Genomic DNA, 115,343 nt, shown 5'->3' with positions numbered 1-115,343 from the left:
TGGGCGCGGTTTTCGGCGGCGCAGGCGGCCTTGGCGTCGGCTTCGACGCGGGCGATCGCTTCCTGGATCGCCTTCATTTCCATCGCGGCGCGCGGAGTCGAGGTAGCTGCGGTCGGTTCGTCCGGATCATGCAGCGACACCATAGGGAGCAGTTTGACGTTGTCGCTGTCTTGTTTGGCCAGTTGTGCTTGCATGAGGGTTCTCGCTAGACGATATGTCCCGGCACCAACCGGGACTTCTGAGTTCTCATTATCAAGTAGCAGGCAAGCAAGCCGAACCGCAAGAAGAGGCGGAAAAACCCGCCATTTCCTTGGATGCGGCACATTCCAACGGCGTTGACGATCAGACTTACCCCTTGGAACGGCGCAGCCATTCGTCCAGGCCGATGCCACCGAGACGCGCCTCGCCCATCGGCACCAGCGAATATTGCTCGACGCGGCCGCCAAAATAACGGGCTTCGGGATCGGCCACCACCACCCGCGCATCGCCCACCGCTTTCAGATAGCGGGCAATGTATTCGTTGAACGGAGCGCGTTCCGGGCCGGCGATCTCGACGATGCCGCTGCGCGGCGCGGCCTGCGCGACATCCGCCACGATGGCCGCCACGTCGTCCGCCGCAATAGGCTGGAACAGGCCCGATGCCAGACGCACCGTATCGCCGTCCGCGGCCGCCGCGGCGATCCCGTTGAGGAATTCCATGAACTGGGTCGAGCGGATGATGGTGTAGGGGATGCCGGACGCGGCGATCAGTTTCTCCTGCGCAACCTTGGCCAGGAAGTAGCCGTTGTCCGGCATACGGTCGGTGCCGGCAATCGACAGCGCGACGTGATGCCGCACGCCCGCTTCGGCCTCGGCCGCCAGCAGGTTGCGGCTGGCGGTCTGGAAGAATTCCAGCACGGCTTGCGGCTCCCAGGATGGCGCGTTGGCAAGGTCGATCACGACCTGCGCGCCGGCCATGGCTTGCGCCAGGCCCTCGCCGGTGATGCTGTTGACACCGCTCGAGGGCGAGCCGGCGACCACCTCATGGCCGGCCTGGCGCAGAATGGATACAGTTTTCGAGCCGATCAGGCCGGTACCACCGATAACGACGATCTTCATGATGTGCCTTTCAATAGATTAACAATGCGCTCTAAGGGTCTTCCTGCCTATAAGACGGGACAGGCGGAAGACTTGTGACAGGCAAATCAGATTATTTTCATCGCGGCGGTATTTACACCGGCCGCAGCGGCGGTTCGTCCATCAGCGAAATCTGCTCTTTCAGCTCCAGGATACGGTCCTGCCAGTAGCGCTGGGTGTTAAACCACGGGAAGGCGATCGGGAAGGCAGGATCGTCCCAGCGGCGCGCCAGCCAGGCCGAATAATGGATCAGCCGCAAAGTGCGCAGCGCCTCGACCAGGTGCAGCTGGCGCGGGTTGAATTCGCAGAAATCCTCGTAGCCGGCCAGGATGTCGCTCATCTGGCGCGTCTGCTCGGCCCGCTCACCGGACAGCATCATCCACAGGTCCTGGATCGCCGGCCCCATGCGGCTGTCGTCGAAATCGACGAAATGCGGGCCGGCGTCGGTCCACAGCACGTTGCCGCCGTGGCAATCACCGTGCAGGCGCAGCTGCGGCAGTTCGCCGGCGCGCTCGTAGCTGCGGCGCACGCCGTCGAGCGCCTGTTGCGACACGCTGGCGTAAGCTTCCTTCAAATCGGCCGGAATGAACTGGTTGGCCTGCAGGTACTCGCAAGGCTCGGTGCCGAAGGTGGCGATGTCGATCGCAGGCCGCTGCAGGTAAGGCTTGATCGCGCCGACCGCGTGGATGCGCGCGATGAAGCGGCCGGTCCACTCCAGCACCGACGGATCGCTGAGCTCGGGCGCGCGGCCGCCGTGGCGGGCGAACACGGCAAACCGGAAGCCGTTGAAGTGGTGCAGCGTGGCCCGGTCCGGCCCCAGCGCCAGCGCCGGCACCACCGGGATCTCGCGCGCGGCCAGTTCCTCGGTGAAGCCGTGCTCCTCCAGGATGGCCGCGTCGCTCCAGCGCCCCGGACGGTAAAACTTGACCACCAGCGGCTTGTCGTCCTCGATGCCGACCTGGTAAACCCGGTTTTCATAGCTGTTCAGCGCCAGCAGCCGGCCGTCGCCGCGCAGGCCGATGCTGTCCAGCGCGTCGAGCACGCATTCCGGATTGAGGGCCGAATACGGATGCGGCGCCTGCTCCTGCGGGGCGTCGTGGGCGGCGGCCAGCTGGTCCAGCATGCCGGCGGCCAGCGCCGCCGCACGGGCATCGGCCGCTTCGTCGTCAGCGTCTTCGTCTAAATGATCTTGGTTCATCCCCGCATTGTACGGGGCGCGGCGTGTATACTGTCGGCTTCAATCCAAGAAAAGAGCAAGCCATGCAACTCGACCAGCCACTGAGCGAAAAAGAATTCGACGAATTAGACAATTTCCTGCTGTCCGAACGCAGCCCGGAAGATGCGATGACGATGGACATGCTGCACGGTTACCTGACCGCCATCGCCATCGGCCCGGAAACTATCATGCCGGCCGAATGGCTGAAACGCGTCTGGGGCCAGGAAGACACCGATATTCCGAAGTTCAAGAATGAAAAGGAAGAGGAACGCATCCTCCAACTGATCATGCGCTTCATGAACGAAGTGCTGGTGACGTTTGAAGTGGCGCCGAAGGAATTTGAACCGCTGTTCGTCGAGCACGAGCACGAAGGCCAGACCCTGATCGACGCCGAAGCGTGGTGCTGGGGCTTCTGGGAAGGCATGGAGCTGCGTCCCGGCTCGTGGGACGAGATCTGGGAATCGGACGTGCAGGAGCTGATGAAGCCGATCTACCTGCTGGGCGCCGACGAGATCGAGGAAGAAGAACTGCCGCTGGTCGAAGATCCGGTCAAGGCGCACAAGCTGGCGCAGGAGCTGGAGGCCAACCTGCCGTCCATCTACAAGTTCTGGGTGCCGCGCCGCAAGGCCGCCGTCACCACGATCAAGCGCGACGAGCCGAAAGTCGGCCGCAACGACGACTGCCCTTGCGGCAGCGGCAAGAAGTACAAGAAGTGCCACGGCGCCGATACGGCCGAATAAGCCGATGACGCTGTGCGGCGCGGTGCGGTCTTTGCTGCAATTGTTGCTGCCAGCGCTGCTGCTGGCGGCGACGTCCGCGTCCGCCGCCCAGCCGGCAGCGGAACTGGTCACCGACCGCACCACGCCCGCCAAACAGGCCGCCGACGCGGCCTTGCTGAAGTCCCTGGACCGCGACGCGTTCTACAACGGCAGCTACGCCGGCCCGACCGGCGCCCTCTCCTATCGCCTGCTGTCGCCGGCCAACGCCCAGCCGGGCCGGCGCTACCCGCTGGTCATCGTGCTGCACGGTTCAGGCGCCGTCGGCACCGACAACACCAGCCAGCTGGGCCAGTTGGCCATGTCCTGGGCCGCGCCGGCGATGCGCAAGCGTTTCCCGGCCTACGTCCTGGTGCCGCAATTCGCCGAGCGCAGCGCCAACTACGCGCCGTCCTCCGCCGACGGCTTGCTGGCCGCCCAGCCCGGCCCTCGCCTGCCCACACTGCTCGCCGTGGTGGAAAACCTGATGCCGCAATACGCCATCGATGCCGACCGCGTCTACGTCACCGGCTTCTCGATGGGCGCGTCCGCCGCCACCCAGGCGATGCTGCAAAACCCCGCCATGTTTGCCGCCGGCGTCGCTTTCTCCGGCATCCCGCCCGAGCGCAGCGCCGCCGCCCGCTTGAGCGGCATGCCGCTGCTGATCGTGCACGGCAACGCCGACGCCGAAAATCCCATCGAGCCCGACCGCGCCATGTTCGCCGCCCTGCGGCGCCAGCCCGGCGCCGCCCGCATCCGCTTCCTCGAATACCAGGGCATGGAACACCAGGTTCCCGCCGACATGCTGCTCTCCCCCGTCTGGCGCGACTGGCTGTTCGCCCAGCGCCGTCCGCGCTGACAATCGCATTGACAATATTTGTCAGCGGCATGCCTGACAATTTTTGTCCGGCGCCGGCAATTTTTGTCGCTACTCTCCCAAAATCAAGCACTTAGCCTGTGGCACGATTGTTGCCAGATGGCACATGTCGTCTAAAAATAAAACAGGAGAGATGCATGTCATTCTTACCAACACGCGCATGGCCCGCCGCCTGCCTGCTGACGCTGAGCGGTTCGGTCTGGGCCGCCACGGCCACGGTGGAAAGCACCGCCAGGGGTGCGGTGGCGCTGGGCAGTAAAGTATGGTTCCTCGGCAAAGTCGATGGCCAGGGCGTCTACATGAACTTCGCCGTCAATGGCGTCCCTGGCGGCAATGCCACCTACGGCAGGCTTAACTCGCAAAACGGCGAGTACGTGGCGCCGTCGGTGCTGCCGGCCAATGTGACCATCACCATCACCGGCACCACCACCAAGGATGCCAAGGTCGGCGCCAACCTGTCCGCCAGCACCACGCTGACCTTGAAGGCAGCGACCGCGCCGGCGCCGGCTCCCTCCCCAACGCCGAGCCCGGAACCCAGGCCTGCGCCGACACCAAGCCCGGCGCCTGCGCCAACGCCTGTACCTGCGCCGGCGCCGGTTCCGCCGCCCATCGGCCAGCAACCGGCGCCGGACGCCGCGCGCATCAGCGCCGTGCGCCTGCTGGAGCAAGCCACCTTCGGCGCCACGCCGGCCGACGTCGCCGCGATCAAGGCCAACGGCCAGGCCGCCTGGCTCAAGCAGCAGTTCGCCGCGCCGGCCAGCGCCATCCCTGTCACCACGGACATGAAGCTGCTGCAAAACACCTGGTACAAGAACATGGCGACCGGCCCCGACCAGCTGCGCCAGCGCATGATCTTCGCGCTATCGCAGCTGTTCGTCGTCTCCGCCGACAAGAACCCGTACGCCAACGAAATCCAGCCGTGGCTGACGACGATCTCCAACAACGCCTTCGGCAATTTCAACACGCTGCTGCGCGAGATGACGCTGAATCCGTCGATGGGCAAGTACCTCGACCTCGGCAACAGCATCACGCCGGCGCCGAACGAAAACTATGCCCGTGAAGTGATGCAGCTGTTCACCCTCGGCCCCGTGCTGCTGAACCAGGACGGCAGCGTGCAGACCGATCGCAACGGCGACCCGATCCCGACCTATGACCAGGCCCGCATCAGCGACTTCGCGCGCGCCCTGAGCGGCTGGACCTATCCCGGCAGCAGCGCCACCGGCATCAACTGGGAAAATTTCACCGGCCCGCTGCAGCCGCGCGACAAGTTCCACGACAAAGGCAGCAAGACCTTGCTGCTGGGCGCCGTCCTTCCTTCCGGCCAGACCGCCGTGCAGGACATGGATGGCGTGATGCAGAACCTGTTCCAGCATCCGAACCTGCCGCCGTTCATCGCCACGCGCCTGATCCGCGCCTTCGTCACCAGCAACCCAAGCCCGGCCTACATCACCCGCGTGGCCGACGTGTTCGCCTACGGCAGCGCCGGACGCGGCGACCTGCAGGCGACGCTGACCGCCGTGCTGACCGATCCCGAAGCGCGCCAGGACGTACCGGCCACCGTACAAGGCCACCTGAAAGATCCGATGCTGCAATCGATCGGCCTGTTCCGCACTCTGGGCGCGACGATCACCGATCCGGGCAACCTGTTCTGGGACTACTTCCTGCTCGGCCAGAAGATCACCGCCGCGCCGAGCGTGTTCAACTTCTACTCGCCGATGACGCGCCTGCCCGGCTCGCCGCAATACTACGGCCCCGAGTTCCAGCTGTACGCGCCGAGCCTGGCCGTGGCGCGCGCCAACTTCCTCTACAAGTTCATCTCCGGCGAATACAAGGGCATGGTCAACGTCGACATCGCGCCGTTCGTCGCCGTGGCCGGCGACGCCACCGCGCTGATCAACCTGGTCGACTCGACCTTGCTGGCGGGCCGCATGTCGGCCACGGCGCGCACCGCCATCGGCGGCGCCGTCAACGCCTCGGCCGACACGCGCCAGCGCGCCATCACCGCGCTCTACCTCGCCGCCATCAGCGCCGAATTCGCCGTAGCCCAATAAAAGAAGAGAGGAACAACATGAGCAAGCACTCCACCTCCCGCCGCCGCTTCCTCGGCACCGGCGCACAAACCGGCGCGCTGGGCGCGCTGTCCGCGATGGGCCTGATGGGCATCGCCGCGCCGGCCCGCGCCGCCGTCACCGACTACAAGGCGCTGGTCTGCCTGTATCTGTTCGGCGGCAACGACGGCAACAACATGATCGTGCCGCTCGACAGCACCCGCTACGCGCAATACAACGCGATACGCGGCAGTCACGGCCTGGCGCTGTCGACCGCCGCCAAGACGCTGCTGGCGCCACGCAGCGCAACCTTGCAGGCCACGGCCAATCCGGTCACGCAGGCATTCGGCTTCCACTACGGCATGCCGGAACTGGACGCGCTGTACGGCCAGGGCCAGGTCGCCGCCATCCTCAACGTCGGCAGCCTGCGCCAGCCGCTGAGCAAGGCGCAGTACCTGGCTGGCACCGCCGTGCCGTCGCAGCTGTTCTCGCATCCCGACCAGACCATCCAGAACCAGGCCGGCACGCCGTCCTCCGCCGCCACCGGCTGGGGCGGACGGCTGGTGGACGTGCTGGGCACCGGCGGCCACCTGGACGCGATCTCGGTCGGCGCCGGCGGCCTGTTTGTCGAAGGCGCCAGCACCCACGGCAATCTGCTGCCGGGCAACGGGCAACTGGACCTGGCCGGCATGAACTTCTGGCCGCAGAAGGAAGCCGACGCGCGCCGCGCCGCGCTGGTGCAGATCCTGTCGGCGCAACATCCCAACCTGATCGCCGACGCCGCCAACAAGGCGCTGCTGAACGGCATGGACCTGGTGACCAACCTGAAGGCCGCCAATACCGGCGCGCCGCTGGCGACCGTGTTCCCCGGCACCTCGCTCGGGCAGCAGCTGAAGACGGTGGCGCAGCTGATACGCATCCGCGCGCCGCAAGGGCCGGGACGGCAGGTGTACTTCGTCTCGCAAGGCGGCTTCGACACGCACGGCGGCCAGGCCTACCAGCAGTTCGACATGCTGCGCCAGGTGTCGCAGGCGCTGGCCGCGTTCCAGCTGGCGCTGGCGGAGATCCGCGCCGAGCAGCAGGTGACCAGTTTCACGATGTCCGAATTCGGCCGCACCCTGCAGCCGAACAGCGGCGGCACCGACCATGCATGGGGCAATCACCACCTGGTGGTCGGGGCGGCGGTCAAGGGCGGCGTCTACGGCCAGTTCCCCGACTTCACGCTGGGCGGCAAGGACGACGCCACCGGGCGCGGCGCGTGGATACCGCAGTTCTCCAACCAACAATACGGCGCCACCCTGGGCCGCTGGTTCGGTGCCGATGCGGACATGCTGGAAACCCAGGTCTTCAAGAACGAACTGGGCAACTTCGGACTGAAGGACCTCGGCTTCATGGGATAGGCGACGAAAAAACCGCCGGACTCGGCCGGCGTTGTCGCAGCTGCGATTTCAATTACAGCTTGATGAAATGCTCGCGGTAGTATTTCAGCTCATCGATCGATTCGATGATGTCGGCCATCGCCGTATGCTTCTGGTGCTTCTTGAAGCCGCCGACGATTTCCGGCTTCCAGCGCTTGCACAGTTCCTTGAGCGTGGAGACGTCGATGTTCCGGTAGTGGAAATAGGCTTCCAGCTTCGGCATGTAGCGCACCATGAAGCGGCGGTCCTGGCCGATGGTGTTGCCGCACATCGGCGCTTTGCCCTTTGGCACCCACAGCTTCATGAACTTGATCAGCTCCTCTTCCGCCTCGGCCTCGGTCACCGTCGACGCCTTGACGCGGTCGACCAGGCCCGAGCGGCCGTGCGTGCCCTTGTTCCAGGCGTCCATCTTGTCCAGCGTCTCGTCGCTCTGGTGGATCGCGAACACCGGGCCCTCGGCCAGCACGTTCAGGTGCATGTCGGTGACCACCACGGCCACCTCGATGATGCGGTCGGTGTCCGGCTCCAGGCCGGTCATCTCCATGTCCACCCACACCAGGTTGAACTCATTCTGGCGCGGGGCGGTCGCCGCCGGTGCGGAACCTTCAGGCAAATCAGTAGCTTGTGACATAATTCTCTCTTGGCTCGGGTGGAGCCCATTGTTTATCCGAATCCGCCATTTTCTCACAGGCATAGAATGTATTCACTCGCGTTTTCGATTTTGTTTGTTTCTTTCATCATTTTGACGCTGATCGTGCGCTTCTGGCTCGCCTCGCGCCATATCCGCCATGTGCTGGCGCACCGCAGCGCCGTGCCGGCCGAATTCGCCGAGCGCATCCCCCTGGCCGCCCACCAGAAGGCCGCCGACTACACCGTGGCCCGCACCAAGTTCGGCCTGGTCACGCTGCTGGTCAATACCGTGGTCCTGATCGGATTCACGCTGCTGGGCGGCCTGCAGTGGCTGTCGCTGGAGATTTTCAAGCTGACCGGCGCCGGCATGGTCTACCAGCTGGCCCTGCTGGCCGCGTTTGCCGCCATCTCCGGCGCCATCGACCTGCCATTCGACTATTACAAGCAGTTCGGCCTCGAGCAGCGTTTCGGTTTTAACAAGATGAGCAAGGGCCTGTTCTTCGGCGACATGGTCAAGGGCATGCTGCTGGGCGCCGCCATCGGCCTGCCGCTGGTGTGGGTGATGCTGACCCTGATGGAAAAATCGGGCAACCTGTGGTGGCTGTACGCCTGGCTGGTGTGGAGCGGCTTCCAGCTGCTGATGATGGTGCTGTTCCCGACCGTGATCGCGCCGCTGTTCAACAAGTTCACGCCGCTGGAAGACCAGTCGCTGAAAACCCGCATAGAAGGCTTGATGGCGCGCGTCGGCTTCGCCTCCAAGGGCTTGTTCGTCATGGACGGCTCCAAGCGCAGCGCCCACGGCAACGCCTACTTCTCCGGCTTCGGCGCCAACAAGCGCATCGTGTTCTTCGATACCCTGCTGTCGCGCCTGCAGCCGCAGGAAATCGAGGCGGTGCTGGCGCACGAGCTGGGCCACTTCAAGCTCAAGCACATCATCAAGCGCATCGCCATGATGTTCGCGCTGTCGCTGGGCTTCCTGGCGCTGCTGGGCTACCTGAAGAACCAGCTGTGGTTCTACACCGGCCTGGGCGTCGACCCGCTGCTACTGCCCGGCCAGGGCAACGACGCCATGGTGCTGCTGCTGTTCATGCTGACCCTGCCGGTGTTCACCTTCCTGTTCGGCCCGCTGACCTCGATCAGCTCGCGCAAGCACGAATTCGAGGCCGACGCCTTCGCCGCCCAGCACACCGACGCGCGCGACCTGGTGTCGGCGCTGGTCAAGATGTACGAGGACAACGCCTCGACCCTGACGCCGGACCCGCTGCACTCGGCCTTCTACGATACGCACCCGCCGGCGAGCGTGCGCATCCGTCACCTGCACGCGGCGGCAGCATGAGTACGCCCATCGCCACCGCCGCCGACCTGCTGAACCGCAACTGCCGTCCGGCCAGGGACGCGCTGGACGCCGCCGAAGCCGCGCGCCTGCTGGCGCTGGTGCCGGGCTGGTCGCTGGAGGATGGCAAGCTGGTCCGCACCTTCGGCTTCAACAACTACTATCGCACCATGGCCTTCGTCAACGCGCTGGCTTACCTGAGCCACGCCGAAGACCATCACCCGGAAATGACCGTGACCTATAAAACCTGCGTCGTCCGCTACGACACCCATTCGGTCAACAAAGGCCAGGGCGGGCTGTCGGACAACGACTTCATCTGCGCCGCCAAGGCCGGCGTGCTGTTCCATTCGGCGGCGGTGAAGGCATGAGCAAGCCCCAGCAGCTGACCGCCACCATCATCGCCGCCCACGGCCGCCATTACCTGGCCGAGGCCGACGGCGTCAAACTGCAGTGCGTCACGCGCGGCAAGAAGACCAACGTCGCCGTCGGCGACCTGGTGCACGTCACCCTGACCTCGGCCGACCAGGGCGTGATCGACAAGATCGCCGAACGCAAGACGCTGCTGTACCGCTCGGACCAGTACAAGTCCAAGCTGCTGGCGGCCAACCTGACGCAGCTGTTCATCGTCGTCGCCACCGAACCCGGCTTCGCCGACGACCTGGTGTCGCGCTCGCTGGTGGCGGCCGAGGCGGCCGGCATCACCGCGCGCCTGATCCTCAACAAGACCGACGTCACCGCGTCGCTGGAACGCACCCGCGAGCGCCTGCAGCCGTACGCCTCGCTGGGCTACCCGGTGCACGAGGTGTCGGCCAAGGCGCGGCCGGACGAGGCGCTGGCCATCCTCGGGCCGCTGCTGGCAGGCCAGTCGTCGATCCTGATCGGCCAGTCGGGCATGGGCAAGTCCTCGCTGATCAACCTGCTGGTGCCGGACGCCGACATCGCCGTGCGCGAGATCTCCGCCGCGCTCGACACCGGCAAGCACACCACCACCTTCACCCGGCTGTACCAGTTGCCGGAGCTGGGGCCCGGCTCGTCGATCATCGACTCGCCCGGCTTCCAGGAATTCGGCCTCTACCATTTGAGCGAGGGCATGCTGGAGCGCGCCTTCGTCGATTTCGAGCCCTACCTCGGCCATTGCAAGTACTACAACTGCCGCCACCTGATCGAGCCGCAATGCGCGATCCTGGCGGCCGTGGCCGAGGGCAAAATCGCTAAAATGCGGCATACGCTGTACGGCCAGCTGCTGCACGAATCGTCCCAGACCCTATTTTAAAAAAAACAATTGTCATAGCCTAAGCGCAATCTGCATTTGCAGACTATAATTCCTCAAGGCAATTTCCGCCCAAGGATTACCGATGGACATGTTTGCTGTCGACGACGAAGTAGCGCAATGGGAAGCGGCCCTGCTGCCCTTGCGCGGCCCGGCGCGGCTGCCGCTGCTGGTGCCGCTGGCCTGGCACCTGCGCCAGCGCGACACCGGCCGCGCCGTCGAACTGGCCAGCGAAGGCCTGCAGCTGCTGCCGGCCACCGCGCTGGGGCCCGACGAGATGCAACTGATCGCCGCGCGGCTGCAACTGGTCCACGGCGAGGCGCGCTGGCTGGCCGGCGAGCTGGACGCCGCCGCCTGCATCGTCGAACAGGCTTACCAACAACTGTGCTCGCTGGGCGACCACCAGGGCTGCGCCGACGCCCACTGGCTGCGCGCCTGGATCGCCATCGACCGCGGCGAGCACCGCCGCGGCGAGGATGAACTGGAACTGATGGCCTCGGCCGCCGGCCAGGTCGGCGACGACCAGCGCATCGCCGTGGCCGACGCCGCCAACGCCCGCTGGGCGGTGCTGCACGACCTGCCCGCCGCCGAGCGCCGCTGGGGCCAGCGCTTCGCCGCCGATCCGCAGTCGCACCACCCCGCCGTCTCGGCCTGGATCTACGACTACCACGGCCTGGCCGCCAGCCAGCACAGCGACTACGGCGGCGCCGCGCGCTACTACATCCATTGCTATGAAACGGCGCTCGAGACCGGCCAGCTGCGCGTGGCCATCACCGCCGCCATCAACATCGGCCTGAATTTCACCATCCTCAACGACCACCACTCGGCGCTGGAATGGATGCAAAGCGCGCTGGACCTGGCGCGCCCGACCGGCTGGCCGCGCAGCATCGGCGCCTGCCTGATGCACACGGCCGACACCATGCGCCGCCTGGGCCGCCTCGACGCCACCGAGGAACTGCTGCAAGAAGCGCTGCAGATCCTGACGCCGCTGTCGGGCGCGCGCAGCTACGCCAACGCGCTGTCCTACCTGGGCGACCTGGCGCTGGACAAGAACGACTACGGCGCCGCGCTGGACGCCTTCCGCCGCATGGAGCAGCGCGCCGACGCGCTGCAGCAGGCCGACTTCCAGTCGATCGCGCGGCGCGGCCAGGCCCACGCGCTGTGCTATCTGGAGCGGCCGCAGGAAGCGCTGCAGATGGCCCACCACGCCGTCGAGCTGGCGGCCGGGCAGTCCAACCTGGTCAACCACGTGGCGGCGCTGCGCGTGCTGTCCGAGATCCACCGCCGCCATCCGCTGCCGCCGCCGGCCGGCATGACCGAGCAAAACGCCACGCTGCACTACCTGCACCAGGCGCTGGAAGTGGCCTCCGGCATCAACGGCTACACGCTGCCCGGCGACCTGCACGACGCGCTGGGACGCGAGTACGCGCAGGCCGGCGACTACGCCAAGGCTTACCAGTCGGCGCAGGCCGCCGCCGCCGCGCGCGAAAAGATCCACAGCCAGGAAGCCACCAACCGCGCCATCGCCATGCAGGTGCACCACCAGACCGAGCACGCGCGCGCCGAGGGCATGCACCACCGCGAGCTGGCCGCGTCCGAGGCGCACCGCGCGGAAATCCTGCAGCAGACCAGCGCCACGCTGGAGCGCCTGTCGGCGATCGGCCAGGAGATCACCATCCACCTCGACGCCGGCGCCGTGTTCCAGGCGCTGAACCGCCACGTGCAGGCGCTGCTGGCGGCCGACACCTTCGCCATCTACCTGTGCGACGCCGGCGGCGACACCGTCAGCCGCGCCTTCGGCATCGAGAACGGCCGCGCGCTGCCGGCCAACACCATCGCCGTCGACAACCCGCGCGCCAACTCGGCCCGCTGCCTGCGCGAACGGCGCGAGATCTATGTCAAGGAGGCCGGGCCGGACGACATCTTCCTGGCGCCGGGCAGCCAGCTGATGGTCAGCGCGCTGTATGTGCCGCTGCTGGTGGGCGAACGGGCGCTGGGCGTGATGACGGTGCAGGCCAGGCACGCGCGCGCCTACGGCGAGCGCGAACGGCTGATCTTCCGCACGCTGTGCGCCTACGGCGCCATCGCGCTCGACAACGCCGACGCCTACCGCCAGCTGCAGGACGCGCAAACCCAGCTGGTGTCGCAGGAAAAGCTGGCGGCGCTGGGATCGCTGATGGCCGGCGTGGCGCACGAACTGAATACGCCGATCGGCAACAGCCTGCTGATCGCCAGCACGCTGGCGCAGAAAACCGAGGAGCTGGAGGCGCAGGTCAACGGCCCCGGGCTGCGCCGCTCGGAACTGGCCGGCTACCTGGCCGACGCCCGCAAGGCGCACGAGCTGGTGATGCGCGGCCTGACCAGCGCGGCCGACCTGGTCAACAGCTTCAAGCAGGTGGCCGTCGACCGCACCACCGAGCAGCGCCGCGTGTTCCAGCTGCAGCAGGTGTCGCACGAAGTGATCGCGACGATGATGAACCGCGTGCGCGCCGCCAACCACCGCATCGAGATCGACGTGCCGGAGCTGATCTCGATGGACAGCTATCCCGGCCCGTTCGGCCAGGTGATCGCCAATTTCATCAACAACGCGCTGCTGCACGCGTTCGGGCGCGACCGCAGCGGCACCATGTGGCTGCGCGCGGCCCTGCCGGCCGACAACCGCGTGGTCGTCACCTTCGGCGACAACGGCGGCGGCATCGCGCCCGAGCACATGTCGCGCATCTTCGATCCCTTCTTCACCACCAAGCTCGGTCAGGGCGGCAGCGGGCTGGGACTGTCGATCAGCTACAACATTGTCACTTCGCTACTGGGCGGCCATATCAGCGTCCACAGCTCGCGCGACGGCACCGTCTTTACCCTCGATCTCCCTCTGACGGCGCCCGAGCACCAGATCGCGGCGGCCACGCAGATCTACAACTGAGCACGACAACCTGTCTAGACAGCATAAACCACGGCAATTAGCCCTATCCACCGAATTGCCTTTATAATTGTTCGGCTAAGCCGGCCAGGCACCTCGCCCCAGGCCCGCTCACCTGTCAGTTGTCACTATGTCTATTCAAAAACCGATCAAGCATTACCTGCAGTTTTCCGACTTCACGCTGGCCGAATACGAGTACGTCATCGAACGCGCGCACCTGATCAAGCGAAAATTCAAGAACTACGAGATCTATCACCCGCTGATCGACCGCACGCTGGTCATGGTGTTCGAGAAGAACTCGACCCGCACCCGCCTGTCGTTCGAGGCCGGCATGCACCAGCTGGGCGGCGCGGCGATCTACCTGAACACGCGCGATTCGCAGCTGGGCCGCGGCGAGCCGGTGGAAGACGCCGGCCAGGTGATGAGCCGCATGTGCGACATCATCATGGTGCGCACCTTCGGCCAGGACATCATCGAGCGTTTCGCCGCCAATTCGCGCGTGCCGGTGATTAACGGCCTGACCAACGAACACCATCCATGCCAGGTGTTCGCCGACATCTTCACCTACTACGAGCACCGCGGCCCGATCACCGGCAAGACCGTGGCCTGGGTCGGCGACGCCAACAACATGCTGTATTCGTGGCTGCAGGCGGCCGAGGTGTTCGGCTTCCACGTCAACGTGTCGACGCCGAAGGGCTACGACATGGACATGTCGCTGGTCTCGACCGACCGCTACACCTTCTTCGAGAACCCGTCCGACGCCTGCGAGGGCGCGCACCTGGTCAACACCGACGTCTGGACCAGCATGGGCTACGAAGAGGAAAACGCCGCGCGCCTGAAGGCTTTCGACGGCTGGATCGTCGACAGCGCCAAGATGTCGCGCGCCGCGCCGGACGCGCTGTTCATGCACTGCCTGCCGGCGCACCGCGGCGAGGAAGTCTCGGCCGACGTCATCGACGGCCCGCAGTCGGTGGTCTGGGATGAAGCGGAAAACCGTTTGCACATCCAGAAGGCCCTGCTCGAATACCTGCTGATCGGCCGCATAGAAAACAACTAACCAAGCAACATACACCACCAATTGGAACTAGCATGAGCGATATTAAAAAAGTAGTCCTCGCCTACTCGGGCGGCCTCGATACCTCCGTCATCCTCAAATGGCTGCAGGATAACTACCAGTGCGAGATCGTCACCTTCACCGCCGACCTGGGCCAGGGCGAAGAGCTGGAACCGGCGCGCGCCAAGGCGATCAAGTTCGGCATCAAGCCCGAGAACATCTACATCGACGACGTGCGCGAGGAATTCGTGCGCGACTTCGTGTTCCCCATGTTCCGCGCCAACACCGTGTACGAAGGCGAATACCTGCTGGGCACCTCGATCGCGCGTCCGCTGATCGCCAAGCGCCTGATCGAGATCGCCAACGAGACCGGCGCCGACGCCATCTCGCACGGCGCCACCGGCAAGGGCAACGACCAGGTGCGCTTCGAACTGGGCGCGTACGCGCTCAAGCCGGGCGTGAAAATCATCGCCCCGTGGCGCGAATGGGATCTGCTGTCGCGCGAAAAACTGCTGAAGTACGCGGAAGACGCCGGCATCGAAATCGACATGAAGCACAAGAACGGCGGCGCACCGTACTCGATGGACGCCAACCTGCTGCACATCTCCTTCGAAGGCCGGCACCTGGAAAACCCGAGCGCCGAAGCCGAGGAAACCATGTGGCGCTGGAGCGTCAGCCCCGAGGCGGCGCCGGACCAGGCCGAGTACCTGGACATCGAATACGAAAAAGGCGACATCGTCGCGCTGAACGGCGTGCGCATGTCGCCGGCCACCGTGCTGACCGAACTCAATCGCCTGGGCGGCAAGCATGGCATCGGCCGCCTCGACCTGGTCGAGAACCGCTACGTCGGCATGAAGTCGCGCGGCTGCTACGAAACCCCTGGCGGCACCATCATGCTGAAGGCGCACCGCGCCATCGAATCGATCACGCTGGACCGCGAAGTGGCCCACCTGAAGGACGACCTGATGCCGCGCTACGCGTCGATGATCTACAACGGCTACTGGTGGGCGCCGGAGCGCGTCGCGATCCAGACCCTGATCGACCACACCCAGGCCACCGTCAACGGCTGGGTGCGCGTCAAGCTGTACAAGGGTAACGTGATCGTCGTCTCGCGCGATTCGAAGACCGACTCCCTGTTTGATATGAACATCGCCACCTTCGACGAGGACGGCGGCGCCTACAACCAGGCCGACGCCGGCGGCTTCATCAAGCTGAACGCGCTGCGCATGCGCATCGCCGCCAACGCGCGCCTGAAGCGCGGCCAGTAAGCCATATCAGGCATGACCAGCAAGGCCGCTCGATGAGCGGCCTTTTTTTTGTCCTCCACTGCGGGCGACAAAATGATACATTGCTCCCACAGTCTGATCGGAGTGGAGCGCATATGCTGGAAAACCTGAGTATCAAGACAAAACTCGCTATCGGTTTCGGCGCCATCGTCGCCATCATCCTGGTTCTGTTGACTGTCGCCTATGTCAATTTCAGCAAGCTGTCCGATGCCAGCCAATGGGACAAGCACACGCTGGAAGTGCTGCGCGAGGCGGACCGCAGTTCGATCGCTGTGCTGGAACTGCAGTCGGCGGAACGCGGCTATCTGCTCAGCGGCGACGACAAGCTGCTCGCGGCCAGCGCCGACGCCGAAGCAGACCTGGCAAGCCGTCTCGCCAAGCTGCAGGCACTCACCTCGGACAATCCGGCGCAGCAGGAACGCCTGCTCAAGTTGCAGGCACTGGTCAAGGACTGGCTCACGCAGGTCTACCACCCGCTGATCGAGAAGCGCCGGGCGCTGGGCCAAAGCGCCGGTGCGGCCGACCAGTTGGGACACGGCGCCGAACTGCGCTCCGGCTCCCGCAGCATGGCCGCCATCCGCGCCCTGATCGACGAAGCCACCGCCGAGGAAAACCGCCTGCTCGAGCTGCGTGCGCGCACCTCGTCGGCACTGCAGCACACCATGACGCTGGTACTCGGCATCGGCGGCGTGGTGTGCGTGGCGCTGGCGGTGCTGATCGGACTGGCCCTGCTGCGCGCCATCATGTACCCGGTGGGCAGCCTGATGGAAGCCGTCGGCAAGATCGCCGCAGGCCAGCAGGACGCCCGCGCGGCCGTCGTGTCGGGCGACGAGCTGGGCCAGGTGACGATGGAATTCAACCGCATGGCGCAGGCGATCCAGGACAGCCAGGCCAACGAACTGGCGGCCACCAACCTGCTCAAGTCCAAGGTCGACTCGCTGCTGGCCGTGGTCTCGAAGGCGGCCGCCGGCGACCTGACCGGCAGGATCGAGGTGGCCGGCAGCGACGCCATCGGCCAGCTGGCCCATGGCCTGGACCGCATGTTCGAGAACCTGCGCGCGCTGCTCAACAATGTGCAGAAGGCCGGCATCTCGGTCACCACCTCGGCCACCGAAATCGCCGCCTCGGCCAAGCAGCAGGAGGCCACCGGCATCGAGCAGGCGCAGACCAGCGTCGAGATCCTCAGCACCACCAAGGAAATCTCCGCCAACACGGCGCAGCTGCTCAAGACCATGGAGGACGCCACCGCCGTCGCCGACTACACCACCAGCGCCACCGCCGACGCCCAGAACAACCTCAAGCGCATGGACAGCACCATGCAGCACATGGTCTCGGCCACCGACTCGATCAACGCCAAGCTGGCCGCCTTGTCGGAGAAGGCCTCCAACATCAACAGCGTGCTGATCACCATCACCAAGGTAGCCGACCAGACCAACATCCTCTCGCTCAACGCCGCCATCGAGGCCGAGAAGGCCGGCGAGGCCGGACGCGGCTTCTCGGTGGTGGCCACCGAGATCCGCCGCCTGGCCGACCAGACCTCGGTGTCCACCTGGGACATCGAGCAGATGCTCAAGGAGATGCAGTCGGCGGTGTCGGCCAGCGTGATGGGCATGGACAAATTCTCCGAGGAGATACGCCGCAGCGTCGGCGAGGTGCGCCAGGTGACGGACCAGTTGTCCGGCGTAATGGACCAGGTGCAGAAACTGGCGCCGCAGTTCGACGCCGTGCTGCAGGGGATGCAGTCGCAGGCGGTGGGCGCGCAGCAGATTTCGGAAACCATGATACAGCTCAACGACGCCACCCAGCAGACCGTCGAGTCGCTCAAGGCCACCAGCGAGGCGGTGCACCAGCTGCAGTACGCTGCGGGCAATTTGCAAACCAGTGTCGCCAACTTTGCCGTGGCCGCCTGAGCGTGGGACAATGTTATGTGAACCGTGCCGCGTGAACCGCGGCCACTGGAGAAAAAAATGTTTAAAGACCTGAGCATCAAGAAGAGGCTGTACCTGAGTTTTGGCGCCATCCTGGCCATCATCCTGGTGCTGCTGTCGATCGCCTACAACCGGTTCAACAGCCTGTCCGACGCCAATGCCTGGGACAGGCACACGATGGATGTGCTGCAGTCCATCGACACCCTGCGCAACGACCTGCTGCAAGTACAGGTGGAGGCGCGCGGTTATTACCTGACCGGCGCGCCCGAGCGCTTTACCCGCACCCACAAGGAATTGGCGGACCTGCCCGGCTCCCTCCAGCAGCTGCAAAAACTGGCCTCCGACAACCCGGAACAGGTCGCCCGCTTCAAGAAGCTGGAAAGCATGATCGACGTATGGGCCAAGGACGTCATCGAATCGCAGCTGAAAATACGCCAGGACCTGGGGGACAAGCCCGGCGCCGCCGACGCCATGGGTCATACCGGATCGCTGGCCACCGGAAACACGGCCATCACCGATATCTACAAACTCATGACCGATGCGACCGACGACGAACGCCGGTTGCTGGCCCGGCGCACGGAGGCGTCCGCCCAATTGCAGGAAACCATGCGCCTGCTGCTGTCGGCCGGCGGCCTGGCATGTATCGTGTTGTCGGCGGTGGTGGCGTGGCTGCTGGCACGGTCGCTGCTGACGCCATTGAACAACCTGACCCACGCCGTCGGCCGCATCGCCAGCGGCGTGCAGTCGGCGCGCGCGACCGTACTGTCGGCCGATGAGCTGGGCCAGGTGACGACGGAATTCAACCGCATGGCGCAGGCGATCCAGGACAGCCAGGCCAACGAACTGGCGGCCACCAACCTGCTCAAGTCCAAGGTCGACTCGCTGCTGGCCGTGGTTTCGAAGGCGGCCGCCGGCGACCTGACCGGCAGGATCGAGGTGGCCGGCAGCGACGCCATCGGCCAGCTGGCCCATGGCCTGGACCGCATGTTCGAGAACCTGCGCGCGCTGCTCAACAATGTGCAGAAGGCCGGCATCTCGGTCACCACCTCGGCCACCGAAATCGCCGCCTCGGCCAAGCAGCAGGAGGCCACCGGCATCGAGCAGGCGCAGACCAGCGTCGAGATCCTCAGCACCACCAAGGAAATCTCCGCCAACACGGCGCAGCTGCTCAAGACCATGGAAGACGCCACCGCCGTCGCCGACTACACCACCAGCGCCACCGCCGACGCCCAGAACAACCTCAAGCGCATGGACAGCACCATGCAGCACATGGTCTCGGCCACCGACTCGATCAACGCCAAGCTGGCCGCCTTGTCGGAGAAGGCCTCCAACATCAACAGCGTGCTGATCACCATCACCAAGGTGGCCGACCAGACCAACATCCTCTCGCTCAACGCCGCCATCGAGGCCGAGAAGGCCGGCGAGGCCGGACGCGGCTTCTCGGTGGTGGCCACCGAGATCCGACGCCTGGCCGACCAGACCTCGGTGTCCACCTGGGACATCGAGCAGATGCTCAAGGAGATGCAGTCGGCGGTGTCGGCCAGCGTGATGGGCATGGACAAATTCTCCGAGGAGATACGCCGCAGCGTCGGCGAGGTGCGCCAGGTGACGGACCAGTTGTCCGGCGTGATGGACCAGGTGCAGAAACTGGCGCCGCAGTTCGACGCCGTGCTGCAGGGGATGCAGTCGCAGGCGGTGGGCGCGCAGCAGATTTCGGAAACCATGATACAGCTCAACGACGCCACCCAGCAGACCGTCGAGTCGCTCAAGGCCACCAGCGAGGCGGTGCACCAGCTGCAGTACGCGGCGGGCGGTTTGCAGACCAGCGTCGCCAACTTCGCCGTCGCGGCCTAGGCGGGCGGACGATGAAGCTGCTGATCTTCCACATCGGCGCCGACCGCTATGGCCTGCGCCTGCGCGATGTGGTGCGCGTCGTGCCGCAGCTGGAACTCAAGCATCTGCCGCTGGCGCCGGACGCCGTCGCGGGCCTGATGGATTTTCACGGCCAGTCGGTGCCGGTGATCGATCTGTGCCGCGCCAGCGGGCTGCCGGCGGCGGCCGATCATTTCGACACCCGCATCATCGTGGTGAACTATCGCCCGCCGGAAGCGCCGCAGGACAGCAGCCACCTGCTCGGCTTGCGCGCCGAGCGCGTGCTGGGCGTGCAGGACGTGGACGAGGCGCAGCTGGCCAGCAGCGGCGTGCAGGCGGCGCCCTTCCTCGGCCAAGTCGCCAGCGATGGGCGCGGCATGCTGCAGCTGGTCGAACTTGAACAACTGCTGCCGGCGTCGCTGCGCGCGCTGCTGTTCCAGCCATGACACCCGTCCAGGCCATGCTGCACGGCGCCACCGGCTTGAGCGTATCGAAGTCGGCGGCCGAACGCGCCATCCGCAGCCGCATGGAGCTGCTGGCCGCGGCCAACGAGGACGACTACCTGGAGCGGATGACGCCGGAGGAGCTGACGGCGCTGGTCGAGCTGGTGGTGGTGCCGGAATCATGGTTTTACCGCGATCCGCAGGCCTTCCAGGCGACCGCTGAATTCGTCCGCGCGCGATTGGACGCCGACGCCGGCCGCACGGTGCGCATCCTGTCCGTTCCCTGCGCCGGCGGCGAGGAACCGTACACGCTGGCGATTGTGCTGAGCGACGCAGGTATCCCGCACGGCAGCTACTTCATCGACGCGCTGGACATCAGCCCTGCCTGCGTGGCGCGCGCCACCGACGGCGTCTACGGACGCAATGCCTTCCGCAGCCAGGACCTGGGCTTCCGTGACCACCACTTCACCGGCATCGGCGACGAGGAGTACCGGATCTCCGCCGCCATCCGCAGGCAGGTGCGCTTCAGGCAGGGCAACCTGCTGGACTTCGATGTGAGCGCGCGGCGCGGCTATTACGACGTGATCTTTTGCCGCAATCTGCTGATCTACTTCGACAAGCCGACCACCAGGGCCGCGATCGCCCAGCTGGAAGCCCTGCTGACGGATGGCGGCGTGCTGTTTGCCGGCTACGCCGAGGTACCCTCGTTCTGCCAGTTCGGCTTCATGCCGCTGCAGTATCCGCAGGCATTCGGCCTGAAGAAAGAGGCGCTGCCGTCCGCACCGGCCGCAAGAGCCGCCGCCAGGCAGGCGGCCGGCGCCGCGCCGATGCGGGCTCCGCGCACGCCGCCGCCGACGACGGCCCGGCGCAGCGTCGCCCGGCCGCAGCCGGTACCGGTCCAGGCCACCTTGCCGGCGCCGGCAATCGCCATCGACCTGCTGGCCGAAGCGCGCAAGCTGGCGGACCTGGGCCAGCTGAAGCAAGCCGAAACCAGATGCCGCGACCATCTGGCGCAGGTGCCGGATTCCGCCGAAGCGTATTTCATCCTCGGCCTGGTGAACGAATTGACGAACAGGCACCAGCTCGCGGAAGACTACTGGAAGCGCTGCATCTATCTGCAACCGGATCACTACGAGGCGCTGTGCCACCTGGCCCTGCTGGCCGACAGCAACAACGACCCGGCCACCGCAACCGCGCTGAAGGCGCGCGCCGCGCGCATCTACAAACGCCAGCAGGCATCGTAAAGGCGCCCACTCATGACGACTACACTCCCTCCCATCGCCGTCGCCGACATCGACGACTGCTGGAACCGCATCGGCGTGGTCGGCGACCAAAGCTGCGAAAAGCTCAAGCAGTTCGTCCACTGCCGCAATTGCGATGTGTATGCGGCGGCGGCCCAGCGCAACCTGCAGCGCACCGTCGGCGAGGACTACAGGAAGGACTGGGCCGCGCACTTCCGCCAGGCCGCCACCGACACCGAGCTGCTCGACGCCTCCTGCCTGGTATTCCGCATCGGCCGCGAATGGCTGTCGCTGCCCACCACGATGTTCGTCTCGGTGGCGCCGACGGCCAAGCCGCACCGCCTGCCGCACCGCGCGGCGCGCGGGCTGGGGGGCATCGTCAATGTCGGCGGCACGCTGTATCCGTGCATGTCGCTGGCGGCGCTGCTGGACATCGACGAAACCCAGGGCGAGGCGGCCACCAACCGGCATACCTTTGCCCGCCTGCTGCTGACGCAATGGGAGAACCAGGCCTATGCGCTGCCGGTGGCCGACCTGCACGGCATCCTGCGCTACGCCTCCGGCACGGTGCACGCGCCGGCCGCCACCATCAACAAAGGGCTGTCGCGCTTCCTGACGGGCGTGATAGCGCACGAGGACATGCACATCGGCGTGCTCGATGCGGCGCTGATCGGCTACCAACTTGCGAGAACACTGCGATGAGCCAGGATAACGACAACCAGGGCGGAGGAGACCTGAGCCAGTTCTCCATGCTGGACCTGTTCCGCATGGAGGCGGACAGCCAGACCCAGATCCTGACGGAAGGCCTGCTGGCCATGGAGCGCATCAAGGGCGACGCCAGCGCCGTCGAATCGATGATGCGCGCGGCGCACTCGATCAAGGGCGCCGCCGCCATCGTCGGCCTGGAAGTGGTGGTGCAGCTGGCGCACGGCATGGAGGACGCCTTCATCGCCGCCCAGCATGGCAAGCTGGCGCTGACGCCGAATCGGGTGGACGTGCTGCTTGCCGGCGTCGACCTGATCCTGCAGGCGTCGCGCCTGCAGGACAGCGGCGTCGAGGCCTGGCTGGCAGCCAACGGCGGCCAGATCACGCGTACGCTCGACTCCATCGCCACCATCGCTTTCCTGCCGGAGCCGGTCAGCCAGCAGGCGGAAACGGAGCCGCCGCCGCGGACAGCCATCCCCACGCCCGTGCCCGACGATGCGCCGGCGACCGCCTCGCGCCTGCCCGCCATGAAGCATGCGCAGAACTTCGACAAGCTGCTGTCGCTGGCCAGCGAATCGCGCATCAACGCGCACCAGATGCATCCCTTCATCCAGGATATGCAGCGCTTCAAGCGCAGCCAGAGCAGCCTGTTCTCGCTGATCGAGCAGCTGCACGAGGCGATCTCCAACGGCAGCGACGCCAGTTTGAAAGAGAAATCCCTGCTGGCGCTGCAGAAGAGCCATCCGCTCAAGCAGTTCGTGCTGGAGCACATCGCCGACATCGAAGCCTACGAGCGCCGCCTGCTGGCCGTCTCGCAAGGCATGGTGGATGAAGTGCTGACGCTGCGCATGCGCCCCTTCCGCGACGGCGTGCAGGCCTTCCCGCGCATGGTGCGCGACCTCGCCCGCGGCATGGGCAAGGACGTGCGGCTACGGATCGTCGGCGAGGATACGCTGGTCGACCGCGACATCCTGGCCAGGATCGAAAGTCCGCTCAACCACATGCTGCGCAACGCCGTCGATCACGGCATGGAGCCGCCGTCCGAGCGCCTGGCCGCCGGCAAGCCGGAGAGCGGCACCATCGTGCTCGAAGCGAAACACCGCGCCGGCATGCTCAGCATCGAAATCAGCGACGACGGCCGCGGCGTGGACCTGGAAAAAATCCGCCTCCGCGTGGTCGAGCGCAAGATGGCCAGCCCGCAGATGGCGGCCTCGCTGTCGCCGGCCGAGCTGCTAGAGTTCCTGTTCCTGCCCGCCTTCAGCCTGAAGGAAAGCACCACCGAGATTTCCGGGCGCGGCGTCGGCCTGGACATCGTGCATGAAACCATACGCGCGCAAAACGGCACGGTGCGCATCGAATCCGAGCTGGGCGCGGGCTTCCGCGCCTACATCACGCTGCCGTTGACGCAATCGATCGTGCGCGCGCTGGTGACCGACGTCAAGGGCGAGGCCTACGCCGTACCCATCGTGCAGGTGGAACGCGTGATCAAGGTGCCGCAGTCGGCCATCCACACGCTGGAAAACAAGCAGTTCTTCGATTTCAACGGCGAGCATCTCGGCCTGGTGTCGGCCGCGCAGGTGCTGGAACTGGGCGAGACCGGCGCCATCAGCGACGAGCTGTCGGTGGTGGTGGTCGGCAGCGGCGCGCGTCGCTACGCGCTGGTGGTGGACGCCATACGCGGCGAGCAAAGCCTGGCGGTGCAGGCCATCGATCCGATCTTCGGCAAGATGCGCGACATCTCGTCGGCCGCCCTGCTCGACGACGGCGAGCCGGTGCTGATCCTGGACGTGCCGGACCTGCTGCTGTCGATCGACAAGCTGCTGCACGAAGGCGGGCTGCACCAGCTGGCCAAGTCCGACCAGGCCGAGCGCCGTAAGACCAAGCGCATCCTGGTGGTCGACGATTCGCTCACGGTGCGCGAGATGGAGCGCAAGCTGCTGCTCGGCCGGGGCTTCCTGGTCGATATCGCCATCGACGGCATCGACGGCTGGAACGTGGTGCGCAGCGGCGACTACGACCTGGTGATCACCGACGTCGACATGCCGCGCATGGACGGCATCGAGCTGGTCACACTGATCAAAAAGGACATTCACCTGCATAAACTGCCAGTCATGATAGTCTCTTACAAAGATCGACCGGAAGACCGCGCCCGCGGGCTGTCGGCCGGCGCCGACTATTACCTGACCAAGGGCAGTTTCCACGACGAGACGCTGCTCGACGCCGTCAACGATTTGATTGGGGACGCCCACAGATGAAGATCGCCATCGCCAACGATGTCGCCATGGCAGCCGAAGCGCTGCGGCGCGTGGTCGCCAGCACCGCCGAGCACCAGGTGCTGTGGATCGCCCGTACCGGCGTGGAAGCGGTGCGCATGTGCGCCGAGAACCGCCCGGACCTGATCCTGATGGACCTGAACATGCCGGAGATGGACGGCGTCGAGGCGACCCGCGTGATCATGGAGCAAAGCCCGTGCGCCATCCTGGTGGTGACCGGCCGGCCGCAGGACAACGTCAACCAGGTGTTCCGCGCGCTGGGCGCCGGCGCGCTGGACGTGACGGCCACGCCGGTGCTGCAAGGCCAGCCTGGCGGCGACATCGAACTGCTGGCCAAGATCCGCACCATGGACAAGCTGATACGGCACAGCGGCGGCAACCAGGCGATGCTGCCGAAAACGGCGGCCGCCAACGGCAGCGGCAATGGCGTCGTGCTCGATGCGCCGGGCGGTCCGGAGCGCGTCACGTCGCTGCTGGCGATCGGCGCGTCCACCGGCGGCCCGGTGGCGGTGTCCAAGATGCTGGCCGGCTGGAAGCCGCCGCGCGGCTGCGCCGTGGTGGTGGTGCAGCATATCGACCGCCATTTCGCCGACAACTTCGCCCGCTGGCTGGGCGAGCAGCTGGAAATGCCGGTGCGCGCCGCAGAGGAAGGCGACGAGCTGGTGGCCGGCACCGTCCTGATCGCCAAGAGCAACGACCACTTAACGCTGGATCAAAACCATCGCTTGCGTTACGATGCCAACCCGAAGGACTATGCCTACCGTCCCTCGGTCGACGTGTTTTTCCACTGTGTGGCGCAGCACTGGAAGGGCGAGGCGGTCGGCGTGCTGTTGACCGGCATGGGCCGTGACGGCGCAGAGGGCCTGCTGGCCATGCGCCGCGCCGGCCACGCCACCATCGCCCAGGACCAGGCCAGCAGCGCCGTCTACGGCATGCCGCGCGCCGCCGCCGAGCTGGAAGCGGCGCAGATGATTTTACCGCTGGCGAAGATCGGGCCGGTCTTGCGCGGCACCCTAGGCGGACGTTCCTGAACCCAGAACGCCCGCCCGATTTGCACGTCCTGCGCCAGAACGCCCGGGTTCATATTCAAAGAGAACACAGATGTCCGAAGCACTTGTAATCGCAGCCGATCCAGAACAGTCGCTGACTATTTTCAAAGTCCGCGTGCTGCTGGTGGACGATCAGCTGATCATCGTCGAGGCGGTGCGCCGCATGCTGAGCGATCAATCCGATATCGAGTTCCATTACGTGACCGACGCCACGCTGGCCTTGTCGACCGCGCTGCAGCTGCAGCCGACGGTGATCCTGCAGGACCTGGTGATGCCGTCGATCGACGGCTTCGGCGTGATCAAGCTGTATCGCGAGGAGGAGGCGCTGCGCCATGTGCCGGTGATCGTGCTGTCGGCCAAGGAGGACCCGAAACTGAAGGCGCACAGCTTCGCCACCGGCGCCAACGACTACATGGTCAAGCTGCCGGACAAGCTGGAACTGCTGGCGCGCATCCGCTACCACTCGGGCGCCCACATCAGCCGTTTGCAGCGCGACCAGGCCTTCCGCTTCCTGCGCGAGAGCCAGAAGCAGCTGGCCGACGCCAACATCGAACTGCAAAAGCTGGCCGCGCTCGACGGCCTGACCGGCATCGCCAACCGCCGCCGCTTCGACGACACCATGCGCATCGAATGGCAGCGCGGACAGCGCGACCAGAAGCCCTTGACGCTGCTGATGTGCGACGTCGACTTTTTCAAGCTGTACAACGACAGCTTCGGCCACCTGGCGGGCGATTTGTGCCTGAAAAAGGTGGCTGCCGTATTGACCGAACATTTAAAGCGCCCGGCCGACCTGGCCGCGCGCTACGGCGGCGAGGAATTCGCCATTATCCTGCCGGAGACACCACTGACCGGGGCACTGATCGTGGCCGAGTCATGCCGCCGCCACCTGGAACAGCTAGCCATCGAAAACCCGCAAGCGGACACCGAGTTCTCCACCGTCACCATGTCGATCGGCGTGGCCAGCGTGGTGCCGTCGGCGTCCTCCAGTTTCGAGGAGCTGATCCAGCAAGCCGACCAGGCGTTGTATGCCGCCAAGCGCGGCGGCCGTAACCGCGTGGTGAACGCGGCCGACATGCCTGGCATCCCCCCATCGAACCAAGGAAAAACAGCAGCATGAGTGCTCAATTTGATCAAGTCAGCGTCGTCAAGAAATCGAACATCTACTTCGACGGTAAATGCGTCTCGCACAATGTGATCTTCGCGGACGGCAGCAAGAAAAGCGTCGGCGTAATCTTCCCGTCCAGCCTGACCTTCAACACCGGCGCGCCGGAAAAGATGGAAATCATCGGCGGCATGTGCAAGGTGCGCCAGGCCGGCGCCAGCGACTGGCAGACCTACGCGGCCGGCCAGCAATTCGACGTGCCCGGCAATTCGAGCTTCGACATCGAGACCGTCGAGACAGTCGATTACGTCTGCCACTTCGGCTAAAAAACGGCGGGGTCAGTTCCGGCAATCTGCCACGCGTGGCAGATTGCCGGAACTGACCCCGCCGTTTCTGACCTCGATTCTTAGATAAACACCGGCTCCGGTTCCAGCAGCACGCCATAGCGCGCCTGCACGTCGGCCTGGATCGCCTTGGCCAGCGCCACAACGTCGGCGCCGCTCGCACCGCCGTTATTCACCAGCACCAGCGCCTGCTTCGGGTACACGCCCGCCGCGCCCAGGCTGCGCCCCTTCCATCCGCATTGATCGATCAGCCATCCGGCCGCCAGCTTCTCCGTGCCGTCCGGCTGCAGATGGTGCACCAGCGCCGGGAACCGTTCCAGCAACGCCGCGCACTGCGCGCCCGTCACCACCGGATTCTTGAAGAAGCTGCCGGCATTGCCGATCACCGCCGGATCGGGCAGCTTGCGGCGGCGGATCGCGATCACCGTGTCGGCCACCTGGCGCGCGGTCGGTTCAGCAATGCCCTGCTCCGCCACCGCCTGCGCCAGTTCCGCATAACGCAGGTTCGGCTGCCACTGCTTCGGCAGCGCAAAGGTCACGTCGAGTATGATCAGCTGACGGCCGCCGTCCTGCTTGAACACGCTGTCGCGATAGGCGAAGCGGCAGGCCGCCGCATCCATCGCGCGCGTCGTGCCGCTGGCCGGATCGAACACCGTCACGCTGTGAAACACGTCCTTGGTCTCCAGGCCGTAGGCGCCGATGTTCTGGATCGGCGCCGCACCGACGGTGCCGGGGATCAGCGACAGATTCTCCAGCCCGCCCAAGCCCTGATCCAGCGTCCACTGCACGAATTCGTGCCAGTTCTCGCCGGCTGCCGCGCGCACATAGTGGCAGCGCTCGTCCCCGCCGACGATCTCGCGGCCCAGCAATGCGATGTGCAAAACCAGCCCGTTGAAGTCGCCGGTCAGCAGCAGATTGCTGCCGCCCCCCAGCACCAGCCGCGGCGAAGCGGCCCATACGGGATCTGACAAAACGCCGAGCAACTGCTCTGTTTCCGTCACGCGCAAATACGCGCGCGCGGTCGCGGCGATGCCGAAAGTGTTGAGGGACTGCAGTGGGAACTGATGCTGGATGAGGGACTGTGGATGCATGAAGGGGAAAACCAGGAAATTTCATCGATTATAGAGCCAAACAAGTAAAAAACCACCGCCGATATGGCGGCACGGAGCCGGTTGTCCGTTAAAATGTCAGTCTTTGATGCAGCGGGTTTGACGCATGTTGCATGCCACACGAAAAGGAAATAGTTATGCCGTCGTTTGATGTAGTCTCCGAAGCCGATATGATCGAAGTGAAGAATGCCGTCGAGCAATCTCAGAAAGAAATCGCCACCCGTTTTGACTTCAAGGGTACCGGCGCCTCCGTCGAGCACAAGGAAAACGAACTGACCGTCGTCGCCGACTCCGAATTCCAGCTGCAGCAGGTGCGCGATGTGCTGACCAACAAGCTGGCCAAGCGCAAGGTCGACGTGCGCTTCCTGGAAGACGGCGACATCAAGAAGGTCGGCGGCGACAAGGTCAAGCAAGTGATCAAGATCAAGAACGGCATCGAGTCCGACGACGCCAAGAAGATCGTGCGCGTCATCAAGGACAGCAAGATGAAAGTGCAAGCCAGCATCCAGGGCGACGCCGTGCGCGTCACCGGCGCCAAGCGCGACGACCTGCAGGCGGCAATGGCCATGCTGCGCAAGGATGTTCCGGAAATGCCGTTGGAATTCAATAACTTCCGCGACTGATCCGCTGCGGCCTCCCCTCCGCGCCGGTTTTTGAGGCGTCACAATGCTGTAGTACACATGGAGTAGAATAAAACTAGCTCCATGCTGGGTACTACCGCGCGACCGCACCATGCATAGCGCCGGGCTCCGTCCCGGCAACCACTACGGTAGTCTAAGGATAGCAATGAAACGTGTTGATGATTTCCGCCTGCGATTTGGCAAAAATGAGTATGTGCCCATCATGGTCGGCGGAATGGGTGTGGATATTTCGACTTCGGAACTGGCGCTGGAGGCGGCCCGCCTGGGCGGCATCGGCCATATCTCCGACGCGATGGTGGAAGATGTGTCGGACCGCAAGTTCGATACCAGCTTCGTCAAGGACAAGACCAAGTTCTACAAGTTCAACATCAACAACATGGACAAGTCCGTGGTGCAGTTCGACCTGGAGCGCCTGGCCGACGCGCAGCGCCGCCACATCGGCGCCACCATGGCCGCGAAGAAAGGCCCGGGCCTGATCTTCGTCAACTGCATGGAAAAGCTGACCATGAACGGCCCGCGCGAAACCCTGCGCACCCGTTTGAACGCGGCGCTGGACGCCGGCATCGACGGCATCACGCTGTCGGCCGGCCTGCACTTCGGCTCGTTCGCGCTGATGGCCGACCACCCGCGCTTCCGCGAAGCCAAGCTGGGCATCATCGTGTCGTCGGTGCGCGCGCTGCAGATCTTCCTGCGCAAGAACGCCAAGCTGGACCGCCTGCCGGACTACATCATCGTCGAAGGCCCGCTGGCCGGCGGCCACCTGGGCTTCGGCATGGACTGGGCCGAATACGACCTGATGACCATCACGCAGGAATTGCTGGACTACCTGAAGGCCGAGAACCTGGACATTCCGCTGATCGCGGCCGGCGGCATCTTCACCGGCAGCGACGCCGTGCGCTTCCTCGAAGCGGGCGCGGCGGGCGTGCAGGTGGCGACCCGCTTCACCGTCACCAACGAGTGCGGCCTGCCGGCCAAGGTCAAGCAGGAATACTTCAAGGCGTCGGAAGAAGACATCATCGTCAACGGCATCTCGCCGACCGGCTATCCGATGCGCATGCTGAAGAGCACGCCGGCGATCGGCGCCGGCATCCGTCCGGGCTGCGAATCCTACGGCTACCTGCTGGACGCGACCGGCAACTGCGCCTACATCAACTCGTACAACCGCGAAGTGGCGGCGCATCCGGACGAGAAGAACATCGTGGTGATGGACAAGACCTGTTTGTGCACCCACATGCGCAACTTCAACTGCTGGACCTGCGGCCACTACACCTACCGCCTGAAGGATACCTCGCACAAGAAAGCCAACGGCGATTACCAGCTGCTCAGCGCGGAACACGTGTTCAAGGATTACCAGTTCAGCACGGACAACCAGGTCGCCCTTCCTGAAAAAGAGGCGGAATAAGAAAAGGCGCTCAGTGAGCGCCTTTTTTACGTTTAACCCTCGGAATTGATCCTTGCGATCAACGCTCCCAGCACTTCCTCTGAGCGTTCGTTGTCGACCTGGCAGGTGCCGGCGTTCTCATGTCCCCCGCCACCGTATTCCAGCATCAGTGCGCCGATATTGGTCTTCGATGTCTTGTTCAGGATCGACTTGCCGGTGGCGAACACCGTGTTCTGATTCTTCAGACCCCACAGCACGTGAATCGAGATATTCGTCTGCGGGAACATCGCATAGATGATGAAACGGTTGCCGGCGAAGATGACCTCCTCGTTGCGCAAGTCCAGCACCACCAGGTTCTTGTGGATGGTGGCGCAACGGCGGATCTGCTCCTTGCACTTTTCGCTGTGCTCGAAGTACAGGTCCTTGCGTTCCTTCACGTCCGGCATTTCCATGATCTGCCCGATCGTGTGGTTCTTGCAGGCGTCGATCAGGTCCATCATCAGATTGTAGTTCGAGATGCGGAACTCGCGGAAGCGGCCCAGGCCGGTGCGCGCGTCCATCAGGAAGTTCAGCAGGTCCCAGCCCTCAGGATTGAGCACTTCCTGCTCGTTGAAGCGGGCCGCGTCGCCCTTGTCCACCGCCACCATCATGTCGTTCCACGACAAGGGGAAGGCCTTTTCGCCGCCGTAGTAGTCGTACACCACACGCGCGGCGGACGGCGCTTCGGGATGGATCACGTGGTTCTTGCGCTCGCCGGTATTGCGGATGGTTTCCGACAAATGGTGGTCAAACGCGATGTGGACGCCGGCGACGTACGGCAAGTTGGTCGTAATATCGTTGTCGCTGATGGCGATTTTGCCATCCTGCATGTCCTTCGGATGGACGAACAGGATTTCGTCGATCATATTCAGGTGCTTCAGCAGTACAGCGCACACCAACCCGTCGAAGTCGCTGCGTGTTACCAGACGATATTTTCTTTCTGCAGACATGAGTGCACCCCTAGTCAATTAAACATTTCACCCCGCACCCTGCCATCTGGTGCAATAGCTAATGATACAACTCAATTCTGTGCCTGCACAGCAATTGGTTCAGCGCGTTGCGTAGAGGCGATTGTCACTGCCGTACAGACGAAAAAAACCCCCACCTGCACTGAACGCGATCTTGAGCGCGTTCTGGCTGGTGGGGGTTTTTAGGTATAACTAGCCTGACGATAACCTACTTTCACACTGGTTGCAGCACTATCATCGGCGCAGAGTTGTTTCACGGTCCTGTTCGGGATGGGAAGGGGTGGGACCAACTTGCTATGGTCATCAGGCATTGACTTGTACGAGCCGCGTTCTTGTGAACGTTGCCCAGAATCTGGAATCGGTAAGTAATTAGGTAATGAAGTTGTATCAACGAACGTTCCAACGTACTTCTCATTCACCATAACCTGCCAAGGTTATAGGGACAAGCCGTACGGGCAATTAGTATCAGTTAGCTTAATGCATTACTGCACTTCCACACCTGACCTATCAACGTCCTGGTCTCGAACGACCCTTCAAAGAGCTCAAGGCTCTGGGAAATCTCATCTTAAGGCAAGTTTCCCGCTTAGATGCTTTCAGCGGTTATCTCTTCCAGACTTAGCTACCCGGCAATGCCACTGGCGTGACAACCGGTACACCAGAGGTCTGTCCACTCCGGTCCTCTCGTACTAGGAGCAGCCCCCTTCAAATTTCCAACGCCCACGGCAGATAGGGACCAAACTGTCTCACGACGTTTTAAACCCAGCTCACGTACCACTTTAAATGGCGAACAGCCATACCCTTGGGACCGGCTACAGCCCCAGGATGTGATGAGCCGACATCGAGGTGCCAAACTCCCCCGTCGATATGAACTCTTGGGAGGAATCAGCCTGTTATCCCCAGAGTACCTTTTATCCGTTGAGCGATGGCCCTTCCATACAGAACCACCGGATCACTATGTCCTACTTTCGTACCTGCTCGACTTGTCAGTCTCGCAGTTAAGCACGCTTATGCCATTGCACTATTAGCACGATGTCCGACCGTACCTAGCGTACCTTCGAACTCCTCCGTTACACTTTAGGAGGAGACCGCCCCAGTCAAACTGCCTACCATGCACTGTCCCCGATCCGGATAACGGACCAAGGTTAGAACCTCAAACAAACCAGGGTGGTATTTCAAGGTTGGCTCCACGGGAACTGGCGTCCCCGCTTCAAAGCCTCCCACCTATCCTACACAGATTGGTTCAAAGTCCAATGCAAAGCTACAGTAAAGGTTCATGGGGTCTTTCCGTCTAGCCGCGGGTAGATTGCATCATCACAAACACTTCAACTTCGCTGAGTCTCGGGAGGAGACAGTGTGGCCATCGTTACGCCATTCGTGCAGGTCGGAACTTACCCGACAAGGAATTTCGCTACCTTAGGACCGTTATAGTTACGGCCGCCGTTTACTGGGACTTCAATCAAGAGCTTGCACCCCATCATTTAATCTTCCAGCACCGGGCAGGCGTCACACCCTATACGTCCACTTTCGTGTTTGCAGAGTGCTGTGTTTTTATTAAACAGTCGCAGCCACCAGTTTATTGCAACCCGTTCACCCTTCTGGCGCAAGCCAGTCAAGCTACAAGGGCGTACCTTTTCCCGAAGTTACGGTACCAATTTGCCGAGTTCCTTCTCCCGAGTTCTCTCAAGCGCCTTAGAATACTCATCTCGCCCACCTGTGTCGGTTTGCGGTACGGTCTCGTATGACTGAAGCTTAGAGGCTTTTCTTGGAACCACTTCCGATTGCTTCAGTGCCTAAGCACCTCGTCCCAGTCCCTTGAATCCTGCGCCCGGATTTGCCTAAGCGCCTTCTATGAACCAGAAACTGCCTATTCCAACAGGCAGACAACCTTCCGCGATCCGTCCCCCCATCGCATCATACGACGGTGCAGGAATATTAACCTGCTTCCCATCAGCTACGCATCTCTGCCTCGCCTTAGGGGCCGACTCACCCTGCTCCGATGAACGTTGAACAGGAAACCTTGGGCTTACGGCGTGGGGGCTTTTCACCCCCATTATCGCTACTCATGTCAGCATTCGCACTTCTGATACCTCCAGCATCCTTTACAAGACACCTTCGCAGGCTTACAGAACGCTCTCCTACCATATCCATTACTGGATATCCGCAGCTTCGGTGACTGGCTTAGCCCCGTTACATCTTCCGCGCAGGACGACTCGATCAGTGAGCTATTACGCTTTCTTTAAATGATGGCTGCTTCTAAGCCAACATCCTGACTGTTTTAGCCTTCCCACTTCGTTTTCCACTTAGCCAATCTTTGGGACCTTAGCTGGCGGTCTGGGTTGTTTCCCTCTTGACGCCGGACGTTAGCACCCGACGTCTGTCTCCCAAGCTCGCACTCATCGGTATTCGGAGTTTGCAATGGTTTGGTAAGTCGCGATGACCCCCTAGCCATAACAGTGCTCTACCCCCGATGGTGATACTTGAGGCACTACCTAAATAGTTTTCGGAGAGAACCAGCTATTTCCAAGTTTGTTTAGCCTTTCACCCCTACCCACAGCTCATCCCCTAATTTTTCAACATTAGTGGGTTCGGACCTCCAGTGCGTGTTACCGCACCTTCATCCTGGCCATGAGTAGATCACTTGGTTTCGGGTCTACACCCAGCGACTATCGCCCTGTTCGGACTCGATTTCTCTACGGCTTCCCTATATGGTTAACCTTGCCACTGAATGTAAGTCGCTGACCCATTATACAAAAGGTACGCAGTCACGGAACAAGTCCGCTCCTACTGTTTGTATGCACACGGTTTCAGGATCTATTTCACTCCCCTCCCGGGGTTCTTTTCGCCTTTCCCTCACGGTACTGGTTCACTATCGGTCGATTACGAGTATTTAGCCTTGGAGGATGGTCCCCCCATATTCAGACAGGATTTCTCGTGTCCCGCCCTACTTGTCGCACGCTTAGTTCCACACATCGCATTTCGAATACGGGGCTATCACCCGCTATGGCTCCTATTTCCAGAGGATTCTTCTATGCGTCATGCTAAAACGTGCAGGCTCTTCCCATTTCGCTCGCCACTACTTTGGGAATCTCGGTTGATTTATTTTCCTGCAGCTACTTAGATGTTTCAGTTCGCCGCGTTCGCCTTGCATGCCTATGTATTCAGCATGCAATACCCATAAAGGGTGGGTTTCCCCATTCGGAAATCTGCGGATCAAAGCTTGTTTGCTAGCTCCCCGCAGCTTATCGCAAGCTACTACGTCCTTCATCGCCTGTAATCGCCAAGGCATCCACCATGTGCACTTATTCACTTGTCCCTATAACGTTAGCCCCTTGCGACTAAACAAAGGAGCGGTTATAGAAATAAGAAGTACTACGTTGTTGCGTTTGTTGATACATACAATCATTACCCATCGTATCCGCCTGTCGGCGAACACGATCAATAAAAATTTACTTACTTCTTCCAGATTGTTAAAGAACGTACAGCACTTGATCTCTAAAAGATCAAATCTAAAGGCTTACCCTTACATTTGAACTCTTGGTGGAGGATGACGGGATCGAACCGACGACCCCCTGCTTGCAAAGCAGGTGCTCTCCCAGCTGAGCTAATCCCCCTGAGATTTACTACAAGGCAGAAACTGGTAGGGCTGGTTGGACTCGAACCAACGACCCCCGCGTTATCAACACGGTGCTCTAACCAGCTGAGCTACAGCCCCAAATGCTGTTCTTTAATATTGACAGTCGATAAGTGTGAACGCTTGATGAGTAGTCATTGCTGACCAGTGCTACTCTAGAAAGGAGGTGATCCAGCCGCACCTTCCGATACGGCTACCTTGTTACGACTTCACCCCAGTCACGAATCCTACCGTGGTAAGCGCCCTCCTTGCGGTTAAGCTACCTACTTCTGGTAAAACCCGCTCCCATGGTGTGACGGGCGGTGTGTACAAGACCCGGGAACGTATTCACCGCGACATGCTGATCCGCGATTACTAGCGATTCCAACTTCATGCAGTCGAGTTGCAGACTACAATCCGGACTACGATACACTTTCTGGGATTAGCTCCCCCTCGCGGGTTGGCGGCCCTCTGTATGTACCATTGTATGACGTGTGAAGCCCTACCCATAAGGGCCATGAGGACTTGACGTCATCCCCACCTTCCTCCGGTTTGTCACCGGCAGTCTCATTAGAGTGCCCTTTCGTAGCAACTAATGACAAGGGTTGCGCTCGTTGCGGGACTTAACCCAACATCTCACGACACGAGCTGACGACAGCCATGCAGCACCTGTGTACTGGTTCTCTTTCGAGCACTCCTCAATCTCTCAAGGATTCCAGCCATGTCAAGGGTAGGTAAGGTTTTTCGCGTTGCATCGAATTAATCCACATCATCCACCGCTTGTGCGGGTCCCCGTCAATTCCTTTGAGTTTTAATCTTGCGACCGTACTCCCCAGGCGGTCTACTTCACGCGTTAGCTGCGTTACCAAGTCAATTAAGACCCGACAACTAGTAGACATCGTTTAGGGCGTGGACTACCAGGGTATCTAATCCTGTTTGCTCCCCACGCTTTCGTGCATGAGCGTCAGTTTTGACCCAGGGGGCTGCCTTCGCCATCGGTGTTCCTCCACATATCTACGCATTTCACTGCTACACGTGGAATTCTACCCCCCTCTGCCAAACTCTAGCCTTGCAGTCTCCATCGCCATTCCCAGGTTGAGCCCGGGGATTTCACGACAGACTTACAAAACCGCCTGCGCACGCTTTACGCCCAGTAATTCCGATTAACGCTTGCACCCTACGTATTACCGCGGCTGCTGGCACGTAGTTAGCCGGTGCTTATTCTTCAGGTACCGTCATTAGCCACCTGTATTAGAGGTAGCCGTTTCTTCCCTGACAAAAGAGCTTTACAACCCGAAGGCCTTCTTCACTCACGCGGCATTGCTGGATCAGGCTTGCGCCCATTGTCCAAAATTCCCCACTGCTGCCTCCCGTAGGAGTCTGGACCGTGTCTCAGTTCCAGTGTGGCTGGTCGTCCTCTCAGACCAGCTACTGATCGATGCCTTGGTGGGCCTTTACCCCACCAACTAGCTAATCAGATATCGGCCGCTCCAGGAGCATGAGGTCTTGCGATCCCCCACTTTCATCCTTAGATCGTATGCGGTATTAGCGTAACTTTCGCTACGTTATCCCCCACTCCAGGGTACGTTCCGATATATTACTCACCCGTTCGCCACTCGCCGCCAGGTTGCCCCGCGCTGCCGTTCGACTTGCATGTGTAAGGCATGCCGCCAGCGTTCAATCTGAGCCAGGATCAAACTCTTCAGTTTAATCTCTGTTACTTTGACACTTTCGTGTCACCAGCATTTCTGCTGGGTCGCTCACTCAAAATACTGACAGGCCACTATTTTCATAGCGCCTATTTCATTACTTCTTGTGAACATTTGATATTTTTTAAGTTTCACGAAACCCGAAGGTCTCGTGTGCACTTCCATCAAACGTCCACACTTATCGACTGTTAATTTTTAAAGAACTTTGTTTGGTACTGCTTGCTGAAGAAGCGTTGTGTTCATCAGCGAAGAGGCAAGATTATGAACTGTTTCGTATATCTCGTCAACCCTCTTTTTCCCCCGCTTCACTCTGCATTTGCACGCACCGTTTTGCGGGGAGGCGAACTATAGCAAAGGCCTGCATGAATTGGCAAGGACTTTCCTAGGCATTGTGAATGATGGCATCCACACGCTTGTGCACGTCTTCGGCGAACGCCAGGAACTCGCGCATCTCGTCCGGCTGCGTGACGTCCAGCGCATACCATTCGGCAGAACCTCCGGCCTTGCGGATCTCAGTGACCAGCGCGTGCAACTTGTTGGAGCGGCGCGCACCGAGCACCACATGATGTCCCTCGCCCGCCAACTGGCGCGCCGTTGCCGGACCGCTTCCCCGGCAGGCGCCGGCAATCAGGATAACCTTTCGATGTGTTTGTGTAGCTGCTGTCATGATGCGGTCCTTTCAAAGCAATAACACCAGACTGCATCTTACGGCCCCAGGCGAATGCTGCGAATGCACATGACTATGGACTTATTGCCTAATCCTATAGAACCGCACGACAGCGGTGGCGATGAGCGGAGGAATCATGGATCATTCCTATTCATCAGCGAATTTCGAAGGAGTCGGCGTGGAACGCATGATCGCCCTGCATCAACAACTGGCGCAAAACGAGGGTTATACCCTGACGGCACTGGACGACGTCCGCCTGACGCGCTCCAATTGCAGCACCACCAAGACCCCCGCCATGTCCGATCCCTGCATCGCCATCGTGCTGCAGGGACGCAAGCGCGCCTACTTCGGCAACGACGTGCTGCAGTTCGATGCGGACCACTATCTGGTCGTCGCCGTCCCCATGCCCTTCACCAGCACCACCGACGCCACCGAGGAAGAGCCCTTCCTTGGGTTGTCGATCCGGGTCGACCGCACCACGCTGGCTGACCTGATGTTCACCATCGATCAGACCCAGAACGACACCCCAGCCATGCCCAAGGGCATGATGACCACGCGCATGGATGAGCGACTGAGCGAAACCGTGCTGCGCCTGCTTGAAGCGCTGAGCTCGCCGCTGGAGGCGCGCGTGCTCGGACCAGGCATCGTGCGCGAAATCTGCTACCGTGTGCTGATGGGAGAACAAGGTGCGGCAATGCGCGCGGCGCTGACCAGCCAGGGCCAGTTCGGCCGCATAGCCAAGGCGCTGCGCCGCATCCACGCCGACTACGCGGCCGACATCGATGTCGGCACGCTGGCGGCCGAGGCCAGCATGAGCGTGCCGGCCTTCCATGTTCATTTCAAATCGGTGACGCAGTGCTCGCCGATCCAGTACCTGAAATCGGCCCGCCTGCACCAGGCCCGGCTGCTGATGGCGCGCAGCGACATGACGGCGCAAGCTGCGTCGGCCCAGGTGGGCTATGAAAGCCCATCGCAATTCAGCCGCGAGTTCAAGCGCTACTTCGGCCGCAGTCCCGGTGAAGAAGCCAGCGCCATGCGGCGCTACCTGGCCGTGCAGCCGGCGGAAACGGCAAGATTGCCTTAGATAACGCTGTCCGCTTTCGCTCCCGTCATCCACGCTCGCTTGATCGATATCGCCTTCCACGTATTTTGATCCGCTACGATCCGAAGGACCAATCACGAATCGGGACGCTCAATCATGTGCGGCATTTGGGGACTGATCAGCCAGGATGAAGCCGAAAGCAGGCGCGCCGCCTTAGCCGCCGCCTTCCGTTTCATCGACCGGCGCGGGCCGGACGCGCGTGGCGACCAGCAGTTCGCGTTCGGCGGCCACCACGTGCAACTGGCTCACACCCGACTGGCGATCATCGAACTCTCGGCTCTGGGGGCACAGCCGATGGCCGACGCCGGCAGCGGCTGGTGGATCGTCTTCAACGGAGAAATCTATAACTACCGCGAAATCCGCGAGGAACTCCGTAGCGCAGGGCATTCATTTGCTGGCGGCAGCGATACCGAGGTGCTGCTGCGCGCCTGGGCCGTATGGGGCACGGATGCGCTGCGCCGCTTCAACGGCATGTTCGTCTTCGCCGCCTTTAACCACCGAAGCGGCGAACTGTGGCTGGTGCGCGATCGCTTCGGCGTCAAGCCACTGCTTTGGGGCTGGCGCGCGGACGGCGCGCTGACCTTTGGCTCGTCGGCGGCTGGCGTGGCCGAACAAGTGGGCGCCGAGATCGACACCGCCTATTGCGCCCGCGGCGTGCGCTACAAGGCTTACGAAACCGCGCAATCGGGTTCATCGTTCAAGCAGGTCAAGTCGGTGCCGGCCGGTTGCTGGGTCAAGTTCCAGCTATCCGCCGAGCGCATCGACGTAAGCGAAGGGAAATGGTACTGCCTGACCACGGCGGTAGCCGCGCGGCGCGCCGCCCTGGCCTGCCTCGGCGATTCCGCACTGATGGACGAATGCCGTGCCTGCTTCGACAGCGCAGTGAGCCTCAGGTTGCGCAGCGACGTGCCGCTGGCCGTATCGCTCAGCGGCGGCCTCGACTCGACGGCGATCGCCTGCGCCACGCGGCGCCAGGTGACGCAGCTGCGGGCGTTTTCCTTCGGCTCGCCCGCCGCCCCCACGTCCGAAGGCCCGGCCACCCGCATCATGTCGCACACTGCCGGCATCGACGTCAGCTTCGTCTGGCCACGCTGGAGCAGCCGCGAACTGTGCGACATGCTTGAAACCACGATGGCCTTTCAGGAGGCGCCGTTTTCCGGCCTCAGCCCGATCGCGCAAAACGCCGTCTTCCGTGACACCAGCGCGGCCGGGTTCAAGGTGCTGCTCGGCGGCCAGGGCAGCGACGAGATTTTTGCCGGTTACCGCAAATTTATGCCGATCGCCTTGCGCGCGGCGCTGGTGGCGCGCGACCCGGAAGGCGCGCTGCGCCTGCTCTACTCGCTGGCCCTGATGCTGGTGCACGAAGCCGGACAGGCGCGCATGTATATGCAAAATCTCGCCCGCTACAATGGCAAGGGCAAGGCGTTCAGCCTGCTCGCCTGGGAGGCGGACACGCAAAACCTGTGGGGCGAATCCGATCTGTCGCTGTCCGATCGCCAGATCGCCGATATCCAGCAGTGGAGCCTGCCCACCTTGCTGCGTTACGAGGACCGCAACTCCATGGGCTATGGCGTCGAGAGTCGCCTGCCCTTCCTCGATTACCGGCTGGTCGAATTTGCGCTGGCACTGCCAGCCCGGCTCAAGATCGCCAATGGCTTTGGCAAGTGGGCCTTGCGCCACATCACCAGCGACCTGGTTCCTGACCCGATACGGCTGAACCGGAAAAAACGCGGCTTCGACGTGACCCAGGACTGGATCGCGCAGGGCCTCGGCGCCAGCCTGCGCGCGCGCATCTTCGACCATCGGACAGCCTTGGGCGGCGCACTGAAATCGGGTGCGCAGCTCGACGCGCTGCTGTCCGATGCAGCGTTGTCGCAATCGCCGGATCTGCTCGACGAAGCCTTGCTGCTGGCCTGGCTCGTCAAGCCGACGCGGACACCGGCGGTGATGCCCCCGCAAGCATCCCGGCAGGAGGCATGGACATGAGCAAAGTCTGTCACTTCTCATCCGTACATCGCGGGCTGGACATACGCATCTATCGCAAGGAATGCGTGTCGCTGGCGCGCGCCGGCCATGAGGTCCATCTGGTCATCGATGCCACCGCGGCCGAGGTTGCGGAAGCGGCTGCCGCAGGCGTCACGCTGCATCGACTGGCGGCGGCCAACGGCGGCGGGCGGGTACGGCGCATGCTGCTTCAGGCCTGGCGCACTTACAGGATCGCCAAGGAACTCGATGCCCAGATTTACCATATTCACGATCCCGAGCTGATCCCCTACGGCGTGCTGCTGGCCAGACAGGGCAAGCAGGTCATCCTCGACCTGCATGAGGATCTGAGCGCCGACATCCAATCCAAGCAATGGATTCCTCTGCCACTGCGCCATGCCATCGGCGCGGTGGCGCGCAGCGTCGAACACTTTGCGGCGCGGCGCTGTGCCGCCGTCGTCGGGGCCACGCCGTATATCGGGGCATTGTTCGAACACAGCGCCAAGCGCGTGACGGTGATTCATAACTACCCGATGGTCGGCGAATTGGCTACCGCACCCGCCGTCGCGCACAGCGCGCGCGACAGTGTCTGCTATGTGGGTGCGATCAATGAAATGCGCGGCATCCGGCAAATTATCCAGGCGCTCGACATGTCCTCCTGCAAACTGCTGCTGGCGGGACGATTCGACTCCGCCGCCCTGCGCGACGAGCTTGCGGCGTATCCGGGCTGGCGCCAAGTGGAGGAATGCGGTTTCGTCGGCCGGACGGACGTGGCAGACATCATGGCGCGCAGCTTTTGCGGCCTGGTCACCCTGCGTGCCGAGCCGAACTTTATGAACGCGCTGCCGATCAAATTGTTCGAATACATGTCGGCAGGTTTGCCGGTGATCGCCTCCGACTTTCCGCTGTGGCGCAGTATTGTCGAAGCGGCTGATTGCGGCTTGTGCGTCGATCCGGATCGGCCGGGTGAGATTGCACGCGCGATCAACTTCTTGCAGTCCAATATGGCGCTGGCGAAAAAGATGGGTGCCAACGGCAGGCGTGCCATCGAAAGCAAATACCGCTGGGATCACGAAGAAACCAGCTTGCTGGCGCTGTACCGCGAGATATCGCAAGATGCACTCGAACGGAGGCAGCTTTCAAATGAAAAAAAACCCCACCTGCACTGAACGCGATCTTGAACGCGTTCAGGCTGATGGGGGTTTTTAGGTATAACTAGCCTGACGATAACCTACTTTCACACTGGTTGCAGCACTATCATCGGCGCAGAGTTGTTTCACGGTCCTGTTCGGGATGGGAAGGGGTGGGACCAACTTGCTATGGTCATCAGGCATTGACTTGTACGAGCCGCGTTCTTGTGAACGTTGCCCAGAATCTGGAATCGGTAAGTAATTAGGTAATGAAGTTGTATCAACGAACGTTCCAACGTACTTCTCATTCACCATAACCTGCTAAGGTTATAGGGACAAGCCGTACGGGCAATTAGTATCAGTTAGCTTAATGCATTACTGCACTTCCACACCTGACCTATCAACGTCCTGGTCTCGAACGACCCTTCAAAGAGCTCAAGGCTCTGGGAAATCTCATCTTAAGGCAAGTTTCCCGCTTAGATGCTTTCAGCGGTTATCTCTTCCAGACTTAGCTACCCGGCAATGCCACTGGCGTGACAACCGGTACACCAGAGGTCTGTCCACTCCGGTCCTCTCGTACTAGGAGCAGCCCCCTTCAAATTTCCAACGCCCACGGCAGATAGGGACCAAACTGTCTCACGACGTTTTAAACCCAGCTCACGTACCACTTTAAATGGCGAACAGCCATACCCTTGGGACCGGCTACAGCCCCAGGATGTGATGAGCCGACATCGAGGTGCCAAACTCCCCCGTCGATATGAACTCTTGGGAGGAATCAGCCTGTTATCCCCAGAGTACCTTTTATCCGTTGAGCGATGGCCCTTCCATACAGAACCACCGGATCACTATGTCCTACTTTCGTACCTGCTCGACTTGTCAGTCTCGCAGTTAAGCACGCTTATGCCATTGCACTATTAGCACGATGTCCGACCGTACCTAGCGTACCTTCGAACTCCTCCGTTACACTTTAGGAGGAGACCGCCCCAGTCAAACTGCCTACCATGCACTGTCCCCGATCCGGATAACGGACCAAGGTTAGAACCTCAAACAAACCAGGGTGGTATTTCAAGGTTGGCTCCACGAGAACTGGCGTCCCCGCTTCAAAGCCTCCCACCTATCCTACACAGATTGGTTCAAAGTCCAATGCAAAGCTACAGTAAAGGTTCATGGGGTCTTTCCGTCTAGCCGCGGGTAGATTGCATCATCACAAACACTTCAACTTCGCTGAGTCTCGGGAGGAGACAGTGTGGCCATCGTTACGCCATTCGTGCAGGTCGGAACTTACCCGACAAGGAATTTCGCTACCTTAGGACCGTTATAGTTACGGCCGCCGTTTACTGGGACTTCAATCAAGAGCTTGCACCCCATCATTTAATCTTCCAGCACCGGGCAGGCGTCACACCCTATACGTCCACTTTCGTGTTTGCAGAGTGCTGTGTTTTTATTAAACAGTCGCAGCCACCAGTTTATTGCAACCCGTTCACCCTTCTGGCGCAAGCCAGTCAAGCTACAAGGGCGTACCTTTTCCCGAAGTTACGGTACCAATTTGCCGAGTTCCTTCTCCCGAGTTCTCTCAAGCGCCTTAGAATACTCATCTCGCCCACCTGTGTCGGTTTGCGGTACGGTCTCGTATGACTGAAGCTTAGAGGCTTTTCTTGGAACCACTTCCGATTGCTTCAGCACCTAAGTGCCTCGTCCCAGTCCCTTGAATTCCGCGCCCGGATTTGCCTAAGCGCCTTCTATGAACCAGAAACTGCCTATTCCAACAGGCAGACAACCTTCCGCGATCCGTCCCCCCATCGCATCATACGACGGTGCAGGAATATTAACCTGCTTCCCATCAGCTACGCATCTCTGCCTCGCCTTAGGGGCCGACTCACCCTGCTCCGATGAACGTTGAACAGGAAACCTTGGGCTTACGGCGTGGGGGCTTTTCACCCCCATTATCGCTACTCATGTCAGCATTCGCACTTCTGATACCTCCAGCATCCTTTACAAGACACCTTCGCAGGCTTACAGAACGCTCTCCTACCATATCTATTGCTAGATATCCGCAGCTTCGGTGACTGGCTTAGCCCCGTTACATCTTCCGCGCAGGACGACTCGATCAGTGAGCTATTACGCTTTCTTTAAATGATGGCTGCTTCTAAGCCAACATCCTGACTGTTTTAGCCTTCCCACTTCGTTTTCCACTTAGCCAATCTTTGGGACCTTAGCTGGCGGTCTGGGTTGTTTCCCTCTTGACGCCGGACGTTAGCACCCGACGTCTGTCTCCCAAGCTCGCACTCATCGGTATTCGGAGTTTGCAATGGTTTGGTAAGTCGCGATGACCCCCTAGCCATAACAGTGCTCTACCCCCGATGGTGATACTTGAGGCACTACCTAAATAGTTTTCGGAGAGAACCAGCTATTTCCAAGTTTGTTTAGCCTTTCACCCCTACCCACAGCTCATCCCCTAATTTTTCAACATTAGTGGGTTCGGACCTCCAGTGCGTGTTACCGCACCTTCATCCTGGCCATGAGTAGATCACTTGGTTTCGGGTCTACACCCAGCGACTATCGCCCTGTTCGGACTCGATTTCTCTACGGCTTCCCTATATGGTTAACCTTGCCACTGAATGTAAGTCGCTGACCCATTATACAAAAGGTACGCAGTCACGGAACAAGTCCGCTCCTACTGTTTGTATGCACACGGTTTCAGGATCTATTTCACTCCCCTCCCGGGGTTCTTTTCGCCTTTCCCTCACGGTACTGGTTCACTATCGGTCGATTACGAGTATTTAGCCTTGGAGGATGGTCCCCCCATATTCAGACAGGATTTCTCGTGTCCCGCCCTACTTGTCGCACGCTTAGTTCCACACATCGCATTTCGAATACGGGGCTATCACCCGCTATGGCTCCTATTTCCAGAGGATTCTTCTATGCGTCATGCTAAAACGTGCAGGCTCTTCCCATTTCGCTCGCCACTACTTTGGGAATCTCGGTTGATTTATTTTCCTGCAGCTACTTAGATGTTTCAGTTCGCCGCGTTCGCCTTGCATGCCTATGTATTCAGTATGCAATACCCATAAAGGGTGGGTTTCCCCATTCGGAAATCTGCGGATCAAAGCTTGTTTGCTAGCTCCCCGCAGCTTATCGCAAGCTACTACGTCCTTCATCGCCTGTAATCGCCAAGGCATCCACCATGTGCACTTATTCACTTGTCCCTATAACGTTAGCCCCTTGCGACTAAACAAAGGAGCGGTTATAGAAATAAGAAGTACTACGTTGTTGCGTTTGTTGATACATACAATCATTACCCATCGTATCCGCCTGTCGGCGAACACGATCAATAAAAATTTACTTACTTCTTCCAGATTGTTAAAGAACGTACAGCACTTGATCTCTAAAAGATCAAATCTAAAGGCTTACCCTTACATTTGAACTCTTGGTGGAGGATGACGGGATCGAACCGACGACCCCCTGCTTGCAAAGCAGGTGCTCTCCCAGCTGAGCTAATCCCCCTGAGATTTACTACAAGGCAGAAACTGGTAGGGCTGGTTGGACTCGAACCAACGACCCCCGCGTTATCAACACGGTGCTCTAACCAGCTGAGCTACAGCCCCAAATGCTGTTCTTTAATATTGACAGTCGATAAGTGTGAACGCTTGATGAGTAGTCATTGCTGACCAGTGCTACTCTAGAAAGGAGGTGATCCAGCCGCACCTTCCGATACGGCTACCTTGTTACGACTTCACCCCAGTCACGAATCCTACCGTGGTAAGCGCCCTCCTTGCGGTTAAGCTACCTACTTCTGGTAAAACCCGCTCCCATGGTGTGACGGGCGGTGTGTACAAGACCCGGGAACGTATTCACCGCGACATGCTGATCCGCGATTACTAGCGATTCCAACTTCATGCAGTCGAGTTGCAGACTACAATCCGGACTACGATACACTTTCTGGGATTAGCTCCCCCTCGCGGGTTGGCGGCCCTCTGTATGTACCATTGTATGACGTGTGAAGCCCTACCCATAAGGGCCATGAGGACTTGACGTCATCCCCACCTTCCTCCGGTTTGTCACCGGCAGTCTCATTAGAGTGCCCTTTCGTAGCAACTAATGACAAGGGTTGCGCTCGTTGCGGGACTTAACCCAACATCTCACGACACGAGCTGACGACAGCCATGCAGCACCTGTGTACTGGTTCTCTTTCGAGCACTCCTCAATCTCTCAAGGATTCCAGCCATGTCAAGGGTAGGTAAGGTTTTTCGCGTTGCATCGAATTAATCCACATCATCCACCGCTTGTGCGGGTCCCCGTCAATTCCTTTGAGTTTTAATCTTGCGACCGTACTCCCCAGGCGGTCTACTTCACGCGTTAGCTGCGTTACCAAGTCAATTAAGACCCGACAACTAGTAGACATCGTTTAGGGCGTGGACTACCAGGGTATCTAATCCTGTTTGCTCCCCACGCTTTCGTGCATGAGCGTCAGTTTTGACCCAGGGGGCTGCCTTCGCCATCGGTGTTCCTCCACATATCTACGCATTTCACTGCTACACGTGGAATTCTACCCCCCTCTGCCAAACTCTAGCCTTGCAGTCTCCATCGCCATTCCCAGGTTGAGCCCGGGGATTTCACGACAGACTTACAAAACCGCCTGCGCACGCTTTACGCCCAGTAATTCCGATTAACGCTTGCACCCTACGTATTACCGCGGCTGCTGGCACGTAGTTAGCCGGTGCTTATTCTTCAGGTACCGTCATTAGCCACCTGTATTAGAGGTAGCCGTTTCTTCCCTGACAAAAGAGCTTTACAACCCGAAGGCCTTCTTCACTCACGCGGCATTGCTGGATCAGGCTTGCGCCCATTGTCCAAAATTCCCCACTGCTGCCTCCCGTAGGAGTCTGGACCGTGTCTCAGTTCCAGTGTGGCTGGTCGTCCTCTCAGACCAGCTACTGATCGATGCCTTGGTGGGCCTTTACCCCACCAACTAGCTAATCAGATATCGGCCGCTCCAGGAGCATGAGGTCTTGCGATCCCCCACTTTCATCCTTAGATCGTATGCGGTATTAGCGTAACTTTCGCTACGTTATCCCCCACTCCAGGGTACGTTCCGATATATTACTCACCCGTTCGCCACTCGCCGCCAGGTTGCCCCGCGCTGCCGTTCGACTTGCATGTGTAAGGCATGCCGCCAGCGTTCAATCTGAGCCAGGATCAAACTCTTCAGTTTAATCTCTGTTACTTTGACACTTTCGTGTCACCAGCATTTCTGCTGGGTCGCTCACTCAAAATACTGACAGGCCACTATTTTCATAGCGCCTATTTCATTACTTCTTGTGAACATTTGATATTTTTTAAGTTTCACGAAACCCGAAGGTCTCGTGTGCACTTCCATCAAACGTCCACACTTATCGACTGTTAATTTTTAAAGAACTTTGTTTGGTACTGCTTGCTTACGAATCGTTTTGTTCGCAGCAGAGAAATGAGATTATGGGGGACATCGCGAATATCGTCAACCCCTCCCCTTCACTTATTTTCTGTTCCCCATCTTGTGCCGTCCACTCCGCGTTTCTTGCAGACTGTCGCAATAGCATGGCGTGCGCTGACGCTAATCAGTACAGTTGCATCATCAAAAAACTCGTTACACTTGCTTCGTACTCAAGAGTGAAAGTCTTACATGTTTCCTATGCCTAAAACGCAAGACACCCTGAAAACCGCCGGCGCCTGGCTGCACCGCGGCTTCGATACGACCGCGACCTGGGTTACCCAGCTGTCGTGGTGGAAATTCCTGGTGTTTGCGGTGCTGACGCTGATTGCCGGCTCCATCCTGCAGGACGAGTTGTTCTCATCCAACTCGGACGAGGAAGTCATCGTCAAAAAAGACAAACCGGGGAAACGCAAAAATGGCGACACCAATATATTGATCGATGACAGCGGCATCCATTTCAATCCACGCGGCAAGCTGCGCAACAAGGATGCCGACAAGACCGACAAGAGCGAAAAATCCGACTCCAGCAGCGATGACAACGGCGAAGCCCCGGTCGCGCCGGTGGCTCCACCGGCCGAAGTGGCACCGGCCGCGCCGGCCGCGCCTCCGGCCAAGGGCGCCAAGCCTGCGGCGCCAGCCGTCCCCGCCCTGCCGACGCTGCCTGGCGAAGAAGTCCACATCGACCTGCCGCCGCAAATCGGTGAGGAACTGTCGAACGCGATTGAAGAGGCCGTCGACGACGCAGCCGAGCAGAAGGTCACCCGCTACCACCGCCAAGCCTCCACCTGGTTCAAGAGCTTCGTCTCGCTGCTGGTGCTCGCGCTGTTCGGCACCAAGGCGCTGATGGGCGGCAAAAAACGCGCCGAAGCGGAAACGCTGACCGCCAACGCCGCCGTCGAACGCGAATCCATGCAGCGCCAGCTGAGCGAGGCCAAGATGCAGATGATGCAGGCCCAGGTCGAGCCCCACTTCCTGTTCAACACGCTGGCCTCGGTCGAACACCTGATCGAAACCGATCCGCCGCGCGCCTCCGCCATGCAGCGCAGCCTGATCAAATACCTGCGCGCGGTGCTGCCGCAAATGCGCGACAACGCGCTGATCACCAACCTCGGCCGCGAAGCCGACATGGTGCTGGCCTACCTGAACCTGCTGAAAATGCGCATGGAAGAACGCCTGACCGTCGATTTCGACATCCCGGACGGCCTGCGCACCGCCGCCTTCCCGCCGATGATGCTGCAATCGATGGTGGAAAACGCCATCAAGCACGGCCTCGAAGCCAAGCCGGAGGGCGGCACGCTGAAAGTGCGCGCCGACGTCGCCCACAACAAGCTGCGCGTGATCGTCACCGACAACGGCCTCGGCTTCGGCGCGGTGCCCAGCGACGGCACCGGCCTGGGGCTGATGACCATCCGCGAGCGCCTGAAACTGCTGCACGGCGACCAGGGCCAACTGCTGATCGCGGCCAACAGCCCAAGCGGCGTTATCGCAACGATCGAAGTGCCGTATCAGCTGTCCAAATAAGATAGATTGATTATTACAGCGATTCGTTGAATAATTGATTGAATAATTAACATTGCAGAACACACCCACATGCCTACAGCAATCATTGCCGACGACGAACGTTTGATGCGCGACCAACTGCGTATGCGCCTGGGCCAGGTTTGGCCCGAGCTGGAAATCATCGGCGAAGCCAAGAACGGCGACGAAGCGATCGAACTGGTCGACCAGATGAAGCCGGACTTCACCTTCCTCGACATCCGCATGCCGGGCAAGACCGGCATGGAAGCAGCCACCGTCATCGGCGCCAAGAGCCACATCGTGTTCGTCACCGCCTACGATGCCTACGCGGTGGAAGCCTTCGAGCGCGGCGCCGTCGACTACGTGCTGAAACCGCCCGAGCAGGAGCGGCTGCAGATCACCGTCGACCGTCTGAAGACCCGCCTGAGCAAGCCGGCCGCCGACGTCAACGCGAGCGTGACGGCGATGCTGTCGCAACTGGCCGAGAAGATCACCGCGCCCAAGCCGCAATACCTGCAATGGATACAGGCCAGCATCGGCCAGGACCTGCGCATGATACCGGTCGAGGAAATCCTGTTCTTCCGCTCCGACGAAAAATACACCTGCGTGCAGACCGAGCGCTACGAAGCGCTGATCCGCAAGCCGGTGCGCGACCTGGCCGAGGAGCTCGATCCGGCGCTGTTCTGGCAAATCCACCGCGCCACGCTGGTCAACGTCAACGCCATCGAAGGCGTGACGCGCGATATCCGCGGCCGCCACTTGGTCATGATCAAGGGCAAGCCGGACAAGCTGGAAGTCAGCCGCAGTTTCCTGCACCTGTTCAAGCAGATGTAATCCGAAGTCGAGTCGAAAATGCAAACGCCACAGGGCGTTTGCGTCATATCAAGCCCCTCCCCCGCGCTTGCTTTAGTGTGTGACCACGCGGTCTCCCGGCCGTATGGAGACGCGCATTATGGGCCGCACCCGATCGTTGCTATTGCTTACCGGCCTCGTTGCACTGGCCACCCGCCTGTCGTGGCGCATGGGCTGGCAATGCGCGCGCGATGCGGCCGCGCACAAGCGCAGCCGCGGCATCATCCAGCACGCCAGCGACGCCATCATCTCCACCGATGAAACCCAGCACATCCTGCAGGCCAACCCATCGGCCGCCGCCATGTTCGGCACCACCGTGCAGGCGATGGAAGGCTCGCCGCTGCATCGCTACATTCCGCGCGACCAGCGCGCCACCAGCGAGCCGAACGCCGTCCACTATTTTGGCGCCACCGGCATCCGGCTGCGCATGAAGGGCCGCCGCGCCAGCGACTACGCGGTGACCGGCCAGAAGGCCAGCGGCCAGCACTTTCCGCTGGAAGGCTCGATCTCCTCGCTAAGGGAAGACGGCCACCAGATCTACACCATCATCCTGCGCGACATTACCGAACGCAAGCAGGTGCAGGAGCAGCTGGAGCAATCGTATTCGCAGCTGCGCGAGCTGTCGGCGGCGCTGCAGACAATACGGGAAGAGGAGCGCAAGCACATCGCCCGCGAGCTGCATGACGATCTCGGCCAGCTGCTGGCGACCCTGCGCGTCGACCTGGCGCTGCTGCAGCAGCAGCACGGCAGCGACACGGCGCGCAAGCTGCAGGCCGGCATGGACGAGCTGCTGATGTCGGCCATCACGTCGCTGCGCCGCATCGCCAGCAACCTGCGGCCGCGCGCGCTCGATGAGGGAGGATTGTATTTTGCGCTGGAAAGCCTGCGCCAGGAATTCGTCTCGCGCTACGGCATCGCCTGCAAGCTGGACGCGAACGAAGAGGATTTGATACTGGACGACGCCTACAGCACGGCCATCTTCCGCATTGCGCAGGAAGCGCTGACCAACATCACCCGCCACGCGGAAGCGCGCAGCGTCGTGCTGTCGCTATACCGCACCGATTCAATGCTGCAGATTACGATACATGACGACGGCCGCGGCATCGCCGAAAAGGACATGGACAAGGCCTCGTCCTTCGGCCTGATCGGCATGCGCGAACGCGTCTGGGCGCTGCATGGCGACATCTCCATCGTCAGCGACAACGGCACGCGGATCATGATCCGCCTGCCGCTGCCTCAGGAAAGCCTCGCCTGAACCAGCTTAGAACGAGTGACGGATGCCTGCGTTGAAGGCTTTGTCGCCGGAACCAGCTTCGTTGTTGTTACCAACGGTATAGCCGGCGCCGTTCTTGTTCTTGATCTTGGCGTATGCGACGTACATGTTGGTACGCTTGGACATGGCGTACGAGTAGCCCAGCGCCCACTGGTCGGCGTCCTGGTTGTTGACGGTCTTGTCGTTCTTGCGGATGTACGAAGCCATGATGGTGCCGTTAGGTGCAACCGGCACTTGCACGCCGATCAGCAGATCGTTGCTGTCCAGGCTGGCCTTGGGAGCAACGGTGTAGCCGTAGGCGTTAGCCACTGGCAGAGCCGCGCTGTTCACGCCTTTGTCCGCGCCATAAGCGAAGTAAGCCTTAACAACCTGGAAGTCGTAGTTGATCGCGAACAGGGTGTTGCGGCCGGTGTCCTGCAGCTTGGCGGGAGTGGCGCCGACGGCAGCGGTGTCGTTGTTGCGGTTGTTGTACACCAGGCGGGCGTTCAGCGGGCCCTGGCCATACAGCAGACCGAAGCCGAACTGGCGGCCGGCGGTGGTGCTGCCAGCCTGCTCGCCCAGCGAGTACAGGCCTTCGGCGCTGAAACCTTCATACGACGGGGTGGCGTAGACGATGGCGTTGCTGGTGCGGGTGTTCGCGCCGGCGGCTGGGAACAAGTTCTTGATGCTGCCTGCGTAGCCGGCGCCGAATGGGTCGGCGACCTGGCTCATGGCGTTGTACAGCATGGTGTATTGACGACCGAGGGTCAGGGTGCCGGCTTCTTTCGATTTCAGGCCGACGAACGACTGGCGGTTGAACAGGGCGCTGTTGGTGTTGTCGAGCGAGCCGTCGTCCACTTTCAGGCCGGTTTCCAGGGTGAAGATGGCCGACAGGCCGTTGCCCAGGTCTTCGGTACCGCGGAAGCCCAGACGCGACTGGCTGCCGATGCCGCTGGTGACTTTGGTCACGGAGCCGGCAGCGCCGCCGCGCTCGCTTACGATACCTGCATCGACCAGGCCGTAGATCGTGACGTTCGATTGAGCTTGGGCTTGGGCTGCGAAACCGCCGATGATCATTGCTACCAGAGTAAGTTTTTTCACTTGATGTTCTCTACTTGAGGTTGGAAGAAATACTGCATGTAATGAATCTACGGGCGGAATCATGCCTATCAATTACTTCAACAATGTGACATTGGCCATTTGTTGTAAATCAGCATCAGAATGAAAAAAAGCCGCAGGACGCGGCTTTTCGTGAATTGGCTTGCTCGCCTGCTTACTTGAGCCGGCAGCTCAGCAGGTAGTAATACTCCAGCCGCTCGACACGGATCTGCCGCGCCGACGCCCCAAAGCGCTTGCGCAGCGTGCTGTCGGTCAGGTAGTTCTTCATCACTTCATAGCGCTGGCCATCATCGGCCGTCAGGATCTGGAAGGTATTGCCTTCCATGTCAGTACGGGCGAACACCATGCTGTTGCCATCCACATAAGTTTCGTCGATCAGCACCAGCAGCACGTCCTTGCCCAGCTTGGCGCGCAGCGTCTTCAAATACTTTTCCTGGTCCTCCCGCTTGACGTGCGACCACAGGCCGGCGGCAAACACGGCGGTGTACTGGCCTTCCAGGCCGTCCGGCAGGTTGAACGCGTCCATCACGCCGAAGGTGACGACGTCCTCGTCCAGGCCGCGCGTTTCCGCCAACGCTATCATTTCTGGCAACAAGTCGGTGGCGTGCACCGATTCGGCCACTTCGGCGATCAAATCGGTCCAGTAAGCGGTGCCGCAGGCCAGTTCCAGCACCTTGTGTCCCTGGAACAGTTCGGCGACCATTTCCTGCAGGTCATCCAGGTCGTCGAAGCGCTCTTCCTGCGCATAGACCTGGTCGTAATTGTCGGCGTTGACGGCATAAAATTGTGCCAACTGGTTGGTGATCATGGTATTACTTTCTAATTTTACAATTCGTAGTGCTCTTTTTCACCGCTCATGGCCTGTTCGATCAACTTGCGGTTGAGCGTGGGGGCCAGCAGTTCAATAAAGGTGTAGATATAGCTGCGCAGGTAGGCGCCCTGCTTGACCGCCACCCGCGACACGTTCATGCCGAACAGGTGGCCCACCGGAATGGCGCGCAGGTTCTTGTCGCGCTCGGAGTCAAACGCCATGCCCGCTATGATACCAATCCCCATGCCCAACTCCACATAAGTCTTGATCACGTCGGCGTCGATGGCTTCCAGCAGCACGTCCAGCTTCAGGCCGCGCAGCGAAAACGCGTGGTCTATCTTGCTGCGGCCGGCGAAGGCGCTATCGTACGTGATGATGGGGAAAGCGGCAATTTCTTCCAGCGTGACCTGCCGCGATTTCAGCAGCGGATGGTCCGGCGCCACCACCACCACGTGTTCCCATTGATAACATGGCAAGGTGATCAAACCGCTGATGCCGGCGATCGATTCGGTGGCGATGGCCAGGTCGGCCTGGTCGCGCTGGACCATTTCGGCGATCTGCTGCGGATTTCCTTGCAATAAAGATAAGCGCACCTTGGGAAACTTCAGCATGAAGGCCTGCACCACCCTGGGCAGCGTGTAGCGCGCCTGCGTGTGTGTGGTGGCGATGGTAAAGCTGCCGCTGTCCTGCGCCGCGTATTCCTTGCCGATGCGCTTGAGGCTGTCGATTTCCTGCATAATGAGCTCCACCGACTCCAGCACCAGGCGTCCCGGCTCGGTCAGGCCGCGTATCCGCTTGCCGTGGCGGGTGAAGATGTCGACGCCCAGCTCCTCCTCCAGCTCGATAATCGCCTTGGACACGCCCGGCTGCGAGGTAAACAGCGCCTTGGCGGCGTCGGTCAAATTGTAGTTCTGGCGTACTGCCTCGCGCACAAAGCGCAGCTGGTGAAGGTTCATTGCTAGTCGTGGCCCGTCATAAATTATTAGCGTCCATGCTTATGCCCAATCCTTATATAAGCAAATAAAGACTAAGTCGTATGGAATAAAGACGAAGTTTATTACTATTAGCGCTAGTTTGGGGATTCTAGCAAGCGACTATCTAGGAAGAATATGTATCAATACGACCAATACGACCATCTCATCGTGCGTGAGCGCATCGCCCAGTACCGGGACCAGGTGCGCCGCCGCCTGTCCGATGAGCTGACCGAAGCCGAATTCCTGCCGCTGCGCCTGCAAAATGGCTTATATATGCAGCGGCACGCCTACATGCTGCGCATCGCCGTGCCTTACGGCCTGCTGGCATCGAAACAAATGCGCATGTTTGCCCACATTGCCCGCAAGTACGACCGCGGCTATGGCCACTTCACCACCCGCCAGAACATCCAGTTCAACTGGATCGAGCTGGAGCAGACGCCGGACATCCTGACCGACCTGGCCTCGGTCGAGATGCACGCCATCCAGACCTCGGGCAACTGCATCCGCAACACCACCTCCGATCCGTACGCCGGCGTGGCCGCCGACGAGATCATCGATCCGCGTCCGTACGCCGAGGTGCTGCGCCAGTGGTCGACCTTCCACCCGGAATTCATCGCCCTGCCGCGTAAATTCAAGGTCGCCATCAATGGCGCCGTCGAAGACCGCGCCGCCATCGCCGTGCACGACATCGGCCTGACCGTGGTGCGCAACGACGCCGGCGAGATCGGCTTCAAGTTCATGGCCGGCGGCGGCATGGGTCGCACCCCTATCCTGGGCAGCGTGATCCGCGACTTCCTGCCATGGCAGCACCTGCTGACCTACACCGAAGCCGTGATGCGCGTCTACAACCAGTACGGCCGCCGCGACAACAAGTACAAGGCCCGCATCAAGATCCTGCTGAAAGCCATCGGCGTCGAGGAATTCACGCGCCAGGTGGAAGAGGAATGGGCGGACCTGAAGGACGGCCCTGAAACGCTGACCGTCGAAGAGATGCAGCGCGTGATCGACTACTTCCAGCCACCCGCCTACAAGCAGCTGGACGACGGCGACGTCACCGCGGCCCAGGCCGGCAACAAGGCTTTCGCCAACTGGGTCAACCGCAACGTCAAGCCGCACAAGCAGCCGGGCTACGCGGCGGTCGTGCTGTCGCTGAAGAAAACCGGCGTGCCGCCGGGCGACGCCACCGCAGGGCAGATGGACTTCATGGCCGACCTGGCCGACCGCTACAGCTTCGGCGAACTGCGCGTCACGCACGAGCAGAACATCGTGCTGGCCGACGTCGAGCAGTCGCTGTTGTTCACGCTGTGGCAGGAAGTCAAGGCGCACGGCCTGGCCACGCCGAACATCGGCCTGCTGACCGACATGATCTGCTGCCCCGGCGGCGACTTCTGCTCGCTGGCCAACGCCAAGTCGCTGCCGATCGCCGCCGCCATCGCCGAGCGCTTCGACAACATCGACTTCCAGCACGACATCGGCGAGATCGAGCTGAATATCTCCGGCTGCATCAACGCCTGCGGCCACCACCACGTCGGCAGCATCGGCGTGCTGGGCGTCGACAAGGACGGCAGCGAATGGTATCAGGTGTCGATCGGCGGCTCGCAAGGCAACAACGCCGCCATCGGCAAGATCATCGGACCGTCGTTCTCCGCGCTGCAAATGCCGGAAGTGATAGACCGCCTGCTGCAGGTCTATGTGCGCGAGCGCTATGAAGACGAATCGTTCGCCGCCTGCGCGCAGCGCCTGGGCATCGCGCCGTTCAAGGAACATGTGTACGCCACGCCGATCACCGAAAAAGGTGGCCGCCTGGTAGGAGAGGATGAATATGTCTGAAGCCGTGAAAAACCTGATCATCAAGGGCCGTGAAGTCGTCGAGGACGACTGGCAGGTGCTGCGCCTGGCCGAGCCGGTTGAGGGCGCACCCAAGCACGACCCGGCCACCGTATCCGTCCCCGAAGGCAAATTCATCGTGCCGCTGAGCCTGTGGCTGGTACAGCGCGAGCTGCTGGCCGCGCGCGCCGCCGCCGGTGGGATCGGTGTCTGGATCGCCCCGGACGAGCGTCCGGAAACGCTGAAGGACGATCTGGCCAAGCTGGCCGTGGTGGCCGTCGACTTCCCGAAATTCACCGACGGCCGCGGCTACTCGATCGCCTACAACCTGCGCACCCGCCTGGGCTGGACCGGCGAACTGCGCGCCATCGGCGACGTGCTGCGCGACCAGTTGTTCTCGATGCAGCGCGTCGGCTTCAACGCCTACGCCACGCGCCCGGACCGCAGCATCCATGACGCGCTGAAAGGCCTGTCCGATTTCTCGGAAACCTACCAGGCATCGGTGGACCAGAAAGTGCCGCTGTTCCGCCGCCACGCCCGCAATGTCGGCGTCGGCGCCGGCGCAAACAACGACGGCTACGGCATCTGACAGGAGCAACAATGAGTGACCTGAGCAAGCTGATTGCGGACACCAGCGCCACGCTGGCCCGCATCGCCAGCGAACATAGCCCGGCCGTCTTCGCCTCCAGCCTGGCGGCGGAAGACATGGTATTGACCGACCTGATCCTGAAATCCAAACTGGATATCGGCATCTTCTCGCTTGAAACCGGCCGCCTGCACAAGGAAACGCTGGCGATGGTGGACAAGGTGAAGGAGCACTACGGCTACGACATCGCGCTGTACAAGCCGCAGCCCGAAGCGGTCGACGCCTATGTCGCGCAGAACGGCCTGAACGCCTTCTACGACAGCGTCGAGATGCGCAAGGAATGCTGCCGCATCCGCAAGGTCGAGCCGCTGGGCCGCGCCCTGGCCGGCAACAAGTCCTGGGTCACCGGCCAGCGCCGCGCGCAATCGGCCACCCGCACCTCGCTGATGGTGGAGGAAGACGATCCGGCGCACTTCATGACCAAGTTCAATCCGCTGGCCGACTGGTCGGAGGAAGACGTCTGGAACTACATCCGCGACAACGGCGTGCCTTACAATGCACTGCATGACCAAGGCTATCCGTCGATCGGCTGCGAGCCGTGCACCCGCGCCATCGAGCCGGGCGAAGATGTCCGCGCCGGCCGCTGGTGGTGGGAGAATCCGGAATCGAAAGAGTGCGGCCTGCACATGGTTGACGGCAAACTGATACGCATTAAATCCGTGGCGGCGTAAGCCCCCCTCAAAAGAATAGGCTAGTCCATGAACGCTTTAGTTGAAAACAACGTGCACGTAAATTCGCGCCATCTCGACGCCCTGGAATCGGAAGCGATCCACATCATGCGCGAAGTGGCGGCCGAGTGCAGCAACCCCGCGTTGCTGTTCTCCGGCGGTAAAGACTCGGTGGTGCTGCTGCGCATCGCGGAGAAGGCTTTCCGCCCCGGCAAATTTCCCTTCCCGCTGGTGCACGTCGATACCGGCCATAACTTCGCCGAAGTGATCACCTTCCGCGACAAGCGCGTGGCCGAACTGGGCGAGCGCCTGATCGTCGGCTCGGTCGAAGACTCGATCAAGAAAGGCACCGTGCGCCTGCGCAATCCGCAGACCGATTCGCGCAACGCCGCGCAGGCGGTCACGCTGCTCGAAACCATCGCCGCCCACGGCTTCGACGCCTGCATCGGCGGCGCCCGCCGCGACGAAGAGAAGGCCCGCGCCAAGGAGCGTATCTTCTCCTTCCGCGACGAATTCGGCCAATGGGATCCGAAGTCGCAGCGCCCGGAACTGTGGGACCTGTATAACACCCGCGTCCATCCGGGCGAGAACATGCGCGTGTTCCCGATCTCGAACTGGACCGAACTCGATGTGTGGCAGTACATCGCCCGCGAAAAACTGGAACTGCCGCCGATCTACTTCGCGCACGAACGCAAGGTCATTCCGCGCAACGGCCTGCTGGTGCCGCTGACCGACCTGACGCCGGCGCGCGAAGGCGAAACCGTCGAAACGCAAGTGGTGCGCTTCCGCACCGTCGGCGACATCTCCTGCACCTGCCCCGTGTCCTCGGACGCGGCGACGGTCGATCAGATCATCGCCGAAACCGCGATCACGCAGATCACCGAACGCGGCGCCACCCGGATGGACGACCAAACCTCCGAAGCCTCGATGGAAAAACGCAAAAAAGCAGGATACTTCTGATGAACGCTCGCAACGACAACACCACTGAACAACTGACCGAACGCGGCCTGCTGCGCTTCATCACCGCCGGTTCCGTCGACGACGGCAAATCCACGCTGATCGGCCGCCTGCTGTTCGACAGCAAAGGCATCTTCGCCGACCAGCTGGACGCCATGTCGCGCTCCAAGCACAAGCGCACCGTCGGCGACGCCGTCGACCTGTCGCTGCTGACCGACGGCCTGGAAGCCGAACGCGAACAAGGCATCACCATCGACGTGGCCTACCGCTACTTCGCCACCCCCAAGCGTAAGTTCATCATCGCCGACACGCCGGGCCACGAGCAGTACACCCGCAACATGGTCACCGGCGCCTCGACCGCCGATGCCGTCATCATCCTGATCGACGTCTCGAAAGTGAAGCTGCGCGAGGACGGCGGCGTGGACCTGCTGATCCAGACCAAGCGCCACTCGACCATCGCCCACCTGCTGCAGATCGAGCATATCGTCGTCGCCGTCAACAAGATGGACCTGGTGAACTACGACCAGGCGACCTACGACCGCATCATCAAGGCCTACCGCGAGTTCGCCGGCACGCTGGGCCTGAAGGACATCACGCCGATTCCGCTGTCCGCGCTGACCGGCGACAACGTCGTCGACAAGAGCGAGAAGCTGAGCTGGTACAAGGGCCCGACCTTGATCGAGCTGCTCGAATCGCTGTCCGTGTACGACGAATCGCACAACGCGCCGTTCCGCTTCCCGGTACAGCTGGTGGCGCGCCACAACGGTCACGAAGCCAACGACTTCCGCGGCTACATGGGCCGCATCGAAGCCGGCAAGGTCTCCGTCGGCGACAAGCTGGTGGTGCAGCCGTCCGGCCAGAGCGCGACCGTCAAGGACATCGTCACGCTGGAAGGCTCGCATCAATCGGCGGTGGTGGGCCAGTCGGTCACGCTGCTGCTGAACGAATACCTGGACATCTCGCGCGGCGACCTGCTGGCCGGCGCCGCCCAGCCGGCGACCTTGCTGAAGACGCTGAAGGCCGACGTCTGCTGGATGTCCGACGAGCCGCTGGACCAGCGCCGCAAGTACTGGATCAAGCACGGCACCAAGCAGACTTCGGCCAAGATCACCGGCATCGATTCGCTGTTGGACATCAACACCCAGCAGCGCCACGCCGCCGACGGCCTGAAACTGAACGACATCGCCCGCATCGGCCTGACCGTGCAGCAGCCGCTGGCCGCCGACGCCTACGCCGACATCCGCGCGACCGGCGCCTTCATCCTGATCGACGAAGTCACGCACCAGACCGTGGCGGCGGGCATGATCCGTCTCGGCGAGTAACAGCAAGAGGAAACAGCGATGGCAACTCACGGAAAAGTCTACCTGATCGGCGCCGGCCCCGGCGCCCAGGACCTGATGACACTGCGCGGTGCGCGCCTGCTGGCGCAAGCCGACGTAGTGCTGCACGACGCGCTGGTGACCGACGAGATGCTGGAGCTGTGCCCTCAAGCCGAGAAAATCCTGGTCGGCAAACGCTGCGGCCAGCTGTCGACCGCGCAGCAGTTCATCAACAAGCAGATGATCGACAACGCCAGGAAGTTCCCGCTGGTGGTGCGCCTCAAGGGCGGCGATCCGATGCTGTTCGGCCGCGCCGACGAAGAACTGCGCGCGCTGGAGGAAGCCGGCATCGAGGTGGAAGTCGTCCCCGGCATCACCACCGCGCTGGCCGCCGCCGCCACCAGCAAACAGCCGCTGACCAAGCGCGGCGTGGCGCGCAGCGTGGCGTTCTTCACCTCCTCCACCGCGCCGGAACACGCCGGTCACGACGCCATTCCGGACACCGACACGCTGGTGCAGTACATGGGCGGCCGCGAAGCCATCGCCACGGCCGAGCGCCTGCTGGCGCATGGCCGCCGGCCGGACACGCCGGTGGTCGTCATCGAAAACGTCAGCCGCGCCGACCAGCATATCCGCCGCATGACCATCGCCACGCTGGCGCAGGGTCTGGGCGCGGCCCACGGCCCGGTGCTGGTGATGCTGGGCGACGCCATGCAGCCACGCGCGCATCAAACCGACGACGCGCAAGCCCCCCTCCCCGGCCAGCAACAACTGAGAGCCTGACCCGGCGCTTTCCGTAATAGAATGTCCGTTCACTCTCATCGAGGATGCAATGGACTCTGTTCACGAAGTGCTGGAGCGCGCCTGGAGCGCCCATTCCGAAGGCGACTTCGAACCCGCGCTGCGGGACTACATCTGGCTGTTTGACGCCACCGCCGCCAGCGACGACGCGGCGCTGCGCCTCTCCTACGTCCTCAGCGCCTGGGCCAAGCTGGCCGAGGAATACCTGCCGGCCCGCCATGCGCTGGTCCGCGCCCGCGACACCGCCAGCGAACGCCTGCTGGGCACTGTCGCCGCCGGCGACAAGACGGCGCTGTTCAACGACATCCGCGCCATCAACGACAAGCTGGGCGACCTGCAAAACACCTACCAGCTGTTCCTGCGCCTGCCCGAGGACCTCGCGCAGCAATGCGCCCGCGCGGCCCTTCCCTCGCTGATGGCCTGCGGCGACTTCGCGCTGGCGCGCCGCTTCCTGCCCGATCCGCAGCGCCATCTGGCGGAGGCCGCGGCGCATCTCGATGCCAGCGTCCAGGGCCTGGACCTGCTGACCGGCGCCGGCATGGCCGACCTGCTGGCCGAAGTTTTCAACTACAGCGCCGAACTCGCACTGGTACTGGACTTGCTGGCCGGCTGCGGCGATACTGCTGCGGCGGAAGCGGCGCGTGCACAGGCGGCGTCGCTGGTGCGGTCGGCGGAAGCGCGCGCCTGCGTCGAGGCGGAACTGGCCGCCCCCGGCGCAACGCTGGACGCCATGGTCGAACTACAAAATTCGGTGACTGAATAGTGAAAAAGAACTACGCAAAGGCCTTGCTGATCCTGGCCCTGCTGCCGGCAAGCGTGCTGGCGGCGATTCCGACCTACGATTTCAAGGTCGTCAACACCTACCCGCACGATCCGCAAGCCTTCACCGAGGGCCTGCTGTACCGCGACGGCTTCCTGTATGAGAGCACGGGCCTGAACGGCAAATCGTCGATCCGCAAGGTGAGCCTGGAAACCGGCAAGGTCCTGCAAAGCAAGGACATCCCGCCGCAGTACTTCGGCGAAGGCCTGACGGTGTGGAACGACACGCTGGTCGGCCTGACCTGGCAAACCCAGACCGGCTTCGTGTTCGACCTGAAGACCTTCGAGCTGCGCAACCAGTTCGCCTACCCCGGCGAAGGCTGGGGCCTGACGCAGAACGGCAAGGAGCTGATCATGAGCGACGGCACAGCTACGCTGCGCTTCCTCGATCCGAAAACCTTCCTCGAAGTGCGGCGCGTCAAGGTGACGGCGGACGGCATCGCGGTCGACCAGGTCAACGAACTGGAAGTGGTGGGCGACGAGATCTACGCCAACCTGTGGCACACCAACACCATCGCGCGCATCGACCCGGCCAACGGCAAGATCACCGGCTGGATCGACCTGGGCAAGCTCTATCCTGCCGCCGGCAAGGGACCGACCGGCGAAAACGTCATGAACGGCATCGCTTACGACGCCGAGAAGAAACGCCTGTTCGTCACCGGCAAGCTGTGGCCGAAGGTATACGAAATCAAGTTGGTGCCGCGCGGCGGACGATGACTTCGTCCCTAGGCGCCACCACCGGCTTTTCGATTGAATAGAAAAATGTCCTCTATCCGCATTGCGAATAGCTCGGCGATGGAAAACGCCAGCGCCAAGCTGGGCTCATAGCGTTCAGTTTCAATTGCATTCACGGACTGTCGTGACACCCCCAGGCGTGTCGCGAGGTCGCCCTGTGTCCAACCTTGCTGAGCACGGAGTTGCGGAAGAATGTTCTTCATTTTGCCTCGAACCACAACCTGAGCATCTGAACATTGAATAAACTCCAGCCGATGATATGCACCCACATCATGCTGAGTTTTGGGAAGCCTAGCAGCTCAAGAAAAAAGTAAATCATGGATAGCATCGCTACCGTAATGGCGGTGAGCGTTGCCGCTTGTAACGTCCGCTGTTTTACGTACTCATCGGATGATTGGTAGAGCCAATAGCTCACCGCAAAAATCAGCATCCCCGGCGCTATGGGTGCAATCACAAGGCAATCGCGGATATTACCTTTTGGCATAGCAATGTATGCCCAAATGGCCACGCCCAAGGCACACCAATATGCCCACTGACTCCATAAAATTGCACTTACCGCACTACGCGAAAATTTAGTGTAGGCCATCTGGACCTCCTCGTGATGTAAAGCATGCTTTACTATGACGCGAAGGAGACCGCTTGTCAAGCAAGCTTTACATGCCATGCGACCGTCCAGGTTCAGGCAATGAACAGGGCAATCAGTTCGTCGGCCACCGCGCGCACCGGCGCGGCGCGGCGCACGTCCTCGTGCATGACGATCCACAGCTTGCGCTTGACCGGGCAGGCCGGCGTGTCGATGGCGACCAGGTCGCCGCGCTGGATGGATGAGAAGTATTCGGGCAGCACCGCCACGCCGCAGCCGGCCTGCGCCGCCTGGAACAGGGCACCCAGGTCGTTGGAGCGCAGGCAGTAGCGGCGCCCGCCGCGTATCTTTTCCAGCCACTGGTGCTGCGGCGTGTCCTGCATCAGCTCATCGTAGCCGACAAACTCCCATTGCTCCGGCGTGCGCGCCTCAAGGTAGGCGGCGCTGGCATACAGGCGATAGTGCACCGTCGTCAGCTCCCGTACCGCCAGTCCCGGCGCGGTGGGACGCCTGAAGCGCAGGGCGATATCCGATTCGCGCCGCATCAGGTCCGTCTCGCGCGCCTCGCCGCGCAAGTCCAGTTCTATTCCCGGCAGGCGATGCACGGCCGCCTTCAGGCGCGGTGCCAGCAAATAGGCCGCCAACGCCGGCGGCGCGGAAACCCGCACCTTGCCGCTCAGCGCCGCCGTGACGCTGGCCGCCCGCAGCAGTCCATGCAGACCCGCCTCCATCTGGCGCGCATGCGGCACCAGCGCCTTGCCGGCGGCCGTCAGCGACCAGCCCTTGGGGAAGCGGTCGAACAGCTTTACCGCGAGCGCGGTTTCCAGTGTATCGATGCGCCGCGCCACCGTGGTGTGCTCGACGCCGGCCGAACGCGCCGCGGCGGTCAGCGTACCCGCGTCGTGCAGGGCAAGGAAGTAGCGCAGGTCGTCCCAATCAGGTTGGCTCATTGTGCAATTATGCACACATATTGCACGCTTTTTGCCAATTTCGCTCAACCGCAGAAGCAGCTATCGTGGCCGCATCGTTATCAAGGAGATTGCCATGAAACTGCTGAACCGATTATTCTGCCTCGTCATGTGGGTGCCTGCAACGCAAGCAACGGCGGCTCCTGCGCCCGACTTTCCGCTGGCCGGCACCTGGACGCTGGTCGCCGCCGACCTGATACGGCCCGACGGCGTGCGCATTCGCGATTACGGCGACGCGCCGGCCGGCCTGATGATGATCGATGCGCAGGGCCGGTACACGGTGCAGATTTACCGCTCCGACCGGCCGCGCTTTGCCAGCGGCGACAAGAAAACCGGCACGCCGGCCGAATTCGAAGCGGCCATCATGGGCTCGAGCACGCACTTCGGCACCGTGGCCATCGACAGGGAGGCACACACGCTGACCTTCAGCATCGCCACGGCGGCTTTTTCAAATTGGGAGGGAACGCAGCAGAAGCGCAGCTACGAATTGAACGGCGATGAACTCAGCTACCGCGTGCCGGCCAGGCCGGACGGCTACATACCGCTGTCAGTCTGGCGGCGTGTGCGCTGACAGCGAGGCCACGCAGTAATCGGCCAGCGCGTTGAGCACGGCCGCGTTCTCGCCGGCCGCTTCGACCACGTCGATGGTCGCCTGCGGATAATCGATGCGCAATTGCTCCACCATCAGCGGCAGGTCGCGCAGCACATGACCGCCCTGCCCCAGGAACACCGGCACCACGGTGATGCGAGTGACGCCGCCGGCGGTCAACTCGGCCACCAGTTCAGGCAGCCGTGGCGTCATCAACTCGAGGAAGGCCAGCGCCACGCGCACTTCCGGCATGCGCGGCTGGGTCAGGTCGCGCAGCCGCTCGAACGGCGCGGCCCACGCCGCGGCACGGGCGCCGTGCGCGAACAAAACCAGGGCTTGCTTGCTCATCGTTTCAACCATCTAGTGCCGCTCCACCCACCACAAGGCCCATAGCGCCAGCAGCAGGAACAATAAACTCGGTGCGATCGCCGTCATGACCGCAGGCCAGGTGCTCAGCAAGCCCAGGTGAGAGAACAGCGTGTTCACCAGCAGGAAACTGACACCGATCATGATACCAACAAAGATCTTCAGACTCACGCCGCCGCTGCGCGTGTGCAGGTAGCCGAACGGCAGCGCCAGCGCCATCAGCACGAAGATCGCCAGCGGATCGAACAGCTTCTTCCAGAACGCGATCTTGAAGCGCTCGGTTTCCTGCTTGTTCTCCTGCAGGTGGCGGGTGTAGACCGCCAGCTCATTGGCCGACATGCGGTCCGGATCGGAGCCGGCCACCGACAGGATCTTCGGCGTGACCTCTGACAGCAGGTCCTTGCTGGCGCTGTGGCGGGTTTCGATCAGGCTGGTGTCCTGGGCGAAGTTGTTGGCCAGGTTGGCCTCGCTGCCCGGCTTCAGCAGCGCCGGGTTGGTGAACAGGTTTTCCGTCACATCCTGCAGCTGCCAGTTGTTGTTGCCTTTGAAGGTGCCGGTCTTGGCCAGCGTGATCGAGCGCAGGCGGAAGTTGGTATCGAACTCATACAGCTTGACGTCGATCAGCGTGCCGTCCGGCTTCACCTGGCGCACGTTGAAGAAGCGCGAGCCGGTCACGGTGCCGCTCATGCCGTCCGACTTGACGATATCCTTGGTCCACAGGCCGGAGCGGAACTCCGACGAAATCGCCGCGCCGCGCGCGCTCAGCTTGATTTTCTCCGCCAGCGGCGCGGTGCGCGGCGCCACCAGTTCGCCGAAGATGAAGGTGATAATCACCAGCACCACGCCGATCTTGGCCAGCATCCACGCCACCATCCCGGTCGACATGCTCGACGCCCGCATGATGGTGAATTCGGAAGTGGCCGCAAACTGCGCCATCGTGTAGATGGTGCCGATCAGCGCCGCCAGCGGCATCACCTCGTACACGTGGCCGGGCAGCTGCACCAGCACGTACAGGAAGGCATACTGGATCGCGTAGCCGTTCTTGCCCACCGAAGGCAGTTCGCCGGTCAGGTCCATGAAGGCCTGCAGCGCCAGGAAGGCAACCAGCACAAAGGCAACCGCCTGCAGGATCGAGACGGCGAAATAGCGTTGCAGGATTTTCATGGCGATACGGCTTTCTTGTCTGCGGCGCGCGAGCGCTTCAGCGCCGACAGCAGCGCCAGCGGATGGTAGCGGTGGTTCAGGTTCAGGCGCCAGGCGAACAAGCCCAGCACCAGCAGCGCGACCAGCAGGTGCAGCGGCCACCACGCCATGCCGAACGTGGACTTGCCCTGCTTGACGCTGGCCTCGACCAGCTTGACCACATTGCTGTAGCTGAAGAAGACCAGCAGCGCGATAATCAGGTTGGCGGAACTGCCGGCGCGCGGATTGACAAAGCCCAGCGGAATCGCCAGCAGTATCAGCACCAGGCAGGTCATCGGCTGGGCGATGCGCCACAGGATCTCGGCCTGCGCGAAGCTGCTCTTGTCGTTCAACAGCTGCATCGTCGGCACCGCGTTGATATTGCGTTCGGCGTCCAGTTCCTGGTTCTGGTTGGTCACGCGCATGCTGTAGCTTTCAAACTCCATGGTCTGGAAATCCGACTGCCCCGGCGTGCCCTGGTAGCGGCGGCCGTTCTTCAGCACCAGATAGCGCTCGCCTTTCGGCCCGGCGTTGATGACGCCTTCGCGCGCGACGATGACGGCGGTGCCGTGTTCATCGACCGTGTTGACAAATACGTTCTGCACCACGGCCGTCTTGCCGGCCACACCTTCGACGAAGAAGATGCGGTTGGCCGACGCCGATTCCTTGAACTGGCCCGGCGAAACCTTTTGCAGGTCCTCGCGCTTTTCGAAACGCTCCACGTACTCGGAGCTTTTCTGCTGCGCCCACGGGGTGGCGACAAAGCTCAGGGCCGCCGTCACCAGCACCAGCGGCAGGCCGAAGGTCAGCACCGGTGCTATCCATCGGGTCAGGCTCAAGCCGGAAGCGAACCACACCACCATCTCGGAATCGCGATAGCTGCGCGTGACGACCATCAGCACCGAAATAAAGCTGGTGAGGATGATGATAGTTGGCAGATAATTCAAGGCTGCAAAGGCAATCAGCGCGACCACGTCACTGGAGGCGACCTTGCCGCCGGCGGCCTTGCCGAGGACACCGATCAAGGTCCAGGTAACGCTAATACTGAACAGCACCGTGAAAGTAGCGCCGGCGGCACTGGTCATTTCACGTCGTAGGGCGCGTTGAAAGATCATTCGAAAGTTATAATTCGGTAGTTAAGGGCCCATCACGGGGCCACAAGATTAAATAACAGCCTGATAAACAGGCTGGCAATTCGTACACGACACGGAGAATCAAATGGACTTTAGCATAAAAGCATTCGACACAAAAAACACCATCGCCTCGGCCAAGGCCGGCGTAGTCGCCGTCGCCGTCTTCGAGAACAAGAAGCTGTCGCAGGCCGCCAAGGCGCTGGACGGCTCCGGTGAAATCACGGCTGCGCTCAAGTCCGGCGACATTTCCGGCAAAGCCGGCACCACCCTGCTGCTGCGCGGCGTGAAGGGCGCATCGGCCGAACGCGTGCTGCTGGTCGGCATGGGCAGCGACGACGCCGTCAGCGAAAAAAGCTTCGCCAGCGGCGTGTCCGCGGCGCTCAAGGCTTTCTCGGCCCTGGGCACGAGCGACGCTATTATCGCACTGCCGATGACCGAAGTGAAAGAGCGCGATGTCAACTGGGCGATCCGCTGCGTGGTGCAAAGCGCCCATGAAGGCGTGTTCCGCACCGACGGCCAGAAATCGAAGAAGGATCCGGCGGCGAGCGGCGTGAAGAAAATCGCGCTGGCCGTGGCCAGCAACGCCGGCACCAAGCTGGCGCTGGCGCAGGCCGTGGCGATCGCCAACGGCGTCGACCTGACCAAGGAGCTGGGCAACCTGTCGGCCAACGTCTGCACCCCGACCTACCTGGCCAACACCGCGAAAAAACTGGGCAAGGACTACAAGTTCGACGTTGAAGTGCTGGACCGCAAGCAGCTGGAAGCGCTGAAGATGAACAGCTTCCTGTCCGTGACCAACGGCAGCGAGCAGCCGCCGAAGTTCATCATCATCAAGCACATGGGAGGCAAACCGAAGGATGCGCCGGTGGTATTGGTCGGCAAGGGCATCACCTTCGACACCGGCGGCATCTCGCTGAAGGCCGGCCCCGGCATGGACGAGATGAAGTACGACATGGGCGGCGCGGCGTCGGTATTGGGCACTTTCCGCGCCATCGGCGAGATGAACCTGAAATTGAACGTGATCGGCGTGATCGCCTCGTGCGAGAACATGCCTTCCGGCCGCGCCACCAAGCCGGGCGACATCGTCACGTCGATGAACGGCCTGACCATCGAGATCCTCAACACCGACGCCGAAGGCCGCCTGGTGCTGTGCGACGCGCTGACCTACGCCGAGCGCTTCAACCCGGCCGCCGTGATCGACATCGCCACGCTGACCGGCGCCTGCATCGTCGCCCTGGGCCACCACAAGAGCGGCCTGTTCACGCGCGACGACGAGGTCCACAACAAGCTGGCCGACGAAATCCTCGCCGCAGGCAAGGCTTCCAGCGACACCGCATGGCGCCTGCCGATCGGCGAGGAGTACAACGAGCAGCTGAAGTCCAATTTCGCCGACCTGGCCAACATCGGCACGCCGGGCGGCGCGTCGTGCACGGCGGCGGCGTTCCTGGAGAACTTCACCCGCAAGTACACCTGGGCCCACCTGGACATCGCCGGCACCGCCTGGAAATCGGGCGGCGCGAAAGGCGCCACCGGCCGTCCGGTACCGCTGCTGTCGAACTTCCTGATCGGCCGTAGTTAATAAAGTGTGACCCCGGCAGCCGGCGGCGGCAGCGCATCGCGCTCCGCAGCCGGGTGCATCACCACCGTCAGCGTCGACGGATAGTCGTAGCCCGCCCCCGTGTTCTTGTCGATGAAATAGCCGACACCCGCCGTCAGCACCACATTCCCCCACAGATTGCCGTTCACCTTGGGATCGACCTTCTCGTACGCCCAGGCCGTACCGTCCTTGGCGCAGTCGATGCGCAGCGCGCCGGCGCTCTTGCGCAGCGTGACGCGCGCCGGCGTCGTGACAAACCATTTGCCGACGTCGTTGTACAGCACGCAGCCGACCCCGCCGATCTCGCGATGATCGAGCACGGTTTGCACCAGCACGTTCTGTTGGGTGGATTCAGTCAGCGAAGCGCAGCCGGCCAACATGGCCAGCACGGTCAACAACGCGGTCGACGCTGCAGCGGGGCGAAAATACATGGTCTGCCTCAGGATGAGTGGGTCAGACCAGTGTAGCAGCCCGCAAGCGGTTCTATTTGCTCAATCAAGAGGCGTAAAGCGTTGCACTTTTACGCCATCAACCTCGATTACTTCGAAAAACACATCTTTCGGCCGGGCCCAGACGGAACCGTTCGCGGCGCGATAGATGATCATGGTGCTGAGATCGGATTCCAGGGTGGCCTCGCACACCAGCTCGTAGAGACCACCCTTGTAATGCTTGAAGCGCATGCGCGGTATCAGGCGTTGTGACGTACCGGCGCCTCGGCAACAGCGCGCTCTTCCGCCTGTTCCTGCTGCTTCTTCTTCAGACCCTGCACCACTTTCAGGATATCGTCCATGCCGCGCTCGCCGCCCAGCGTCGAGAAGGCATCGAGCACCTCGTTCAGCACCTGGTTACGCACCGCAGCCTCGTCCGGGTTGATCACCGGTGGGCGCTGCACGGCGGCCTTGGCTTTCTCGATGGCTGCCGCCTCCTTCTGCGCGGCGGTCTTGCGGCCGCCCGGCGTCTTGCCATGTTCCAGCGCCGCCTGCCAGATTACCCAGCGGCGTTGGGTTTCGAAGACCAGATATTCATCCGGCTTGTCTTCACGGCGGCGGACGATGTGTCCGTCCTTCTGTGCCCACGTCTCAAATGCAGTTCGCATTTTCATTCCTTTGTAAACGCGCCACGCGCAATTCACTGTTAAAACTACAAGTTATTTCCGTATAGTACCATTTATTGTCGTCTCACAACACACAAATGTACACGTACCGTTGCTATTTGTCATTGCCTATCGGAAACACAAGTTTTCCGCTCATTTACAACAGTATATTTCTCTTTTGTCGTGTTGTCTTTAGTTACAGTTATCTTTTGATAACAACGAGACACTATTGGCAATTTTTTTTTGATTTCACATATTTTGCAACATTCTAGAGCCTCGAGGCGCGCACGCGAAGAGGTTTTCCATGTTTTTTTATAAAACTCGCCAAAATTACAACCCTATGTGTTAAATCAAGATACTGTAAGATTGGGCCATGCCCAAACCGCAAGGACACTGAATCAAATGAAACTAGCCACATGGAATGTTAACTCACTCAACGTTCGGCTGACGCACGTCTTGAAATGGCTCGAGGACAGCCCCGTCGACGTGCTCTGCATCCAAGAAACAAAATTAACTGACGACAAGTTCCCCGTCGCCGCGATCGAGGCCGCGGGCTACCACGTGGTCTACAGCGGGCAAAAGACCTACAACGGCGTCGCCATCCTGTCCAAACTGCCGATCGGCGACGTGGTCAAGAACAATCCGAAATACGAAGACCCGCAGCAGCGCATCCTGGCCGCCACCATAGCCGGCGTGCGCGTGGTCTGCGCCTACGTGCCGAACGGCCAGAGCGTCGATTCCGACAAATACGAGTACAAGCTGGCCTGGCTGTCCGCCTTCCACGACTGGATCCGCGAGGAAGCTGCCGCCCATCCGCAACTGGCGGTGCTGGGCGACTACAACATCGCGCCGGAAGACCGCGACGTCCACGATCCGGCCGCCTGGGCCGGGCAGGTGTTGGTGTCCGACAAGGAACGCGCCGCCCTCACCCGCCTGCTCGACATCGGCCTGACCGATTCCTACCGCCTGTTCGAACAGCCGGAGAAGTCGTTCAGCTGGTGGGACTACCGCGCGCTGGGCTTCCGCCTGAACAAGGGCCTGCGCATCGACCACATCCTGGTGTCGCCGGCGCTGGTGTCGCGCTGCAGCGCCTGCGTGATCGACCGCGTGCCGCGCAAATGGGAACAGCCGTCCGACCACGCGCCGGTGATCGCCACCTTCGACTAAGCGGCTACAGCCGGGGCAGCAGCAGCTGGGCCGTCGCGTGCGGCACCGGCTGCGAGAACAGGTAGCCCTGCGCGTACTGGCAGCCGTCGCGCTGCAGCAGCGCATACTGCCCCTCCGTCTCCACCCCCTCCGCCACCACCGACAGCTGCAGGCTGTGCGACAGCGCGATGATGGCCGACACGATGGCGCGGTCCTCCGCGCTCTCTTCCAGTTCCTTGATGAAGGCGCGGTCGATCTTGATCTTCTTGACCGGGAAACGCTTCAGGTAGGCCAGGCTCGAATAGCCGGTGCCGAAATCGTCGATCGACAGGCGGATGCCCATGGCGTTGATCTGGCCCAGGATGTCCAGCGTCTGCTCGCCGTGCTGCATCAGCGCCGTCTCGGTGATCTCGAATTCGATCAGCGACGGATCGATGCCGGTTTCGTCGAGGATGGCGCGTATCGATTCGATCAGCCCCCGGTGCATGAACTGGCGCGGCGACAGGTTCACCGCCAGCGGCACCGGCGCCAGGCCGGCACGCAGCCACTCCATGCTCTGCCGGCAGGCCTGGCGTATCACCCATTCGCCGATCGGCACGATCAGGCCGTTCTCCTCGATGATGGGGATGAAGTGGTCCGGCAACACCAGCTGGCCGTCGCCGCGGCGCCAGCGCAGCAGCACTTCCATCGTATGCAAGCGGCGCGTGCCGATGTCCATGATGGGCTGGAAGTGCAGCTCGAATTCGTCCATCGCCAGCGCGCCGCGCAGACTGGTCTCCAGTTCGAAGTGCTGGGCCGCGGTCTGGTTCATCGCCTCTTTGAAGTACTGGTAATTGTTCCTGCCGCTGGCCTTGGCGTGATACATGGCGGCGTCGGCGTGGCGCATCAGCGTTTCGACGTCGGCGCCGTCGTCCGGATAGACGCAGATGCCGATCGACGGCGTGATGTGCAGGTTGCGCCCCTCCAGCGGGAAGCTCTCGGACAAGGCCTCGATGATCTTCTGCGCCACGTGGCTGGACTCGTCGGCCGAGCGTATGCCCGGCACCAGCACCACGAACTCGTCGCCGCCCAGCCGGGCCACGGTGTCGCTGGCGCGCACCGCGCGGCACAGGCGGCTGGCCACTTCCTTCAGCAGCTGGTCGCCCGTCATGTGGCCCAGCGAATCGTTGATGGTCTTGAAGCGGTCCAGGTCGATGAACATCACCGCCAGCTTGCGCTCGGAGCGCTGCGCCGCCAGCATCGCGCGGTCCAGCCGGTCCGACAGCAAGGCGCGGTTCGGCAGGCCGGTCAGGCTGTCGTGGTAAGCCATGTGGTGCACGCGCGCCTCGGCCTGGCGCCGCTCGACGATCTCGCCCTGCAGCAGCGCGTTGGCGCCCGCCAGTTCGGCGGTGCGCTCCAGCACCCGCACCTCCAGCTCGTCGCGCGCGCGGCTGACCGCCTCGGCCGCCTCGCGCCGCGCGGTGATGTCGTCCACCAGCCACACCGAGCGCCCGGTGGCCTGCGCCAGGTCGAACGGACGGCCCGACAGCCGCGCCCAGAACGTGCTGCCGTCCTTGCGCACCAGCTGGTACTCGGAGACGTTGACGCGGCCGGCGTGGAAGTCGCGCGCCGTCTCGGCGCGGGCCACTTCCCAGGCTTCCTTGTCGGCGTAGAAGGCTTGCACGCTCAGGTGGTTCATCTCGCCGGGGGCGTAGCCGAACAGCTCTTCCATCTTGGTGTTGCAGCGCAGGTTGTGGCCATGCTCGACCACCGAGATGCCCAGCACCGCGCTGTCGAGGATGGCCTGGTTTTCCAGCAGCGCGTTGCGCAGCGATTCCTCGGCGCGCTTTTGCTCGGTGCGGTCCTCGATGACCCAGATCGTCCCCTGCGTCGGGTCGTCCGGATTGACGACGTAGCCGATCAGCTGCGCCCACATCAAGGAGTCGTCCGCGCGGCGCATCTCCATCTCGGTCTGGAACGGCTTGCCGACCGACAGGAAGGGGTAGGCTTCGCCACCCAGCTTGTCGTAGGATTCCTGCGACGGATACAACGCGCGCCCCGGCAGGCCGAGGCCGGAATTGCCCTCGTAGCGGAACATCTCGGCGAAGCCGCGGTTGTAGCGCGTGATGATGCGGTTCTTGGTGAACAGGATGCTCATCGACGCGTTGGTCATGATCGCCTCGACTTCCATCTGCGTCTGGCGCGTGTGGGTCACGTCTTCCAGGATCCAGATGGTGCCGCCGTCGCTATGCTCGTCGTCCACCGCCTTGGCGCGCACGCGGCACCAGAACAGGCTGCCGTCCTTGCGTTTGAACTCGTATGCCTGCTTCTCGAACGGCTGGCCGGTGCCCAGCAGCGGCGCCGCCTCGCGGCCGAATTCCTCGTAATGCGCCGGCGACGGGAACACCATCGACGACGGCCGCCCGACCATCTCGTCGATGTCGTAGCCGAACATCTCGGCCATGCGCGGATTACAGCTCAGCATGACCTGCGCCTTGCTGAACAGGATGCCGACCGAGGCGTTGTCGAGGATCGCCTTCTGCTCCAGCAGCAGTTGCCGGGTCGCTTCCTCGTGCTGCTTCTGCGCGCTGCGGTCGTCGAAGATCCAGATCGTGTCCTGCTGCGTGCGGCCCGGATTGATCACGTAGCCGAAGGCATGGGCCCAGAAGGTGGTGCCGTCCTGGCGCCGCATCTCCATCTCGGCCTGGTAGGGCTTGCCGCGCGCCAGCAGGGGCCGGGCTTTCTTCACCACCGCGTCGAACGCTTCCTGCGATGGATATAGCGTCGACGTCAGCTGGCCGACGCCGTTCTCGTCGCTGAAGCCGAAGGCCTCGGCAAAGCGGTGGTTGTAGCGCAGGATGCGGTTGTCGCGCTGGAAGCCGATCGCCAGCGGCGCGCTGTCCATGATGGCCTGCATCTCCAGCAGCGCGCGGCGCAGTCTCTCTTCGTCGATGCGGTGCTCGTTGATGTCCTCGATGATCCACACCGTGCCGTCGCCGGTCTGGGCCGGGTCGATGGCGCGGCCGTACAGCCGTGCCCAGAACAGCGAGCCGTCCTTGCGCTTGAGCTGCGTCTCGGCCATGAAGGACAGGCCGCGCGACAACGGCGGCCCCGCTTCGCGGCCCAGCTGGATCAGGCTTTCCTCGTTCGGATAGGCCACCAGCGTCGAAGCGCCCTCCAGCTCATGGCGGCTGTAGCCCAGCATTTCGGCGCAGCGGATATTGCATTCCTGGATAAGGCCGTCCTTGCTGAACAAGATGCCGACTGCGGCATTTTCCAGGATGGCCTGCTGCTCCATCAGCGCCTTGCGCAACGCGCGCTGGTCGCGTTCGACGTCGCTGATATCGTGGAACACGATGGTGGCGCCCTGCACCGCCGAACCGGCCGGCAGCGGCTTGGTCCAGGCCTGCACGGACAGGTATGAGCCGCTGGCGCACGTCAGGCAGCTGTCCCAGCGCTGGCCGGCCCCGCTGGCCGCCAGGGCGGCATCCAGTTGCGCCACGCTGGCTGTACGCACGTGGCGCGCAAAAAGGTCGGCCGCCGGACGGCCGCAGGGATCGAAGCCGAGCAAGGTCACCAGCTCCGGGTTCACCGCGAGCACGATGCCCTCGGTGCTGTACGCGCAGGCAGGCACGCCGATCAACGCGATGGCGTCCGCTACGAAATCCGGATGGGTCGAAACTCGATTCATGTACACCAGGGCATCCAATGGAAGATGCCACCTCATCCATTACTTCACGGCAGCATAGTTGGCAGATGATAAACCACATTGGAGGCATTAGCCATCGCGCGCACCGAGACCTGCCCCTAAAAACGACAATGCCCGCCGAAGCGGGCACCATCCTGATCCCACCTCTTGTCAATTGTATCAGTGAGCACTGGCTCCGGCCGCGCCGATACCGGTCTCGGAGCGCATTTGCTGCGCCTCGTAGCCGGCGCGGTCGATGCGGGCGCGCGCGCTTTGATCCAGCATCGAGAACAGCCAGATGCTGACAAAGGCGGCCGGCATCGAGAAGATGGCCGGCGACGCGTAAGGGAACAGCGCGTCGGCATGGCCGAGCACATCGACCCACACCGACTTCGACACCACGGTCAGGACCACGGCGGTGAGCAGGCCGACGAAGCCGCCGACGGTGGCGCCGCGCGTGGTGCAATCCTTCCACAGCACCGACATGAACAGCACCGGGAAATTGGCCGAGGCGGCGATGGCAAACGCCAGCGAGACCATGAACGCGATGTTCTGCTTCTCGAACACGATGCCCAGCACCACGGCGACGACGCCCAGCGCGACGGTGGTCAGGCGCGACACATACAGCTCATTGGCGCTGCTGGCCTTGCCCTTCTTGATGACGGTGGCGTACAGGTCGTGCGACACCGCCGAGGCGCCCGACAGCGTCAGGCCGGCCACCACCGCCAGGATGGTGGCGAACGCCACGGCCGAGATGAAGCCGAGGAAGACGTTGCCGCCCACCGCCTTGGCCAGGTGGATGGCCGCCATGTTATTCCCGCCCAGCAGCTTGCCGGCGGCGTCCTTGAACTCGGGGTTGGTGCTTACCAAAACGATGGCACCGAAGCCGATGATGAAGGTCAGGACATAGAAGTAGGCGATCCAGCTGGTGGCCCAGAACACCGACTTGCGCGCTTCCTTGGCGCTCGGCACGGTGAAGAAGCGCATCAGGATGTGCGGCAGTCCGGCGGTGCCGAACATCAGCGCCATGCCGAACGAGATCGCCGACACCGGATCCTTGATGAAGGTGCCGGGGCCCATGATGGCGTCCTTCTTGGCATGCACCTCAACCGACTTGGCGAACAGCGCCTCCGGGCTGAAATTGAACTGTGCCAGCACCACGAAGGCCATGAACGTGGCGCCGCCGAGCAGCATGACGGCCTTGATGATCTGCACCCAGGTGGTGGCGGTCATGCCGCCGAACAGCACGTAGACCATCATCAGCGTACCGACCAGCACCACCGCGATCCAGTATTCCAGGCCGAACAGCAGCTTGATCAGCTGGCCAGCGCCGACCATCTGAGCGATCAGGTAGAACGCCACCACCACCAGCGTGCCGGAGGCGGAGAAGATGCGGATCGGCGCCTGCTTGAAGCGGTAGGCCGCCACGTCGGCGAAGGTGAAGCGCCCCAGGTTGCGCAGGCGCTCGGCCATCAGGAAGGTGATGACCGGCCAGCCGACCAGGAAGCCGATGGCATAGATCAGCCCATCGTAACCGTTGAGGAACACGGCGGCGGAGATGCCGAGGAAGGACGCGGCCGACATATAGTCGCCGGCGATGGCCAGGCCGTTCTGGAAGCCGGTGATGCCGCCGCCGGCGGTGTAGAAGTCGGCCACCGATCGGGTCTTGGCGGCAGCCCATTTGGTGACGAACAGCGTGAACACGACGAACACGCCGAACATGGTGATCGCGGTCCAGTTGACAGGTTGCTTCACCGCCTGGCCCAGGTCGGCGCCGGCCGCCAGCGCCGCGCCGCTGGCGCCCAGCAGCGTCAGCGCCGCCAGCCAGCCCAGTCTGCGTCGGACGGCGTTCATGCCCGCACCCGCTGATGAATGGCCAGTGTCAGTTCATCGAACTGCTTGTTGGCGCGCCGTACATAGATGCCCGTGATGAGCACCGTGAACACGATGACGAACAGGCCGATCGGCATGCCCCAGGTCATCACGCCCGCGCCGGTTTTCGACGCGAGCAATTCCTTGTCGAATGCGATGAGCACGATATAGCCGTAATACACCAGCATCATCACCGCCGTCAGCGCCCAACCGAAACGCGACCGTACCTTGACCAGCTGATGGTAGCTGGGATCGCCCTTGATTTTTTGAACCAGATCGTCATGCATTGTGTGTCTCCTGTAGTGGTATGTGCCCGTGTTTTTTCCGAGCTTGAATCCACAATACATGACGAGACTTACCGGCCTCTTACGCCGTCATTATTTCGATACACAGTCCTGCAGCACGTGCTGTATCTGTTGCAGCGAAGCGGGATCTTCAATCGCCGTCAGGTCGCCCGGATTGCGACCTTCGCAGACGGCCTGTATCGAGCGGCGCAACAGCTTGCCGGAGCGGGTCTTGGGCAGCTGCGGCACGAAGTACACGCGCGCCGGCCGCGCCACGGCGCCCAGCTGGTGATCGACCACGCCCAGGATCTCGCGCTCCAGCGCCGCGCGTCCCGCCTCGGTGGCGATCTGTTCGCCGTGCCTGACGATGACGAAGGCAACCGCCACCTGTCCCTTGAGCTTGTCCTCCACGCCCACCACCGCCACTTCCGACACGTTCGCATGGCTGGAGATGGACTCCTCGATTTCGCGCGTGCCGAGCCGGTGGCCGGCAACGTTGATCACGTCGTCCGTGCGGCCGAGGATGAAGTAATAGCCGTCGGCGTCGCGCACGCCCCAGTCGAAGGTCGAGTAAACCTGGCGGCCGCCGAAGGTGGACCAGTAGGTATCGACAAAGCGCCGGTCGTCGCCGTAGACGGTCTGCATGCAGCCCGGTGGCAGCGGGCCTTCGATCACCACCACGCCCTTTTCGTTGGCGCCGCATTCCTCGCCGGTGGATTCGTTGAGCAGCTTGACCTGGTAGCCGTACATCGCCACGCCGGGACTGCCGAAGCGCGTCGGCAAATCCTCGACGCCCTTGGCGATCGACAGGATGGGCCAGCCGGTTTCGGTCTGCCAGTAGTTGTCGATGACGGGCACGCCCAGTTCACCGGCGATCCATTCCGAGGTGGTCTCGTCCAGCGGCTCGCCCGCCAGGTACAACGCGCGCAGCGACGACAGGTCGTACTTGCGCATGAATTCGACCGGATGCTTGCGCAGCACGCGGATTGCCGTGGGCGCCGAGAACATGCGGGTGACCTTGTACTTTTCGACGATGCTCCACCAGATGCCGGCGTCGGGACAGACCGGCACTCCCTCGTACATGATGGTCGCCATGCCGGCGATCAGGGGACCGTAGACGATATAGGAGTGGCCCACCACCCAGCCGATATCCGAGGTGGCGAAGAAGGTCTCGCCGGCCTTGCCGCAGAAGTTGTACTTCATCGACGAGGCCAGCGCCACCGCATAGCCGCCGACGTCGCGCTGCACGCCCTTCGGCTTGCCGGTGGTGCCGGAGGTGTACAGGATGTAGGACGGCTCGTTCGATTCCAGCCAGGTCACCGGCACGCGCGCATCCAGGTGGGCGGCGCGCAGGCCGGCGTAATCCTCGTCGCGGCCGGCCACCAGTTCCATCGCCGCCAGTCCGCGGTCGACCAGCAGCACCTTGGCCGGCCTGGCGGACGACAGCGCTATCGCCTCGTCCAGCAGGTGCTTGTACGGAATGGCCTTGCCGTTGCGCGAGCCGGCGTCGGCGGAGACGATCAGCACCGGCCTGGCGTCGTCGATGCGGCTGGCCAGGCTGTTGGCGGCAAAGCCGCCGAATACCACCGAATGGATCGCGCCGATGCGCGCACAGGCCAGCATCGCGAACGCCGCCTCGGCGATCATCGGCATGTAGATCAGCACACGGTCGCCGCGGCCCACGCCCAGCGCCAGCATCACGGCGGCGCAGCGTTCCACTTCGGCCTGCAATTCGTTGAACGAATAGGTGCGCTCGGTATTGGTCTCGGTCGAGATGGCGATCAGCGCCGCCTTGTCGCCCTGCGTGGCGCACCAGCGGTCGACTGCGTTGTGGCACAAGTTGGTCCGTCCGCCGACGAACCACCTGGCGAACGGAGGGTGCGAATAATCGAGTACCTGCGTGCAGGGTGTGTCCCAGGTTATGAGCGCCGATTCGTCTTGCCAGAATTGTTCAGGCGTGACGATAGAGCGCTGATAGAAATCAGCGTATTTCATATCTCCTCCGTTGTGGGTGTAAGCCGCTTAGAACGTATTGCCGGGTATGCGTACCCAACCTTCCATCAGCACGCGCGCGCTACGGCTCATGACCGCTTTTGTTACGCTCCACTCGCCGTTCTGCCATGTCGCCTGCGCGCCGACGCGCAAGGTGCCGGACGGGTGGCCGAAGCGCACCGACTCGCGCGCGCCGCCGCCGGCTGCCAGGTTGACCAGGGTGCCCGGTATCGCCGCCGCCGTGCCGATGGCCACAGCGGCCGTGCCCATCATCGCGTGATGCAGCTTACCCATCGACATGGCGCGCACCAGCAGGTCGACGTCGGTGGTGCCGACTTCCTTGCCGCTGGAGGACGTGTACGGCGCCGGCTTGGCGACGAACGCCACCTTCGGCGTGTGCTGGCGCGTGGCCGCGTCGTCGATGTGGCGGATCAGTCCCATGCGCAGCGCGCCGTGGGCGCGTATCAGCTCGAAGCGCGCCAGCGCCTTGGGATCGCTGTTGATCGCATCCTGCAGCTCGGTGCCGGTGTAGCCGATGTCTTCGGCATTGACGAAGATGGTCGGGATGCCGGCGTTGATCATGGTCGCCTTCAGCGTGCCGACGCCGGGCACCTCCAGTTCGTCGACCAGTTGGCCGGTCGGGAACATCGAGCCTCCGGCGCCCTCTTCCTCCGCCGCCGGGTCCATGAACTCGAGCACGACTTCGGCCGCCGGGAAGGTCACGCCGTCGAGTTCGAAGTCGCCGGTCTCCTGCACCTCGCCGTCGGTCATCGGCACGTGGGCGATGATGGTCTTGCCGATATTGGCTTGCCATACACGCACCACGGCCGTGCCGTCGCGCGGAACGCGGGCCGGATCCACCAGGCCGCCGCTGATGGCGAACGCGCCGACCGCCGCCGACAGGTTGCCGCAGTTGCCGCTCCAGTCGACGAAGGCCTTGTCGATGGCGACCTGGCCGAACAGGTAGTCGACATCGTGGTCGGGCCTGGCGCTCTTGGCCAGGATCACGGTCTTGCTGGTGCTGGAGGTGGCGCCGCCCATGCCGTCGATCTGCTTGCCGTACGGGTCGGGACTGCCGATCACGCGCAGCAGCAAGGCGTCACGCGCGGCGCCAGGCTGCTGTGCCGCTTCGGGCAGGTCCTGCAGGCGGAAGAACACGCCCTTGCTGGTGCCGCCACGCATATAGGTGGCGGGGATCTTGATTTGAGGTTGATGAGCCATATCAGGCCGCCTTCACGGATTCGAGGAAGTCCTGCGCGAAACGCTGCAGCACGCCGCCGGCTTCGTAAATAGACACTTCTTCCGCCGTATCGAGGCGGCAGATCACCGGCACTTCGACACGTTCGCCGTTCTTGCGGTTGACCACCAGCGTCAGCGTCGAACGCGGCGTGCGCTCGCCGATCACGTCATAGGTCTCGGTGCCGTCCAGCGCCAGCGTCAGGCGGTTCACGCCCGGCAGGAATTCCAGCGGCAGCACCCCCATGCCGACCAGATTGGTGCGGTGGATGCGCTCGAAGCCCTCGGCCACGATCGCCTCCACGCCCGCCAGCCGCACGCCCTTGGCCGCCCAGTCGCGCGACGAACCCTGGCCGTAGTCGGCGCCGGCGATGACGATCAGCGGCTGCTTGCGCTCCATGTAGGTTTCGATGGCTTCCCACATGCGCGTGACCTTGCCTTCCGGTTCCACGCGCGCCAGCGAACCGGCTTTGACCTTGCCGTCCGCGTCGCGCACCATCTCGTTCTTCAGCGTCGGATTGGCGAAGGTGGCGCGTTGCGCGGTCAGGTGGTCGCCACGGTGGGTGGCGTAGGAATTGAAGTCCTCTTCCGGCAGGCCCATTTTCGCCAGGTACTCGCCGGCCGCGCTGTCGAGCATGATGGCGTTCGACGGCGACAGGTGGTCGGTGGTGATGTTGTCGCCCAGGACCGCCAGCGGACGCATGCCCTTCAGCGGACGCGCGCCGGCCAGCGCGCCTTCCCAATACGGCGGACGGCGGATGTAAGTGGTCTGCGGACGCCAGTCGTACAGCGGTTTGACCTTGATGCCGTCGTCCTCCTGTTTGGCGAACATCGGGATGTAGACCTTGTTGTACTGCGCAGGCTTGACGCTGGAGGCGACCAGCGCGTCGATTTCCTCGTCCGTCGGCCAGATGTCTTTCAGCGTTACCGGCTGACCATTGCTGTCGATGCCGAGGATGTCCTTCTCGATGTCGAAGCGTATCGTGCCGGCGATGGCGTAGGCCACCACCAACGGCGGCGATGCCAGGAAAGCCTGCTTGGCGTACGGGTGGATGCGGCCGTCGAAATTGCGGTTCCCCGACAGCACGGCTGTGGCATACAGGTCGCGGTCGATGACTTCCTTCTGGATGACAGGGTCGAGCGCGCCGGACATGCCGTTGCAGGTGGTGCAGGCATAGGCCACCACGCCGAAGCCCAGCTGCTCCAGCTCGGGCATCAGGCCCGCCTCTTCCAGATACAGCGTCACGGTCTTGGAGCCGGGCGCCAGCGAGCTTTTCACCCACGGCTTGCGGGTCAGCCCGCGCGCGTTGGCGTTGCGGGCCAGCAGGCCGGCGGCGATCATGTTGCGCGGGTTGTTGGTGTTGGTGCAGCTGGTGATGGCGGCGATGATGACCGCGCCGTCGGGCATCAGGCCCGGTTCATTTTCAACCACGCCGCTGATGCCGCGCGCGGCCAGTTCGGAGGTCGGCACGCGGTTGTGCGGATTGGACGGGCCGGCGATGGTGCGCACCACCGACGACAGGTCGAACTTCAGGACGCGCTCGTATTCGGCTGTTGCCAAAGCGTCGCCCCACAGGCCGGTTTCCTTCGCGTACAGCTCGACCAGCTTGACCAGTTCGTCGTCGCGGCCGGTCAGCTTCAGGTACTTGATGGTCTGCTCGTCGATGTAGAACATCGCGGCGGTGGAGCCGTATTCCGGCGCCATGTTGGAGATGGTCGCGCGGTCGCCCAGGGTCAGGTGGGCGGCGCCTTCGCCGAAGAATTCCAGGTAGGAGGACACGACCTTCTGCTTGCGCAGGAATTCGGTCAGCGCCAGCACGGTGTCGGTGGCGGTGATGCCCGGTTGCGGCTTGCCCGTCAGCTCGACGCCGATGATGTCCGGCAGGCGCATCCACGACGCGCGCCCCAGCATCACGCTCTCCGCTTCCAGCCCGCCGACGCCGATGGCGATCACGCCCAGCGCGTCGACCATCGGCGTATGCGAGTCGGTGCCGACCAGCGTGTCCGGGAAGGCCACGCCGTCCACCGCCTGGATGACGGGTGACATGCGTTCCAGGTTGATCTGGTGCAGGATGCCGTTACCCGGCGGGATCACGTCGACGTTCTTGAACGCCTTCTTGGTCCAGTTGATGAAGTCGAAGCGGTCTTCGTTGCGGCGGTCTTCGATCGCGCGGTTCTTGTCGAAGGCATCCGGATCGAAGCCGCCGCATTCGACGGCCAGCGAGTGATCGACCACCAGCTGCGTCGGCACCACGGGATTGACCAGCGCCGGATCGCCGCCTTGCAGCGCGATCGCGTCGCGCAGGCCGGCCAGGTCGACCAGCGCGGTCTGGCCGAGGATGTCGTGGCACACCACGCGCGCGGGGAACCATGGGAAGTCCAGGTCGCGCTTGCGTTCGATCAGCTGCGACAGCGAGGCGTTGAGCGTGGCCGGATCGCAGCGGCGCACCAGGTTTTCCGCCAGCACGCGCGAGGTGTACGGCAGCTTGGCCCAGGCGCCAGGCTGGATCGCATCGACGGCGGCGCGCGCGTCGAAGTAATCCAGCTTGGTGCCGGGCAGGGATTTACGGAATTGGGTATTCATTATTGACGGTCCTTGATCGGAACGAACTTCAGGTCCTCGGGACCGACGTAGTTCGCGCTTGGACGAATGATCTTGTTGTCAATGCGCTGCTCGATGATGTGCGCGGCCCAGCCGGACGTGCGCGAGATGACGAACAGCGGCGTGAACATGGCGGTCGGCACGCCCATCATGTGGTACGACACGGCCGAGAACCAGTCCAGGTTCGGGAACATCTTCTTGATGTCCCACATCACGGTTTCCAGGCGCTCGGCGATGTCGAACATCTTCATCGAGCCGGCTTCCTGCGACAGCTTGCGCGCCACTTCCTTGATCACCACGTTGCGCGGGTCGGAGATGGTGTACACCGGGTGGCCGAAGCCGATCACGACTTCCTTGTTGGCGACGCGGTTGCGGATGTCCGCTTCGGCTTCGTCGGCGTTTTCGTAGCGCTTCTGGATCTCGAAGGCGAATTCGTTGGCGCCGCCGTGCTTGGGACCGCGCAGCGCGCCGATCGCGCCGGTGATGGCGGAGTGGATGTCCGAACCGGTGCCGGCGATGACGCGGCTGGTGAAGGTGGAGGCATTGAACTCGTGTTCCGCGTACAGGATCAGCGAGGTGTGCATCGCCTGGACCCAGCTGTCGGACGGCTTCTCGCCGTGCAGAAGGTGCAGGAAGTGGCCGCCGATGGAGTCGTCGTCGGTTTCGACGTCGATGCGCTTGCCGTTGTGGCTGAAGTGGTACCAGTACAGCAGCATCGAGCCGAACGACGCCATCAGGCGGTCGGCGATGTCGCGCGCGCCCGGCACGTTGTGGTCATCCTTTTCCGGCAAGGTGCAGCCGAGCACCGACACGCCGGTGCGCATCACGTCCATCGGGTGGGCCGATGCGGGCAATGCTTCCAGCGCGGCCTTCAGCGACTGCGGCAGGCCGCGCAGCGATTTCAGCTTGGTCTTGTAGCCTTTCAGTTCGGCGGCGGTCGGCAGTTTGCCGTGCACCAGCAGGTAGGCGATTTCTTCAAACTCGCAGGTGCTGGCGACGTCGAGGATGTCGTAGCCGCGATAGTGCAGGTCGTTGCCGGTCTTGCCGACGGAGCACAGTGCCGTGTTACCGGCGGTGACGCCCGACAGGGCAACGGATTTTTTTGGTTTGAAGGTGGCTTCGGTCATTTCAGGGTCTCCTCGATTTCAATTATTTTTTCTGTGCAGCGAACAGGGCATCCAGCTTCTGCTCGAAGCTGTGGTAGTTGATGCGTTCATACAGTTCGGCACGGGTCTGCATGGTGTCGACGACGTTCTGCTGCGTGCCGTCGCGGCGGATCGCGCCGTAGACGTTTTCCGCGGCCTTGTTCATCGCGCGGAAGGCCGACAGCGGATACAGTACCAGGCCGACATCGGCGCTGCGCAACTCGTCCACGGTGAACAGCGGCGTCGAGCCGAATTCGGTGATGTTGGCCAGCACCGGCACCTTGACGGCGGCGGCGAATTTCTTGTACATGTCCAGGCTGATCATCGCTTCCGGGAAGATCATGTCGGCGCCCGCTTCAACGCAGGCGACGGCGCGTTCGATCGCGGCGTCCAGGCCTTCGACGGCCAGCGCGTCGGTGCGGGCCATGATGACGAACTGGTCGTCGGTGCGCGCATCGACGGCGGCGCTGATGCGGTCGACCATCTCCTGCTTGGTGACGATCTCCTTGCCCGGACGGTGGCCGCAGCGCTTGGCGCCGACCTGGTCTTCGATGTGCATGGCGGCGGCGCCGAACTTGATCATCGACTTGACGGTGCGCGCCACGTTGAAGGCGGAGGCGCCGAAACCGGTATCCACGTCGACCAGCAGCGGCAGGTCGCACACGTCGGTGATGCGGCGCACGTCGGTCAGCACGTCGTCCAGGTTGGAGATGCCCAGGTCTGGCAGGCCCAGCGAGCCGGCCGCGACGCCGCCGCCCGACAGGTAGATGGCCTTGAAGCCGGCGCGCTTGGCCAGCAAGGCATGGTTGGCGTTGATCGCGCCGACCACCTGCAACGGGGATTCCTCTTGAACGGCTTTGCGGAACGCGGCGCCTGCGGAGTATGAACTCATGTTGTGACCTTTCAATGTTGCGGTGAAGTTGTGCTTACTAGTGCAAAGGGCGTGCCAGAGTATCAGTCCTTATAAATCAAACACTTGCGTCAAATCGACGTTTCAGCTTCGTTTCAATATGAAACATCGAAACGAATGCGTTACAATTGAAACATGCGCCATTCCACACCCCTGCCCTTCGACGCCAACGACAAACCGGTGATCTGGACGGTTTCCGTCTCGCGCCTGTACGACCTGTTCCGCGACATCACGCTGGAATACGACGACCTGGCGACCATCGAACCGATCAATCTCGGCTTCGACGAAGCGGCGCGCCATATCCGCGAACGCATGGCCACCGAGCGCTGCGACGCGGTCATCGCCGCCGGCTCCAACGCCGCCTACCTGAAGGGCCGGTTGTCGGTGCCGGTGGTGATCGCCAAGTTCAGCGGCTTCGACGTGATGCAGGCGCTGGCGCGGGCGCGGCGCGTGTCGGACCGCATCGGCATCGTCACCTATCAGGAAAAGCTGCCGGAGCTGGCCGAGTTTTCCGGTACCTTCGGTTTCGACGTGGCGCAGCGCACCTACGCCACCGAAGAGGATGCGCGCGCGCAGATCCACGACCTGAAGGCCGCCGGCATCAAGGCCATCGTCGGCGCCGGCCTGATTACCGACCTGGCCGAGGAAGCGGGACTGACCGGCGTGTTCGTCTACTCCGCCGCCTCGATCCGCCACGCCTTCGACGACGCGCTGGAAATGGCGCGCCTGACGCAGCTGGAGTCGAACCGCAGCCGCGCGCGCGGCGCCGTGGTGGCGGACACGCTGCGCGCCAAGCATGGCATCAACGACCTGCGCGGCGATTCCGATGCGATGGAAACGCTGCGGCAGGCCGTGGTGCTGTACGCGAAATCTCCGGCGACCGTGCTGATACAAGGCGAAACCGGCAGCGGCAAGGAACTGGTGGCGCAAGCCATCCATCGCGAAAGCCCGCGCACGCTGGGACAGAACCGGCCGTTCGTGGCCGTCAATTGCGGCGCGATCGCGGAATCGCTGCTGGAATCGGAGCTGTTCGGACACGAGGAAGGCGCGTTCACCGGCGCGCGCCGCGGCGGCCACGCGGGACTGTTTGAAGCGGCCAACCGCGGCACCCTGTTCCTCGACGAGATAGGCGAGATGCCGCTGACGCTGCAAACGCGCCTGCTGCGCGTGCTGGAAGAGCGCGAGGTGGTGCGCGTCGGCGGCACGCGGCCTATCGCCGTCAACGTGCGCATCATCAGCGCCACCCACTGCGACCTGGAGCAGCGCGTGCGCGAGGGCCGCTTCCGCGCCGACCTGTTCTACCGGCTGGCCGTGCTGCGGCTGTCGCTGCCGCCGCTGCGCGCGCGGCCGGAAGATGTGATGACGCTGGCCGAGTGGTCGCTGAAGAACGCGCTGGCCTCGCTGGGCGCGCGGCCGCATCCCAACCTGCACGCGGAGATAATGGCCTGCGCCCCGCTGCTGCAGCGCTACGATTGGCCCGGCAACGTGCGCGAACTGCGCAACCTGACCGAGCGCCTGGCGCTGTTCCTGGCCGCCGAGCCGCTGCAGGCGCTGACGCCGGCCTTCGTGCTCGGCGTGGCACCGGAACTGGCCGGCCTGGGCGCCGCACAGGCTGCCGTATCTTCCTCGCTCCCCGCGCTGTCCGGACCGGCGGCGGCCGGGCGCGCGGCGGCGGCCAGCGCCACCGACGTGCTGGCCCGCTTCGGCGGCCGGCGCGACGCGGCGGCGGACTACCTCGGCATCAGCCGCACCACGCTGTGGCGCAAGCTGCGCGCCGAGGCTGGAAAATAAGCGTGCGCCGGCGACCGGCGGCCGGCGCTAGAATCGGCCCATGCCGCCACCCGAACCCAACTCGCTGAAAGAACAACTGCGCAACATCATCGAGGAAGCGCGCATGGTGCTGCCCGGCATACAGGCGCTGTTCGGCTTCCAGACCATCGCCGTGTTCAACCAGCGCTTCGACGAACTGCCCGCCGCCGTGCAGGCCACGCACCTGTTCGCACTGGCCATGGTGGTGATCTCTATCGCACTGATCATGTCACCCGCCGCATGGCACCGCATCGTCGCGCCGCACCGCGTGTCGGAAGCCATCGTCAAGCTCTCGTCCCGCATGATCAGCGCCGCGCTCGTCCCGCTGGCGTTCGGGCTGGCGCTCGACATGTTCGTCGTGGTCTACCTGGTCAGCACCTCGGTGGCGATCAGCGCCGCCGCCTGCGTGCTGGCGCTGGCCTTGCTGCTGACGCTGTGGTTCGCCCTGCCGCTTATCACGGTAAAAAAACCGCTCATCAAGTAGCCGTCGCCGGCGCGCCGGCCGACCGTTAGCATGGCTTCACTTACCCACGCTAACGGAGATCACCATGCCACGCACGCTCATCAAAAGCATCGCCACCATCGCCGCCAGCCTGACGCTGGCCTATGCCGTCGCGCCGGCCGCGGCCGCCACCACGGCCCATCCCGCCTTCAAAGTCGACGTCAGCGGCAAGGGCGCGCCCATCATCCTGATTCCCGGCCTGGCCTCCGCCGGCGAAGTGTGGAATGGCACGGTCGCGCACTATTGCGGCGCCAAGAACCAGTGCCACGTGCTGACGGTCGCCGGCTTCGCCGGCGTGCCCGCCGTCGCAGGCCCGCTGTTGCCGGCCGTCGAGCAGCAGATCAGCGACTACATCTCCGCCAACAAGCTGGATCATCCCGTCGTCATCGGCCACAGCCTCGGCGGCTTCATCGGCATGAAGCTGGCGGCGGATCATCCCGACCAGGTCGGCCGCCTGGTCATCGTCGACACTTTGCCGGCGCTGGCCGCCGTCCAGATGCCCAGCATCACCGCTGCGCAAATGAAGGAAATGGCCGCCGGCATGCGTGCCCGCATGGAAGCGCAGGACGTCGAAGCCTACCGCGCCGGCCAGCAGAAAACGCTGGCCAGCATGATCAGCAAGCAGGAAGACATCGACCGCGCGCTGGGCTGGGGCAAACTGTCCGACCGCCCTACCGTCATCAACGCCATGACCGAGATGATGAGCGACGATATGCGCCAGGACATCAGCCGCATCAAGGCGCCGACGCTGGTGCTGGGCAGCTGGATCGCCTACAAGGACTACGGCACCAAGCCGATGTTCGAGCAGATGTACAAGGCGCAGTACCAGCAGCTGGCCGGCGTCAAGGTGGAGCTGGCGGACAACGCCCGTCACTTCATCATGTACGACGATCCAACTTGGATGTATGATCGTATCGATAACTTTTTGAAATAAGCCCATCATGACCAACGACCGCCCTTGGCTCGCCCGCCTGAACTGGTACTGGGTGTTCCAGCTGGCAGGCTGGAACTTCCTGCCCCTGCTGTTGATGACCATGACGCCCGGCGACAGTCACACCGGCCGCATGGTGGCCATCTCCTTCTGGGGCGTGGCGGCGGGGCTGGTCATCTCGGACCTGTGGCACCGCCTGCTCAAGGCCCAGGTCCGCAACGGCATCCGCATCAACTGGAAGGTGATACTGGTGGCGATCCTGGTGCTCGGCACCATCCACACCGGCGTGCAGACGGTCGGCTACCTGGTGATCAAGCCGTTCGGCGAAGTACACGGCGTGGCCTGGCTGCCGGGCGCGTTGATGTTCTGGTGGGGAGTTTATCTGGTGTGGAATATCTTCTACATGGCCGTGCTGTCGCTGCGCCGCGCCAACCGTTTCGAGCAGGAGGCGTTGCGGCTGGAAATCGCCGCCAAGGACGCCGAGCTGCGCGCCCTGCAGGCGCAGGTCAATCCGCATTTTTTTTTCAACAGCATGAACAGCGTGCGCGCGCTGATTTATGAAGACCAGAACGCCGCCGCGCAAATGATCGACCAGCTGGCCAGCGTGATGCGCTACGCGCTGCAGTCCGGCCAGAACGATACCGTGCCGCTGGCCGCCGAAATCGAAGCCGTGCAGGCCTACCTGGCGATTGAAAAAATCCGCTTCGAGGAACGCATGCGGGTCAGCGTGGAAATCGGCATGGGGCTGGAGCACGTGCGCATCCCGCCGATGGCCTTGCAGACGCTGGTGGAAAACGCCGTCAAGTACGGCGTCGAGACCAGCCCGACCGGCAGCGAGATACGCATCCGCGCGCAGCGCATGGACGACGGCATGATCCACATCGAAATCGCCAACCTCGGCGCCATCCTGCCGTTCGCCAATTCGACCAAGGTAGGCCTGGTCAACACACGCAAGCGGCTGGCGCTGGCGCTGGGTGCCAACGCCAACCTGGACCTGACAGAAAACAGTGGCTGGGTACGCGCCACGCTGACTTTACCGGAGGCCGCCTGATGCGCGCTTTGCTGATCGACGACGAGCGCCTGGCACGCGCTGAACTGCGACGCCTGCTGGCGGCACATCCAGAAGTGGAAATCGTCGGCGAGGCCGTCAACGCGGCGGACGGCGTGCAGCAGATCGCCGCGCTCAAGCCCGACCTGATTTTCCTCGATGTGCAGATGCCCGGCGGCAGCGGCTTCGACATGCTGGCGGCGCTGGAGGATGCGCCGGAAGTGATCTTCACCACCGCCTTCGACCAGTACGCGTTGCAGGCGTTCGAAGTCAACGCGCTGGACTATCTGCAAAAGCCGATCCAGGCCGCGCGCATGGCCGCCGCCTTGGCGCGCTGCGCAATGCGCCACCAGCGAGCGCTGGCCTACGCGGAAGCCGGCGTGGCCGCCGTGGCGCCGACGGCGGCAAAAAAACTGTTCATCAAGGACGGTGAGCGTTGCTGGTTCGTCGGCCTGCAGGACGTGCGCCTGTTCGAATCGGACGGCAACTACACGCGCGTGTATTTCGACCAGCACAAGCCGCTGATGCTGCGGTCGCTGAACCAGCTGGAAGAGCGGCTCGACCCGCAGCGCTTCTTCCGCGCCAGCCGCCGCCACATCGTCAACCTCGACTACATCGACCAGGTCACGCCGAACGACGCCGGCGGCCTCGACCTGCTGGTACGCGACCACCTCGAAGTCGAAGTCTCCCGCCGCCGCGCCGCCCAGTTCAAGAGCCTGGCCAGCCTGTAGGCAGTCCACTGTCGAGATACTTGACACTGAGCGCCGGCCAGGCGGCTAAGTGTTTGATCATGCACGGCTATTTTTTTGGGCGCGATCTATGCATGCCGCTTCCTTGTCATTCAACCTGGACAAGGAAACGAAAATGAATACGTTACGTTCGATTTTACTGGCCGGACTAATCAGTTTGTCCACCGCCGCCACCGCCGTCCCCATCGTCATCACCTTGACAGAAACCGCCAACACTGCGGCGCTGACGCCCGCCGTCGTTCCCGGCCTGATCGACATCGCCGGAACTTGCGGCCTGTTCAGCTGCGAAGCGGTAAGCGACCAGCTGGAATTTGTCGTCCTGGCCGGCGTCATGACGGTGCGGCTCCGATCGGACTCCGATCCGGCAACGGAAAATCCGGCCGACGCGCTGGGGCTGCTGCCGTCGCCGCCAGGAACCATCGTCATCTTCGGACGCGGTTTGCTCAACGAACATGCCGTCTGGAGGCCGACGGCGGGCCTGCCCGGCTGGGAACCCGATCCCGCCGGCGGCCCTGGTCCGCGCTACATCTACGACGTCACCAGCGACTGCAGCGACGCATGCCGCTTCGTTCCGGAGCCGTCGCCGTTGATGCTGCTGCTGATTGGCGCAGCAGGCTGGCTGGGGCTGGGTCGGCGGTCTGCGGCCATGCCTAGGCGCGCAATGCGTCTGCTGGCACCATCCGCATGGCGATCCGGGTGTGACGCGTGATGGCGGCCAGGGCCACCATCAAGGTCAGCGACAGCGCGAACAGCAGCGTCCAATAGCCTATCGGCGCACGCTCGACGTAGCCGGCCAGATAGCGGTTGATCGCGATCGCCGCCGGCGGCAGGCCGATGACGGCGGCGGCCAGGGTCAGCGCGCCGATCTCCCGCACCACCAGCAGGCCAATGTCGGCGCGGCCGGCGCCGTGCAGCTTGCGCAGCACGATCTCCTTGGCGCGCCGCTGCACGGTATTGGCCGCCAATACATAGGTGCCGAAAGCGGCGATCGCCAGCGCGATGCCGGTGGCCACCGCCAGCAGCTTGGCCATGCGCGCATCCTCCGCGTAGTGGGCGGCCAGCGGATCGGCGGCGCGGAAAACCTTCGGTATCGCATCCGGGAAATAGGCTGGCCACAGCGACTGCGCCGCACGCTCGACATCGGCCGGCGCGCCGGATGCGCGCACGTTCAACACTGTCCCGGCTGTCCACAGCTCATAGGCGGTCGCGCGCGGCGGGTCGCGCAGCGTATGGAAGCGCAGCTCCGGCGCGATGCCGACGATGCGCTTGGCGATCTCCTTGTTGTCGAAGCCGGTGAACAGCACGGTCTGGCCTATCGCTTCCTCGGCATTGGCGTAACCCAGCTGACGCATGGCGACGGCGTTCAGCACCACAGGCACCTTGTCGTCGTCCTGGTCCACGCCGGACTGGAACAGGCGCCCCGCCAGCGGCGCGATGCCGTACAGTTCGAAGAAGTTAGCGCTGACCGATTTCATCTCCATTTCCGCCGCCGGGCCGCCGGGGCGCTTCAACGCGCGCGTCCAGGCCCAGTCGAGCCGGCCGACCGGATCCTCCGAGATCGCCACGCCCGCCACGCCGGGCTGTGCCTTCAGCGCGGAATAAAAGCGCCGTGCCTGCGCGCTGTCCCGCACATGCTCCGGCAGGTCGACGATCACCATCGCCGACGGATCGAAGCCGGGCGAGGCGTGCATCGCATAATCGGTCTGCCACGCGACGGCGACGGTGACGCTGGCAAAGCCCATCGCCGCGGCCACCTGCAGCACCGTCAGTGCCCGGCGCCATTGCATGCTGCCACGGGACTCGGTATCCGGCCGCCCGGCCAGCACCTGGACCGGATGCACCCGCATCGCGATCCAGGCGGGATAGACCGCCGTTGCGCATCCCAGCAACGCGCCGATGCCGAGCGCGGCCGCGATGTTCTGCGCCGAGAACAGGTTGTCGAGCCGGCGGTCGACCAGTTGCGCAAAGACGGGCAGCGCCAGCCACGCCAGCAGCAGGCCAAGCGCGGTCGCCGCCATCGCCACCAGCAGCGATTCGAGCAGGAACTGCAGCATGATCTGCGGCACGCCGGCGCCCAGCACCTTGCGCATCGCCACCTCGCGCTGGCGCCGCAGCACGCGCACCGTGCTCAGGTTGACGTAGTTGATCGCGGCCAGCATAAGGATCAACACCGCCATCGCCGCCACGCCGGCGATGACGGCCGGATTGGCGCGGTCACCCGGCAGCGAGACAAAGCTGGTCTGCATCTTGTAGTCGAAATAGGCGGCGCGCAGCGGCGACATGGCCAGCTCCACCGCCTTGCGCTTGCCCAGCCGCTCGCGCACTTCCGGCGGAAACTGGTTCATGCTCGGCGCATTGTCCACCACCTGCTGCAGGCGCCCGACGATGGCGGGAACATCGGCGCCCGGCCGCAAGCGCACCAGCATCTTGGACATCCAGCCATGCTCGCCGGTCAGCATCTCGTGCTTGATCGCGGGATCCTGGGTGACCGAGTTGACGCCAAATAGCATTTCGAACGGTATCGTCGTATTCCCCGGCGGCGTGGGCACGATGGCGCCCACCTGCACGGTCTTGCCTTCGGCCTGCATGGTACGGCCCAGCGCATCGCGGGTGCCGAACAGGCGCAGCGCGCCCGCTTCGGTAATCACGAACAGGTCGGGCCGGTCCAGCGCCGCCGCCAAGTCGCCCTGCGCCGCGCGCAAGCCGAGCATGGCGGGGAAGCCCGGCAGCACCGTCAGGCCGCGCACGGTCGACATGGCGCGGCCGATGCGCACCGTCAGCGGCTTGATTTCCTCGCGCGCGGGAATGTAGACGGTGGCGTCGGCGACGCCCGGTATTTTCAGCGCGGCCTCGCGCAGGAACATCGGCGCCACCTCCTGCAGCGGAGAACCGGGATCGACGTTGAAATGCTGCTTGACGACGTAGAGCCGGTCGACATCCATAAAGTGGGCGTTGTACGACAGCGAGTAGCGCACGAACCCAAGCAGCAGCAGGCTCGCCGCCAGGCCGACGCCCAGGCCGAACACCACCGCCAGCGTGTAGGCCGGTTCCTGGGCCAGCGTGCGCCAGCCGATGCGAAAATCTCCAAGCTTCATGTATGCCTTGTCCGTTGGGGGGAATACCCTGTGATTGCAACATCCATGCCACAAGGTCGCAGGCGCCGGAACGGCCAAGAATCAGCGCCTGCGCGACACCGGATGTCCGCAAACGAACGTTGTTGCTGTTCGCTTCCGAACACTATTATCGCCCCATAAAAAAAACCCGTACCGCTTGCGCGTTACGGGCTGGGAAATAAAAGTTACAGGCTACGTCAGGATCTTAGAAACGGTGGTTGTACTCCACCGTGAACTTCATGCTGCGCGGCGAGGTGTAGCCGACGAACGCACCTGGCGTACCGTAGGTCGGCGAGATGTCGCCCGACGCGGTGTTGTAGGTCTGGTCGATCTGCTGCACGGTCTGCTTGTTGAACACGTTGAACACATCGAACTTGAACGCGAAGCCTTTCAGTTGCTGAGGCTTGTAGATCACGTCCATGTCGAGGCGCACGTCCCAAGGCAGGCGGCCGGCGGTACCCTGCGGCGCAGGCACGTTGGCGCCTCCGGTACCGCAGTAGTGGTAAGCCGAACCGTAGTCGGGGAAGCCAGGATCGGCATCCTGCAGCGCTTGCGGATAGTTGCCCAGGCAAGTCTCAGGCTGGCCGGAAGCGACCAGCAGGTTGCCGCCGACCGACCACTCAGGGCTGAACTCGTAGATGCCGAAAGCCTTGATCTGATGCTTGCGATCGTTAGGCAGCAGGCCGTTCGCGTTCTCCATGATCTCGCGGTGGTCCCAGGTCTCGGTCGCGGCGACGTCGGTCTGCGCCACTGCGGACAGGGTCTGGCCTTCGGTATTGCCCTTGCTGCGGGCCAGCGTGTAGTTGACCTTGCCGTACCAGCCGTTGCGCATCGGGTGTTCGGCGAAGAAGTCCAGCGCGGCGTAGGTGCGGCTAGGCTCGGCGAAGCCCATGTCCTTGGCCGTCAGCGTGACCGGCGTCAGGTTGGTGCCGGTGCCGGCGAAGTCGACCAGGAAGTTGTTGCTGCGGCCGGGATTGATCGACGCGCAGGCGAAGCCGCCCCAGTTGCTGGTGTCGACGTTGTGCGCCGCGGCCCAGGTGTCGAACGGGCGTTGATCGCAGAAGTCGTCGATGGTCGACTGCAGCTTGCGGTAGGTACCCTTGACGCCGAAGTTCAGGTCAGGCGACCAGGCTTTTTCGAAGCCCAGGGTCAGCTCGTCCTGATAGCTGGGCTTCAGGTTCTGCGCCGCCACGGTCTGGTACAGCTTGGGCTGGCCGAACTCGTTGTCCACCGACGTCACCGGCGTGATCGCGGTCAGGCCGGTAGGCACGCCGTTGGGACCGATGCCGGTATAGGTGAAGTACTGGCGGGTCAGCGTCGAGACCGAAGCGCCGCGAATCGCGACGTGGGTCGGGATCTGGATCGAATAGCGGCCGGCGCTGCCGAACACCTTCAGCGACGAATCGCCGTTGGCATCCCATGCCGCGGACAGACGCGGATTGATCTGGTTGTTCATCGTCAGGAAGGCCTGGCCCAGGCCGTTCTTGTTCTTGTACTGCTCGTCGCGCACGCCGGCGGTCACCAGCACGTCCTTGGTGACCTGCCATTTGTCCTCGATGTACTGCGCCGCCTGGTCCGAGAACGCCGCCGTCACGTCGTTGAAGATGCGGTGGCTGACGAAGTAGCCGGCCGTGCCCGAGCCGCCGCCGGAAGCGACCGTGGTCGAATAGCCGTTCAGCGTGATCGGTGCGTTTGGCGTGGCGGTGCCGTCGTAGTTCCAGCTGGAGCCGCCGGCGGTCAGGTCGCCCGCGCCGTAGGAGGACAGCTTGTTGTTGTCGAAGCCGCCGCGGATGGTGTGCTGGCCCAGTTTGTATTCCAGGTCGAAGCGCGCCGACGTCACTTCGTCATACGACGATGGCGACGAGATGGTGCCGCCGTATGGCTGCTTGTTGATGTTATCCATCTGGAAGGCCGGGTTCTTGCCGGCCGGCGTCACCAGGATCTGCGGCAACGTGCCGTCGTAGCCGGCCAGCGAGGACACGTGGCTGGTGTGGTTGCGGCCGTACAGCGCGGTCACCGTCAGGTCGTCGGTCAGGTTGCCGGTGTACTTGACGATGTTGGTGCGCGCGCCGATGGTCGGCGTGATGTTGGCCACGCTTTCGTAGTGGGCGCTGCCGCTGACCACGCCGTTGCGCTGCAAGGTCGCGTAGTCGAAGCCGGACAGGCGCTGGTCGGTCTCAGGCTTGTCGCCGATGTGGGTCCACTCGAGGCGGTGATTGTCGCTGATATTCCAGTCGAACTTGGCGACATAGCGGGTGGTCTTGTTGTCGTTCTCCTGCCAGCCGTTCTGCAGGCTGGAGTTCGACTCGACGGTCTGCGCGACCTGGCCGGTGTCCTGCTTGGTCTGCTCGGCGGCGATGAACATGAACAGCTTGTCCTGGATGATCGGGCCGCCGACGTAGACGCCGTACTTCTTGGTGGTGTCGGTATTGAAGCGGTTGATCGCGTAGATGGTGCCGTCGGTGGCGGCGTTGGCCGGATCGCCGGTGTGGGCGTAGTACACGTCCTTCTGCTTGGAGCGCAGCGAGTTCGGCTCGATGCTGTACATCGCGCCCACTTCCCAGTTGTTGGTGCCGCTCTTGGTGGTGACGTTGACCACGCCGCCGATCGAACGGCCGAACTCGGCGCCGAAGCCGCCGGTCAACACCTGCGCCTGCGCGATCGCGCCGAACGGCAGTTCCGACGCGCCCAGCTGGGTCAGCGGATTGGTGACGGGGAAGCCGTTGATGTAGTAGGCATTTTCAGAAGCGCCGCCGCCGCCGAAGCTGGCGCCGGCCGCGTAACGCGGGTCGGCACGGGTGGTGTTCGGCGCCAGTTGCACGATGGCGTCCACGCTTTGCGCCACCGGCAGCGAGGCCAGTTCCTTGGCGGTGAAGGTGGCGCCGTTGTTGGTGCTGGACACGTCGATGCGGCTGCGGCGGCCGGTGATCTGCACCGTCTGCGTGGAGGCGGCGGCGAACGACGCTTCCACGCCGCGGCCAACCAGCACGTCGGTTTCCACCGTGTTGACGGTCTTGCCGTCCTTTTGCAGTTCGATCTTGTAGTGGCCGATCGGCATCGCGGTGGCTGTGTAGCGGCCGTCCGCGCCCGGCGCGACAGTACGCTTCAGGCCCGTATCGGTGTTGGTCATCAGGATGGAGGTGCCGGCCGGCGCTTCCACGCGGCCATAAATGTTGCCCGATGCATTGGACTGCGCCATCGCGCCCGGTACCACCACTGCGCTGACCGCCATCGTGGCGAACGCCATCGACAAGGTGCGCGCCAATACTGTCTTTCTTAACATGCTTACTCCCGATTAAATGCCGCTGTTAGAAAATGCCCTTTATATCGCCACCCGTTCTAGCGGGTTGGTCGGTAATCCATAGTCGTATAGGCAAGTTGCGAAGTAAACATTGCATAAGTAACCATTTGGATACATACCACAGTGGATAGTTACAAGCCGTCACGCTAAGTTTCTTTGCTGGAAAAAAACGGACGTAAAAAAACCCGCCACACTTTCGTGGGCGGGCTTTTTGCGAAAACCTACTGTTTATTCGACTTCGACGGTTTCCGGCGGGATCGTCGGCGCGGCGTCCGGCGGTTCCGGGAACTCCAGCTTGACCTGGTCCTTGTCGTCCAGGTCGACGGTGACCTTGCCGCCGGTGACCAGGCGGCCGAACAGCAGTTCGTCGGCCAGCGCCTTGCGGATCATGTCCTGGATCAAGCGCGCCATCGGACGCGCGCCCATCAGCGGGTCGAAACCTTTCTTCGCCAGGAACTTGCGCAGTTTCTCGCTGAAGATGGATTCGACTTTCTTCTCGTGCAGCTGCTCTTCCAGCTGCATCAGGAACTTGTCGACCACGCGCAGGATGATTTCTTCGTCCAGCGCGCGGAAGCTGATGGTCGCATCGATACGGTTGCGGAACTCCGGCGTGAACATGCGCTTGATGTCGGCCATCTCGTCGCCTGCCTGCTTGGAATTGGTGAAGCCGATCGAGGTCTTCTGCAAGCTCTCGGCGCCCGCGTTGGTGGTCATGATGATGATCACGTTGCGGAAGTCGGCCTTGCGTCCGTTGTTGTCGGTCAGCGTGCCATGGTCCATCACCTGCAGCAGGATGTTGAAAATGTCCGGATGGGCTTTTTCAATCTCGTCCAGCAGCAGCACCGCGTGCGGTTTCTTGGTGATGGCTTCGGTCAGCAGGCCGCCCTGGTCGAAACCAACGTAGCCCGGCGGCGCGCCGATCAGGCGCGACACGGCGTGACGCTCCATGTACTCGGACATGTCGAAGCGGATCAGCTCGATGCCCAGGATGAAGGCCAGCTGCTTGGCCACCTCGGTCTTGCCGACGCCGGTCGGACCGGAGAACAGGAAGGAGCCGATCGGCTTGTCGGTCTTGCCCAGGCCGGCGCGCGCCATCTTGATCGCCGAGGCCAGCGCTTCGATCGCCGGATCCTGGCCGAACACCACGTTGCGCAGGTCGCGGTCGATGGTCTGCAGCTTGCTGCGGTCGTCCTGGTTGACGGTCTGCGGTGGAATCCGCGCGATCTTGGCGATGATGTCCTCGATCTCGGTCTTGCCGATGGTTTTCTTCTGCTTGGACTTCGGCAGGATGCGTTGCGCCGCACCGGCTTCGTCGATGACGTCGATCGCCTTGTCCGGCAGGTGGCGGTCGTTGATGAAGCGGGCAGCCAGCTCGGCCGCCGTCGACAGCGCCGACGACGAATACTTGACGCCGTGGTGCTCTTCGAAGCGCGACTTCAGGCCGCGCAGGATCTGCACGGTCTGCTCGACGGTAGGCTCGTTGACGTCCACTTTCTGGAAGCGGCGGCTCAGCGCGTGATCCTTCTCGAACACGCCGCGGAACTCGGTGTAGGTGGTCGCGCCTATGCACTTCAGCTGGCCGTTGGCCAGGGCCGGCTTGAGCAGGTTGGACGCGTCCAAGGTGCCACCCGACGCCGAACCGGCGCCGATGATGGTGTGGATCTCGTCGATGAACAGGATGCCGTTCGGATTGTCCTTCAGCTGTTTCAGCACCGCCTTCAGGCGCTGCTCGAAATCGCCGCGGTACTTGGTGCCGGCCAGCAGCGCGCCCATGTCCAGCGAATACACGACGGCATTCTGCAGGATTTCAGGCACGTCGCTCTGCGTGATGCGGTAGGCCAGGCCTTCGGCGATGGCGGTCTTGCCCACGCCTGCCTCACCCACCAGCAGCGGATTGTTCTTGCGGCGGCGGCACAGGATCTGGATCACGCGGTCCACCTCGTCCTCGCGGCCGATCAGCGGATCGATCTTGCCCTCGGCGGCGGACTTGTTCAGGTTTTGCGTGAACTGGTCCAGCGGGCTTTCCTTGGTCTGGCCTTCGCCGCCCGGAGCCCCCTCCTCCACGCCTTCCGAGGCCTTGGCGGCATCGGTCTGCTGGTCCTTGCGCACGCCGTGCGAAATGAAGTTGACCACGTCCAGGCGGGTCACGCCCTGCTGGTGCAGGTAGTAGACCGCGTGCGAATCCTTCTCGCCGAAGATGGCCACCAGCACGTTGGCGCCGGTGACTTCCTTCTTGCCGTTGGAAGCGGACTGCACGTGCATGATGGCACGCTGGATCACGCGCTGGAAACCGAGCGTAGGCTGGGTGTCGACTTCGCCGGTGCCTGGCACGGTCGGCGTGTTATCGCCGATGAAATTGGTCAGGGTTTTGCGCAGGTCTTCAATGTTGACGGCGCAAGCGCGCAACACTTCGGCAGCCGAAGGATTGTCAAGCAAGGCCAGCAGCAAGTGCTCCACCGTGATGAATTCGTGCCGTGCCTGCCGAGCTTCGACAAACGCCATGTGCAAACTTACTTCTAATTCCTGCGCAATCATACTTCCTCCATCACGCACTGCAGGGGGTGCCCCGCCTTGCGCGCATGCGTTAAAACGAACTCCACTTTAGTACAGGCTATATCTTTTGAGAACACGCCGCACACTCCTTTGCCATAGCGGTGAACACTGAGCATTATCTGCGTGGCCGTTTCACGGTCTTTATTGAAATACTCCTGAATGATGGCCACCACGAACTCCATCGGGGTGTAGTCATCATTGAGCAGCGCCACCTGGTACAGCGGTGGCGGCTTTAGGGCTTGCCGCTCCAAGAGGGTTTCGGTGTCATGCTTGGTTGCCATACGCTTATATTCTAATGCTTTCGGGGTTGATGCAATGTGCATTTCACTGTGCACATCTAATTGTTTTCCATCTTACGCGTTTTCTGAACTTGACGCAGATGGCGCCCCATTCGTTAAAATCAAGAGTTGCATATCCGCCAATCAGATTGAAAGTAGCAAAATGCATACAAATCTGCTTGACTTTAGAAATTGGTCCGCTAACAATGCGTTATCGGCTTCGTGCAGAAATGTACATGTTGATAAGAAGTGAGGCGTGAGGAGGGGGCAAGAAGCTTCTTGCTTTTATGGCTCGTGTGATCCGTTTTAATTTTGAAAGTTCTTTTTATGGCAACAGGTACAGTTAAGTGGTTCAATGATTCCAAAGGTTTTGGCTTCATCACTCCAGATGACGGCGGCGAAGATTTGTTCGCTCACTTCTCCGCAATCAACATGAACGGTTTCAAGACCCTCAAAGAAGGTCAAAAAGTTCAATTCGAAGTCACGCAAGGCCCTAAAGGCAAGCAAGCTTCCAACATCCAATCCGCTTAAGTTCTTAAGCTGCAGATGTGAAAAACCTCGCGACGCGGGGTTTTTTTTCGTCCCGGCGCCGCGTCAAGTGTTGTACCCACCCTACACTAGTTGTTTCAAAATCAAACCGACCGCCGCGCACACGACGATCACCTGCGGCACCTTGCGCTGGTAACGGATCAACGCCACCGCCGCCGCCAGCGCGATCAGCGCCGACGCCCAGTCGAACCGCCCGCCGAAGCCGGCCGGCCACAACACGTGGTAAGCGAAGAACAGCGCCAGGTTGACGATGACGCCGACCACGGCCGCCGTGATGGCGGTCAGCGGCGCGGTGAAGCTCAGGTCGTCGCGGGTGGCCTCCACCAGCGGGCCGCCGGCCAGGATGAAGACGAACGACGGCAGGAAGGTGAACCAGGTGACCAGCGTGGCCGCGACGGCGCCAGCCAGCGCCAGCTGGTCCGGGCCGAACAGCGCCCCGGTGTAGCCGCCGACGAAGCCGACAAAGGCCACCACCATGATCAGCGGGCCGGGCGTGGTTTCGCCCAGCGCCAGCCCATCGATCATTTGCGTCGCGCCGAGCCAGCCGTAGTGCCCCACCGCGCCCTGGTAGACATACGGCAGCACCGCATAGGCGCCGCCAAAGGTCAGCAGCGCGGCCTTGGTGAAGAACCAGCCCATCTGCGTCAGCGTGTGCTGCCAGCCCGAGGTCAGCATCAGCACGCCCATCGGCAGCAGCCACAGCATGGCGCCGCAGCCGGCCACCAGCGCCAGCCTGCTCCAGCGGAATTGCGCGTGCGGCGGCGGCGGCGTGTCGTCGTCGATGACGGCGGCGCCATACGATGGCTGCGCGGCGCCTGCTCCGGCCTTGCCATGGCCGCCGCCGGCGCCGAACAGCTGCGGCCGGAAACGGCCGCCCAGGTAGCCGGCCAGCGCGGCGCCGGCGACGATCAGCGGGAACGGCGCCTGCAGCGCGAAGATGGCGACAAACGCGGCGCCGGCGATCGCCCACAGCCAGCTGTTGCGCAGCGCGCGCGAGCCGATGCGGTGCGCGGCCTGCAGCACGATGGCGGTCACCGCCGGCTTGATGCCGTAGAACAGCCCCGCCACCAGCGGCTGCTGGCCGTAGGCGATGTACAGCCACGACAACAGGATCAGCAACAGCAGCGACGGCAGCACGAACAGCGCGCCGGCGATGACGCCGCCGCGCGTGCGGTGCATCAGCCAGCCGATGTAGGTGGCCAGCTGCTGCGCCTCCGGCCCGGGCAGCAGCATGCAGTAGTTCAGCGCGTGCAGGAAGCGCCGCTCGGAGATCCAGCGCCGCCGCTCGACCAGCTCCTGGTGCATGATGGCGATCTGCCCGGCCGGCCCGCCAAAGCTGATCAGGCCCAGCTTAAGCCAGAACAGGAAGGCCTGCCACAAGGTCGGCGCGGCGGGGGCGGCGGTGTCACGCATGGTCTCTCCGATGAAAAAAACCCCGCACCATCGCTGGGGCGGGGCCTGGTCTGCGCAAGCGCGATTACATCTGCTCGATCATCACGTCGCCGAAGCCGGAGCACGACACCTGGGTCGCGCCTTCCATCAGGCGGGCGAAATCGTAGGTGACCTTCTTCGAGTCGATGGCTTTTTCCATGGCCTTGATGATCAGGTCGGCCGCTTCGGTCCAGCCCATATGGCGCAGCATCATTTCGGCGGACAGGATCAGCGAACCCGGGTTCACGTAGTCCTTGCCGGCGTACTTGGGCGCGGTGCCGTGGGTCGCTTCGAACATCGCCACCGAGTCCGACATGTTAGCGCCCGGCGCGATGCCGATGCCGCCCACTTGCGCGGCCAGCGCGTCGGAGATGTAGTCGCCGTTCAGGTTCAAGGTGGCGATGACGCTGTATTCCGCCGGACGCAGCAGGATCTGCTGCAGGAAGGCGTCGGCGATCGAATCCTTGATGATGATGTCGCGGCCGGTCTTAGGATTCTTCAGCTTGCACCACGGGCCGCCGTCGATCAGCTGCGCGCCGAATTCCTTCTGCGCCAGTTCGTACGCCCAGTCGCGGAAGCCGCCTTCGGTGTACTTCATGATGTTGCCCTTGTGGACTATGGTCACCGACGGCTTGTCGTTGTCGATCGCGTACTGGATCGCCTTGCGCACCAGGCGCTGCGTGCCTTCGATCGACACCGGCTTGATGCCCAGGCCCGACGTATTCGGGAAGCGGATCTTGGTGACACCCATTTCCTTGATCAGGAAGTCCATCAGCTTCTTCGCGCCTTCCGAGCCTTGCTGGTATTCGATGCCGGCGTAGATGTCTTCCGAGTTCTCGCGGAAGATCACCATGTCGGTCTTTTCCGGCTCCTTGACCGGCGAAGGCACGCCGGTGAAGTAGCGCACCGGACGCAGGCAGACGTACAGGTCCAGCTGCTGGCGCAGCGCCACGTTCAGCGAGCGGATGCCGCCGCCGACCGGCGTCGTCAGCGGGCCCTTGATCGACACCACATAATCCTTCAGCACGGTCAGGGTTTCTTCCGGCAGCCACACGTCGGGGCCGTACACGGTGGTCGATTTCTCGCCGGAGTAGATTTCCATCCAGCTGATCTTGCGCTTGCCGCCATACGATTTGGCCACGGCGGCGTCCACCACCTTGATCATCACGGGTGTGATGTCGATACCGGTACCGTCGCCCTCGATGTAGGGAATGATGGGGTTATCTGGTACATTCAGGGAAAAATCGGCGTTGACGGTGATTTTCTGGCCGTCGGCAGGTACTTTGATATGTTGATACATCGTGGTTCTCCGAAGTGGACTCTAAGTCTTCTATAAGACATAAGACAGACGTTTCACATTATGCACGAATTGGGCTTGTAAGCCTACACCAATTTCACCAGTATAGAAGCATGTCCCTGATACTCTTTAATAAACCTTTTCAAGTGCTGTGCCAGTTCTCCCCGCAGGACGACAAGGCCACGCTGGCCGACTACCTGAAGATTCCCGCCATCTACCCCGCCGGCCGCCTGGACGCCGACAGCGAAGGCTTGATGCTGCTGACCGACGATGGCAAGCTGCAGCACACCATCGCCCATCCCGACCACAAGGAAGCCAAGGTCTACCTGGTGCAGGTGGACGGCGTGCCGGACGCGGCCAGCCTGGCGAAGCTGCAGGCGCCGATCGACCTGGGCGACTTCGTCACCAAGCCGTGCAAGGCGGTGCGCATCGCCGAACCTGAATGGCTGTGGCCGCGCAACCCGCCGATCCGCCAGCGCGCCGGGCAGCCGACCAGCTGGCTGGCGATCACGCTACAGGAAGGCAAGAACCGCCAGGTGCGGCGCATGACGGCCGCCGTCGGCCTGCCGACGCTGCGGCTGGTGCGCAGCGCCATCGGCGCCATCTCGCTGGCGACGCACCCGCTGATGCCGGGCGAATGGATGGAAGTGTCGCCCAAGGATTTGTCTGGCCAGAACTAAATCTGGCAATTGAGCTAGCATTTGGGCAAGCATTGCCTATATTAAATAGGTTGGCGTATTGCCACGCGCCGGGGGAAAGCCATGCCTGCAGAAGCGACCGCGTCCTACACCGAGAGTCCATACTATCTGCAGGCCGTGGCCGCGCTGGCGCGCAGCCGACCGGTGACCGCGCACCGGGACATCTACTGTAGCAACGGCATGAAGCTGGTCGCCGGCGGCACCCGGCTCGGCGATGAGCAGTTCGAGCGGCTGGCCCAGCACAAGCTGACCGAGCCGCTGGACGGCATGCTGATCAGCGATCGGGCGATCGACGCCGCCTGCCTGGCCATCGAGGCCGGCAAGATCCTCGAGCACGACCCGGTCTATGCCCGCCTCGCCAACCGCGCCGGCGACCCGCTGGCCGTCAAGCACGGCCTGGCAGCGCTGAGGCTGCCGCCCCCGCTGCTGATGCGGCTGACCGTGATGCGCGAGCAGCGCCCCGACATCTTCGAGCACTCGCTGCGCACCAGCATGATCGCCTGCGCGCTGGCGCTGCGGCTGAAACTGGACGCCGGCGACCGCGCCACGCTGCTGCTGGCCGCGCTGTGCCACGACGTCGGCGAGATGCACACCGACCCGCTGCTGCTGGCCAGCGGCCACAACATCACCCCGGACGAGCGCCGCTTCATCCACGTCCACCCGCTGACCGGCAATGTGCTGCTCAGCTGCATCCCCGGCTTTCCGCCGGCCGCGCGGCTGGCGATCCTGCAGCACCACGAGCGACAGGACGGCAGCGGCTATCCGGCCGGGCTGCGGGCCGGGAAGATCTCGCCGCTGGCCAAGCTGCTGGCCGTGGCCGACGTGGCCGAGACGGTGATACGCCGCTTCGACCTGCCGCGGCTGGACATGCTGGCGCGCCTGCACCACAGCCGTTTCGACGCGGCCGCCGTCGACGCCCTGCGCGACCTGATCCACTCCACGCCGCAGGACGCCCACCAGATGCGGCAGGAGCGCGGGCCGGCCTTCCAGCTGGCCCACCTGGCCGAGGTGCTGCGCGCCTGGTTCGCGCTGCGCAGCGCCTTCGAGCACCAGGTGGCGCCGACGGCGCCGGAGCGTTCGCCGCTGGCCTTCCTGTTCGAGCGCATGAACTCGATCCGGCAGCTGGTGCTGCAGGCCGGCTTCGACCCCGACCACAGCGACAGCATGCTCGACATCGCCCACGACGATCCCGGCATCCTGCTGGAACTGCGCACCATGCTCGATGAAATGGAATGGCTGCAGCTGGACCTGGCCAATGAAATCGACCGCCGCTCGGCCGAGCTGCTGGGCCTGTCGCGCACGCCGCTGACCGACCTGCTGCGGCACCTGCGGCACGAGGACTGTGGCGCGCAATGCCGCAACGACGCGCCATACTTGATGCAATGCAGCAAATAAAATTTTGAAAAACAGCAGTTTTTGTGTCAACTGGAAATTTTTGAGCTGCGTTAATGAAACAGATTCATCCGAATCTTTGTTTTTTTAGCTGTTTCTCAACTGACTAAGGAACTTATCATGTCCAAGATCATCGCTGCCCTGGTTGCCTCCCTGTTTGCTGCTTCCGCTTTCGCCGCCGCCCCGTCCGCTTCGGCATCCGCCTCGGCCATGGCTTCGGCGCCGATGGCCTCCGCCTCCGCTTCGGCCGACGCTTCGGCTCCGAAAGCCAAGAAAGCTAAAAAAGCCAAGAAAGCCGCCGCTTCGGCAGAAGCCTCCGCTTCGATGCCAGCCAAATAAGTTCTGGCGACCGGACCGGGCCGGCCTTGCGCCGGCCTTTTTTACGCCCGCAAAAAAGCGGCCGCACAAGCGAAAAAACCCGCGCTGACCAGGTCAGGCGGGTTCTTGCTGTAAATCCCCGTGCGGGGAATTAAGCGGACAGTGCCTTCAGGGCAGCTGCCAGACGGCTCTTATGGCGAGCTGCCTTGTTTTTGTGGATGATCTTCTTGTCGGCGATGCTGTCGATGGTCGACACGGACGATTGGAAGATTGCGGTCGCAGCAGCTTTGTCGCCGCCCTGGATCGCCTTGCGAACTGCTTTGATAGCGGTGCGCAGGGTCGAACGCTGGGACGAATTGTGAGCGTTTTGCTTGACTGCTTGACGAGCGCGCTTACGCGCTTGTGCGGTATTTGCCATGGAATTTCCTAAAACAGGGTAAAGGTGCGTTTGCAAACATTATTGTTTGCCAAACAGGTGCGTTCAGTGCGTCTGCCGAACCATGTGAGTCAAACTACTGCCTGCCAAACATTAGTGTCTGCGTAACAGAATTCTGTACAGCCTGCGATTATAGCGATATTTTTCGACGGGAGCAACTATAATCACTGCCCATGAACTTGCTCAAAACACTCTCCGCCATCTCCAGCATGACCATGCTGTCCCGTATCACCGGATTACTGCGCGAAACCCTGATTGCACGCGCCTTCGGCGCCGGCGCCTATACCGACGCCTACATCGTCGCCTTCCGCATCCCCAACCTGCTGCGCCGGCTGTTTGCCGAGGGCGCGTTCTCGCAGGCCTTCGTGCCCATCCTGTCGGAATACAAGAACAAGCAGGGCCAGGAAGCCAGCAAGCGGCTGACCGACCACGTGGCCAATACGCTGGTGTGGTCGACGCTGATCGTCAGCGTGGTCGGCATTATAGCGTCGCCGCTGTTTATCTACCTGATCGCCAACGGCCTGGAAGAGTTCGACGCCGCCGTGTGGATGACGCGCCTGATGTTCCCTTATATTAGCTTCATGGCCTTCGTGGCGCTGGCCGGCGGCGTGCTCAACACCTGGCGCGAGTTCAAGATCCCCGCCTTCACCCCGGTGCTGCTGAATATCGCCTCCATCCTGGCCTCGCTGTTCCTGCAGCAGCACCTGGAACACCCGATCTACGCGATGGCGATCGCGGTGTTTGTCGGCGGCGTGCTGCAGGTGGCGATCCAGATCCCGGCACTGATCAAGATCGGCATGCTGCCGACGCTGTCCTGGAACCCGGCCGCCGGCCTCGGCGATCCCGGCGTGCGCCGCGTGCTCAAGAAGATGGGCCCGGCCGTGTTCGCCGTCTCGGCCGCGCAGATCAGCCTGATGATCAACACCAGCATCGCCTCGCGCCTGGCCGAGGGCAGCATTTCCTGGCTGTCCTACGCCGACCGCCTGATGGAGTTCCCGACCGCCCTGCTGGGCGTGGCGCTGGGCACGATCCTGCTGCCCAGCCTGTCCAAGGCGCAGGCCGACGGCGACCAGCAGGAATATTCGGACCTGCTCGACTGGGGCCTGCGCCTGACCTTCCTGCTGGCGCTGCCGGCGGCGGTCGGCATGGCCGTGCTGGCCGAGCCGATGATCGCCACCCTGTTCCACTACGGTAAATTCACCGCCGAGGCGGCCGCCCAGTCCACCCACCCGCTGATCGCCTACGCCGCCGGCCTGCTGGGCATCATCCTGGTCAAGACGCTGGCGCCGGCGTTCTACGCGCAGCAGGATATCCGCACGCCGGTCAAGATCGCCATCGGCGTGCTGCTGGCGACGCAGCTGATGAACTGGATCTTCGTGCCCTACCTGCAGGTGGCCGGCCTGGCGCTGTCGATCGGCATGGGCGCCTGCCTGAATGCGGGCTTCTTATATGCGGGCTTGCGCAGGCGCGGCATCCACCGGCCGAAGCCGGGCTGGACAGTGTTCTGCGTCAAGCTGGTGATCGCCTGCGGTTTGATGGGCGCGGCCGCCTGGTTCGGCGCGCGTCAAATCGATTGGCTGGGCCTGCAGCACCACGCGCTGCTGCGCGCCGCCGCGCTGCTGGCGTTGATCGGCGTGTGCGCCGGCGTCTACTTTGCCGCCCTGCTGGCGATGGGTTTCCGCCTCGCCGACTTCAAACGCATCGCGCGCTGACAAGAAACTACGGACGTAAAAAAACCCACCTGCACTGAACGCGATCGTAAACGCGTTCAGGCCGGTGGGTTTTTTTAGCGGCTAAGACTTAAGCTGCGTTCTTTGCTTTGCGACGAGCAGCGACAGCACCAACCAGTGCCAGGCCGCCCAGCATCATGCCGTAGGTTTCTGGTTCTGGAACTGGCAGAGCCGAAACGGTGGCGGTGTACTGGGTGTTCTTGATCAGAGCGGTGCCCCAGATGTGCACTTCATAAGTACCTGCGGCCAAAGCGCCCGACCAGCTCAGATTCTGCTGGTCGCCGCTGATGACTGCTGGACCGAAGGCGCCGTAGCCCACCAGTTCGCCACCAAAGTTGGAGATGGCTGCAGTGCTGGCAGCGAAGGTCTGCTGAGCACCGAACGAGGTCGCCGACGGCACGTCGATGGTGAAGAACCAGGTGTCGTTGATGACAGCGTTCTTGGCGAACTTGACCGAGAACTCGGACGAAGTGTCGTAGCCAGTCGAATCCAGGGTACCCAGATCTTTGGTTGCTGCAAACGCACTGAACGATGCTGCTGCCAGCAAAGCGCCAGCCGCGAGAGATTTCAATTTCATAAGATTTTCCTTAATCAAACGAATTGTGGCTGCGCTTGCGCCAACCACTTTGTAGGTCAATAGGAGTGCTGCTAGGACAAATAGTAGCATAAAAGTATTCATTACAATTGTAAATATTCTATTTTTTATTTCTTTTAATTAATTATTTTTATAATGTGAAACACATCACTGCATTGCACCAATCCCGTGAAAAGCCCGCGCATGATTTTGGTGAAAAAAGTGAGATTTCTTAATGCAAGTCTTGCTTTGAATCAGGGTTTTCGGGTTCTTGCGGCGGCGGAGGCGGCGGTGCCGGTAGGGGCTCTTCAGAGGGAGCGGGAGGTGTTTCAGGCGTGGGGACCAAAGTTGGCGCGGCCGGCGCCGGCGTCAAACTTGGTGCAGGCAATGGTGCAGGCATATTTTGTTGTAACGCAGGTACAGCGGGCGCAATTTGCGGCTGGGTTCCCGTCATCGTCGCGGCGCCAGGCAACTCGGACGCCATCGTGAACTTCCACTCGGAGATATGACTCTTGCCGTCAAATCCAGAATAGCGCGCCGGAAAGTTGCCGACTTTCACAGGTTTGTCATTCGACAAACTGTATACCGCCAGCACGCCGACCTTGTCGCCCAGATAAACAATGCCCCACTCCGGCTTGCCCGTCACCGGATCGACAAACAGCTTGCGCAGGTGGCGGCGGGTCCCGGGAAAACGCGGATCCTTGAGCAATTCCTTGAGCGACGGCGGCTGCGTCGGCTGCCCTTGCGGCGTCGCGTCGGCGTAACTTTTCAAGGCGTCGCTGAATGCGGCGCCGATTTCCAGCAACTCCGTTTCCGCCCTGCTGCGCTGCAATACCGAACCCAGTTTGAGCGACGTCGCAGCGACCAGGGCGATGATGGCGACCAGGATGATCAAGCTCAGATAGGTGAAGCCGCGGCTGCCGGCCAGGCGTCGCGGAATGCGCTGGAGTGTTGACGCTTCGGCCATATCACCAGTCGGAATATGGCTTGCCGCTGCGGTCGTTGCCGGGGGCCCCGCTCTTGATGTTGTAGATGCCGCCCTTGGTGGCGTCTTCCGGCGGCACCAGTACCCACGTCGCGTCGCTGTCGGTGATCGGATCGACCGGCAGCCCGCGCAGGTATTTCTTCTCCACCAGCTGCTCCAGCGTGTCCGGATAGCGGCCGGTATCGCCATAGTATTGATCGATCACCTGGCGCATATTGCGCAAGTTATCGGCCAGCACCACCTCCTTGGACTTGTCGATGCTGGGGAAATAGCGCGGCACGGCCAGCGTCAGCATCAGGGCGACGATGCCCAGCACCACCAGCAACTCGATCAGCGTGAATCCCTTGGTTTTCATGTTCACCATTTCTTGTACGGCACGCCATTCAGGCCGGTCTTGTCGCTCTGGCTGTAGACGTCGTAGACGTCCTCGCCCTCCTTCGGCTGGTCGGCTTCGCTGGCGTAGCTGCGCTTGCCCCAGGTCTGCGACTCGCTCAGCGAGGCGTCGGGATTGAACGGGTCGCGCGGCACCCGGCGCAGGAAGAATATCTTCGCATGCTTGGGGTTTTGCACGTCGGGCACGCCCTCCACCAGTTGCTCCAGCGTTTTCGGATAGCCGGTCGCCCCCAGCGACTTGGCGACGCGGCCCTGGTCGTACGCCACCTTGTAGGCGTCGATCGCCGCGCGGATCTGGTGCAGCCCCTCGCGCAGCTCCTGCTCCTGGCGGCGCTGCACCACCACGTTCGCGGTCGGGATCACCAGGGCGCTGAGCAGGCCGAGGATGGCCAGCGTCACCAGCAGCTCGATCAGCGTGAAGCCCCGCGCGCGCATCGTCATGTCCTTACTGCTGCTGCACCGGCGGCGCAGGCTCGGGCTGAGGTTCCGGCTGCACCGGCTGCGGCTGCAATCCCTGGGTCGGCGGCAGCGGCGCCGGCTGGCCCTGCGAGATCGGCATGGCTTGCACCGGCGGCGGACGCACCGGCGACGGCACGGCCGGCAGCGCGGCCGGCTGCATGCCCGGCACCGGCGGCAACTGCGCCGCCGCGCGCGGCGTCAGGTCCGGACGGCGGCGGAAGCTGGCCTCGGTGCCGGCCGAGAATTCCGACGACGACGCTTCCGGACGCTGCACGTTGCGGATCAGGTGCGGCGTGATCGACAGCACGATCTCGGTTTTCTGGTTGTCGTCGCGCTGGCTGCCGAACAGGCGGCCGATGATGGGCAGGTCGCCGGCGCCCGGTATGCGGTTGGCGGTGCCGCGCTCCTCGCTGTTGATCAGGCCAGCCAGCACCTGGTTCTCGCCGTCCTTCAGCTGCAGCAGCGTGGACGCCTGGCGCGTGCCGATCTGGTAGGCGGTGCCGCCGTTCTTGGTGGTGATGGTGTTGGTCAGGTTGCTGACCTCGAGCTGCACGCGGATCGCCACCTCGTTGTTCAGGTAGATGGTCGGCTCGACGTTCAAGGTCAGGCCGACGTCGACGTAGGTGACCGAATCGCTGGCGAAGCCGCCCACGCCGGACGACACCGTGGTGGTAATCACCGGCAGCTTGTCGCCGATGACGACCTTGGCCTTTTCCTTGTTGCGCACGCGGATGCGCGGATTGGCCAGCAGGTTGGAGTCGGTGTTGGTCTTGTTGGCGTCGATGGCCATCGACACGCCGGTGACGCCGATGGTGCGCTGGTTCAGGTTGTTCAGGTCGCGGATCGTGATGCCGGTGCCGCCGGAGGTCGACAACGGCGCCAGGCCGATGCTGGTCGGCCATTCGACGCCCAGGTTCATCAGGCTGCCCTTCTTGACTTCGAGGATCTCCACTTCCAGCATCACCTCCGCCTCCGGCGCGTCCTGCAGCGCCACCAGCTTTTCGGCCAGGCGGATCGCCTCCGGGCTGTCGCGCACGATCAGCAGGTTGAGTTTTTCATCGACCACCACGTCGCGCGATTTGAGGATGGTCTTCAGCGTGTTGGCCACCAGCTTGGCCTCGGCGTTCGCCAGGAAGAAGGTCTTGACCGTCATCTCCTGGTATTCCTTCAGCTTGGCCGCCACGTTCGGGTAGATCAGCACCGTGTTCGCGTCCATCACCTGCTGCTCCAGCTGGTTGGTCAGCAGCAGGAAGTAGATCGCCGATTCGACGGTGCTGTTCTTCAGCAGCACCGTGGTGCGCTGGTCGGTCTTGACGTCCTTGTCGAACACGAAGTTCAGGCCGGAGCGGCGCGAGATCACCTCGAACACCTGCTTCAGCGGCGCGTCGCGGAACTCGATCGAGATCGGCTGCTTGTACGATTTCGCCAGGCCCGATTCCACCGCCGGCGGCGCGGTCTTGTCCAGCGCCTCGCGCAGCATCAGGCGCGCCTTCTCGTTGCCGGGATTCTCGGTCAGCAGCGCGTTGAGCTTCTGCTTGGCCAGCTCGTATTCGCCCTTGTTGAGGTTTTGCGCGGCGGCGTCCAGCAGCTTGCTCTGGCGGCCGTCCCGCTCCAGCGCGCGCAGGCCGTTGCGGGCGCGTTCGTTCGACGGGTCCAGTCCCAGCACGCGGCGGAAGCCCTGCTCCGCCAGGTCCAGCTTGCCCTCGGCCTGCTGGCGCTCGGCCTGGTCGAGGTAGCGCAGGGTCGCGCGGTCGCGCTCCACCAGATAGGCCGAACGGAACTGGGCGTTGCCGGGATCGGCCTTCACCGCCTCCTGGTACTTCAGCAGACCGGCTTCGATCTGGTCTTTGGCGATCAGGTCGCGGCCGTCGCGGTACGCCATTTGTCCGGCACAGCCGCTCAGGGCGATCGCCAGCATGGCGGGCAGCGCGGCGCGGCGGCCCAAATTCTTCAGATGACTAGCCATCAGTCGAGGACTCCAATATTGATCTGTTGTACTTGGTTCAAAGGCAGATAGGTCACGGACATCAGCGGCGGCGCGATCCTGTCCACGCGGTAGGTGCCGTCGATGACGGTTTGATTGCGCACCACATAGGTTTTGTCGGCGCGGGACAAATACACTTCCCAGGCGCCGTCGGCGACGGCCTTGCCGATCACGACGAAGGGTATCGGCGGCGCCATCGGCGGTGGCGGCGGCACGTTCACGGCGGATTTGGGCGGCGGCGGTGGCGGCGGCGGGTTCCAGTTCTGGCCCAGGAAGACGCCCTCGCCCGAGGCGAACGTGGCCTCGCCGGATTCGCCGACCAGCATCGCGCGCGGCGTCAGGCGCAGGATCGCGACTTCGGCCTGCGGCTTGGCGTCCCTGGAGGCCCGGCTTGCAGGCACGGGAGCGGCGGCGGCAGGCGCGGACGCGCGGACGCGCGCCACCGGTTCGGCGATGTCGCCGGACGGCGAGTTATCGCCAAACAGCACCAGGCCGGCGGCGGCGACCAGCGCCACGCCCATCACGATTTGATAGGGCTTCATGGTTCGCCGTCCTTCAGGTACAGGGTAAAGCGCAGGCGCGCTTCGACGTTGGCATCGGCGATGGCGTCGCGGCGGAAAGCGATTTCGTCGAGCGAGGCAAACGGCATGTCGCGCAGGCCCTGCATGGCGAACTGCCAGATCGATTGATACGGTCCCTTCACCGGCAGGTTGATCTGGTAGGTGCTGACGCGGCTGGCCTTGTCGTAGAAGGCCTTGTACTCGCCCTGGCTCAGCGACAGATTGCTTTTCGCGGCAAGGTCGAACAGCACCTTGACCTGCTGCTCGGCGTAGCGCTTCTCGCCCAGCACCTCATAGAAGCCGGCCAGGTTCTGGTTGGCCGATGGCGGCGGCGCCGCCGTCACCAGCGCGGCCGGCGTCGGCAAAGGCTGCGCCATCAGCCGCGCCTGCGCCGCGCGATGCGGCAGCAGCCAGGCCCACGCCGCCACGCCGGCCACGCACAACACGATGGCGATGCAAGCCGGCGCCCCGATGCGGCCGAGCGCCAGCCGCGCGCGCAGCACCAGGGCCGCCAGGTTAATCCGGTTCATCGCGCTACCCATGTGGCCTCCAGCTGGAAGCGCAAGGGCCGGTTCGGGTCCTGCTCGTTGATCTCATGGCGGGTCAACATCACGCCGCTGAACAGCTCCTGCTGCTTCAGCTCCGCCACGTAGGCCACCATGTCGTCGCTGGTCTTGGTCTCGGCCGTGAGCTTGAGCACCCGCTTGCGCGGATCCGGCTCCATCGCCACCAGCGCCACGCTGCGCGGCGTGGCGGCGGCCACCGCATCCTGCAGCTCGCGCCACGGCAGGTTCAGTTGCATGATGGCGCCGTTGACGAAGGTGGCCTGCGCCTCCGGTATCGCCACCTGCGCCACCTCGACCGGCCGCGCGGAAATGGCCGCTGCGCGTTCCTGCACGTGCCGCAGCTGGTGCGCGCGCAAGCGCTGCTGCTCGACCAGCTTCCAGCCGCCGAAACCGGCGCCGGCGCACAGCAGCAAGCCGAAGCCGGCCAGCGCCAGCAACGCCGGATGGGTGTGGAACAAGCTGCGGCGCAGGCTGCGCGGCGCGAAATCGATGTTCATGCGCTTATTCGTGTGCATCATGCGAGGCTCCCGCCGCGCGCCAGCAGCACCATGGCCGACATCTCGCCGGCCGGCGCCTGCTGCGCATGGTCCAATGCCGCGCAAGCGATGCAGGCCGCGTTGGCCGGCGGCTTGCTCCATGCGGTCGGCGCGGCGCCGCATACTTGCAGCAACTCCGGCGCGGCCATGTCCAGCAGCAGCGCCTCGCGCGTCAGCGTCTGGCTCAGCCAGTATTGGTCGGCCCCCTGCGCTCCCGGCAGCGGCAGCACGCGGATGGCGCGGATGCCTTTGCCATCGGGTTCGATGGCGGCCAAGGTCAGCAGGTTGTCGTGCACCAGGCCGAACCACGCGCCCGGCTTGATGCCCCGCCGCCAGCGGTTCCAGGCGGAGACGAAATGCGGCTCGATGCCGACGACGCGCAGCTTGAATTCCTGCGCCACCAGCCGCAGCACGGCCAGCAAGGCGCGCGGCACGGCGGCGGCGAAGAACGGCTGCGTCGCGCTCCAGTCGGCGGAAATCTGCCACGCCGTCGCCGCTTCGCCATACAGCGACTGGAAGCGGAAGCCCGCCGCCGCTTCGATGTCCGCCAGACGCGCGGCGCCCGGCGGCGGCGTCACGCGCCACATGCGGGCCAGGTCGTCGGCCAGCACGATGCTGGTCGGCCAGCCGCCGACTTCCTGTTCGCCCAGCAGCGCGCGCAAGGCGTTGGCGATGGCGTCGAACGGATGCTCGCCCGACGGCGCGATCGCCTGCTCGGCCAGCACCGTGACCGGCTCGCCGGTCCAGCGGCTCACGCGCAGCAGGCTGACGCCGGAGCCGGAGACGCCGATGCGCAGGGATTGTCCGAATGATCTACGCATGCAAGGTCACCCGTTTGATTTCCGTCAGCGTGGTGCCGCCGCGCTTGACCAGTTCCAGCGCCGCCAGGCGCAGGCTGCGCGTTCCGTTCTCGTAGGCCGCCTGCTTGATCTGGCGGATCGGCCGCTTGTCGACGATCAGCTCGCGGATCTCGTCGTTCAGGGTCAGGATCTCGGCGATCGAACGACGGCCCTTGTAGCCGGTGCCGCGGCAATCGCCGCAGCCCTTGCCCTGCATGAAGCGGTAGTCGTAGACGTCGGCGCGGGCCAGGCCCACGCTGGCCAGTTCCTGATCGTCCGGCGTGTACTGCGCAGCGCAGTGCGGGCAGTTGATGCGCACCAGGCGCTGCGCCCAGATGCCGTTCAAGGCCGACACGAACGCATACGGATCGATGCCCATGTGGGTGAAGCGGCCGAACACGTCGAACACGTTGTTGGCGTGGACGGTGGTCAGCACCAGGTGGCCCGTCAGCGCCGACTGCACGGCGATTTCCGCCGTCTCGCGGTCGCGGATCTCGCCGACCATGATCTTGTCCGGGTCGTGGCGCAGGATCGAGCGCAAGCCTTTGGCGAAGGTCAGGCCCTTCTTCTCGTTGACCGGGATCTGCAGGATGCCGGGCAGCTGGTACTCGACCGGGTCTTCGATGGTGATGATCTTTTCGCGGCCGTTGTGGATCTCGGTCAGCGCGGCGTACAGCGTGGTGGTCTTGCCGGAGCCGGTCGGCCCCGTCACCAGCAGCATGCCGTAGGCTTCCTGCGCCAGCACGCGCAGGGTCGCCAGCGACGGCGCGTCGAAGCCCAGCGCCTCCAGGGTCAGCGAGCCGTAGGCTTCGATCATGGCGCGCTTGTCGAGGATACGGATCACCGCGTCCTCGCCGTGGATGCTCGGCATGATGGAGACGCGCAAATCGATCTCGCGCGAGTTGGCCTCGACGCGGAAGCTGCCGTCCTGCGGCACGCGGCGCTCGGCGATGTCCAGCTCCGCCAGCACCTTCAGGCGCGAGATGATCTGCTCGGCGACGTCGATGCCGTTGACGGCGGTGGCGTGATCGAGCACGCCGTCGACGCGGTACTTGACGGCCAGGCCGCCGGAGGTGCTCTCCAGGTGGATGTCGGAGGCGCCCGCCTTCAGCGCGTCGTACAAGGTCGAATTGACCAGCCGCACGGCGGGGCTGGCCGCTTCCGACACCGACGCGAACGACAGCACGGCGGCGGTCTTGCCGTCGCGCCGGCCCTCGCTGGCGCCGGGCAGCAGCGAATCGGTGGCGCGCGCGGATTCTTCCTGCTTCGACAGGTAGGCCTGGATGTCGGCCTGCAGCGCCAGCCGCGTTTGCAGCGGCGCGTGCGGCGTGGCGCGCGCCTGCGTGCCCAGCCAGGTCTGCAGGTCGAGATCGAAGGGATCGGCGATCACGCCGACCACCATGCCGTCGTGCCCGCGCAGCAGCACGCAGTGGCGCGCCATCGCCTGCGACAGCGGCAGCAGCTCGAAGGCCGGGGTGAAGGCCAGCATGTCCACGGTCTCCAGCACGGCCATGCCGAACGGATGCGCCAGCGCCTGCACCACCAGGCGCGGCTCCATGCCGCTCAAGGCTTCCAGCTCCTCGACCAGCGTGCGTTTCGATTGCTGGCGCAGGTGGCGCGCGCGCGCCACCATGGCGGTATCCAGCACCGGCGGGGCCTGGAGCGTCATGACATGTCTCCGGCCAGATCAAATATCGGCATATACAGCAGCACCACGATGGCGCCGACGACGAGGCCGATGGCCGCCATCAGCAAGGGTTCAAAAGTACGGGTAAAGCGTTCGATCCAGCGGCTGATTTCGCCGTCGTAGAAGGCCGCCGACTGCGTCAGCATCGGCCCCATGTCGCCGGTGCGCTCGCCCACGCGCAGCATGCGCAGCGAGATCGGCGTGGTCAGCTGGTTCGATTCGAACGCGGTCGACAGCGGCAGCCCCGCCTCGATATCGGCGCGCGCCGCCTGCAGGTTCTGGCGGATGCCGGCCGACACCATGCCCTGCACGGTGTCGATCGCATGGATGATGGTGATGCCGCCCTCGCTGAGCATGCCCAGCGTCAGGTACAGCCGCGACAGCTCATAGATGCGCACCCGCTCGCCGATGCCCGGCAGGCGGCCCAGCAGCCGCGCGAAGCCGCCGTTGCCCATCAGCTGGCGCACGCCCAGCGCCAGCGCCGCCAGCACGGCGGCGATCCCGCCCAGCAGCAGCATGGTGTGCTGACCGGCGAACTGGCCCCAGTTGAGCATCTGCTGCGACAGCCACGGCAGGTTGCGGCCGGCGCCCTGGTAGACCTCGGCGAAGCGCGGCACCACGTAGCCGATCAGGAACATGCTGACGCCGCCGCCGACCAGCAGCAGGATGCAGGGATAAATCGCCGCCGACACCAGCTTGCCGCGCACCAGGTCGATGCGCTGCTGGTAATCGATGAAACGGGACAGGGAGCGCGGCAGGTCGGAGGTGCCCTCGGCCGCCTTGACGATGCCGATGTACAGCGGCGGGAACAATTCCGGCTGCTCGGCCAGCACGGCGGAAAAGCGCTGGCCTTCGCGCAGGCCGGACAGCAGGCGTTCCAGCACGCTGCGCGTGGCCGGGCTGCTTTCCTTTTCCAGCAGCGCCTCCAGGCCCTCGACGATGCCCAGGCCGGCCGTCAGCAGCGCCAGCAGCTCCTGGCTGAACAGCACCAGCGAGAGGCCCTTGCCGCGGCGCTTGCCCCGTCGCAGGCCCAGCCCGCCGCCCGCCGGCGCGATGGCGCTGACGAACAAGCCGCGCGCCTCCACCTGACGGCGCGCGTCGGCCTCATCGCGGCCATCGATCAGCAGATGCGAGATGACCATATCGGCCGACAATGTGCGGACATCGAACTGCATGGCGAAAACTACTTTCCGTGACGGCTGGGATGATTAGCTTACTACGAGATTGTTGCCGGTTTATTGCGAGCTGATGTCGGCATCTTCGCCGGTGCCGCCGG

Annotated in this window: 95 protein-coding genes, 4 tRNA genes and 6 rRNA genes (2 of these 105 running past the window's edge); 49 read left to right on the top strand and 56 right to left on the bottom strand. The window is 62.9% G+C overall.

What is annotated here, in order from left to right; translation table 11 throughout:
* The 3 genes from ACSQ3S_RS10375 to ACSQ3S_RS10365 form a co-directional block, all read right to left on the bottom strand.
* Positions 1-194 carry the 5' end (the start) of a hypothetical protein gene (locus ACSQ3S_RS10375; protein WP_436142310.1) on the bottom strand. The gene continues 2,080 nt to the left of window position 1, outside the view, so the window shows 194 of its 2,274 coding nt (coding positions 1-194); the start codon lies at positions 192-194; its stop codon lies off the left edge, out of view.
* Between the two features lie 154 nt (positions 195-348).
* The gene (locus ACSQ3S_RS10370) at positions 349-1,098 is read right to left on the bottom strand and encodes an SDR family oxidoreductase (RefSeq protein ID WP_436142309.1); all 750 of its coding nucleotides are present in this window, start codon (positions 1,096-1,098) and stop codon (positions 349-351) included.
* Positions 1,099-1,210: 112 nt separating this feature from the next.
* Entirely contained in the window at positions 1,211-2,239 is a 1,029-nt protein-coding gene (locus ACSQ3S_RS10365; protein ID WP_436145007.1) for a serine/threonine protein kinase, read from the bottom strand.
* Positions 2,240-2,376: 137 nt separating this feature from the next.
* On the opposite strand from ACSQ3S_RS10365, the gene ACSQ3S_RS10360 reads away from it, so the two are divergent.
* The 4 genes from ACSQ3S_RS10360 (at position 2,377) to ACSQ3S_RS10345 (ending at position 7,412) form a co-directional block, all read left to right on the top strand.
* Positions 2,377-3,072 carry a UPF0149 family protein gene (locus tag ACSQ3S_RS10360; RefSeq protein WP_176653535.1) on the top strand — a complete coding sequence of 232 codons (696 nt, stop codon included), beginning with the start codon at positions 2,377-2,379 and terminating at the stop codon, positions 3,070-3,072.
* 31 nt (positions 3,073-3,103) lie between these two features.
* Entirely contained in the window at positions 3,104-3,946 is an 843-nt protein-coding gene (locus ACSQ3S_RS10355; protein WP_436142308.1) for a prolyl oligopeptidase family serine peptidase, read from the top strand.
* Between the two features lie 155 nt (positions 3,947-4,101).
* A complete protein-coding gene (locus tag ACSQ3S_RS10350; RefSeq protein WP_436142307.1) occupies positions 4,102-6,015 on the top strand; it encodes a DUF1800 domain-containing protein in 1,914 nt (637 codons plus the stop codon).
* Positions 6,016-6,032: 17 nt separating this feature from the next.
* Positions 6,033-7,412 (top strand): DUF1501 domain-containing protein, encoded by a 1,380-nt coding sequence (locus tag ACSQ3S_RS10345; RefSeq protein WP_436142306.1) that lies wholly within the window; start codon positions 6,033-6,035, stop codon positions 7,410-7,412.
* A 52-nt stretch (positions 7,413-7,464) separates the two neighbouring features.
* Here ACSQ3S_RS10345 and orn read toward each other — a convergent pair whose 3' ends face one another.
* The gene (gene orn, locus ACSQ3S_RS10340; protein WP_176653531.1) at positions 7,465-8,061 is read right to left on the bottom strand and encodes an oligoribonuclease; all 597 of its coding nucleotides are present in this window, start codon (positions 8,059-8,061) and stop codon (positions 7,465-7,467) included.
* A gap of 66 nt (positions 8,062-8,127) precedes the next feature.
* Here orn and ACSQ3S_RS10335 point away from each other — a divergent pair, with 66 nt between their 5' ends.
* The 15 genes from ACSQ3S_RS10335 (at position 8,128) to ACSQ3S_RS10265 (ending at position 26,859) form a co-directional block, all read left to right on the top strand.
* Entirely contained in the window at positions 8,128-9,396 is a 1,269-nt protein-coding gene (locus ACSQ3S_RS10335; RefSeq protein ID WP_353405550.1) for a M48 family metallopeptidase, read from the top strand.
* Complete coding sequence (locus ACSQ3S_RS10330; protein WP_436142305.1) at positions 9,393-9,761, top strand: 4a-hydroxytetrahydrobiopterin dehydratase; 369 nt, start codon at positions 9,393-9,395, stop codon at positions 9,759-9,761. Before ACSQ3S_RS10335 ends, ACSQ3S_RS10330 begins: the two co-directional genes overlap by 4 nt.
* Entirely contained in the window at positions 9,758-10,666 is a 909-nt protein-coding gene (rsgA, locus tag ACSQ3S_RS10325) for a ribosome small subunit-dependent GTPase A (protein ID WP_436142304.1), read from the top strand. Before ACSQ3S_RS10330 ends, rsgA begins: the two co-directional genes overlap by 4 nt.
* 82 nt (positions 10,667-10,748) lie before the next feature.
* Complete coding sequence (locus ACSQ3S_RS10320; protein ID WP_436142303.1) at positions 10,749-13,583, top strand: ATP-binding protein; 2,835 nt, start codon at positions 10,749-10,751, stop codon at positions 13,581-13,583.
* A gap of 127 nt (positions 13,584-13,710) precedes the next feature.
* On the top strand, positions 13,711-14,637 hold the full coding sequence (gene argF / locus ACSQ3S_RS10315; protein ID WP_176653526.1) for an ornithine carbamoyltransferase: 927 nt from the start codon (positions 13,711-13,713) through the stop codon (positions 14,635-14,637).
* Between the two features lie 32 nt (positions 14,638-14,669).
* Entirely contained in the window at positions 14,670-15,902 is a 1,233-nt protein-coding gene (locus ACSQ3S_RS10310) for an argininosuccinate synthase (protein ID WP_176653525.1), read from the top strand.
* Between the two features lie 113 nt (positions 15,903-16,015).
* Entirely contained in the window at positions 16,016-17,830 is a 1,815-nt protein-coding gene (locus tag ACSQ3S_RS10305) for a methyl-accepting chemotaxis protein (RefSeq protein WP_436142302.1), read from the top strand.
* Positions 17,831-17,887: 57 nt separating this feature from the next.
* Complete coding sequence (locus tag ACSQ3S_RS10300; RefSeq protein ID WP_436142301.1) at positions 17,888-19,702, top strand: methyl-accepting chemotaxis protein; 1,815 nt, start codon at positions 17,888-17,890, stop codon at positions 19,700-19,702.
* Positions 19,703-19,713: 11 nt separating this feature from the next.
* Positions 19,714-20,166, top strand: a complete 453-nt coding sequence (locus ACSQ3S_RS10295) for a chemotaxis protein CheW (RefSeq protein ID WP_436142300.1) — start codon at positions 19,714-19,716, stop codon at positions 20,164-20,166.
* Positions 20,163-21,407 carry a CheR family methyltransferase gene (locus ACSQ3S_RS10290; RefSeq protein ID WP_436142299.1) on the top strand — a complete coding sequence of 415 codons (1,245 nt, stop codon included), beginning with the start codon at positions 20,163-20,165 and terminating at the stop codon, positions 21,405-21,407. Before ACSQ3S_RS10295 ends, ACSQ3S_RS10290 begins: the two co-directional genes overlap by 4 nt.
* Before the next feature lie 12 nt (positions 21,408-21,419).
* Positions 21,420-22,106: a chemotaxis protein CheW gene (locus ACSQ3S_RS10285; RefSeq protein WP_436142298.1), complete on the top strand. Its 687-nt coding sequence runs from the start codon at positions 21,420-21,422 to the stop codon at positions 22,104-22,106.
* On the top strand, positions 22,103-24,364 hold the full coding sequence (locus tag ACSQ3S_RS10280; RefSeq protein WP_436142297.1) for a hybrid sensor histidine kinase/response regulator: 2,262 nt from the start codon (positions 22,103-22,105) through the stop codon (positions 24,362-24,364). The genes ACSQ3S_RS10285 and ACSQ3S_RS10280 overlap by 4 nt, the downstream gene beginning before the upstream one ends.
* Positions 24,361-25,413, top strand: a complete 1,053-nt coding sequence (gene cheB, locus ACSQ3S_RS10275) for a chemotaxis-specific protein-glutamate methyltransferase CheB (protein ID WP_353405557.1) — start codon at positions 24,361-24,363, stop codon at positions 25,411-25,413. Before ACSQ3S_RS10280 ends, cheB begins: the two co-directional genes overlap by 4 nt.
* A 70-nt stretch (positions 25,414-25,483) precedes the next feature.
* Positions 25,484-26,548 (top strand): GGDEF domain-containing response regulator, encoded by a 1,065-nt coding sequence (locus tag ACSQ3S_RS10270; RefSeq protein ID WP_353405558.1) that lies wholly within the window; start codon positions 25,484-25,486, stop codon positions 26,546-26,548.
* Positions 26,545-26,859, top strand: coding sequence for a pyrimidine/purine nucleoside phosphorylase (locus tag ACSQ3S_RS10265; protein WP_436142296.1), 315 nt, complete (start codon positions 26,545-26,547; stop codon positions 26,857-26,859). Before ACSQ3S_RS10270 ends, ACSQ3S_RS10265 begins: the two co-directional genes overlap by 4 nt.
* A gap of 80 nt (positions 26,860-26,939) precedes the next feature.
* On the opposite strand, the gene murB is transcribed toward ACSQ3S_RS10265, so the two are convergent.
* The gene (gene murB, locus ACSQ3S_RS10260; RefSeq protein WP_413449680.1) at positions 26,940-27,968 is read right to left on the bottom strand and encodes a UDP-N-acetylmuramate dehydrogenase; all 1,029 of its coding nucleotides are present in this window, start codon (positions 27,966-27,968) and stop codon (positions 26,940-26,942) included.
* Between the two features lie 155 nt (positions 27,969-28,123).
* On the opposite strand from murB, the gene ACSQ3S_RS10255 reads away from it, so the two are divergent.
* A complete protein-coding gene (locus tag ACSQ3S_RS10255) occupies positions 28,124-28,609 on the top strand; it encodes a YajQ family cyclic di-GMP-binding protein (RefSeq protein ID WP_176653514.1) in 486 nt (161 codons plus the stop codon).
* A 163-nt stretch (positions 28,610-28,772) separates the two neighbouring features.
* Positions 28,773-30,029 (top strand): nitronate monooxygenase, encoded by a 1,257-nt coding sequence (locus tag ACSQ3S_RS10250; RefSeq protein WP_176653513.1) that lies wholly within the window; start codon positions 28,773-28,775, stop codon positions 30,027-30,029.
* A gap of 32 nt (positions 30,030-30,061) precedes the next feature.
* Here the strand turns inward: ACSQ3S_RS10250 and ACSQ3S_RS10245 are convergent, their stop codons facing one another.
* The 7 genes from ACSQ3S_RS10245 to ACSQ3S_RS10215 all read right to left on the bottom strand — a co-directional run bounded on the left by ACSQ3S_RS10245 (position 30,062) and on the right by ACSQ3S_RS10215 (position 37,001).
* The gene (locus ACSQ3S_RS10245; RefSeq protein ID WP_436142295.1) at positions 30,062-30,997 is read right to left on the bottom strand and encodes an exopolyphosphatase; all 936 of its coding nucleotides are present in this window, start codon (positions 30,995-30,997) and stop codon (positions 30,062-30,064) included.
* Between the two features lie 213 nt (positions 30,998-31,210).
* Positions 31,211-31,323, bottom strand: a 5S ribosomal RNA gene (rrf, locus tag ACSQ3S_RS10240).
* Positions 31,324-31,453: 130 nt separating this feature from the next.
* A 23S ribosomal RNA gene (locus tag ACSQ3S_RS10235) occupies positions 31,454-34,328 on the bottom strand.
* 222 nt (positions 34,329-34,550) lie between these two features.
* Positions 34,551-34,626, bottom strand: a tRNA-Ala gene (locus ACSQ3S_RS10230).
* A gap of 24 nt (positions 34,627-34,650) precedes the next feature.
* A tRNA-Ile gene (locus ACSQ3S_RS10225) sits at positions 34,651-34,727 on the bottom strand.
* Positions 34,728-34,805: 78 nt separating this feature from the next.
* Positions 34,806-36,334, bottom strand: a 16S ribosomal RNA gene (locus ACSQ3S_RS10220).
* The 16S, 23S and 5S rRNA genes sit together here with 2 tRNA genes alongside, the layout of an rRNA operon.
* Positions 36,335-36,716: 382 nt before the next feature.
* Positions 36,717-37,001, bottom strand: coding sequence for an SDR family NAD(P)-dependent oxidoreductase (locus tag ACSQ3S_RS10215; RefSeq protein WP_353405606.1), 285 nt, complete (start codon positions 36,999-37,001; stop codon positions 36,717-36,719).
* Positions 37,002-37,188: 187 nt separating this feature from the next.
* Here ACSQ3S_RS10215 and ACSQ3S_RS10210 point away from each other — a divergent pair, with 187 nt between their 5' ends.
* From ACSQ3S_RS10210 to ACSQ3S_RS10200, 3 genes are all read left to right on the top strand, one after another.
* On the top strand, positions 37,189-38,085 hold the full coding sequence (locus ACSQ3S_RS10210) for an AraC family transcriptional regulator (RefSeq protein WP_176656079.1): 897 nt from the start codon (positions 37,189-37,191) through the stop codon (positions 38,083-38,085).
* Between the two features lie 114 nt (positions 38,086-38,199).
* The gene (gene asnB / locus ACSQ3S_RS10205) at positions 38,200-40,089 is read left to right on the top strand and encodes an asparagine synthase (glutamine-hydrolyzing) (RefSeq protein ID WP_436142294.1); all 1,890 of its coding nucleotides are present in this window, start codon (positions 38,200-38,202) and stop codon (positions 40,087-40,089) included.
* A complete protein-coding gene (locus ACSQ3S_RS10200; RefSeq protein ID WP_436142293.1) occupies positions 40,086-41,255 on the top strand; it encodes a glycosyltransferase family 4 protein in 1,170 nt (389 codons plus the stop codon). The genes asnB and ACSQ3S_RS10200 overlap by 4 nt, the downstream gene beginning before the upstream one ends.
* A 49-nt stretch (positions 41,256-41,304) precedes the next feature.
* Here ACSQ3S_RS10200 and rrf (ACSQ3S_RS10195) read toward each other — a convergent pair.
* From rrf (ACSQ3S_RS10195) to ACSQ3S_RS10175, 5 genes are all read right to left on the bottom strand, one after another.
* Positions 41,305-41,417, bottom strand: a 5S ribosomal RNA gene (gene rrf / locus ACSQ3S_RS10195).
* 130 nt (positions 41,418-41,547) lie between these two features.
* Positions 41,548-44,422: ribosomal RNA gene (locus ACSQ3S_RS10190) — 23S ribosomal RNA — on the bottom strand.
* Between the two features lie 222 nt (positions 44,423-44,644).
* A tRNA-Ala gene (locus ACSQ3S_RS10185) sits at positions 44,645-44,720 on the bottom strand.
* Positions 44,721-44,744: 24 nt separating this feature from the next.
* Positions 44,745-44,821: transfer RNA gene (locus tag ACSQ3S_RS10180), tRNA-Ile, on the bottom strand.
* A 78-nt stretch (positions 44,822-44,899) separates the two neighbouring features.
* Positions 44,900-46,428, bottom strand: a 16S ribosomal RNA gene (locus ACSQ3S_RS10175).
* A 447-nt stretch (positions 46,429-46,875) separates the two neighbouring features.
* On the opposite strand from ACSQ3S_RS10175, the gene ACSQ3S_RS10170 reads away from it, so the two are divergent.
* From ACSQ3S_RS10170 to ACSQ3S_RS10160, 3 genes are all read left to right on the top strand, one after another.
* Positions 46,876-48,207: a sensor histidine kinase gene (locus ACSQ3S_RS10170; protein WP_353404319.1), complete on the top strand. Its 1,332-nt coding sequence runs from the start codon at positions 46,876-46,878 to the stop codon at positions 48,205-48,207.
* Positions 48,208-48,276: 69 nt separating this feature from the next.
* Entirely contained in the window at positions 48,277-49,038 is a 762-nt protein-coding gene (locus ACSQ3S_RS10165; RefSeq protein WP_176655218.1) for a LytR/AlgR family response regulator transcription factor, read from the top strand.
* Positions 49,039-49,156: 118 nt separating this feature from the next.
* Entirely contained in the window at positions 49,157-50,311 is a 1,155-nt protein-coding gene (locus ACSQ3S_RS10160; RefSeq protein ID WP_176655217.1) for a PAS domain-containing sensor histidine kinase, read from the top strand.
* Positions 50,312-50,317: 6 nt separating this feature from the next.
* On the opposite strand, the gene ACSQ3S_RS10155 is transcribed toward ACSQ3S_RS10160, so the two are convergent.
* From ACSQ3S_RS10155 to ACSQ3S_RS10145, 3 genes are all read right to left on the bottom strand, one after another.
* Positions 50,318-51,385 carry a porin gene (locus tag ACSQ3S_RS10155; RefSeq protein ID WP_176655244.1) on the bottom strand — a complete coding sequence of 356 codons (1,068 nt, stop codon included), beginning with the start codon at positions 51,383-51,385 and terminating at the stop codon, positions 50,318-50,320.
* Between the two features lie 196 nt (positions 51,386-51,581).
* Positions 51,582-52,235 (bottom strand): class I SAM-dependent methyltransferase, encoded by a 654-nt coding sequence (locus ACSQ3S_RS10150; protein WP_436142292.1) that lies wholly within the window; start codon positions 52,233-52,235, stop codon positions 51,582-51,584.
* 17 nt (positions 52,236-52,252) lie between these two features.
* Positions 52,253-53,194 carry a CysB family HTH-type transcriptional regulator gene (locus ACSQ3S_RS10145; RefSeq protein ID WP_176655215.1) on the bottom strand — a complete coding sequence of 314 codons (942 nt, stop codon included), beginning with the start codon at positions 53,192-53,194 and terminating at the stop codon, positions 52,253-52,255.
* Positions 53,195-53,347: 153 nt separating this feature from the next.
* On the opposite strand from ACSQ3S_RS10145, the gene ACSQ3S_RS10140 reads away from it, so the two are divergent.
* The 8 genes from ACSQ3S_RS10140 to ACSQ3S_RS10105 are packed head-to-tail and all read left to right on the top strand — an operon-like array spanning position 53,348 to position 60,966.
* Complete coding sequence (locus ACSQ3S_RS10140) at positions 53,348-55,042, top strand: nitrite/sulfite reductase (RefSeq protein ID WP_353404317.1); 1,695 nt, start codon at positions 53,348-53,350, stop codon at positions 55,040-55,042.
* Positions 55,035-55,628, top strand: coding sequence for a DUF934 domain-containing protein (locus tag ACSQ3S_RS10135; RefSeq protein WP_436142291.1), 594 nt, complete (start codon positions 55,035-55,037; stop codon positions 55,626-55,628). The genes ACSQ3S_RS10140 and ACSQ3S_RS10135 overlap by 8 nt, the downstream gene beginning before the upstream one ends.
* A gap of 11 nt (positions 55,629-55,639) precedes the next feature.
* Positions 55,640-56,356 carry a phosphoadenylyl-sulfate reductase gene (locus ACSQ3S_RS10130; protein ID WP_176655212.1) on the top strand — a complete coding sequence of 239 codons (717 nt, stop codon included), beginning with the start codon at positions 55,640-55,642 and terminating at the stop codon, positions 56,354-56,356.
* A gap of 27 nt (positions 56,357-56,383) precedes the next feature.
* Positions 56,384-57,313 carry a sulfate adenylyltransferase subunit CysD gene (cysD, locus tag ACSQ3S_RS10125; protein ID WP_176655211.1) on the top strand — a complete coding sequence of 310 codons (930 nt, stop codon included), beginning with the start codon at positions 56,384-56,386 and terminating at the stop codon, positions 57,311-57,313.
* On the top strand, positions 57,313-58,632 hold the full coding sequence (locus ACSQ3S_RS10120; RefSeq protein WP_353404314.1) for a sulfate adenylyltransferase subunit 1: 1,320 nt from the start codon (positions 57,313-57,315) through the stop codon (positions 58,630-58,632). Before cysD ends, ACSQ3S_RS10120 begins: the two co-directional genes overlap by 1 nt.
* 18 nt (positions 58,633-58,650) lie before the next feature.
* Positions 58,651-59,412, top strand: coding sequence for a uroporphyrinogen-III C-methyltransferase (gene cobA / locus ACSQ3S_RS10115; RefSeq protein ID WP_413447853.1), 762 nt, complete (start codon positions 58,651-58,653; stop codon positions 59,410-59,412).
* Between the two features lie 49 nt (positions 59,413-59,461).
* Positions 59,462-60,193, top strand: a complete 732-nt coding sequence (locus tag ACSQ3S_RS10110) for a hypothetical protein (RefSeq protein WP_436142290.1) — start codon at positions 59,462-59,464, stop codon at positions 60,191-60,193.
* Positions 60,193-60,966: a glutaminyl-peptide cyclotransferase gene (locus ACSQ3S_RS10105; RefSeq protein WP_413447854.1), complete on the top strand. Its 774-nt coding sequence runs from the start codon at positions 60,193-60,195 to the stop codon at positions 60,964-60,966. The genes ACSQ3S_RS10110 and ACSQ3S_RS10105 overlap by 1 nt, the downstream gene beginning before the upstream one ends.
* An 8-nt stretch (positions 60,967-60,974) precedes the next feature.
* Here the strand turns inward: ACSQ3S_RS10105 and ACSQ3S_RS10100 are convergent, their stop codons facing one another.
* The 3 genes from ACSQ3S_RS10100 to ACSQ3S_RS10090 form a co-directional block, all read right to left on the bottom strand.
* Complete coding sequence (locus ACSQ3S_RS10100) at positions 60,975-61,187, bottom strand: helix-turn-helix transcriptional regulator (protein WP_176655206.1); 213 nt, start codon at positions 61,185-61,187, stop codon at positions 60,975-60,977.
* Positions 61,184-61,570, bottom strand: coding sequence for a hypothetical protein (locus ACSQ3S_RS10095; protein WP_176655205.1), 387 nt, complete (start codon positions 61,568-61,570; stop codon positions 61,184-61,186). Before ACSQ3S_RS10095 ends, ACSQ3S_RS10100 begins: the two co-directional genes overlap by 4 nt.
* A 92-nt stretch (positions 61,571-61,662) precedes the next feature.
* Positions 61,663-62,517 carry a LysR family transcriptional regulator gene (locus ACSQ3S_RS10090; RefSeq protein ID WP_436142289.1) on the bottom strand — a complete coding sequence of 285 codons (855 nt, stop codon included), beginning with the start codon at positions 62,515-62,517 and terminating at the stop codon, positions 61,663-61,665.
* A gap of 94 nt (positions 62,518-62,611) precedes the next feature.
* Here ACSQ3S_RS10090 and ACSQ3S_RS10085 point away from each other — a divergent pair, with 94 nt between their 5' ends.
* Positions 62,612-63,106: a lipocalin-like domain-containing protein gene (locus ACSQ3S_RS10085; RefSeq protein ID WP_436142288.1), complete on the top strand. Its 495-nt coding sequence runs from the start codon at positions 62,612-62,614 to the stop codon at positions 63,104-63,106.
* On the opposite strand, the gene ACSQ3S_RS10080 is transcribed toward ACSQ3S_RS10085, so the two are convergent.
* From ACSQ3S_RS10080 to lptF, 3 genes are read right to left on the bottom strand one after another with little or no spacing between them, the layout of a single operon-like run.
* Positions 63,083-63,472, bottom strand: a complete 390-nt coding sequence (locus ACSQ3S_RS10080; protein ID WP_436142287.1) for a sirohydrochlorin chelatase — start codon at positions 63,470-63,472, stop codon at positions 63,083-63,085. The genes ACSQ3S_RS10085 and ACSQ3S_RS10080 overlap by 24 nt on opposite strands.
* 12 nt (positions 63,473-63,484) lie before the next feature.
* Positions 63,485-64,654 carry an LPS export ABC transporter permease LptG gene (gene lptG, locus ACSQ3S_RS10075; RefSeq protein ID WP_353404302.1) on the bottom strand — a complete coding sequence of 390 codons (1,170 nt, stop codon included), beginning with the start codon at positions 64,652-64,654 and terminating at the stop codon, positions 63,485-63,487.
* Positions 64,651-65,757: an LPS export ABC transporter permease LptF gene (lptF, locus tag ACSQ3S_RS10070; RefSeq protein ID WP_436142286.1), complete on the bottom strand. Its 1,107-nt coding sequence runs from the start codon at positions 65,755-65,757 to the stop codon at positions 64,651-64,653. The genes lptG and lptF overlap by 4 nt, the downstream gene beginning before the upstream one ends.
* Positions 65,758-65,890: 133 nt before the next feature.
* Here lptF and ACSQ3S_RS10065 point away from each other — a divergent pair, with 133 nt between their 5' ends.
* Entirely contained in the window at positions 65,891-67,384 is a 1,494-nt protein-coding gene (locus ACSQ3S_RS10065) for a leucyl aminopeptidase (protein ID WP_176655200.1), read from the top strand.
* Here the strand turns inward: ACSQ3S_RS10065 and ACSQ3S_RS10060 are convergent.
* Genes ACSQ3S_RS10060 through ACSQ3S_RS10050 form a run of 3 tightly spaced genes read right to left on the bottom strand, consistent with a single transcriptional unit; the run spans position 67,381 to position 68,498 of the window.
* Positions 67,381-67,833, bottom strand: coding sequence for a hypothetical protein (locus ACSQ3S_RS10060; protein WP_176655199.1), 453 nt, complete (start codon positions 67,831-67,833; stop codon positions 67,381-67,383). The genes ACSQ3S_RS10065 and ACSQ3S_RS10060 overlap by 4 nt on opposite strands.
* Before the next feature lie 60 nt (positions 67,834-67,893).
* Positions 67,894-68,082, bottom strand: a complete 189-nt coding sequence (locus tag ACSQ3S_RS10055) for a DUF1653 domain-containing protein (protein ID WP_353404299.1) — start codon at positions 68,080-68,082, stop codon at positions 67,894-67,896.
* Positions 68,083-68,090: 8 nt separating this feature from the next.
* A complete protein-coding gene (locus ACSQ3S_RS10050) occupies positions 68,091-68,498 on the bottom strand; it encodes a hypothetical protein (protein WP_176655197.1) in 408 nt (135 codons plus the stop codon).
* A 399-nt stretch (positions 68,499-68,897) separates the two neighbouring features.
* On the opposite strand from ACSQ3S_RS10050, the gene xth reads away from it, so the two are divergent.
* A complete protein-coding gene (gene xth, locus ACSQ3S_RS10045) occupies positions 68,898-69,662 on the top strand; it encodes an exodeoxyribonuclease III (RefSeq protein ID WP_436142285.1) in 765 nt (254 codons plus the stop codon).
* Positions 69,663-69,666: 4 nt separating this feature from the next.
* On the opposite strand, the gene ACSQ3S_RS10040 is transcribed toward xth, so the two are convergent.
* The 8 genes from ACSQ3S_RS10040 to prpB form a co-directional block, all read right to left on the bottom strand.
* Entirely contained in the window at positions 69,667-73,311 is a 3,645-nt protein-coding gene (locus tag ACSQ3S_RS10040) for a sensor domain-containing protein (protein ID WP_436142284.1), read from the bottom strand.
* Between the two features lie 177 nt (positions 73,312-73,488).
* The gene (locus tag ACSQ3S_RS10035) at positions 73,489-75,162 is read right to left on the bottom strand and encodes a cation acetate symporter (protein ID WP_353404295.1); all 1,674 of its coding nucleotides are present in this window, start codon (positions 75,160-75,162) and stop codon (positions 73,489-73,491) included.
* Positions 75,159-75,467 carry a DUF485 domain-containing protein gene (locus ACSQ3S_RS10030; protein ID WP_176655193.1) on the bottom strand — a complete coding sequence of 103 codons (309 nt, stop codon included), beginning with the start codon at positions 75,465-75,467 and terminating at the stop codon, positions 75,159-75,161. Before ACSQ3S_RS10030 ends, ACSQ3S_RS10035 begins: the two co-directional genes overlap by 4 nt.
* A gap of 90 nt (positions 75,468-75,557) precedes the next feature.
* Entirely contained in the window at positions 75,558-77,459 is a 1,902-nt protein-coding gene (locus tag ACSQ3S_RS10025) for a propionate--CoA ligase (protein ID WP_436142283.1), read from the bottom strand.
* A 27-nt stretch (positions 77,460-77,486) separates the two neighbouring features.
* Positions 77,487-78,677 carry a 2-methylaconitate cis-trans isomerase PrpF gene (gene prpF, locus ACSQ3S_RS10020; protein WP_436142282.1) on the bottom strand — a complete coding sequence of 397 codons (1,191 nt, stop codon included), beginning with the start codon at positions 78,675-78,677 and terminating at the stop codon, positions 77,487-77,489.
* Position 78,678: 1 nt separating this feature from the next.
* Entirely contained in the window at positions 78,679-81,276 is a 2,598-nt protein-coding gene (gene acnD, locus ACSQ3S_RS10015; RefSeq protein WP_436142281.1) for a Fe/S-dependent 2-methylisocitrate dehydratase AcnD, read from the bottom strand.
* A complete protein-coding gene (gene prpC / locus ACSQ3S_RS10010) occupies positions 81,276-82,421 on the bottom strand; it encodes a bifunctional 2-methylcitrate synthase/citrate synthase (protein ID WP_353404290.1) in 1,146 nt (381 codons plus the stop codon). The genes acnD and prpC overlap by 1 nt, the downstream gene beginning before the upstream one ends.
* 22 nt (positions 82,422-82,443) lie before the next feature.
* Positions 82,444-83,331: a methylisocitrate lyase gene (gene prpB, locus ACSQ3S_RS10005; RefSeq protein ID WP_353404289.1), complete on the bottom strand. Its 888-nt coding sequence runs from the start codon at positions 83,329-83,331 to the stop codon at positions 82,444-82,446.
* A gap of 153 nt (positions 83,332-83,484) precedes the next feature.
* On the opposite strand from prpB, the gene prpR reads away from it, so the two are divergent.
* The 6 genes from prpR (at position 83,485) to ACSQ3S_RS09975 (ending at position 89,097) form a co-directional block, all read left to right on the top strand.
* Positions 83,485-85,140, top strand: a complete 1,656-nt coding sequence (gene prpR, locus ACSQ3S_RS10000) for a propionate catabolism operon regulatory protein PrpR (protein WP_436142280.1) — start codon at positions 83,485-83,487, stop codon at positions 85,138-85,140.
* A 40-nt stretch (positions 85,141-85,180) separates the two neighbouring features.
* Positions 85,181-85,642 (top strand): DUF6328 family protein, encoded by a 462-nt coding sequence (locus ACSQ3S_RS09995; protein WP_353404287.1) that lies wholly within the window; start codon positions 85,181-85,183, stop codon positions 85,640-85,642.
* Positions 85,643-85,706: 64 nt separating this feature from the next.
* Positions 85,707-86,594, top strand: coding sequence for an alpha/beta fold hydrolase (locus ACSQ3S_RS09990; protein WP_436142279.1), 888 nt, complete (start codon positions 85,707-85,709; stop codon positions 86,592-86,594).
* A gap of 7 nt (positions 86,595-86,601) precedes the next feature.
* Entirely contained in the window at positions 86,602-87,642 is a 1,041-nt protein-coding gene (locus ACSQ3S_RS09985) for a sensor histidine kinase (protein ID WP_436142278.1), read from the top strand.
* Positions 87,642-88,370 carry a LytR/AlgR family response regulator transcription factor gene (locus ACSQ3S_RS09980; RefSeq protein WP_176655183.1) on the top strand — a complete coding sequence of 243 codons (729 nt, stop codon included), beginning with the start codon at positions 87,642-87,644 and terminating at the stop codon, positions 88,368-88,370. The genes ACSQ3S_RS09985 and ACSQ3S_RS09980 overlap by 1 nt, the downstream gene beginning before the upstream one ends.
* A gap of 133 nt (positions 88,371-88,503) precedes the next feature.
* A complete protein-coding gene (locus ACSQ3S_RS09975; protein ID WP_176655182.1) occupies positions 88,504-89,097 on the top strand; it encodes a PEP-CTERM sorting domain-containing protein in 594 nt (197 codons plus the stop codon).
* Here ACSQ3S_RS09975 and ACSQ3S_RS09970 read toward each other — a convergent pair.
* The 4 genes from ACSQ3S_RS09970 to clpS form a co-directional block, all read right to left on the bottom strand.
* Positions 89,039-91,483: an FtsX-like permease family protein gene (locus ACSQ3S_RS09970; RefSeq protein ID WP_436142277.1), complete on the bottom strand. Its 2,445-nt coding sequence runs from the start codon at positions 91,481-91,483 to the stop codon at positions 89,039-89,041. The two genes, ACSQ3S_RS09975 and ACSQ3S_RS09970, sit on opposite strands and share 59 nt — an antisense overlap.
* A gap of 223 nt (positions 91,484-91,706) precedes the next feature.
* Positions 91,707-94,784: a TonB-dependent receptor gene (locus ACSQ3S_RS09965; protein ID WP_436142276.1), complete on the bottom strand. Its 3,078-nt coding sequence runs from the start codon at positions 94,782-94,784 to the stop codon at positions 91,707-91,709.
* Positions 94,785-95,030: 246 nt separating this feature from the next.
* Entirely contained in the window at positions 95,031-97,337 is a 2,307-nt protein-coding gene (gene clpA / locus ACSQ3S_RS09960; protein ID WP_176655179.1) for an ATP-dependent Clp protease ATP-binding subunit ClpA, read from the bottom strand.
* The gene (gene clpS / locus ACSQ3S_RS09955; protein ID WP_090315375.1) at positions 97,334-97,636 is read right to left on the bottom strand and encodes an ATP-dependent Clp protease adapter ClpS; all 303 of its coding nucleotides are present in this window, start codon (positions 97,634-97,636) and stop codon (positions 97,334-97,336) included. Before clpS ends, clpA begins: the two co-directional genes overlap by 4 nt.
* 324 nt (positions 97,637-97,960) lie before the next feature.
* On the opposite strand from clpS, the gene cspE reads away from it, so the two are divergent.
* Complete coding sequence (gene cspE, locus ACSQ3S_RS09950; protein ID WP_008446468.1) at positions 97,961-98,164, top strand: transcription antiterminator/RNA stability regulator CspE; 204 nt, start codon at positions 97,961-97,963, stop codon at positions 98,162-98,164.
* Positions 98,165-98,245: 81 nt separating this feature from the next.
* On the opposite strand, the gene chrA is transcribed toward cspE, so the two are convergent.
* Together chrA and icd are read right to left on the bottom strand one after the other, a co-directional pair.
* A complete protein-coding gene (gene chrA / locus ACSQ3S_RS09945; protein ID WP_436142275.1) occupies positions 98,246-99,595 on the bottom strand; it encodes a chromate efflux transporter in 1,350 nt (449 codons plus the stop codon).
* Between the two features lie 64 nt (positions 99,596-99,659).
* On the bottom strand, positions 99,660-100,913 hold the full coding sequence (gene icd, locus ACSQ3S_RS09940) for an NADP-dependent isocitrate dehydrogenase (RefSeq protein WP_353404280.1): 1,254 nt from the start codon (positions 100,911-100,913) through the stop codon (positions 99,660-99,662).
* Between the two features lie 110 nt (positions 100,914-101,023).
* Between icd and ACSQ3S_RS09935 the strand changes: the two genes are divergently transcribed.
* The 3 genes from ACSQ3S_RS09935 (at position 101,024) to ACSQ3S_RS09925 (ending at position 103,339) form a co-directional block, all read left to right on the top strand.
* Positions 101,024-101,590 carry a pseudouridine synthase gene (locus ACSQ3S_RS09935; protein WP_353404279.1) on the top strand — a complete coding sequence of 189 codons (567 nt, stop codon included), beginning with the start codon at positions 101,024-101,026 and terminating at the stop codon, positions 101,588-101,590.
* 81 nt (positions 101,591-101,671) lie between these two features.
* On the top strand, positions 101,672-103,003 hold the full coding sequence (locus ACSQ3S_RS09930) for an HD-GYP domain-containing protein (RefSeq protein ID WP_436142274.1): 1,332 nt from the start codon (positions 101,672-101,674) through the stop codon (positions 103,001-103,003).
* 117 nt (positions 103,004-103,120) lie between these two features.
* Entirely contained in the window at positions 103,121-103,339 is a 219-nt protein-coding gene (locus tag ACSQ3S_RS09925; RefSeq protein ID WP_176655174.1) for a hypothetical protein, read from the top strand.
* Between the two features lie 130 nt (positions 103,340-103,469).
* Here ACSQ3S_RS09925 and rpsT read toward each other — a convergent pair whose 3' ends face one another.
* The gene (rpsT, locus tag ACSQ3S_RS09920; RefSeq protein WP_008446456.1) at positions 103,470-103,736 is read right to left on the bottom strand and encodes a 30S ribosomal protein S20; all 267 of its coding nucleotides are present in this window, start codon (positions 103,734-103,736) and stop codon (positions 103,470-103,472) included.
* A 191-nt stretch (positions 103,737-103,927) separates the two neighbouring features.
* On the opposite strand from rpsT, the gene murJ reads away from it, so the two are divergent.
* Positions 103,928-105,466 (top strand): murein biosynthesis integral membrane protein MurJ, encoded by a 1,539-nt coding sequence (murJ, locus tag ACSQ3S_RS09915; RefSeq protein WP_176655173.1) that lies wholly within the window; start codon positions 103,928-103,930, stop codon positions 105,464-105,466.
* Between the two features lie 88 nt (positions 105,467-105,554).
* On the opposite strand, the gene ACSQ3S_RS09910 is transcribed toward murJ, so the two are convergent.
* From ACSQ3S_RS09910 to gspG, 12 genes are all read right to left on the bottom strand, one after another.
* Complete coding sequence (locus ACSQ3S_RS09910) at positions 105,555-106,061, bottom strand: FxDxF family PEP-CTERM protein (protein WP_436142273.1); 507 nt, start codon at positions 106,059-106,061, stop codon at positions 105,555-105,557.
* Between the two features lie 229 nt (positions 106,062-106,290).
* Entirely contained in the window at positions 106,291-107,025 is a 735-nt protein-coding gene (locus tag ACSQ3S_RS09905; RefSeq protein ID WP_436142272.1) for a type II secretion system protein, read from the bottom strand.
* A 1-nt stretch (position 107,026) separates the two neighbouring features.
* A complete protein-coding gene (locus ACSQ3S_RS09900; RefSeq protein WP_176655171.1) occupies positions 107,027-107,407 on the bottom strand; it encodes a type II secretion system protein in 381 nt (126 codons plus the stop codon).
* Positions 107,401-107,877 (bottom strand): type II secretion system protein, encoded by a 477-nt coding sequence (locus ACSQ3S_RS09895; RefSeq protein WP_176655170.1) that lies wholly within the window; start codon positions 107,875-107,877, stop codon positions 107,401-107,403. The genes ACSQ3S_RS09900 and ACSQ3S_RS09895 overlap by 7 nt, the downstream gene beginning before the upstream one ends.
* 4 nt (positions 107,878-107,881) lie before the next feature.
* A complete protein-coding gene (locus ACSQ3S_RS09890) occupies positions 107,882-109,861 on the bottom strand; it encodes a secretin N-terminal domain-containing protein (protein WP_436142271.1) in 1,980 nt (659 codons plus the stop codon).
* Entirely contained in the window at positions 109,861-110,421 is a 561-nt protein-coding gene (locus ACSQ3S_RS09885) for a hypothetical protein (protein ID WP_176655168.1), read from the bottom strand. The genes ACSQ3S_RS09890 and ACSQ3S_RS09885 overlap by 1 nt, the downstream gene beginning before the upstream one ends.
* Positions 110,418-110,981: a hypothetical protein gene (locus tag ACSQ3S_RS09880; protein WP_436142270.1), complete on the bottom strand. Its 564-nt coding sequence runs from the start codon at positions 110,979-110,981 to the stop codon at positions 110,418-110,420. The genes ACSQ3S_RS09885 and ACSQ3S_RS09880 overlap by 4 nt, the downstream gene beginning before the upstream one ends.
* Complete coding sequence (locus ACSQ3S_RS09875) at positions 110,966-111,523, bottom strand: hypothetical protein (RefSeq protein WP_353404273.1); 558 nt, start codon at positions 111,521-111,523, stop codon at positions 110,966-110,968. The genes ACSQ3S_RS09880 and ACSQ3S_RS09875 overlap by 16 nt, the downstream gene beginning before the upstream one ends.
* On the bottom strand, positions 111,520-112,362 hold the full coding sequence (locus ACSQ3S_RS09870; RefSeq protein WP_436142269.1) for a hypothetical protein: 843 nt from the start codon (positions 112,360-112,362) through the stop codon (positions 111,520-111,522). Before ACSQ3S_RS09870 ends, ACSQ3S_RS09875 begins: the two co-directional genes overlap by 4 nt.
* A complete protein-coding gene (locus ACSQ3S_RS09865) occupies positions 112,355-114,049 on the bottom strand; it encodes a GspE/PulE family protein (RefSeq protein ID WP_353404271.1) in 1,695 nt (564 codons plus the stop codon). The genes ACSQ3S_RS09870 and ACSQ3S_RS09865 overlap by 8 nt, the downstream gene beginning before the upstream one ends.
* Positions 114,046-115,242 (bottom strand): type II secretion system F family protein, encoded by a 1,197-nt coding sequence (locus ACSQ3S_RS09860; protein ID WP_436142268.1) that lies wholly within the window; start codon positions 115,240-115,242, stop codon positions 114,046-114,048. Before ACSQ3S_RS09860 ends, ACSQ3S_RS09865 begins: the two co-directional genes overlap by 4 nt.
* A gap of 60 nt (positions 115,243-115,302) precedes the next feature.
* Positions 115,303-115,343 carry the 3' portion of a type II secretion system major pseudopilin GspG gene (gspG, locus tag ACSQ3S_RS09855; protein ID WP_436142267.1) on the bottom strand. The gene runs 403 nt beyond the window's last position, so only the last 41 of its 444 coding nucleotides appear in the window; its start codon lies off the right edge, out of view — the gene reads right to left on this strand; the stop codon is at positions 115,303-115,305.

Source organism: Duganella sp. LjRoot269, assembly GCF_964254095.1.
Lineage (GTDB): Bacteria > Pseudomonadota > Gammaproteobacteria > Burkholderiales > Burkholderiaceae_D > Rugamonas > Rugamonas hordei.
Note: the sequence above shows the minus strand (reverse complement) of the source record. Positions and strands in the feature narration are given on the sequence as shown.

Bases quoted from the DNA above. Each gene is read 5' to 3' on its own strand.
- ACSQ3S_RS10155 (WP_176655244.1), bottom strand. From the start codon at position 51,385: ATGATCATCGGCGGTTTCGCAGCCCAAGCCCAAGCTCAATCGAACGTC.
- ACSQ3S_RS10350 (WP_436142307.1), top strand. From the start codon at position 4,102: ATGTCATTCTTACCAACACGCGCATGGCCCGCCGCCTGCCTGCTGACG.
- clpS (WP_090315375.1), bottom strand. From the start codon at position 97,636: ATGGCAACCAAGCATGACACCGAAACCCTCTTGGAGCGGCAAGCCCTA.
- icd (WP_353404280.1), bottom strand. From the start codon at position 100,913: ATGTATCAACATATCAAAGTACCTGCCGACGGCCAGAAAATCACCGTC.
- orn (WP_176653531.1), bottom strand. From the start codon at position 8,061: ATGTCACAAGCTACTGATTTGCCTGAAGGTTCCGCACCGGCGGCGACC.
- prpC (WP_353404290.1), bottom strand. From the start codon at position 82,421: ATGACCGAAGCCACCTTCAAACCAAAAAAATCCGTTGCCCTGTCGGGC.
- ACSQ3S_RS10035 (WP_353404295.1), bottom strand. From the start codon at position 75,162: ATGAACGCCGTCCGACGCAGACTGGGCTGGCTGGCGGCGCTGACGCTG.
- ACSQ3S_RS09865 (WP_353404271.1), bottom strand. From the start codon at position 114,049: ATGACGCTCCAGGCCCCGCCGGTGCTGGATACCGCCATGGTGGCGCGC.
- ACSQ3S_RS10365 (WP_436145007.1), bottom strand. From the start codon at position 2,239: ATGCTGGACCAGCTGGCCGCCGCCCACGACGCCCCGCAGGAGCAGGCG.
- ACSQ3S_RS10215 (WP_353405606.1), bottom strand. From the start codon at position 37,001: ATGACAGCAGCTACACAAACACATCGAAAGGTTATCCTGATTGCCGGC.
- clpA (WP_176655179.1), bottom strand. From the start codon at position 97,337: ATGATTGCGCAGGAATTAGAAGTAAGTTTGCACATGGCGTTTGTCGAA.
- ACSQ3S_RS10040 (WP_436142284.1), bottom strand. From the start codon at position 73,311: ATGAATCGAGTTTCGACCCATCCGGATTTCGTAGCGGACGCCATCGCG.
- ACSQ3S_RS09965 (WP_436142276.1), bottom strand. From the start codon at position 94,784: ATGTTAAGAAAGACAGTATTGGCGCGCACCTTGTCGATGGCGTTCGCC.
- ACSQ3S_RS10160 (WP_176655217.1), top strand. From the start codon at position 49,157: ATGGGCCGCACCCGATCGTTGCTATTGCTTACCGGCCTCGTTGCACTG.
- ACSQ3S_RS09875 (WP_353404273.1), bottom strand. From the start codon at position 111,523: ATGATGCACACGAATAAGCGCATGAACATCGATTTCGCGCCGCGCAGC.
- ACSQ3S_RS10210 (WP_176656079.1), top strand. From the start codon at position 37,189: ATGATCGCCCTGCATCAACAACTGGCGCAAAACGAGGGTTATACCCTG.
- ACSQ3S_RS09910 (WP_436142273.1), bottom strand. From the start codon at position 106,061: ATGAAATTGAAATCTCTCGCGGCTGGCGCTTTGCTGGCAGCAGCATCG.
- ACSQ3S_RS10050 (WP_176655197.1), bottom strand. From the start codon at position 68,498: ATGCGAACTGCATTTGAGACGTGGGCACAGAAGGACGGACACATCGTC.
- ACSQ3S_RS10280 (WP_436142297.1), top strand. From the start codon at position 22,103: ATGAGCCAGGATAACGACAACCAGGGCGGAGGAGACCTGAGCCAGTTC.
- ACSQ3S_RS09870 (WP_436142269.1), bottom strand. From the start codon at position 112,362: ATGCGTAGATCATTCGGACAATCCCTGCGCATCGGCGTCTCCGGCTCC.
- ACSQ3S_RS10290 (WP_436142299.1), top strand. From the start codon at position 20,163: ATGACACCCGTCCAGGCCATGCTGCACGGCGCCACCGGCTTGAGCGTA.
- ACSQ3S_RS10095 (WP_176655205.1), bottom strand. From the start codon at position 61,570: ATGGCCTACACTAAATTTTCGCGTAGTGCGGTAAGTGCAATTTTATGG.
- asnB (WP_436142294.1), top strand. From the start codon at position 38,200: ATGTGCGGCATTTGGGGACTGATCAGCCAGGATGAAGCCGAAAGCAGG.
- ACSQ3S_RS10090 (WP_436142289.1), bottom strand. From the start codon at position 62,517: ATGAGCCAACCTGATTGGGACGACCTGCGCTACTTCCTTGCCCTGCAC.
- ACSQ3S_RS10330 (WP_436142305.1), top strand. From the start codon at position 9,393: ATGAGTACGCCCATCGCCACCGCCGCCGACCTGCTGAACCGCAACTGC.
- ACSQ3S_RS10345 (WP_436142306.1), top strand. From the start codon at position 6,033: ATGAGCAAGCACTCCACCTCCCGCCGCCGCTTCCTCGGCACCGGCGCA.
- prpF (WP_436142282.1), bottom strand. From the start codon at position 78,677: ATGGCTCATCAACCTCAAATCAAGATCCCCGCCACCTATATGCGTGGC.
- ACSQ3S_RS10080 (WP_436142287.1), bottom strand. From the start codon at position 63,472: ATGAGCAAGCAAGCCCTGGTTTTGTTCGCGCACGGCGCCCGTGCCGCG.
- ACSQ3S_RS10085 (WP_436142288.1), top strand. From the start codon at position 62,612: ATGAAACTGCTGAACCGATTATTCTGCCTCGTCATGTGGGTGCCTGCA.
- ACSQ3S_RS10060 (WP_176655199.1), bottom strand. From the start codon at position 67,833: ATGTATTTTCGCCCCGCTGCAGCGTCGACCGCGTTGTTGACCGTGCTG.
- ACSQ3S_RS09995 (WP_353404287.1), top strand. From the start codon at position 85,181: ATGCCGCCACCCGAACCCAACTCGCTGAAAGAACAACTGCGCAACATC.
- ACSQ3S_RS09885 (WP_176655168.1), bottom strand. From the start codon at position 110,421: ATGAAGCCCTATCAAATCGTGATGGGCGTGGCGCTGGTCGCCGCCGCC.
- ACSQ3S_RS10300 (WP_436142301.1), top strand. From the start codon at position 17,888: ATGTTTAAAGACCTGAGCATCAAGAAGAGGCTGTACCTGAGTTTTGGC.
- ACSQ3S_RS10110 (WP_436142290.1), top strand. From the start codon at position 59,462: ATGGACTCTGTTCACGAAGTGCTGGAGCGCGCCTGGAGCGCCCATTCC.
- ACSQ3S_RS10305 (WP_436142302.1), top strand. From the start codon at position 16,016: ATGCTGGAAAACCTGAGTATCAAGACAAAACTCGCTATCGGTTTCGGC.
- lptF (WP_436142286.1), bottom strand. From the start codon at position 65,757: ATGACCAGTGCCGCCGGCGCTACTTTCACGGTGCTGTTCAGTATTAGC.
- ACSQ3S_RS09905 (WP_436142272.1), bottom strand. From the start codon at position 107,025: ATGGCCGAAGCGTCAACACTCCAGCGCATTCCGCGACGCCTGGCCGGC.
- ACSQ3S_RS10370 (WP_436142309.1), bottom strand. From the start codon at position 1,098: ATGAAGATCGTCGTTATCGGTGGTACCGGCCTGATCGGCTCGAAAACT.
- ACSQ3S_RS09990 (WP_436142279.1), top strand. From the start codon at position 85,707: ATGCCACGCACGCTCATCAAAAGCATCGCCACCATCGCCGCCAGCCTG.
- ACSQ3S_RS10170 (WP_353404319.1), top strand. From the start codon at position 46,876: ATGTTTCCTATGCCTAAAACGCAAGACACCCTGAAAACCGCCGGCGCC.
- ACSQ3S_RS10265 (WP_436142296.1), top strand. From the start codon at position 26,545: ATGAGTGCTCAATTTGATCAAGTCAGCGTCGTCAAGAAATCGAACATC.
- lptG (WP_353404302.1), bottom strand. From the start codon at position 64,654: ATGAAAATCCTGCAACGCTATTTCGCCGTCTCGATCCTGCAGGCGGTT.
- ACSQ3S_RS10120 (WP_353404314.1), top strand. From the start codon at position 57,313: ATGAACGCTCGCAACGACAACACCACTGAACAACTGACCGAACGCGGC.
- ACSQ3S_RS10150 (WP_436142292.1), bottom strand. From the start codon at position 52,235: ATGATCACCAACCAGTTGGCACAATTTTATGCCGTCAACGCCGACAAT.
- argF (WP_176653526.1), top strand. From the start codon at position 13,711: ATGTCTATTCAAAAACCGATCAAGCATTACCTGCAGTTTTCCGACTTC.
- ACSQ3S_RS10030 (WP_176655193.1), bottom strand. From the start codon at position 75,467: ATGCATGACGATCTGGTTCAAAAAATCAAGGGCGATCCCAGCTACCAT.
- ACSQ3S_RS10320 (WP_436142303.1), top strand. From the start codon at position 10,749: ATGGACATGTTTGCTGTCGACGACGAAGTAGCGCAATGGGAAGCGGCC.
- ACSQ3S_RS09980 (WP_176655183.1), top strand. From the start codon at position 87,642: ATGCGCGCTTTGCTGATCGACGACGAGCGCCTGGCACGCGCTGAACTG.
- ACSQ3S_RS10255 (WP_176653514.1), top strand. From the start codon at position 28,124: ATGCCGTCGTTTGATGTAGTCTCCGAAGCCGATATGATCGAAGTGAAG.
- ACSQ3S_RS09890 (WP_436142271.1), bottom strand. From the start codon at position 109,861: ATGGCTAGTCATCTGAAGAATTTGGGCCGCCGCGCCGCGCTGCCCGCC.
- ACSQ3S_RS09860 (WP_436142268.1), bottom strand. From the start codon at position 115,242: ATGCAGTTCGATGTCCGCACATTGTCGGCCGATATGGTCATCTCGCAT.
- rpsT (WP_008446456.1), bottom strand. From the start codon at position 103,736: ATGGCAAATACCGCACAAGCGCGTAAGCGCGCTCGTCAAGCAGTCAAG.
- ACSQ3S_RS09880 (WP_436142270.1), bottom strand. From the start codon at position 110,981: ATGGGTAGCGCGATGAACCGGATTAACCTGGCGGCCCTGGTGCTGCGC.
- cspE (WP_008446468.1), top strand. From the start codon at position 97,961: ATGGCAACAGGTACAGTTAAGTGGTTCAATGATTCCAAAGGTTTTGGC.
- ACSQ3S_RS10100 (WP_176655206.1), bottom strand. From the start codon at position 61,187: ATGAAGAACATTCTTCCGCAACTCCGTGCTCAGCAAGGTTGGACACAG.
- murB (WP_413449680.1), bottom strand. From the start codon at position 27,968: ATGCATCCACAGTCCCTCATCCAGCATCAGTTCCCACTGCAGTCCCTC.
- rsgA (WP_436142304.1), top strand. From the start codon at position 9,758: ATGAGCAAGCCCCAGCAGCTGACCGCCACCATCATCGCCGCCCACGGC.
- ACSQ3S_RS10310 (WP_176653525.1), top strand. From the start codon at position 14,670: ATGAGCGATATTAAAAAAGTAGTCCTCGCCTACTCGGGCGGCCTCGAT.
- ACSQ3S_RS09985 (WP_436142278.1), top strand. From the start codon at position 86,602: ATGACCAACGACCGCCCTTGGCTCGCCCGCCTGAACTGGTACTGGGTG.
- ACSQ3S_RS09895 (WP_176655170.1), bottom strand. From the start codon at position 107,877: ATGACGATGCGCGCGCGGGGCTTCACGCTGATCGAGCTGCTGGTGACG.
- cobA (WP_413447853.1), top strand. From the start codon at position 58,651: ATGGCAACTCACGGAAAAGTCTACCTGATCGGCGCCGGCCCCGGCGCC.
- ACSQ3S_RS10025 (WP_436142283.1), bottom strand. From the start codon at position 77,459: ATGAAATACGCTGATTTCTATCAGCGCTCTATCGTCACGCCTGAACAA.
- ACSQ3S_RS10270 (WP_353405558.1), top strand. From the start codon at position 25,484: ATGTCCGAAGCACTTGTAATCGCAGCCGATCCAGAACAGTCGCTGACT.
- ACSQ3S_RS10200 (WP_436142293.1), top strand. From the start codon at position 40,086: ATGAGCAAAGTCTGTCACTTCTCATCCGTACATCGCGGGCTGGACATA.
- murJ (WP_176655173.1), top strand. From the start codon at position 103,928: ATGAACTTGCTCAAAACACTCTCCGCCATCTCCAGCATGACCATGCTG.
- ACSQ3S_RS09930 (WP_436142274.1), top strand. From the start codon at position 101,672: ATGCCTGCAGAAGCGACCGCGTCCTACACCGAGAGTCCATACTATCTG.
- ACSQ3S_RS10140 (WP_353404317.1), top strand. From the start codon at position 53,348: ATGTATCAATACGACCAATACGACCATCTCATCGTGCGTGAGCGCATC.
- ACSQ3S_RS09975 (WP_176655182.1), top strand. From the start codon at position 88,504: ATGAATACGTTACGTTCGATTTTACTGGCCGGACTAATCAGTTTGTCC.
- ACSQ3S_RS09970 (WP_436142277.1), bottom strand. From the start codon at position 91,483: ATGAAGCTTGGAGATTTTCGCATCGGCTGGCGCACGCTGGCCCAGGAA.
- ACSQ3S_RS10250 (WP_176653513.1), top strand. From the start codon at position 28,773: ATGAAACGTGTTGATGATTTCCGCCTGCGATTTGGCAAAAATGAGTAT.
- ACSQ3S_RS10130 (WP_176655212.1), top strand. From the start codon at position 55,640: ATGAGTGACCTGAGCAAGCTGATTGCGGACACCAGCGCCACGCTGGCC.
- ACSQ3S_RS10335 (WP_353405550.1), top strand. From the start codon at position 8,128: ATGTATTCACTCGCGTTTTCGATTTTGTTTGTTTCTTTCATCATTTTG.
- prpB (WP_353404289.1), bottom strand. From the start codon at position 83,331: ATGAGTTCATACTCCGCAGGCGCCGCGTTCCGCAAAGCCGTTCAAGAG.
- cysD (WP_176655211.1), top strand. From the start codon at position 56,384: ATGAACGCTTTAGTTGAAAACAACGTGCACGTAAATTCGCGCCATCTC.
- ACSQ3S_RS10360 (WP_176653535.1), top strand. From the start codon at position 2,377: ATGCAACTCGACCAGCCACTGAGCGAAAAAGAATTCGACGAATTAGAC.
- ACSQ3S_RS09900 (WP_176655171.1), bottom strand. From the start codon at position 107,407: ATGGTGAACATGAAAACCAAGGGATTCACGCTGATCGAGTTGCTGGTG.
- chrA (WP_436142275.1), bottom strand. From the start codon at position 99,595: ATGCGTGACACCGCCGCCCCCGCCGCGCCGACCTTGTGGCAGGCCTTC.
- ACSQ3S_RS10065 (WP_176655200.1), top strand. From the start codon at position 65,891: ATGGACTTTAGCATAAAAGCATTCGACACAAAAAACACCATCGCCTCG.
- cheB (WP_353405557.1), top strand. From the start codon at position 24,361: ATGAAGATCGCCATCGCCAACGATGTCGCCATGGCAGCCGAAGCGCTG.
- xth (WP_436142285.1), top strand. From the start codon at position 68,898: ATGAAACTAGCCACATGGAATGTTAACTCACTCAACGTTCGGCTGACG.
- ACSQ3S_RS09925 (WP_176655174.1), top strand. From the start codon at position 103,121: ATGTCCAAGATCATCGCTGCCCTGGTTGCCTCCCTGTTTGCTGCTTCC.
- ACSQ3S_RS10135 (WP_436142291.1), top strand. From the start codon at position 55,035: ATGTCTGAAGCCGTGAAAAACCTGATCATCAAGGGCCGTGAAGTCGTC.
- ACSQ3S_RS10055 (WP_353404299.1), bottom strand. From the start codon at position 68,082: ATGCGCTTCAAGCATTACAAGGGTGGTCTCTACGAGCTGGTGTGCGAG.
- ACSQ3S_RS10295 (WP_436142300.1), top strand. From the start codon at position 19,714: ATGAAGCTGCTGATCTTCCACATCGGCGCCGACCGCTATGGCCTGCGC.
- acnD (WP_436142281.1), bottom strand. From the start codon at position 81,276: ATGAATACCCAATTCCGTAAATCCCTGCCCGGCACCAAGCTGGATTAC.
- ACSQ3S_RS10165 (WP_176655218.1), top strand. From the start codon at position 48,277: ATGCCTACAGCAATCATTGCCGACGACGAACGTTTGATGCGCGACCAA.
- ACSQ3S_RS10145 (WP_176655215.1), bottom strand. From the start codon at position 53,194: ATGAACCTTCACCAGCTGCGCTTTGTGCGCGAGGCAGTACGCCAGAAC.
- ACSQ3S_RS09935 (WP_353404279.1), top strand. From the start codon at position 101,024: ATGTCCCTGATACTCTTTAATAAACCTTTTCAAGTGCTGTGCCAGTTC.
- ACSQ3S_RS10285 (WP_436142298.1), top strand. From the start codon at position 21,420: ATGACGACTACACTCCCTCCCATCGCCGTCGCCGACATCGACGACTGC.
- prpR (WP_436142280.1), top strand. From the start codon at position 83,485: ATGCGCCATTCCACACCCCTGCCCTTCGACGCCAACGACAAACCGGTG.
- ACSQ3S_RS10245 (WP_436142295.1), bottom strand. From the start codon at position 30,997: ATGTCTGCAGAAAGAAAATATCGTCTGGTAACACGCAGCGACTTCGAC.